This window comes from Burkholderia sp. USMB20 (genome assembly GCF_000949135.2).
Classification (GTDB): Bacteria; Pseudomonadota; Gammaproteobacteria; order Burkholderiales; family Burkholderiaceae; genus Burkholderia.
Genome location: NZ_JTAN02000012.1, coordinates 678807 through 793200 on the forward strand (window position 1 = coordinate 678807; position 114394 = coordinate 793200).

At 67.2% G+C, this 114394-nt stretch carries 103 protein-coding genes, 2 tRNA genes and 2 pseudogenes (2 of these 107 only partly in view); 50 read left to right on the plus strand and 57 right to left on the minus strand.

Annotated elements, in window-relative coordinates:
• From PL79_RS16410 to PL79_RS16445, 8 genes are all read left to right on the plus strand, one after another.
• Positions 1–658, plus strand: partial view of a hypothetical protein gene (locus PL79_RS16410; protein WP_044846407.1) — the 3' portion only. It extends 149 nt beyond the left edge of the window; only the last 658 of its 807 coding nucleotides appear in the window; its start codon lies beyond the left edge, outside the window; its stop codon occupies positions 656–658.
• Between the two features lie 5 nt (positions 659–663).
• A complete protein-coding gene (locus PL79_RS16415) occupies positions 664–1173 on the plus strand; it encodes a hypothetical protein (RefSeq protein ID WP_044846408.1) in 510 nt (169 codons plus the stop codon).
• On the plus strand, positions 1173–2138 hold the full coding sequence (locus tag PL79_RS16420; RefSeq protein ID WP_044846409.1) for an AAA family ATPase: 966 nt from the start codon (positions 1173–1175) through the stop codon (positions 2136–2138). Before PL79_RS16415 ends, PL79_RS16420 begins: the two co-directional genes overlap by 1 nt.
• 42 nt (positions 2139–2180) lie before the next feature.
• On the plus strand, positions 2181–2597 hold the full coding sequence (locus tag PL79_RS16425; protein WP_044846410.1) for a DUF5681 domain-containing protein: 417 nt from the start codon (positions 2181–2183) through the stop codon (positions 2595–2597).
• Positions 2575–2865: a hypothetical protein gene (locus PL79_RS16430; RefSeq protein ID WP_135801073.1), complete on the plus strand. Its 291-nt coding sequence runs from the start codon at positions 2575–2577 to the stop codon at positions 2863–2865. Before PL79_RS16425 ends, PL79_RS16430 begins: the two co-directional genes overlap by 23 nt.
• A gap of 227 nt (positions 2866–3092) precedes the next feature.
• Positions 3093–3452 carry a hypothetical protein gene (locus PL79_RS16435; protein WP_044846412.1) on the plus strand — a complete coding sequence of 120 codons (360 nt, stop codon included), beginning with the start codon at positions 3093–3095 and terminating at the stop codon, positions 3450–3452.
• A 12-nt stretch (positions 3453–3464) separates the two neighbouring features.
• Positions 3465–5426, plus strand: a complete 1962-nt coding sequence (locus tag PL79_RS16440; RefSeq protein ID WP_052664723.1) for a hypothetical protein — start codon at positions 3465–3467, stop codon at positions 5424–5426.
• 10 nt (positions 5427–5436) lie between these two features.
• On the plus strand, positions 5437–7584 hold the full coding sequence (locus tag PL79_RS16445) for a hypothetical protein (protein ID WP_135801074.1): 2148 nt from the start codon (positions 5437–5439) through the stop codon (positions 7582–7584).
• A 17-nt stretch (positions 7585–7601) separates the two neighbouring features.
• Here the strand turns inward: PL79_RS16445 and PL79_RS16450 are convergent, their stop codons facing one another.
• Complete coding sequence (locus PL79_RS16450; RefSeq protein WP_044846414.1) at positions 7602–7910, minus strand: hypothetical protein; 309 nt, start codon at positions 7908–7910, stop codon at positions 7602–7604.
• A 101-nt stretch (positions 7911–8011) separates the two neighbouring features.
• The gene (locus tag PL79_RS16455; RefSeq protein WP_044846415.1) at positions 8012–8275 is read right to left on the minus strand and encodes a hypothetical protein; all 264 of its coding nucleotides are present in this window, start codon (positions 8273–8275) and stop codon (positions 8012–8014) included.
• Positions 8276–9236: 961 nt separating this feature from the next.
• Between PL79_RS16455 and PL79_RS16460 the strand changes: the two genes are divergently transcribed.
• Complete coding sequence (locus PL79_RS16460) at positions 9237–10151, plus strand: integrase domain-containing protein (protein WP_044846416.1); 915 nt, start codon at positions 9237–9239, stop codon at positions 10149–10151.
• A gap of 1497 nt (positions 10152–11648) precedes the next feature.
• Here the strand turns inward: PL79_RS16460 and PL79_RS16470 are convergent.
• The 6 genes and pseudogenes from PL79_RS16470 to PL79_RS16495 all read right to left on the minus strand — a co-directional run bounded on the left by PL79_RS16470 (position 11649) and on the right by PL79_RS16495 (position 15081).
• Positions 11649–12191, minus strand: coding sequence for a hypothetical protein (locus PL79_RS16470; protein ID WP_044846417.1), 543 nt, complete (start codon positions 12189–12191; stop codon positions 11649–11651).
• A gap of 17 nt (positions 12192–12208) precedes the next feature.
• Positions 12209–12383 (minus strand): annotated as a pseudogene (locus PL79_RS36635) (integrase); the annotation flags it as partial.
• 20 nt (positions 12384–12403) lie between these two features.
• A complete protein-coding gene (locus PL79_RS16480; protein WP_082088599.1) occupies positions 12404–13201 on the minus strand; it encodes a restriction endonuclease in 798 nt (265 codons plus the stop codon).
• A 75-nt stretch (positions 13202–13276) separates the two neighbouring features.
• The gene (locus tag PL79_RS16485) at positions 13277–14509 is read right to left on the minus strand and encodes a tyrosine-type recombinase/integrase (protein ID WP_044846419.1); all 1233 of its coding nucleotides are present in this window, start codon (positions 14507–14509) and stop codon (positions 13277–13279) included.
• 167 nt (positions 14510–14676) lie between these two features.
• Positions 14677–14751: transfer RNA gene (locus PL79_RS16490), tRNA-Arg, on the minus strand.
• A 147-nt stretch (positions 14752–14898) separates the two neighbouring features.
• Positions 14899–15081, minus strand: coding sequence for a rubredoxin (locus PL79_RS16495; protein ID WP_006478164.1), 183 nt, complete (start codon positions 15079–15081; stop codon positions 14899–14901).
• A gap of 198 nt (positions 15082–15279) precedes the next feature.
• Here PL79_RS16495 and PL79_RS16500 point away from each other — a divergent pair, with 198 nt between their 5' ends.
• The 5 genes from PL79_RS16500 to PL79_RS16525 all read left to right on the plus strand — a co-directional run bounded on the left by PL79_RS16500 (position 15280) and on the right by PL79_RS16525 (position 23238).
• Entirely contained in the window at positions 15280–15687 is a 408-nt protein-coding gene (locus PL79_RS16500) for a DUF4399 domain-containing protein (protein WP_044846420.1), read from the plus strand.
• A gap of 264 nt (positions 15688–15951) precedes the next feature.
• Positions 15952–17901, plus strand: coding sequence for an ATP-binding cassette domain-containing protein (locus PL79_RS16510; RefSeq protein WP_044846421.1), 1950 nt, complete (start codon positions 15952–15954; stop codon positions 17899–17901).
• Between the two features lie 266 nt (positions 17902–18167).
• Positions 18168–20150 carry a DNA topoisomerase IV subunit B gene (locus PL79_RS16515; protein ID WP_044846422.1) on the plus strand — a complete coding sequence of 661 codons (1983 nt, stop codon included), beginning with the start codon at positions 18168–18170 and terminating at the stop codon, positions 20148–20150.
• Between the two features lie 62 nt (positions 20151–20212).
• Positions 20213–22534, plus strand: coding sequence for a DNA topoisomerase IV subunit A (parC, locus tag PL79_RS16520; RefSeq protein ID WP_044846423.1), 2322 nt, complete (start codon positions 20213–20215; stop codon positions 22532–22534).
• 245 nt (positions 22535–22779) lie between these two features.
• On the plus strand, positions 22780–23238 hold the full coding sequence (locus PL79_RS16525) for a CopD family protein (RefSeq protein WP_044846424.1): 459 nt from the start codon (positions 22780–22782) through the stop codon (positions 23236–23238).
• A gap of 67 nt (positions 23239–23305) precedes the next feature.
• Here PL79_RS16525 and PL79_RS16530 read toward each other — a convergent pair whose 3' ends face one another.
• Complete coding sequence (locus tag PL79_RS16530; protein WP_044846425.1) at positions 23306–24190, minus strand: LysR family transcriptional regulator; 885 nt, start codon at positions 24188–24190, stop codon at positions 23306–23308.
• A gap of 113 nt (positions 24191–24303) precedes the next feature.
• On the opposite strand from PL79_RS16530, the gene PL79_RS16535 reads away from it, so the two are divergent.
• Positions 24304–24750, plus strand: coding sequence for a multidrug/biocide efflux PACE transporter (locus PL79_RS16535; protein ID WP_044846451.1), 447 nt, complete (start codon positions 24304–24306; stop codon positions 24748–24750).
• Positions 24751–24792: 42 nt separating this feature from the next.
• Here PL79_RS16535 and PL79_RS16540 read toward each other — a convergent pair whose 3' ends face one another.
• The 7 genes from PL79_RS16540 to PL79_RS16570 all read right to left on the minus strand — a co-directional run bounded on the left by PL79_RS16540 (position 24793) and on the right by PL79_RS16570 (position 33156).
• Positions 24793–26001 carry a chromate transporter gene (locus PL79_RS16540; protein ID WP_044846452.1) on the minus strand — a complete coding sequence of 403 codons (1209 nt, stop codon included), beginning with the start codon at positions 25999–26001 and terminating at the stop codon, positions 24793–24795.
• Between the two features lie 201 nt (positions 26002–26202).
• Positions 26203–28542, minus strand: a complete 2340-nt coding sequence (locus PL79_RS16545) for a bifunctional diguanylate cyclase/phosphodiesterase (protein WP_044846426.1) — start codon at positions 28540–28542, stop codon at positions 26203–26205.
• Positions 28543–28762: 220 nt separating this feature from the next.
• Entirely contained in the window at positions 28763–29644 is an 882-nt protein-coding gene (locus PL79_RS16550) for a PhzF family phenazine biosynthesis protein (RefSeq protein ID WP_044846427.1), read from the minus strand.
• A 13-nt stretch (positions 29645–29657) separates the two neighbouring features.
• Positions 29658–30116 (minus strand): RidA family protein, encoded by a 459-nt coding sequence (locus PL79_RS16555; protein WP_039319604.1) that lies wholly within the window; start codon positions 30114–30116, stop codon positions 29658–29660.
• A gap of 50 nt (positions 30117–30166) precedes the next feature.
• Positions 30167–31348, minus strand: a complete 1182-nt coding sequence (locus tag PL79_RS16560) for an aminotransferase-like domain-containing protein (RefSeq protein ID WP_044846428.1) — start codon at positions 31346–31348, stop codon at positions 30167–30169.
• Between the two features lie 152 nt (positions 31349–31500).
• Positions 31501–32409, minus strand: a complete 909-nt coding sequence (locus PL79_RS16565; RefSeq protein WP_006752871.1) for a DMT family transporter — start codon at positions 32407–32409, stop codon at positions 31501–31503.
• A gap of 54 nt (positions 32410–32463) precedes the next feature.
• Entirely contained in the window at positions 32464–33156 is a 693-nt protein-coding gene (locus PL79_RS16570; protein ID WP_044846429.1) for a VOC family protein, read from the minus strand.
• A gap of 230 nt (positions 33157–33386) precedes the next feature.
• Here PL79_RS16570 and PL79_RS16575 point away from each other — a divergent pair, with 230 nt between their 5' ends.
• The 4 genes from PL79_RS16575 to PL79_RS16590 all read left to right on the plus strand — a co-directional run bounded on the left by PL79_RS16575 (position 33387) and on the right by PL79_RS16590 (position 37989).
• Positions 33387–34847, plus strand: coding sequence for an aminotransferase-like domain-containing protein (locus PL79_RS16575; protein ID WP_044846430.1), 1461 nt, complete (start codon positions 33387–33389; stop codon positions 34845–34847).
• 159 nt (positions 34848–35006) lie between these two features.
• Positions 35007–36905 carry a molecular chaperone HtpG gene (htpG, locus tag PL79_RS16580; RefSeq protein WP_044846431.1) on the plus strand — a complete coding sequence of 633 codons (1899 nt, stop codon included), beginning with the start codon at positions 35007–35009 and terminating at the stop codon, positions 36903–36905.
• Between the two features lie 8 nt (positions 36906–36913).
• Complete coding sequence (locus PL79_RS16585; protein ID WP_044846453.1) at positions 36914–37513, plus strand: chorismate--pyruvate lyase family protein; 600 nt, start codon at positions 36914–36916, stop codon at positions 37511–37513.
• Entirely contained in the window at positions 37513–37989 is a 477-nt protein-coding gene (locus PL79_RS16590; protein WP_044846432.1) for a DNA-deoxyinosine glycosylase, read from the plus strand. Before PL79_RS16585 ends, PL79_RS16590 begins: the two co-directional genes overlap by 1 nt.
• 35 nt (positions 37990–38024) lie before the next feature.
• On the opposite strand, the gene PL79_RS16595 is transcribed toward PL79_RS16590, so the two are convergent.
• From PL79_RS16595 to PL79_RS16620, 6 genes are all read right to left on the minus strand, one after another.
• Positions 38025–38828 (minus strand): hypothetical protein, encoded by an 804-nt coding sequence (locus PL79_RS16595; protein WP_044846433.1) that lies wholly within the window; start codon positions 38826–38828, stop codon positions 38025–38027.
• Positions 38829–38903: 75 nt separating this feature from the next.
• On the minus strand, positions 38904–39599 hold the full coding sequence (locus PL79_RS16600) for a mobilization protein (RefSeq protein ID WP_039319584.1): 696 nt from the start codon (positions 39597–39599) through the stop codon (positions 38904–38906).
• Between the two features lie 189 nt (positions 39600–39788).
• The gene (locus PL79_RS16605; RefSeq protein ID WP_044846434.1) at positions 39789–41591 is read right to left on the minus strand and encodes an alkaline phosphatase D family protein; all 1803 of its coding nucleotides are present in this window, start codon (positions 41589–41591) and stop codon (positions 39789–39791) included.
• A gap of 110 nt (positions 41592–41701) precedes the next feature.
• Positions 41702–42025, minus strand: coding sequence for a helix-turn-helix domain-containing protein (locus PL79_RS16610; RefSeq protein ID WP_039319579.1), 324 nt, complete (start codon positions 42023–42025; stop codon positions 41702–41704).
• Positions 42022–42384 carry a type II toxin-antitoxin system RelE/ParE family toxin gene (locus PL79_RS16615; RefSeq protein ID WP_044846435.1) on the minus strand — a complete coding sequence of 121 codons (363 nt, stop codon included), beginning with the start codon at positions 42382–42384 and terminating at the stop codon, positions 42022–42024. Before PL79_RS16615 ends, PL79_RS16610 begins: the two co-directional genes overlap by 4 nt.
• 326 nt (positions 42385–42710) lie before the next feature.
• Complete coding sequence (locus tag PL79_RS16620; RefSeq protein WP_044846436.1) at positions 42711–42965, minus strand: hypothetical protein; 255 nt, start codon at positions 42963–42965, stop codon at positions 42711–42713.
• A gap of 142 nt (positions 42966–43107) precedes the next feature.
• Between PL79_RS16620 and PL79_RS16625 the strand changes: the two genes are divergently transcribed.
• The 3 genes from PL79_RS16625 (at position 43108) to mctP (ending at position 46013) form a co-directional block, all read left to right on the plus strand.
• A complete protein-coding gene (locus tag PL79_RS16625; RefSeq protein WP_044846437.1) occupies positions 43108–44025 on the plus strand; it encodes a spermidine synthase in 918 nt (305 codons plus the stop codon).
• 198 nt (positions 44026–44223) lie between these two features.
• On the plus strand, positions 44224–44466 hold the full coding sequence (locus tag PL79_RS16630) for a DUF3311 domain-containing protein (protein WP_011657556.1): 243 nt from the start codon (positions 44224–44226) through the stop codon (positions 44464–44466).
• Positions 44463–46013, plus strand: a complete 1551-nt coding sequence (gene mctP, locus PL79_RS16635; RefSeq protein ID WP_044846438.1) for a monocarboxylate uptake permease MctP — start codon at positions 44463–44465, stop codon at positions 46011–46013. Before PL79_RS16630 ends, mctP begins: the two co-directional genes overlap by 4 nt.
• Positions 46014–46103: 90 nt before the next feature.
• Here the strand turns inward: mctP and PL79_RS16640 are convergent, their stop codons facing one another.
• The 5 genes from PL79_RS16640 to PL79_RS16660 all read right to left on the minus strand — a co-directional run bounded on the left by PL79_RS16640 (position 46104) and on the right by PL79_RS16660 (position 51236).
• Positions 46104–46556, minus strand: a complete 453-nt coding sequence (locus PL79_RS16640; RefSeq protein WP_044846439.1) for a VOC family protein — start codon at positions 46554–46556, stop codon at positions 46104–46106.
• Between the two features lie 251 nt (positions 46557–46807).
• Positions 46808–47761: a transaldolase gene (gene tal / locus PL79_RS16645; RefSeq protein WP_044846440.1), complete on the minus strand. Its 954-nt coding sequence runs from the start codon at positions 47759–47761 to the stop codon at positions 46808–46810.
• 168 nt (positions 47762–47929) lie between these two features.
• On the minus strand, positions 47930–49141 hold the full coding sequence (locus PL79_RS16650) for a benzoate/H(+) symporter BenE family transporter (protein WP_044846441.1): 1212 nt from the start codon (positions 49139–49141) through the stop codon (positions 47930–47932).
• A 56-nt stretch (positions 49142–49197) separates the two neighbouring features.
• Positions 49198–50373 (minus strand): vWA domain-containing protein, encoded by a 1176-nt coding sequence (locus tag PL79_RS16655; protein WP_044846442.1) that lies wholly within the window; start codon positions 50371–50373, stop codon positions 49198–49200.
• A 20-nt stretch (positions 50374–50393) separates the two neighbouring features.
• A complete protein-coding gene (locus PL79_RS16660) occupies positions 50394–51236 on the minus strand; it encodes an AAA family ATPase (protein WP_044846443.1) in 843 nt (280 codons plus the stop codon).
• 244 nt (positions 51237–51480) lie between these two features.
• Between PL79_RS16660 and PL79_RS16665 the strand changes: the two genes are divergently transcribed.
• Both PL79_RS16665 and PL79_RS16670 read left to right on the plus strand, forming a co-directional pair.
• Entirely contained in the window at positions 51481–51840 is a 360-nt protein-coding gene (locus tag PL79_RS16665) for a c-type cytochrome (protein WP_011352793.1), read from the plus strand.
• Positions 51841–51880: 40 nt separating this feature from the next.
• The gene (locus PL79_RS16670) at positions 51881–52240 is read left to right on the plus strand and encodes a c-type cytochrome (protein WP_044846444.1); all 360 of its coding nucleotides are present in this window, start codon (positions 51881–51883) and stop codon (positions 52238–52240) included.
• A 72-nt stretch (positions 52241–52312) separates the two neighbouring features.
• Here PL79_RS16670 and PL79_RS16675 read toward each other — a convergent pair whose 3' ends face one another.
• Positions 52313–52780, minus strand: coding sequence for a DUF1841 family protein (locus PL79_RS16675; protein WP_374692714.1), 468 nt, complete (start codon positions 52778–52780; stop codon positions 52313–52315).
• A 134-nt stretch (positions 52781–52914) separates the two neighbouring features.
• Between PL79_RS16675 and PL79_RS16680 the strand changes: the two genes are divergently transcribed.
• The gene (locus PL79_RS16680) at positions 52915–53844 is read left to right on the plus strand and encodes a DMT family transporter (RefSeq protein WP_044846446.1); all 930 of its coding nucleotides are present in this window, start codon (positions 52915–52917) and stop codon (positions 53842–53844) included.
• A gap of 123 nt (positions 53845–53967) precedes the next feature.
• Here PL79_RS16680 and nth read toward each other — a convergent pair whose 3' ends face one another.
• Entirely contained in the window at positions 53968–54612 is a 645-nt protein-coding gene (gene nth, locus PL79_RS16685; protein ID WP_044846447.1) for an endonuclease III, read from the minus strand.
• Positions 54609–55940 (minus strand): electron transport complex subunit RsxB, encoded by a 1332-nt coding sequence (gene rsxB, locus PL79_RS16690; protein ID WP_442861559.1) that lies wholly within the window; start codon positions 55938–55940, stop codon positions 54609–54611. Before rsxB ends, nth begins: the two co-directional genes overlap by 4 nt.
• Here rsxB and PL79_RS16695 point away from each other — a divergent pair.
• Positions 55821–56399 (plus strand): TetR family transcriptional regulator, encoded by a 579-nt coding sequence (locus tag PL79_RS16695; protein WP_442861558.1) that lies wholly within the window; start codon positions 55821–55823, stop codon positions 56397–56399. The two genes, rsxB and PL79_RS16695, sit on opposite strands and share 120 nt — an antisense overlap.
• A gap of 139 nt (positions 56400–56538) precedes the next feature.
• Here PL79_RS16695 and PL79_RS16700 read toward each other — a convergent pair whose 3' ends face one another.
• Both PL79_RS16700 and PL79_RS16710 read right to left on the minus strand, forming a co-directional pair.
• Positions 56539–58026: a polyhydroxyalkanoate depolymerase gene (locus PL79_RS16700; protein ID WP_044849193.1), complete on the minus strand. Its 1488-nt coding sequence runs from the start codon at positions 58024–58026 to the stop codon at positions 56539–56541.
• A 208-nt stretch (positions 58027–58234) separates the two neighbouring features.
• The gene (locus PL79_RS16710) at positions 58235–60064 is read right to left on the minus strand and encodes a glycoside hydrolase family 15 protein (protein WP_044849192.1); all 1830 of its coding nucleotides are present in this window, start codon (positions 60062–60064) and stop codon (positions 58235–58237) included.
• Positions 60065–60230: 166 nt separating this feature from the next.
• Between PL79_RS16710 and PL79_RS16720 the strand changes: the two genes are divergently transcribed.
• Positions 60231–61478: a lactonase family protein gene (locus tag PL79_RS16720; protein WP_135801075.1), complete on the plus strand. Its 1248-nt coding sequence runs from the start codon at positions 60231–60233 to the stop codon at positions 61476–61478.
• Positions 61479–61588: 110 nt separating this feature from the next.
• On the opposite strand, the gene PL79_RS37175 is transcribed toward PL79_RS16720, so the two are convergent.
• The 3 genes and pseudogenes from PL79_RS37175 to PL79_RS16730 form a co-directional block, all read right to left on the minus strand.
• Complete coding sequence (locus PL79_RS37175; protein ID WP_409364700.1) at positions 61589–61852, minus strand: DNA translocase FtsK; 264 nt, start codon at positions 61850–61852, stop codon at positions 61589–61591.
• Positions 61849–66303: pseudogene (locus PL79_RS37180) on the minus strand (DNA translocase FtsK); the annotation flags it as partial. The pseudogene PL79_RS37180 and the gene PL79_RS37175, both read right to left, overlap by 4 nt.
• Positions 66304–66483: 180 nt before the next feature.
• A complete protein-coding gene (locus tag PL79_RS16730) occupies positions 66484–67029 on the minus strand; it encodes an META domain-containing protein (protein ID WP_044844729.1) in 546 nt (181 codons plus the stop codon).
• Between the two features lie 237 nt (positions 67030–67266).
• Between PL79_RS16730 and purT the strand changes: the two genes are divergently transcribed.
• The 4 genes from purT (at position 67267) to PL79_RS16755 (ending at position 71123) form a co-directional block, all read left to right on the plus strand.
• Entirely contained in the window at positions 67267–68481 is a 1215-nt protein-coding gene (purT, locus tag PL79_RS16735; protein ID WP_044844728.1) for a formate-dependent phosphoribosylglycinamide formyltransferase, read from the plus strand.
• A gap of 18 nt (positions 68482–68499) precedes the next feature.
• The gene (locus PL79_RS16740; RefSeq protein ID WP_044844727.1) at positions 68500–68694 is read left to right on the plus strand and encodes a DUF6726 family protein; all 195 of its coding nucleotides are present in this window, start codon (positions 68500–68502) and stop codon (positions 68692–68694) included.
• A gap of 92 nt (positions 68695–68786) precedes the next feature.
• Positions 68787–69170 carry an MliC family protein gene (locus PL79_RS16745; protein WP_044844726.1) on the plus strand — a complete coding sequence of 128 codons (384 nt, stop codon included), beginning with the start codon at positions 68787–68789 and terminating at the stop codon, positions 69168–69170.
• Positions 69171–69572: 402 nt separating this feature from the next.
• The gene (locus PL79_RS16755) at positions 69573–71123 is read left to right on the plus strand and encodes a DEAD/DEAH box helicase (protein WP_082088491.1); all 1551 of its coding nucleotides are present in this window, start codon (positions 69573–69575) and stop codon (positions 71121–71123) included.
• A 281-nt stretch (positions 71124–71404) separates the two neighbouring features.
• Here PL79_RS16755 and gluQRS read toward each other — a convergent pair whose 3' ends face one another.
• The gene (gene gluQRS, locus PL79_RS16760) at positions 71405–72298 is read right to left on the minus strand and encodes a tRNA glutamyl-Q(34) synthetase GluQRS (RefSeq protein ID WP_044844724.1); all 894 of its coding nucleotides are present in this window, start codon (positions 72296–72298) and stop codon (positions 71405–71407) included.
• A 22-nt stretch (positions 72299–72320) separates the two neighbouring features.
• On the minus strand, positions 72321–73175 hold the full coding sequence (locus PL79_RS16765; protein WP_044844723.1) for a sulfurtransferase: 855 nt from the start codon (positions 73173–73175) through the stop codon (positions 72321–72323).
• Positions 73176–73398: 223 nt separating this feature from the next.
• Here PL79_RS16765 and dnaE point away from each other — a divergent pair, with 223 nt between their 5' ends.
• The 3 genes from dnaE (at position 73399) to PL79_RS16780 (ending at position 79801) form a co-directional block, all read left to right on the plus strand.
• Positions 73399–76929, plus strand: coding sequence for a DNA polymerase III subunit alpha (dnaE, locus tag PL79_RS16770; protein WP_044844722.1), 3531 nt, complete (start codon positions 73399–73401; stop codon positions 76927–76929).
• 321 nt (positions 76930–77250) lie between these two features.
• The gene (locus PL79_RS16775) at positions 77251–78354 is read left to right on the plus strand and encodes a glycosyltransferase family 9 protein (protein ID WP_044844720.1); all 1104 of its coding nucleotides are present in this window, start codon (positions 77251–77253) and stop codon (positions 78352–78354) included.
• 268 nt (positions 78355–78622) lie between these two features.
• Entirely contained in the window at positions 78623–79801 is a 1179-nt protein-coding gene (locus tag PL79_RS16780) for a glycosyltransferase family 9 protein (protein WP_044844719.1), read from the plus strand.
• Positions 79802–79980: 179 nt separating this feature from the next.
• Here PL79_RS16780 and PL79_RS16785 read toward each other — a convergent pair whose 3' ends face one another.
• The 3 genes from PL79_RS16785 to PL79_RS16795 form a co-directional block, all read right to left on the minus strand.
• A complete protein-coding gene (locus tag PL79_RS16785; protein ID WP_044844718.1) occupies positions 79981–81261 on the minus strand; it encodes an O-antigen ligase family protein in 1281 nt (426 codons plus the stop codon).
• A gap of 134 nt (positions 81262–81395) precedes the next feature.
• Entirely contained in the window at positions 81396–82238 is an 843-nt protein-coding gene (locus PL79_RS16790; protein WP_044844717.1) for a glycosyltransferase family 2 protein, read from the minus strand.
• Between the two features lie 144 nt (positions 82239–82382).
• Positions 82383–83135, minus strand: a complete 753-nt coding sequence (locus tag PL79_RS16795) for a glycosyltransferase family 2 protein (protein WP_044844716.1) — start codon at positions 83133–83135, stop codon at positions 82383–82385.
• A 223-nt stretch (positions 83136–83358) separates the two neighbouring features.
• On the opposite strand from PL79_RS16795, the gene msbA reads away from it, so the two are divergent.
• Positions 83359–85110 carry a lipid A export permease/ATP-binding protein MsbA gene (gene msbA, locus PL79_RS16800; RefSeq protein ID WP_044844715.1) on the plus strand — a complete coding sequence of 584 codons (1752 nt, stop codon included), beginning with the start codon at positions 83359–83361 and terminating at the stop codon, positions 85108–85110.
• A gap of 88 nt (positions 85111–85198) precedes the next feature.
• Complete coding sequence (locus PL79_RS16805; protein ID WP_044844714.1) at positions 85199–85591, plus strand: RcnB family protein; 393 nt, start codon at positions 85199–85201, stop codon at positions 85589–85591.
• 76 nt (positions 85592–85667) lie between these two features.
• On the opposite strand, the gene PL79_RS16810 is transcribed toward PL79_RS16805, so the two are convergent.
• The 5 genes from PL79_RS16810 to PL79_RS16830 form a co-directional block, all read right to left on the minus strand.
• A complete protein-coding gene (locus PL79_RS16810; protein WP_044844713.1) occupies positions 85668–86246 on the minus strand; it encodes an FUSC family protein in 579 nt (192 codons plus the stop codon).
• Between the two features lie 35 nt (positions 86247–86281).
• On the minus strand, positions 86282–87541 hold the full coding sequence (locus PL79_RS16815; RefSeq protein ID WP_044844712.1) for an MFS transporter: 1260 nt from the start codon (positions 87539–87541) through the stop codon (positions 86282–86284).
• A complete protein-coding gene (locus tag PL79_RS16820) occupies positions 87538–88503 on the minus strand; it encodes a PRC-barrel domain-containing protein (RefSeq protein ID WP_044844711.1) in 966 nt (321 codons plus the stop codon). The genes PL79_RS16815 and PL79_RS16820 overlap by 4 nt, the downstream gene beginning before the upstream one ends.
• 347 nt (positions 88504–88850) lie before the next feature.
• Positions 88851–89993: a collagen-like triple helix repeat-containing protein gene (locus PL79_RS16825; RefSeq protein ID WP_044844710.1), complete on the minus strand. Its 1143-nt coding sequence runs from the start codon at positions 89991–89993 to the stop codon at positions 88851–88853.
• A gap of 451 nt (positions 89994–90444) precedes the next feature.
• Complete coding sequence (locus PL79_RS16830; RefSeq protein ID WP_044844709.1) at positions 90445–90780, minus strand: YggL family protein; 336 nt, start codon at positions 90778–90780, stop codon at positions 90445–90447.
• 294 nt (positions 90781–91074) lie between these two features.
• On the opposite strand from PL79_RS16830, the gene PL79_RS16835 reads away from it, so the two are divergent.
• A complete protein-coding gene (locus tag PL79_RS16835; protein ID WP_044844735.1) occupies positions 91075–91506 on the plus strand; it encodes an STM2901 family protein in 432 nt (143 codons plus the stop codon).
• Between the two features lie 2 nt (positions 91507–91508).
• Positions 91509–91892, plus strand: a complete 384-nt coding sequence (locus PL79_RS16840) for a DUF1493 family protein (RefSeq protein ID WP_044844708.1) — start codon at positions 91509–91511, stop codon at positions 91890–91892.
• Between the two features lie 60 nt (positions 91893–91952).
• On the opposite strand, the gene PL79_RS16845 is transcribed toward PL79_RS16840, so the two are convergent.
• The 10 genes from PL79_RS16845 to upp form a co-directional block, all read right to left on the minus strand.
• A tRNA-Met gene (locus tag PL79_RS16845) sits at positions 91953–92029 on the minus strand.
• Positions 92030–92229: 200 nt separating this feature from the next.
• A complete protein-coding gene (gene rng, locus PL79_RS16850) occupies positions 92230–93699 on the minus strand; it encodes a ribonuclease G (RefSeq protein ID WP_044844707.1) in 1470 nt (489 codons plus the stop codon).
• Between the two features lie 8 nt (positions 93700–93707).
• The gene (locus PL79_RS16855) at positions 93708–94340 is read right to left on the minus strand and encodes a Maf family protein (RefSeq protein ID WP_044844706.1); all 633 of its coding nucleotides are present in this window, start codon (positions 94338–94340) and stop codon (positions 93708–93710) included.
• Positions 94341–94391: 51 nt separating this feature from the next.
• Complete coding sequence (rlmH, locus tag PL79_RS16860) at positions 94392–94862, minus strand: 23S rRNA (pseudouridine(1915)-N(3))-methyltransferase RlmH (protein ID WP_044844705.1); 471 nt, start codon at positions 94860–94862, stop codon at positions 94392–94394.
• Positions 94863–94881: 19 nt separating this feature from the next.
• On the minus strand, positions 94882–95328 hold the full coding sequence (gene rsfS / locus PL79_RS16865; RefSeq protein ID WP_044844704.1) for a ribosome silencing factor: 447 nt from the start codon (positions 95326–95328) through the stop codon (positions 94882–94884).
• Between the two features lie 4 nt (positions 95329–95332).
• The gene (locus PL79_RS16870; protein WP_082088490.1) at positions 95333–96040 is read right to left on the minus strand and encodes a nicotinate-nucleotide adenylyltransferase; all 708 of its coding nucleotides are present in this window, start codon (positions 96038–96040) and stop codon (positions 95333–95335) included.
• A gap of 41 nt (positions 96041–96081) precedes the next feature.
• Positions 96082–97002, minus strand: a complete 921-nt coding sequence (gene hemF / locus PL79_RS16875) for an oxygen-dependent coproporphyrinogen oxidase (RefSeq protein ID WP_044844702.1) — start codon at positions 97000–97002, stop codon at positions 96082–96084.
• A gap of 118 nt (positions 97003–97120) precedes the next feature.
• Positions 97121–98398 (minus strand): phosphoribosylamine--glycine ligase, encoded by a 1278-nt coding sequence (gene purD / locus PL79_RS16880; protein WP_044844701.1) that lies wholly within the window; start codon positions 98396–98398, stop codon positions 97121–97123.
• A gap of 105 nt (positions 98399–98503) precedes the next feature.
• Complete coding sequence (locus PL79_RS16885) at positions 98504–99232, minus strand: YebC/PmpR family DNA-binding transcriptional regulator (protein WP_044844700.1); 729 nt, start codon at positions 99230–99232, stop codon at positions 98504–98506.
• Between the two features lie 218 nt (positions 99233–99450).
• A complete protein-coding gene (gene upp, locus PL79_RS16890) occupies positions 99451–100101 on the minus strand; it encodes a uracil phosphoribosyltransferase (RefSeq protein WP_006478229.1) in 651 nt (216 codons plus the stop codon).
• 245 nt (positions 100102–100346) lie between these two features.
• Here upp and PL79_RS16895 point away from each other — a divergent pair, with 245 nt between their 5' ends.
• Together PL79_RS16895 and PL79_RS16900 are read left to right on the plus strand one after the other, a co-directional pair.
• Positions 100347–101126 carry an SDR family oxidoreductase gene (locus PL79_RS16895; protein ID WP_044844699.1) on the plus strand — a complete coding sequence of 260 codons (780 nt, stop codon included), beginning with the start codon at positions 100347–100349 and terminating at the stop codon, positions 101124–101126.
• A gap of 50 nt (positions 101127–101176) precedes the next feature.
• Positions 101177–101569, plus strand: a complete 393-nt coding sequence (locus PL79_RS16900; protein WP_044844698.1) for a methylglyoxal synthase — start codon at positions 101177–101179, stop codon at positions 101567–101569.
• A gap of 129 nt (positions 101570–101698) precedes the next feature.
• Here the strand turns inward: PL79_RS16900 and PL79_RS16905 are convergent, their stop codons facing one another.
• Positions 101699–102166, minus strand: coding sequence for a T6SS effector amidase Tae4 family protein (locus PL79_RS16905; protein ID WP_044844697.1), 468 nt, complete (start codon positions 102164–102166; stop codon positions 101699–101701).
• 15 nt (positions 102167–102181) lie between these two features.
• Complete coding sequence (locus PL79_RS16910; protein WP_044844696.1) at positions 102182–102535, minus strand: Rap1a/Tai family immunity protein; 354 nt, start codon at positions 102533–102535, stop codon at positions 102182–102184.
• 441 nt (positions 102536–102976) lie between these two features.
• Between PL79_RS16910 and PL79_RS16915 the strand changes: the two genes are divergently transcribed.
• The 10 genes from PL79_RS16915 to PL79_RS16960 form a co-directional block, all read left to right on the plus strand.
• On the plus strand, positions 102977–103951 hold the full coding sequence (locus PL79_RS16915; protein ID WP_044844695.1) for a quinone oxidoreductase family protein: 975 nt from the start codon (positions 102977–102979) through the stop codon (positions 103949–103951).
• Between the two features lie 379 nt (positions 103952–104330).
• A complete protein-coding gene (gene kdpF, locus PL79_RS16920; protein ID WP_006752209.1) occupies positions 104331–104423 on the plus strand; it encodes a K(+)-transporting ATPase subunit F in 93 nt (30 codons plus the stop codon).
• Positions 104420–106225, plus strand: coding sequence for a potassium-transporting ATPase subunit KdpA (gene kdpA, locus PL79_RS16925; RefSeq protein ID WP_044844694.1), 1806 nt, complete (start codon positions 104420–104422; stop codon positions 106223–106225). The genes kdpF and kdpA overlap by 4 nt, the downstream gene beginning before the upstream one ends.
• 54 nt (positions 106226–106279) lie before the next feature.
• Positions 106280–108364 (plus strand): potassium-transporting ATPase subunit KdpB, encoded by a 2085-nt coding sequence (gene kdpB / locus PL79_RS16930; protein WP_044844693.1) that lies wholly within the window; start codon positions 106280–106282, stop codon positions 108362–108364.
• A gap of 24 nt (positions 108365–108388) precedes the next feature.
• A complete protein-coding gene (gene kdpC / locus PL79_RS16935; RefSeq protein WP_044844692.1) occupies positions 108389–108970 on the plus strand; it encodes a potassium-transporting ATPase subunit KdpC in 582 nt (193 codons plus the stop codon).
• 162 nt (positions 108971–109132) lie between these two features.
• A complete protein-coding gene (locus tag PL79_RS16940) occupies positions 109133–111976 on the plus strand; it encodes a sensor histidine kinase (protein ID WP_044844691.1) in 2844 nt (947 codons plus the stop codon).
• Positions 111969–112667, plus strand: coding sequence for a two-component system response regulator KdpE (gene kdpE / locus PL79_RS16945; protein WP_040127870.1), 699 nt, complete (start codon positions 111969–111971; stop codon positions 112665–112667). The genes PL79_RS16940 and kdpE overlap by 8 nt, the downstream gene beginning before the upstream one ends.
• A 157-nt stretch (positions 112668–112824) precedes the next feature.
• Positions 112825–113109 (plus strand): putative hemolysin, encoded by a 285-nt coding sequence (locus PL79_RS16950; RefSeq protein ID WP_044844690.1) that lies wholly within the window; start codon positions 112825–112827, stop codon positions 113107–113109.
• Positions 113110–113288: 179 nt separating this feature from the next.
• Positions 113289–113609, plus strand: coding sequence for a quaternary ammonium compound efflux SMR transporter SugE (gene sugE, locus PL79_RS16955; protein WP_044844689.1), 321 nt, complete (start codon positions 113289–113291; stop codon positions 113607–113609).
• A 215-nt stretch (positions 113610–113824) separates the two neighbouring features.
• On the plus strand, positions 113825–114394 hold the 5' portion of the coding sequence (locus PL79_RS16960) for a DUF4126 domain-containing protein (protein ID WP_044844688.1). Its footprint extends 48 nt past the window's final position; 570 of the gene's 618 nt are visible here — the first part of the coding sequence; it begins with the start codon at positions 113825–113827; the stop codon falls past the right edge of the window.

Consider the following 114394-nt stretch of genomic DNA (forward strand, 5'->3'; position numbering starts at 1 on the left):
CAAGGAGATCGCGCAAGCAATCGGCGCGTCGCTCCAGACGCTCAGGGCCATCGTCAGCAAAGGCGTGTTGAAGGGGGCTGACAACGGGCAGACGTGCGCCGCGTGCATCTACGTCCCGCGATCCGGCCGTCGTGACGGTGATCCGGTGACGCTGGTTGCCGAGCAAGAGGGCCCGATCTGGTACTCGTCGCGGATGGTCAAGGACGAGTACGTGCGGTCGGTTCGTGGTGAGTCGTCGCGATTTCAGACCGGCGACGACAGCGCATCGAAGGGCGCACCAAAGCCCCCCTTGGGTGATAGCACCAAAGCTTCACCAAAGCCCCCCTTGGGTGACGGCTCTTCATCTTCATCTTCTTCTTCGTCTTCAAACAAACAAAAACAACGCGCTCCGCGCTTCGATGCGCAGGCGCATCTCGAGTCTTTCGGCGTTCCGCCTGAGATCGCGAAGGATTGGCTTGCAGTTCGCAAAACCAAACGTATGGCGCCGACTGTGACGGCTTTCGACGACGCCAAGGCCGAGGCAGACAAAGCGGGGGTCTCAATGGCGGACGCAGTGCGCACCTGCGTGATTCGCGGATGGGGAGGCTTCAACGCATCGTGGTTGGGCGAGCCGTCCGGACGCGTTAATGGCCATCAGGCCGAAGGGATCTTCGGGTGACGGCCATGAACCTACGTTTTCCGCGGAACTCAGCCGAGCTGATCGCTATGCGCAAGAGCGGCAACGTGCCGGAACTACCGGTGTTGGTCACGCTTGTCGGTCCGTTGTCATGGGCGAATGTGACGCTCAGCGCGACGCCAAGCGAGCGTTACGACTGGCGACCGGTTACAGCACTGGACGTCGAGGTGTTCGCGTCCATACACGTGCCTTGGAGTGACCTGCTGAGCACGCTGTCGGATATCGCCGCCGCCGTCCCTGACACGCTGGTGCTGACCTTCCGCGAAGGTCCGCGTGTGCATTGCGGCGAGGCGCATGTTGTCCCGGGACAGGATTTCGCGTTGTTTGACTGGTTCCCGATGGCGATCGCACCGATCTGTTGGCCCGCGTCGCACGTACTTGCTCGACGCCTGTTCGACGTATTGGGCGACACGATTCCGAATCCGTACGACGACGCCTGCCACCTCGCAATGCAGGTGGTCGCCGAAGCTCATGAGAATGCCAAGGAGGTGGCCTGATGGCCCGAACGCTGCCCGATTCGATCGACTGGAACGCCTATGTCAACGATACAGACGACGGCCGCGCGGACGTGCGCCGCGCGAGCGAGTTTATCGAGGACCTGGTCGAGCACCTGCATAGCCCGAAGGAAGTCGCGCCTGGTACTGAGTCGCCATGGGCCAGCGTTGGCGATTCGCTTCGCTTCCGCGAGGGTGAGGTAACGCTCTGGGGTGGCGTGAACGGTCACGGCAAGTCCGCCGTCCTCGGCGAGGTGATGCTGCACGCCATGTCGGCCGGCGACCGCGTGTGCATCGCCTCGATGGAAATGCGCCCGATCGCGACGATGGAGCGCCTCGCGCGCCAGGCAGCGGCCACCGATAAGCCGGCGCCGGAATTCATCCGCGGCTTCGGTCGCTGGACTGACGAGCGTCTGTGGCTATACGCCCATGTCGGTACGGTCGAGCGCACGCGCATGCTCGCGGTCGCGCGGTACTGCCGCAAGGAGCTCGGCGTGCACCACGTCGTGATCGACAGCCTGCTCAAGTGCGGCATCGCTCCGGACGACTATGCCGCCCAGAAAGCGTTTGTCGATTCGCTGTGTTCGCTGGCACGCGACACGGGCGTGCACATTCATCTCGTGCACCACGCACGCAAGGGCGAGAAGGAAGCCGTCGTGCCGGATAAGTTCGATATGAAGGGCGCCGGCGAGATCACGGATCTGGTCGACAACGTGCTGATCGTGCATCGGAACAAGACCAAAGAGGCGACGCTGCGCAAGGAGACGCTTTCCGACGAGAAGCGCCAGGAGGCTGAGCAGCAAGCCGACACAGCACTGATCTGCGCGAAGCAGCGGCACCACACGTGGGAAGGTACCGTGCGCCTCTGGTTCGACGCTGCCAGCTTGCAGTTTCGCGATGTGCGTGCCGGTGGCGCGCGGTATCTGGATCTGCATTCCGGTACGTGGATGCAGGGCTGGCAGCGGTGATTGGGGCGCTGAGACTGAATTTAGCAGGAGGAAATCAGGGCAATGACCCAGTTCAGGAAAGGGCAGAGCGGAAATCCTGCCGGGAAACCGAAGGGCACGCGCGACAAGCGCACGGCGCTGCGCGAGTTGCTCCAGCCGCACGCCGCTGACCTGGTGGCGAAAGCGGTCGAGCTTGCCAAGGCGGGCGATACGACTGCGTTGCGCATCTGCATCGACCGGTGCATCCCAGCGATCAAGGCGAAGGATCAGCCAATCAGCCTCAAGAGCTTGGGTGGCTCGCCAGCACAGATGGGCGAAACAGTTTTACGGGCGATGGCGGCGGGAGAGATCACGCCCGATGAGGCAGCCGCAGTGATGCAGGTCGTTACCGCGCAGATGAGGATTGTCGAAGTCGATGATCTTGTGAAACGCATCGAGGCTTTGGAGGGCAACGGCGATGGCAGGCAACAACAATCTTAAGGCGCGCGTTGCGTGCTTGGAGCAACGACGAGGCAAGAGTGACCCGCTGATCATCATTCGCCGGATCATCGCTTCGGATAACGAAAGCGATTTTGACGGCGTTACGGTTAATGGAGCCTATATGCCGTGCGCGGCCGGTCAATCTGCATCCGAATTGGAGCAAGAGGCGATCGCGGAAATCAAGCGTCAACGCGTAGCGGGCAGGTTTCTCGTTCGCAAGGTGAGGGCAGGCGCCGTAACAAACGCGGGGCAACAAGCCGAATCGTGATCATTGGAGAGCAATGCAATGGCAAACATCAACCTCAGAACGCGTGTTGAGCGCCTCGAGCAACGGCAGCCTGAGTCGTACGCCGTAGACACGATTGTGATTACTGACCTCGAGGATAAGGAGTGCCTCCCGCACCTCATTTGGACGCTTGGACGTAGCGGCTTTGAGGAAGTCCCCGAAGGGACGACGTGGGCGGACGTTCAATGTGGGGCGATTGGAGGTGGCAAATGAAAGATGCAGACGAACAAATCCAGGTTGCGAATATGGAGCTTGTGTTGAATGTCGCGCTGGCTCAACTGAGGGTCATCCATGCGCACATACAACCGGTGGCAGACCAATTTGATGAATCGAGCGAGGAGCGCCGGTATCTGATGGCTGGTGTCGTTGAAATGGTGAACCTCCACGGCTACCTGACGAATCGCCTTAACGAATTGACGACGGGAATTGCAGATCCAGTCGAGGCGGCAAAAGTCATTGTCGATGGAGCAACGCGATGCGCACAGCAGATGCAAACCGATGCTGATGCCGACAAGGCATTGCTTCAGCGGGACGCTGACGGCGAGCGTTCGGAAGTCTTGATTCATTAACAGGGGAATCTCATGGGACTGTTGGATGCTATTTCTACGAGCAGCGAATCGGATCAGGTGCCTTCGTTCGGAGGAGGCCTGATGGGAATGATGGCGAATCCGAACACCGCTGGCCTGATGGGCATGGCTGGCGCGCTGTTGCAAGCGTCGGGTGCATCCCGATTGCCCGTTACGAACGGCGCGGCGCTGGGCATGGGCTTACAGGGGGGCATGCAGGGAGCGCAGGATGCCTTCGCTATGCAACGGCAACTGATGGGGTTGCGGATGGTGCAAGGGCTGATGGCAGGCAACTCAAGCGCGGCCGCTGCGCCGACCGCCACACAAGAATCCGTCGCTCCCGCGCCGCCGCTCGTCGGCTCGGCAAACGTGCCCGGCTTGTCCGGTATCTCGGCTGGAATGGGGGCATACGCGCCATCTCCGCAGACGGCAGCGGACTCCGCGGCTTCCCTCTATCCGACGCAAGCGCAGGCGACGGATTCGAACGTCAGGCGCATTCTGAACCAGGGATTGGGACTCAGCATGCTCGGTGTGCCCGGCGGGATAGATTTCGCAAAGGCTCAGCTTCAGTACGATCCTTCGGTCCAGATGGCATTGCCGACGGACGTCCAGAAGAATGCCGCGGCCGCATATGGTTACGGCTCGCCCGAATATCAGAATGCATTGCGCGGCATCCTGACGAAGGACGGAATCGTCTCACTGCGCCCCGGCGCGCCATTCGTTATGAATGGCAAGATCGTGACGACGCCTGGTGCGGCACCGGCCGGCTATATGAACAGCTACGACAATGCGAGCGGCCAATGGTCGGTCACACCCGTTGCGGGCGGCACGGAGGCGGTTCGGGGGAGTTCGGCTGCGCAGGCTGGCGGCAAAGCGCAGTACAACCTTCAGCAGGTTTGGGACCCGTCGGCGAATGGCGGTCATGGCGGCTTCGTTTTCCAGTCCACTGCAAATATCGCAGACGCGTCGAATGGCGGTGTGCCTGGCGTACCGACTGGCGGTTTAGCTGGAATTTTCGCCCAGCAAGAGTCGAGCGGCGGTCGAACTGCTCCGGATAACCCGCTCCAGATTCAACAAGGAACGTTCAACCGCTATGCGCAGCCCGGGGAGTCGTGGGATAACGTTGCAGACCGCAATACCGTTGCTCAGCGAGTTCTAAACACATACAGCCAGCAATACGGTGGCGATCTCGGGCGCATTGCAACGGCCTACTTCTCTGGCGAAGGTAATGTCGCCCCTCCGGGAAGTCCTACGCCGTTCCTTCGCAACGTCGCTGATAGCAATGGCAAGACCGTCGCATCCTATGTTGGCGACATTCTCGGTCGATCCGGTGGAATGACGCCTACATCCCATGGGGCCCTCATGGCTGCTCAGCCCCCCCTTGGCGCCCAGGCTGACGCCACGGCACAGGCGCAGGGCCAGGTCGACACCATGAACACCTCGTACAAGGAGGCGCGGCAGGCCCGGTCCACCGGTCAGTACGCGCTGACGATGCTAGACGACATGTCGAACTTCGCCCAGACGAAGAGCCCGGCACTGGCGAACAAGCTGTACAACGTACAGGGAATCTTCTCGTCGGACGCTCAATTGTTTGATAAAGCGCGAGACAACCTTATCACGCAGGTGTCGACCTCGTCCGGCATGAGCACCGATGCCGCTCGGGCAATCGTCGATGGCGCCATCCCATCGTACGGCATGAATCCGCAGGCAATCCAGACCGGCCTGGGCCAGATCAAGGCACAGGTACAGATGCGGATGGTCAAGGGCGACTATCTTTCCGACGCATACGCCAATGGCGACGCCCGGGCGTACAACCAGCGGGAAAACCAGTTTGATCAGATGATGACGCCAAGTGCAGCGGCAATCATCAAGATGCCGTCCGGCGCCGCCCGCAATCAAGCGATCGCCGCGGCCAAGAACAATCCGCAGGATGCGCAGGCCCTTCGTTGGGGCTTGAACGTCGGCCTGCTGCGCTAAGGAGGTCGCCATGCCCTACCAATACGGCTTCATCACTCCCGGCGCTGGTGCAGGAGCGCAACCGCCGCAAATGCCCGCGAGCGGCGCTGATCCGCTCGATGCATTCATCTCGTCCCAGGGCGGTCTGACGCAATCGGGTGGCAGGTCCTCCAGGAATACCGCGGCAACGCCGCCAGCCAACGCTGCGGACCCACTGGACACCTTCATCGCGTCGCAGGGTGGTTTGCCAAAGGCCACTGCGCCTGCGGCGCGCGCAGCGTCGCCGGTGCTCGCGCAGGACCTCGCGGCAGGCGGTGCGTCGCCTGACACGTGGAGCAATCTGCAGCAGATCGGCTCCGGCGCGTGGCACGGCATTTCGAGTCTCGCGAGCAACGCCGCCAACCTCGTCGAAAAGGGCATTGCCGCTGGCGCCAACGCGATTCCTAGCGTGCGCGGTTCGACGGTGGGCAACTGGTTGACCAACACTGCAAACAGCGACGTCGGAGCGCAGGTCGCGGCTGACAGCCAGTTCAGGCAAACGGCGTCCCCCGGCGCACAGGCGTCGAGCATGGTGGCACCGATGCTGTTGCCGATGGGCGGCGCGCTGCGAGTTGGCAATGTGATTCGGGATGGTATTTCCGCGCTTCCTGCGATTGGCGGCACGGCCGGTCGAATGGTTGGGGCTGGCATTGGGAATGCTGCGACTGGCGCCATGCTTTCGGCGGGCACCGCGATCGATCCCAATCAGCCGTACTGGCCTCAGGTTGGGCGTAATGCCCTAGTGGGCGCAGGTATGGGGGTCGCCGCGCCGGCTGTCATCGGCAGTTTGCTTGGGGCAGGCCGTGCTGCTTATAACGCAGCGATGCCGCTGCTGAATCCACGCGGCTACGTCGGGCAGCAATTCGCCAATGCAATCGGAAATGATGCTGCACAGGTGGCGAGCAATATCCGCAATGCACCGGTGTACGTGCCTGGTTCGATGCCGACGACCGCTCAGGTCGGGGCAATGCCCTTCCTGGCTCAGACTGAGAAGGCTATGGCGAACAGCAATCCGGCGTTCAAGACGGCGCTCGAGCAGCGCAACATCGATAACAATGATGCACGGTGGGGCGCTCTTATGGGGGTAGCCGGGACCCCAGCCGACATGCAAGCAGCTCAAGCAGCGCGTGAGGCTGCGGCGACACCGCTCTATCAATCGGCGCATCAAGCAACCGCGAACGTAGGACCGGCATTCATGCGCTATGCACAAATTCCGGAGATGCAGGAGGCCATGCGGCGGGCGAATCAGATCGCATCTCTCGATGCGGCTGTAGGGCGCGGGGTGGCGCCAGTATGGCCGCTAGAGGGGGGAAGTCGCCAGATAAACGGGGCTGCACTGGACTACACGAGCCGAGCGCTTGGCGACATGATCAATGAGGCGCAGCGGCAAGGCGCGTCGACGCGCGTTGGGTCGCTTACGACTCTTAAGGGGGATGTCGACAACTGGATGACACGTTATGTTCCGGGCGTGCAGCAGGCTCGCGCTGCCTATGCATCTGGCAGCGTACCGATCAATACGATGCAGGTGGGGCAAGAGATTGCGAATGGATTGGGAACCAGATCTATGAACGCCGGCCAGGTGCCACAGATCCAGTTGATGCCCTATCGATCCGCGTTGATGCGAGCAATGAGTGGAGCGGATTTCGGTATTGACGCGAACGCGTTGAATACGCTGCAAGGAATTGGACAGGATTTGCAGCGTGCTACGGTTTCCAACTCGATTCGTTCGCCCGGGAGCGATACGGCTTACAACCTCGCTACTAATGGCTGGCTGGCCCGTCAGTTGTATGGGCGAAACTTCCAAGGTGGCGCAGTCGGGAGCGTTCTCGGCAATGCAGCTCAGGCCGCAGGTGCTGCCGGCGGCGCGGCGTTGTTCGGCCCGGCTGGGGCTGGAGTAGGCTCGGCACTTGGGAGTGGTATTGGTGGCTTGCTGAATGGCTCTCGGGTCGGCGCACGGTTGAACGGGCAACTGGCCGGGCTGCTGCTCAATCCCCACGAGTTCCTGCCGTACCTCGATGCTCGCGCTGTCGGTGCGCCCGCCACCGTTGCCGGAGGATTGATGCAAGGATTGTCGGGGCGCATGCAATACATTCCGGCGCTCGCTGTCCCGCAGCTCGCGGGTCCTCAAGGAAATCCGTAACCAGAAGAGTGACCGGCCTATCGTCCCCATCGGGAGCCACGGCCGGTCAACTTTGGTATTTCCTGCACTTCCGTCACCTCGCCGTCGATTGTCATTGGTTGCTCGGTGACGAGGGGCGCCGAATTCTTGGATTCATCGTCCATCACATCCCAGTCCGGCGGCGTGGGCCTTAGCTCGGGCTCGGGCTTCCCGGCCAACAGCGGGATCAAACCGATCAACCCGAAGAGAATTGCTGCGCCGATGTAGACGAACACGCGGTCGGTAACCGTGAAGCCGGCCGCACTCGTCGCGGCGGCGGTTCCGGCAATGGCAGGGGCGAGGCTCATGAGGTATATCCCAGACGATCCCACTCAGGATAGGCGACGGAGAAACGAGCCGCAACGCGGATCGAGATCAGCCGAGCGCCCATGACCGGTGGCCCCGTTGTCTACCGTCCCACCTGCGGTAACGACAATACGAACTGACCGGCAACCTCCTCTGCAATGGCAAAGGCCAGATCGTGCCGCCGGTAGCCTTCCTCTGGCTCGCATGCTTTCCGCTGCGCCTCGAATGAGTTTTCCGGCAACCCCGTCGGAACAGCCGTGATTCGAAAGCCGAAGATCTCCGGTCGGCCGTTCGTGCCGGCGAACCCGTGGTTCTTCACTTCGACATAGAGATAGACGTCGTAGCCGTTGGCGTTCCGATAGAACATGGTTGTCCTCTAGGAAGGTGGCACCCAAAGCGTACACGCTTCCGAGAAGGGTGAGGCGCACTGGTTGTCCGCCAGAGAGTGGAGTCCCTTGAGTGGACGGCAGGAAGTGGCGCCGGCACGTCGCACTGTGTCGAAACCACAACGTGCAATTTCGTCGTCGCTCATGGCGTCACTTTGCGAATCGGCGGGCAAAGCGATGCGCATCCGAAACTGTCGCATGCGTCACTCTGTAGACGCGACCGCTACTCTGGAGCGCTAGACTCGGGCCGCTGAAAAACTGTTGCCAAGCCGTACGAGCCTCGCTAATCTTGCTTCACACCCCGCCTGGGTAAGGCATCGACTGAAGTGCGCCGAAACTGATCGGCAAATGTTTTGAAAGCCCGCTCTGCGGGCGCGGTGACTCGATCACCGAATGAACTGAGTAGGGCCCACGCCCAAAATCCGTCCATCGTTTCCTGGTGGACTCGTGACTGCTTCGCCGATAGGTGAAGCCCTCCATCGCCTTTGCTTCCTGCGAAAGGCGCGATGTGCAATCCCCGTGTGCCGCTCCTGCGGCAATCAATCCGTGACGTGCGCTCCCCAGCGCTAACGCCGTGCCTTGTCGCGTCCGTCTCAATCGTCCTCGTGACGATCGACGGCGTGCTCGGCCTCGGCGTCTGAAATCTCGTACCGACTCGCTCGGTACGCATCAACTCGCGCGGTCGGGGCATTGGCGCCCCCCGATCGGTCGCACAGCCAAAACACGGATCAAACGGGGGAAGCGTCTTCCCGCCACGCGTCGAACTTCATCGGGTTCATGCGTGCTGGGCTGCGTCAGCTGGCTGGCGTAGAACGCTCCCAATCTCACCAGGCCGAGGCTCGTGCCCCCGTTTGTTGTCTCCCGGCTGCATTTTCGCGGCCCCGTCCAGCGGACAGGGAGACAACTGGGGGTCGAGCCTCACGTCATGGATTCGGGGTACGCATGTCGCACAAATCTCTCACGGCCGACCTGTGCCGTGCTGCGCGCGGGGCGCGTGGCAAACAGGCAAACTCGACCTCCAACGGTCGGGAGAAGTCGCTCGCGCGTTTCGCGCGGTTCCTGTGGGACTTGGGCTTTCAGGTTCACACGACCGGTCAACTCAAAGAGAAGCATCTGATGGCCTGGTCGAACGACATGACGGGCCGAGGATGCTCGAAGCGGACGGCCGTCAACAACATGACGCACATCCGAACGGCGCTCGAAGGGATCGGTCGTCGGCCGTTTGCTGACAAGATGAGCAATGCGGCGCTCGGGCTGTCGGGAGCAAGCCGTGTCGGCACGAAACGGCCGATGATGCGGGACGAGCTGGAACCATATCGCGCCGCCGTTGCTGCGATCGATCCAGGCATTGCGGTTGTGCTCGAGCTGCAGCTCGAACTCGGGCTGCGAGCGAGGGAGGCGGTTCAAAGCATCAAATCGCTGGCTGATTGGCGGCGCGCGCTTGCGAGCCCGATCGGGGATGGCTTCGTGACCATCATCCACGGGACGAAGGGTGGCAAGACGCGACGGAGCCCGCCATTGGATCGGCAGCGCGCCGCCGAGCTGGTGGAGCGTGCGATTGGACTGTCGAGCGAGTACGGCGGGAAGCTGGTCCGAAAACCGGATCTGAAGCGAGCGATGGAGCGTTACCACTATGTCGTGCGCAAGGTCGGCATGACCGATGAGCGCGCGCCGCACAGCCTCCGGTACGCGTATGCGACCGAGCACCTGGAGCGGCAGAAGGCAGCCGGCGTATCGCGCCGAGAAGCGGCCGCCGGCGTGTCAACGTGGCTAGGCCACGGTGACGGACGCGGAACGTGGGTGGAGCGGGTCTACGGGCGCGAGGTGCTTGCCGAGGCGGAGGTGCGCCATGCATAAGCATGTGGCTACGCTGCCGCTCGTCGGCATCTCCCGATGGAATCAGATTGCCCCGTTCGTTGGGGTATCACGGGAGACATGGAGGAAGCGCTACCTCGAGGGGCGCGCGCCACAGCCGATTCAGCTGACCCAACGCTGCACCGTCTGGCGGAACGAGGAGGTGCATCGCTGGCTGGCTGATCCCGTTGGGTATCGAGCAGAGCTAGCTTGATCGAGAGGGGTGTGACAGTCTGTCGCCAGTCCGATGGCGCAGCGACGACAGCCACTACGCGCGCGCGAGGCGCAGCTCGCAGACGCTGCACCCGTCAGGCCGCCGCTGCTCCGATCGGGATGATCCGTGTGCCGCGCCATTCCATTTTCCACTCGGCATTTCTCCGCGGCTTGTCCAGGTTTGAACACCTAGACATGCCGCCGCCTGCCCGCCGGGTCGGGGCCAGTAAGGGAAGAAAGCATGAATTGGTTGTGGAAATGGGCCATATGGCTCGCAATCCTAGCCCTGCTCATCTGGTCGACGTTGACCTAGTGACAGAATTTGTAACCGAACTCCCGCCTGCGGACGGGGGAGATGCATTGACGGTGCCTTCCGCTGCGGTCGGGAATCGTGGACGCTCGGGACCGTTGTATGGTGATCCTGACGTTCAGTTCTAGACTAGGGCCTGACCATCTGGAATAGCCCTCCACTTGGTCGACACGGCGCAGTCAACGTACTGGGCTTGGCGGTCGGATATGGTGTACGTGATAGGACTCGAGAAGGGAGCACACTACAGAGTAAGCAGCTTCGTACGCTGCGACCTGTGAGGTTTCGTACACTTCCACGTCAGGGAACTCCTTGACGCGTCCGACGAATTGCCACGTATCGTCGATGCGCTCGCGGTCGACGGTTATGTGGTAGCGGTCCGCCGTGACAACGTGACCGTTATCAGGGGGCGATTGCGCGGAGGTCGGTTTCATAGGTCGTCAGAACCTTCAGAATCTTTCGGAAGTACGCTTGAAGCGGGACGGGATTTTTCCCGTGACCGCAGTCGTAGTTACTGCCTAGAAATCCCCTGATTCTCGGATGCATATACGAGTGGTGGTTTCCGCTAGCACATCGGCGGACGTCGAATCCTAGATCGGTAAGCAAATGCTTAATTTCGGCGCAGGTTGCGCGTTGCTGCTTTAGGACCGCCACGACTTCATCATACGTCGGCTTGCGCATGAGGACTACCCGTGCTGTTGTGTATTTGGCGGGGATCTGCTCCAACACCGATCGAAGTGTTCGGGGCGCGCTCAAACTCTGCCGAATCAAAAATCTTGCATCAATAGCAGCGCCCTAGGAGCCGGTTACGGCGAGTTCGTTACTGTTGCTTTCTTGCAAGCGTGACATTAGTGAGGCGGTCTGACCTATCGGGATTCTCCCGCAGCGTGTGAAGTGGGGCTATTCATTCCGCGCCGGCACGCTGCCAGCAAGTCGATCGAACCGCATCGACCCGGGCGCCCGAGTTGACAGCCAATTGGCTAGGTACGTAGGCGCTGCTTTCCAGCATCAAGAAACGACCGGCATTTGTTGCCTAGCTCCCTGGCCATCGCGTTGAGCGTTTTTGCCTCTTCAGCATGCCTGCGCCGGGTATCATCGTCGGAATAGACCCTCTCAGCTCTGGGCCTCGTCGTCAGCTCGTCACCCTCCCGAACTGTCAACTCGGCAATGGCATTCATGAAATCTCCGGTTGCCGCGAGGACGCTCTGAAAATGCGTGTTCAGCGTCTTGTCGTGAAATACAAAGGTGCGGTTGTCTTGGTACTCGTAGCGGAGCTCATACAAGGGTACGTAGAACTCACTGCGGCGTACGCCGGCAAGAAAATCTTGCTCCAAGAGGGCGCTGGCGACAGCCTGGGACAGGTGAGCAGTGACTTTCTTGAATTCCTCTAGATCTGCTGCACGTAGTTGCTCGCGTCGGTCGTATTTTTCCTTGACCCGTAGCGCAAGGAAGGCACCGATGCCTGACGTGACGATGGTGATAAGTCCGGTCAAGCCTTTGTCGACGATGATAGATAGCGCCATGATGGTCTTGTTGAGGTTCAGCCTTTTGTTGCTGTTATTGGGATGATCTGCGCGCCCGCTTTGAGCTGGTCAAGGTAGTCGGCCCACCGCTGCATCATTTCGCGACGTTGGGGGAGGTGGGCAACGCGGTTGTACACGCGCCCCACGCGGGTCTTTCACGGAGTGCGCGAACTGGGCTCCGATGATCGACGCGGCACGCCTCAAGCCCTGAGTCACTCGAAACGGGAGAAGCCAAGGGCGTAATATCGGTCGAAGTCTTGTTCGGCGAATCTTGATCGCTGTGCGATTTTGAGTTCGTCAAAGAACCTAGGCGCGTCCAGTAATTCGATTGCCATTCCCCGGGCGCTTGCGAGTGCACTTACTTCGGCGCCGCCCGGTTGAAATCTAGACGTCGTGACAAACACTCCCTTGGTGAAGCCACCAATGAAAAGAGCACCGGCCAGTGACCGTATCTGCTCCGCAGAAATGGCGTTCTTGTATCGCTTCACTTGCACGCCGATCGTCTCTCCAGGGCGCTCGAGAATGACATCGATGCCGCCGTCGCCCGAATAGCTAGTAACCCGGGCGTGGAACCCTCGATCGCGAAAGACGCTCGCAACGGTCTCCTCGAAGAGCCGAGGATGCAGTTCGAATCGTTTTTTGTACTGGAGTGTGAGGAAGTCGCGGACGTCCTGCAGCGGTTGCTCGATGTTTGTCAGATCCAGCTCTCTGAGGCTTCCAGCTACCCCGGTAATCTCGGAATAGCGGTGCACGCCGTCATCTAAGATGTCTTCGGGGTGGGCCTCCCAATATATCGTCGGCTCGAGATCCTGTTCCTCGACACTGACCATCCACCATCCACAACTGAGACAGACTGCAGGAGCGACCGCGACTTCAAAGTTTTCCTCGTCGAAGTTTTTGTATTGCGATGGCAACCGTTGCAGGCTGGATCGGCAAAAGAGGCAAGTCGAGCATTGCGATACGGTGCGGCCGAGGTCCCATGAAAAGTCGTGGTAGTCCCAAATTGACATTTGCGTGACCAATGGCAGGAGTGCGGTTAATGGATTGGTCCTCAATGCCCGCGCGGGGCAGGTTAGATGCCGACGTTAGCTCCTCGAGAAGCCCATCGGGATCACGACTGCGCCGGCCTCAAGGGCATCCAGATGGTCCGCCCAATGTTGCATCATCTTGCGACGCTCGGGCAGGAACTCGGCGTGCACGTATGCTGCAGTGACCTGGTTGCGTTCAGCGTGAGCGAGCTGGCGGTCAACAACGTCCCGGCTGTAACCGAGCTCGCGCAACACGGTAGCGGCCAGCCCGCGGAACCCGTGGCCTGTCATCCTCGACTTGTAGCCCATCCGGTACAGCGCATAGAGCATTGTGTTATTCGAGATGTGGCTTCGGCCCTGGACGCTATAGAAGACGTGCCGATGGCCACCGTTGAGCTCACGCAACGCGGCCAGTGCGTCGAGCGCTTGGCGCGACAGCGGGACGATGTGCGGATCACGCATTTTCATCCGCGCCGGCGGAATCCGCCATTCGGCGGCGCGCTCGTCAAACTCGTCCCACTCGGCATTGATCATTTCGGTTGTCCGGGTGAACGTCAGAGCCATGAAACGGAGCGCCAGCCGCGTGACGAGATCGCCTTGGTACGTGGCGATGTCTCTCATGAGCTGCGGGATTTCGACCGGCTTGACTCGTGCCATGTGTTGGACGCCGGCCCCTTTCTTGAGAACTGTCTCGGCGTCGATATCCGCGGCGGGATTGCGAGGGCATCGCCCGGTCATGATCCCGTACTGGAACACTGCACGCGACCGCTGGAGGATGCGCTTTGCTGTCTCTCTCACGCCACGGGATTCGACGGCCCTCAGGATCTCGAGCATGTCGGGCGCCTCGATGTCTCGGATCGGACGGTGGCCGACTCGGGGGAAAACATCGACCTCGAGCGAACTGATCACCTTGGCCCCATACACTTCGGTCCAGCCATCCTTCTGGGTCGCAAACCACTCACGCGCGACCGCTTCAAACGTCGATGCGGCCTCGATCGCCCGAGTCCGTTTGACCTCGCGTTTCTGCTCGGTCGGATCGGTGCCGGCGGCGAGTTGCTTCCGTGCATTGAGGCAGGCCTGCCGAGCTTCAGCGAGTGTCACCTCCGGATAGACGCCGAAGGCGGCGCGCTTCTCTTTACCGTCGAAGCGATACTTCATGCGCCAGTACCGCGATCCGTTCGGCATCACCTCCAAATACAACCCTTTGCCATCCGCCAAGCGATACGGCTTCTCGGCCGGCTTGGCCTTGCGGATCTGCATCTCGGTCAGCGGGGTGGCGCGCTTCGGCATGGCGTGGGGGCATCAAGTTTGGGGGCATGGAGGCATGTCCCAAAAGATGCCCCCAAGTTCGGTTGCTTGTACTGGGCAACCTTGGGCAATGATGGCAGCAAAAGTCCAGGCGACACAAGGCTGTGCGCGACTTTTTGGGCAAACTTGGGAAGTGTTGGGAACTTAGGTGGTCCCCCCGACAGGAATCGAACCTGTATCTAGCGCTTAGGAGGCGCTTGTTCTATCCATTGAACTACGGGGAGAGCCATGTCCGCGATATCGCGTGCGGAAGACGCGACCGGGACGGCGATGTGGACAGCGCGCAGAGTATAGCAAACGCGACGCGCATCGGCGGCCGGAATGCGTGCCGATACGCGCCGCGCGCCCCGGTCGTGTCCGAAAAAACCGAATCAGAAATCGACGACGACGAAATCTTCCTTGCCCACGTCGCACAGCGGGCAGCGCCAGTCGGCGGGAATGTCGGCGAAACGGGTGCCGGCGGGGATGCCCTCGTCGGGCAGGCCTTCCGCTTCGTTGTAGACCCACCCGCAAATCAGGCAGACCCAGCTCTGGTATTCGGTTACTTCGCTCATGTGGCGCTCGGGATGATGAAAGTCGGTGACGCCGTCCGCGGCGTGGCCGGCGGACGAAAGGCGCAATGGTACCGGAATTTCGCCGAACGCCTCCGCAACGTCGTTTTAAACGTACGCATCGCGAACAACGGCCGTCATCGCGCGGGCCGGGCACGCAGTGTATGCTTCGTGAGCCTTTCAATCTGAAGGAGAAAAACGATGCTCAACAAGAAGAAATGGATCGCGGGTGTGGTTTGTGTCGCGGCGCTGGCCGCGTCGACGCTCGCACGTGCCGAGGCGCGCGTGTACTTCGCCGAGCCGAAGGATGGTGCGACGGTGTCGAGCCCCGTGCACGTGAAGTTCGGCCTTGAAGGGATGGAACTCAAGCCGGCCGGCGACATGACGCCGGACACGGGCCACCATCACCTCCTGGTCGACGGCAAGCCGGTGCCGAAGGGCGACGTGATTCCCGCCACCGACCATTCGCTGCACTTCGGCAAGGGCCAGACCGAAACCGACCTGAAGCTGCCGCCCGGCCAGCACACGCTGACGCTGCAGCTCGGCGAAGGCGCGCATCGCTCGTACGGTCCCGAGCTGAGCTCGACAATCACGATCAACGTGAAGTAATCGCGCGTTTCGCCTGCGGGCGCCCGGCCGGGAAGCTGCGGCCGGATGCCCGCCGCCGGCCCCCCGTGACGTCGACGCGCGCGATGCCGGCCCCGCCCGCCGAGCGCGCGCCATCATGCCACCGCAGCAAAAACGCAGCGCTGACGCAACGCTTAAGCAGCACAAAATGATTCGCCCTCCGGCCTAGTCCATCCGGCCATCCCGGCGCAGGCGTCCGCCACCGGTACAATGGGCGCTTCCGATTTCTCTCTTCGCCGTCTCCCCATGTCGCTTTATTCCATTACCGGCGCGCAACTCGCGTTCGGTCACGTCGCGTTGCTCGATCACGCGGACTTCTCGCTGGAGGCCGGCGAGCGCGTCGGCCTGATCGGTCGCAACGGCGCGGGCAAGTCGTCGCTGCTGAAGATCGTCGCCGGGCTCGCGAAGCCCGATGACGGGCTGATTACGCGCCAGCAGGAGCTCGTGACCGTCTATGTGCCGCAGGAGCCCGAATTCGAACCCGGCGCGACCGTGTTCGACGCCGTGGCATCGGGGCTCACGCACACGCGCGAAGTGCTCGAAGAATACGATTCGATCGCGCATCGCCTCGCGGAAACACCGGAAGGCGCCGAACACGACGCGCTGCTCGCGCGGATGAACGCGCTGCAGTCGTCGCTCGATGCGCACGACGCATGGAACTGGCGCACGCGCGTATCGATGACGCTCGCGCAGATCGGCCTGACCGACGGCGACGCGCAGGTCGACGCATTGTCGGGCGGGATGCAGAAACGCGTCGCGCTGGCGCGCGCACTGGTGCTGCAGCCCGACGTGCTCCTGCTCGACGAACCGACCAACCACCTCGACTTCGACGGCATCCGCTGGCTGGAAGAACTGCTGGTCGCGCAGCGTGCGGGCCTGTTGTTCATCACGCACGATCGCGCGTTCCTCGACCGCGTCGCGACCCGTATCGTCGAGCTCGATCGCGGCCGGCTGCTGTCGTATCCGGGCAATTTCTCCGCGTACCAGACGCGCAAGGCGCAGCAGCTCGAAGTCGAGCGCGTGGAAAACGAGAAGTTCGACAAGCTGCTCGCGCAGGAAGAAGTGTGGATCCGCAAGGGCGTCGAGGCGCGCCGCACGCGCAGCGTCGGCCGCATCGCGCGGCTGGTGCAGATGCGCAACGAGCGCGCGGAGCGCCGCAATTCGCAGGGCAACGTGAAGCTCGACGTCGCGCAGGGCGAGAAGTCGGGCAAGATCGTCGCGGAACTGACGGACGTGACGAAGCGCTACGGCGAGCGCACGGTCGTCGACACCTTCTCGACGACCGTGATGCGCGGCGACAAGATCGGCTTCGTCGGCCCGAACGGCGCCGGCAAGACCACGCTGCTCAAGCTGATCCTCGGCGAACTGAAGCCCGACGCGGGCACGGTGCGCACCGGCACGAACCTGCAGGTCGCGTATTTCGACCAGATGCGCGCGCAGCTCGACCAGGAAAAGAGCCTGGCCGACACCATCAGCCCCGGTAGCGAATGGGTCGAGATCGGCGGCGTGCGCAAGCACGTGATGAGCTATCTCGGCGACTTCCTGTTCGCGCCGGAGCGTGCGCGCTCGCCGGTGAAGTCGCTGTCGGGCGGCGAGCGCAACCGGTTGCTGCTCGCGCGCCTGTTCGCGCGTCCGGCCAACGTGCTGGTGCTCGACGAACCGACCAACGACCTCGACATCCCGACGCTCGAACTGCTCGAAGAGCTGCTGGCCGACTACGACGGCACGGTGCTGCTCGTCAGCCACGATCGCGCGTTCCTCGACAACGTCGTGACATCGGTGATCGCGGCCGAAGGCGACGGCAAGTGGCGCGAATACGTCGGCGGGTTCACCGACTGGCAGATCCAGAGCGAGCGTTCGCAGCAGCTCGCGCAGCAGGAAGCGGCGAAGCGCGCGGTGAAGGAAGCGGCGCCGGTCAAGGAAGACGCGGCGAAAGGCGCGGCCGGCCGCAACGCGCAGCGCACGGTGAAGCTGTCGTTCAACGAGCAGCGCGAACTCGATGCGCTGCCCGAGAAGATCGCGGCGCTCGAGGAAGAACAGAAGACGATCAACGCGCAACTCGAAGATGGCTCGATCTTCGCGAAGGATCCGCAGGAAGGCACGCGCCTGACCGAGCGGTTCGCGGCGATCGACGACGAGCTCCTCGCCGCGCTCGAGCGGTGGGAGACGCTCGAGGCAAAGCGCAAGCCGGTCTGACGCACCGCGCGTGGCGGCCCGGCGCGTCGGAGCGCCGGCCGGGCGGCCGGCAGCGCCGTGCGACGATCTTGCGACGGCGCGCCACGCGGAACCAGTAAAATACCGCGCGTCCCGGGTCGCTCGGCGCACGCCGCGCGCCCGCTTTCGGAGCAGTCCAAGCACACCGTTGTTTCGATTCGCTTTTTTACGGAACTCAACGTTTTGTCCACGACGTTATCCACACGAGGTGTGGACAACGTCCCGATGAATGACGAAATTCAGCGCCTATGTCAACGAAGAAGCCCAGCGCGGCCTATAGCGAAGCATCGATCAAGGTGCTCAAGGGCCTCGAGCCGGTCAAGCAGCGGCCCGGCATGTACACCCGTACCGAAAATCCGCTGCACATCATCCAGGAAGTCATCGACAACGCGTCCGACGAGGCGCTCGGCGGCTACGGCAAGCAGATCACGGTCACGCTGCACGCCGACCAGTCGGTGTCGGTCGAGGACGACGGCCGCGGCATCCCGTTCGGGATGCATCCCGAAGAGGGCGTGCCGGTCGTCGAGATCGTGTTCACGCGCCTGCACGCAGGCGGCAAGTTCGACAAGGCCGCCGGCGGCGCGTACACGTTCTCGGGCGGCCTGCACGGTGTCGGCGTGTCGGTGACGAACGCGCTCGCGACGCGTCTCGACGTGACGGTCTGGCGCGACGGCAAGATCGCCGAACTCGGCTTCGCCGACGGCGACGTCGTGAAACCGCTCGCGACGCAAGGCGCGGGCCGCGGCGAGAAGAAATCCGGCACGCGCGTGCAGGTGTGGCCGAATCCGAAGTATTTCGATTCGCCGAACCTGCCGCTCGGCGAGCTGCAGCGTCTGCTGCGCTCGAAGGCCGTGCTGCTGCCGGGCGTCGAGGTCGTGCTCGTCAACGAGAAGACCGGCGAGCGCCAGGCATGGAAATACGAGGACGGCCTGCGCGGCTACCTGCTCGACGAGATGAACGGCAGCGAGCTGCTGATCCCGCTGTTCGAAGGCGAGCGTTTCGCCGATGCGCGTTCGACCGACGAAACCTTCGCCGAGGGCGAGGGCGCGTCGTGGGTCGTCGCATGGAGCGAGGAAGGTTCGCTCGTGCGCGAGTCGTACGTGAACCTGATCCCGACGCCGGCCGGCGGCACGCACGAGTCGGGCCTGCGCGACGGCCTCTACCAGGCGGTGAAGAGCTTCGTCGAACTGCACAACCTGCAGCCGAAGGGCGTGAAGCTGCTCGCGGAAGACGTGTTCGCGCGCGTGTCGTTCGTGCTGTCCGCGAAGGTGCTCGATCCGCAGTTCCAGGGGCAGATCAAGGAGCGCCTGAACAGCCGCGACGCGGTGAAGCTCGTGTCGTCGTTCTCGCGTCCGGCGCTCGAACTGTGGCTGAACCAGCACGTCGAGCACGGCAAGAAGCTTGCCGAACTGGTGATCAAGCAGGCCCAGGCGCGCACGCGCGCGGGCCAGAAGGTCGAGAAGCGCAAGAGCTCGGGCGTCGCGGTGCTGCCGGGCAAGCTGACCGATTGCGAGACCGAAGACATCGCGCGCAATGAACTGTTCCTCGTCGAGGGCGACTCGGCGGGCGGTTCGGCGAAGATGGGCCGCGACAAGGAGTACCAGGCGATCCTGCCGCTGCGCGGCAAGGTGCTGAATACGTGGGAAACCGAGCGCGATCGCCTGTTCGCGAACAACGAGGTGCACGACATCTCGGTCGCGATCGGCGTCGATCCGCACAGCCCGGACGACACCGTCGACCTGTCGAACCTGCGCTACGGCAAGATCTGCATCCTGTCGGACGCGGACGTCGACGGCTCGCACATCCAGGTGCTGCTGCTCACGCTGTTCTTCAAGCATTTCCCGCAGCTGATCGAGCGCGGTCACGTGCATGTCGCGCGGCCGCCGCTGTTCCGCGTCGATGCGCCTGCGCGCGGCAAGAAGCCCGCGCAGAAGCTCTATGCGCTCGACGACGGCGAACTCGAGGCAACGCTCGACAAGCTGCGCAAGGACGGCGTGCGCGAAACGCAGTGGAGCATCAGCCGCTTCAAGGGTCTCGGCGAAATGAGCGCGGAGCAGCTGTGGGACACGACGATGAATCCCGACACGCGCCGCCTGATGCCGGTGAAGCTCGGCGAACTCGACTACGAGGCGACGGTTGCGCGCATGACGATGCTGATGGGCAAGGGCGAGGCAGCCGCGCGACGCGGCTGGCTCGAGGAAAAGGGCAACGACGTCGAAGCGGACATCTAAACCCGCGCGGCCGGGCATGACGCCCGGCCCGGCCTCACGCCACTTACGAATACGGAATACAGATGGACGACAATACTTCCGATCTCTTCGCCGGGTCCGACGCACCGGAAGCCGATGCGCTGACGCTCGGCAACTACGCGGAGCAGGCGTATCTCAGCTACGCGGTCAGCGTCGTGAAGAGCCGCGCGCTGCCCGACGTGTGCGACGGCCAGAAGCCGGTGCAGCGCCGGATCCTGTTCGCGATGAACGAAATGGGCCTCGGCCCCGACGCGAAGCCGGTGAAGTCGGCGCGCGTGGTCGGCGACGTGCTCGGTAAATATCACCCGCACGGCGACCAGTCGGCGTACGACGCGCTCGTGCGTCTCGCGCAGGATTTCTCGCTGCGCTATCCGCTGATCGACGGACAGGGCAACTTCGGCTCGCGCGACGGCGACGGCGCGGCGGCGATGCGCTACACCGAAGCGCGGCTCACACCGATCTCGAAGCTGCTGCTCGACGAGATCGACCAGGGCACGGTCGACTTCATGCCGAACTACGACGGCTCGTTCGAGGAGCCGAAGACGCTGCCGAGCCGCATGCCGTTCGTGCTGCTGAACGGCGCGTCGGGCATCGCGGTCGGCCTGGCCACCGAAATCCCGTCGCACAACCTGCGCGAGGTCGCGGCGGCGGCGGTCGCGTTGATCCGCAATCCGAAGCTTTCGCACGCGGAGCTGATGAACCTCATTCCCGGCCCGGATTTCCCGGGCGGCGGCCAGATCATCTCGAGCGACACCGAGATCGCGGCGGCCTATGAAACCGGCCGCGGCAGCCTGAAGGTGCGCGCGCGCTGGAAGATCGAGGATCTCGCGCGCGGCCAGTGGCAACTCGTCGTCACCGAGCTGCCGCCGAACACGTCGGGCCAGAAGGTGCTCGAGGAAATCGAGGAGCTGACCAACCCGAAGCTCAAGCTCGGCAAGAAGACGCTCACGCCCGAGCAGCTCAACACCAAGAAGGCGATGCTCGACCTGCTCGACGCGGTGCGCGACGAGTCGGGCAAGGAAGCGGCGGTGCGGCTCGTGTTCGAGCCGAAGTCGCGCACGATCGACCAGACGGAATTCGTGAACACGCTGCTCGCGTACACGAGCCTCGAATCGAACGCGACGCTGAACCTCGTGATGATCGGCGCCGACGGCCGGCCGGGCCAGAAGGGCCTGCTGACGATCCTCGACGAATGGGTGAAGTTCCGCCAGCTGACGATGACGCGCCGCTGCCGCCATCGTCTCGCGAAGGTCGACGACCGCATCCACATCCTCGAAGGGCGGATGATCGTCTTCCTGAACATCGACGAGGTGATCCGCATCATCCGCGAGTCGGACGAGCCGAAGGCCGCGCTGATGAGCGCGTTCGGCCTCTCCGACCGCCAGGCGGAAGACATCCTCGAAATCCGCCTGCGTCAGCTCGCGCGGCTGGAGAAGATCAAGATCGAGAAGGAGCTCGAGGCGCTGCGCGACGAGAAGGCGAAGCTCGAGGAACTGCTCGCGAACGAAAGCGCGATGAAGCGGCTGATGATCAAGGAGATCGAGGCCGACGCGAAGCAGTACGGCGACGATCGCCGCACGCTGATCCAGCAGGAAAAGCGCGCGACGTTCGAGGCGAAGGTCGTCGACGAGCCGGTGACGGTCGTCGTGTCGCAGAAGGGCTGGGTGCGCGCGCTGAAGGGCCATGGGCTCGACCCGGCCGGCTTCACGTTCAAGGCCGGCGATCACCTGTACGCGGCGTTCCAGTGCCGCACGCCCGATCGCCTGATCGCATGGGGCAGCAGCGGCCGCGTGTACTCGGTCGACGTGTCGGTGCTGCCGGGCGGGCGCGGCGACGGCGTGCCGGTCACGTCGCTGATCGAGCTCGAATCGGGCTCGCATCTGATGCACTACTACGCGGCGCCGGCCGATCAGCAACTGCTGCTCGCGTCGAGCAACGGCTTCGGCTTCCTCGCGAAGGTCGGCGACATGGTGAGCCGCGTGAAGGCCGGCAAGTCGTTCATGACGATCGATGCAGGCGCGGTGCCGCTCGCGCCGATGCCGGTACTGCCGAACGCGACGCAGGTCGCGTGTCTGTCGAGCGGCGGCCGTCTGCTGGTGTTCGGGATGGACGAGATGAAGACGCTGTCGGGCGGCGGCCGCGGCGTGATCCTGATGGCGCTCGACGACAAGGAAACGCTCGTGCAGGCGCTCGCGATCGACCCGGCCGGTGTCGTGCTGATCGGCACCGGGCGCGGCGGCAAGGCGCAGGACGAAACGCTGTCGTACGCGGGGCTCGCGCCGCACGTCGGCAAGCGCGCACGCAAGGGCCGCGCGCCGGAAACGAAGCTCAAGGTCGTCAACGAGCTGCGTCCGCTGCTCGGCTGACGCCGCATCCGGGTGCCGGTTCGACCGGCAACGAAGGCCGCACCTCCGCTTCGGCGGGCGTGCGGCCTGTTTGTTTTGGGCGACGCATGCAGGAAAGCGAGCGTGGCGCCGTCACGCGGAACTTGCAAATATTGTGAAATACCGCCAAGGGTCTGAACCGACCGGCGGTCCGCCGGTCGAACGTCGCTCGAGACCGCGCGTGACGCGGCTGTTCGTTGCACTCAACTCATAACAGGATTGCCGCCATGTCCCACGCCGTTGCCGTCGCGCTGTTTCTTCATCTGCTGGCCGTCGCCGTGTGGGTGGGCGGGATGGTCTTCGCGCACTTCTGCCTGCGCCCGGCGCTGTCCGACCTGACGCCACAGCTGCGGCTGCCGCTGATCGAGGGCGTGTTCGGCCGCTTCTTCAACTGGGTGTCGGGCTCGGTGATCGTGATCCTGCTGTCCGGCGGTTTCCTGCTCACGGCCTTCGGCGGCGCGCACGCGACGTGGACGCTGCATGCGATGGCGGGGCTCGGCGTCGTGATGATGCTGATCTTCGGCCATATCCGCTTCGCGCTGTTCCCGCGCATCCGCCGCGCGGTGCAGGCGCAGAACTGGCCGGACGGTGCGCGCGCGGTGAACACGGTGCGCCTCCTGGTCGTCGTCAACCTCGTGCTCGGCGTCGTGACGATCGGCGCGGCCGTGCTGTCGCGCGGCTTCTGATCGCCTCGCCGGCCTCTGATTGCGCGGCGCCGTTCGGCGCTCGCCGCCGGCGCGGTGCCGCGCGCCGCTACGCGGCCAGCATCGCGTCGAGCAGCCACGCGCCGGCCGGGCCGAGCGGCCGGTTGCGCGACCACACGGCATCGACCCGCACGCGGCGCGGCCAGCCGCGCGCGCGCAGCTCGCACAGCCGATCGCGCGCGAAGTGCTCGACCATCCAGCGCGGCAGCTCGGCCCAGCCGAACCCCAGCACCGCCATCTCCAGCAGCATCAGGTAGCTCGGCGCGAGCCAGCGCTGCGTGCCGACGACGATCCGGTCGGCGGCGCCGCGATCCTCCGGTTTCACATACGTATTGAGGCGCAGCTCGCGCGCGTCGCGCAGCGCCGCATGCGGCACGTCGGCGTCGCCATAGGCCGACAGCGCGTGCGTGCGCCCGACGAACAGGCCGATCTCCGACTCTTCCGCCACCGTCGCCGCGCCGATATCGGGCGGATAGACCGCGCGCGCGGCCATCAGCCCGAGCTGTGCGCGACCCTGCTGGATCAGGTCGAGCACGTCCTCGTGCTCGGCAATCTGGCATTCGAGCTCGAGCGCCGGAAAGCGCCGCTCGAGCGCCATCAAGGTTTCCTCGTAACGCTTCGACTGGTACGTGTCGGACACGACGAGCGTCAGCCGCGCTTCCTCGCCCTGCGCGAGCCGCGCGGCGGTGCGGTCGATCGCCGCGCCGGCCTCCAGCGCACGCTGCACCTGCGGGAGCAGCGCGCGGCCGGCATCGGTCAGCGTCGGTGTGCGCGTCGAGCGGTCGAACAGCTGCACGCCGAGATCGATCTCGAGGTTCGCGATCGCTTCGGACACCGTCGACTGGCGCTTGCCGAGCTTGCGGGCAGCGGCCGTGAACGAGCCGAGCAGCGCGGCTTCGGCGAAGGCGAGCAGGGCTTCGGGGGCATGGCGCATGCGGCGGGTCTCAGGGCTTTATATCGGTAAAACCGATGATATCAAACTGGATTCACGCGGTTTCGCCGATCAAAATGGCCGGCATCGATTGTACGAACGCATCGGAGGGAACCATGAAACAGATCAACAAAACGGTGACGGAACGTCTCGTTCATGCGCTGACGTTCGAGCTGGTGGCGATCGCGCTGTGCGCGCCGATCGGCGCGTGGCTGCTCGACATGCCGGTGTCGCACGTCGGCGTGCTGACGGTGATGGTGTCGCTGATCGCGATGGCCTGGAACATGACGTTCAACACGCTGTTCGACCGCTTCGAGCGGCGGGCGGGCCTCACGCGCACGCTCGGCATGCGGATCGCGCATGCGGTCGCGTTCGAGCTCGGTCTCGTCGCGATGGTGGTGCCGGTCGCCGCGTGGTGGCTGAACGTGAGCCTCGTCGAGGCGCTGCTGCTCGACCTCGGCATCGTGCTGTTCTTCCTGCCTTACACGTTCTGCTTCAACCTCGCGTACGACGCGCTGCGCGCACGCTGGGTCGCACGCCGCGTCGCGGTACCGGCGGGCTGAGCGGCAAGCGTCCGGCGGTGGTGGCGGCGACCGGGGCCGCCGTCAGTGCGCGACGGCCCACAGCCACACGCCGCATGCGATCGCGACCGCAGCGTAGACGGCATACACGGGCACCTTGAGGCGCGTGAAGCACAGCGTCGCGAAGGCGCCCGTGAGCCAATAGACGGGATCGGCCGGTTCGCGATGCAGGATCTTCACGACGGCGACGACGAGAAAGCCCGTCGTCGCCGCGCGCAGCAGGCGCATGCCGTGCTCGAAGCGCGAATGGCGCTTGAGCCGGAACAGATGGTTCTGCGCGAACACGACGAGACACCCCGACGGAATGAACAGCGCGGCGGTCGCGAGCAGCGCACCGCTCCAGCCGTCGGTCAGGTAGCCGAGAAACGGCACGACGTTCAGCAACGGGCCGGGCGCCACCGGCGACAGCGCGAACGCGAGCGTGAAGTCGCGATCGGAGATGCCGGTGGCCGGCGACACGAACAGCGTCTTGAGCACGGGCAGCGCGGAGAAGCCGCCGCCGAACAGCGTCATGCCGGCGCCGGCGAGGCGCGGCCACAGCAGCGTCTCCTGGTAGTCGCCGGGCAGCGGCAGTGCGAATACCGCGACGAGTACTGCCAGCAGCACGAGCAGGTTGCGGTCGCGCTTCGACAGCGTGACGTCGACCGTGGCGTGTTGCGGCGGCCCGGTGAGCCAGCCTGCTGCAAACGCCGCGAAAAGAATCCCGACGAAAGCGGCCGGACTATGCGCGAAAGCGAGCAGAATCGTCGACAGCGCGGCGATCACCTGTTCGAGCCGCGTGCGCGCGAGCGCGCGCCACTGCTTGACCCACGTGACGCCGATCAGCGCGGCGAGCACCATCCCGAAGTGATTGATCAGTACCGGCGCGGCCAGCGAGCGCACGATCGGCGTGCGGTAGAAGATCGCAAACAGCGTCATCAGCACGGAGAACGGAAGGACGCTCGCGATGCCGGCAACCCACGCGCCTGCGCGGCCGTGCAGCGTCTGGCCGACCTGCACGGCGACATTGCAGCCGACGGGGCCTGGCACGAGCCATGCAAGGGCGACGAGATCGGCGAATACGTGCGGCTCGATGCGCTGCCAGCGCTCGACGTAGTGGCGTTCGAGCTGCGCCATCATCGAGAGCCCGCCCCACGACACGGCGGAAATGCCGACGACGACCTTGAACAAGGCCCACAGGGATGCCTGTGCCTGTTCGACACGTTCGGCCGCTTCGACTTCGACGGTGGTCATGATGGTGTTGCGGTTGGTGCCGGGCCTGGTCTCGCGCATAGGGACGTGCCGGCGGCCCGCCGACACGATGGTCCTCCCGATTGTCCGCCGCGGGTCATGACACTGCCATGCGCGAAAACGCTAGTAAATGAACTAAACAACCGCATCGGAAGCCGAAATAATCGATGTGCCGCGCAACATGGGCCGTGCGGGTTGCGGGGTTCAGGCGCCGGTGCTGCCGGTCGCGCGGTGCGCGAGGACGTTCGGCCGGTTGCCGCGCACGCCGAAGCGCGCGATCAGCGCGGGGATCGCGTCGGCCGGCACGGGGCGCGAGAACAGGAAGCCCTGCGCCTCGATCTCGCCGAGCGCGGACAGCCATGCGATCTGCTCCTCGGTTTCGGTGCCTTCGACGACGACCGTCAGGCCGAGCGAGCGCGCGAGATGCACGATCGACGACACCATCACGCACACGCTGCGATCGTTCGGGATCGCCTGCACGAACGAGCGGTCGACCTTCAACGTATCGACGGAGAAGCGGTGCAGGTACGACAGCGACGAGTAGCCGGTGCCGAAGTCGTCGAGCGCGATCCGGATGCAGAGCTTCTTCAACGCGACGATCTTCTCGGACACGAGCTCCGGATATTCCATCATCGCGGTCTCGGTGATCTCGAGCTCGAGCCGGTTCGCGTCGATGCCGGTGTCCTGCAGCGCCTGCGAAATCGTCTCGATCAGGTCGCCGCGCCAGAACTGTACCGGCGAGATGTTGACCGCGAGCGTCAGCGTGTCGTGGCCGTCGTCGCGCCAGCGCGCGATCTGCTCGCACGCGGTGCGGATCACGAAGTCGCCGATCGGCACGATCAGGCCCGTCGATTCGGCGATCGAAATGAATTCGTTCGCGGAGATGACCCCGTGCTCGGGGTGATCCCAGCGCGCGAGCGCCTCGAAGCCGGTGATCGTGCGGTGCGTCAGGTCGATCTTCGGCTGGTACGCGAGGAACAGCTGCCCCTCGGCGAGCGCGACGCGCAGTTGCTGTTCCCAGCGCATCAGGTGATCCGCGCGATGCGACAGGTGCGGCGCGTAGAACTGGTAGCAGTTCTTGCCCGCATCCTTCGCGCTGTACATCGCGAGGTCGGCCTTCTTCAGCAGGTCGATTTCGCTTTCGTTCGCGACGGTGTGCAGCGCGATGCCGATGCTCGCATGCAGCACGAACGAACTGCCGCGCACGTCGAACGGCTCGCCGAACATCCGGATGATCGCTTCCGCGAGCCGCACCGCGCGCCGTTCGACGTCGTCGCCCTTCATCACGACGACGAACTCGTCGCCGCCGATCCGTGCGAGCGAGCCTTCGTCGCCGACGGCATCCGACAGGCGCGACGCGGTCATCTGCAGCACGATGTCGCCGGCGTTGTGGCCGAGCGTGTCGTTGACGGTCTTGAAGTTGTCGAGGTCGATGAACAGCAGGCCGAGCCGCGACAGGCTGGCCGGCATCGACACGTCGTTGCGCAGCCCGCGCAGGGTCGCGTAGCGGTTCGCGAGGCCGGTGAGCAGGTCGTATTCCGCGAGCTGGGTCATCTCGCGCTCGCGGCCGAGCAGCTTGCCGATCAGCCCTGTCGCGACGCCGAAGAACGCGAGCATCGCGAGCGTGATGAAGCTCGTCATCAGCAGGTAGACGTTGCGCGTATGGTAGTAGTCCGCGTATTCCTCGGTCTGCGACAGCCCGACCATCACCGCGAGCGGGTAGCCGTCGAGGTGGCGGTACGACACGATGCGCGTGACGCCGTCGATCGGGTCGATGATCGTGCCCGTGACGCGCTCGGCGATCGGATAGACGCCCGATGCGGAGAATGCCCCCGGTGCGTTGTTGAGCGAGCCGGTGCGCCGCGCGAGCACGGCACCCGTATCCGACACGACGGAGATCACGCCTTCCTTGCCGATCGCCGCGTTGTTGTAGAAGTCGTTCGTGAAGTAGCTCGGGTCTTCCGACACCACGACGATGCCGGCGAAGCTGCCGTCCGGGTTGTTCAGGCGCCGCGTCATCTGCAGCGTCCAGTGGCTCGACACGCGGCCGAGCACGGGCTTGCTGATGTACAGGCGATCGTCGTTGTGCGCGAGGTGGACCTTGAAGTGCTCGCGGTCGGACAGGTTGATCGGCTTCGGGTGGAGTTCGGCCGTGTTCGCGAACAGGATGCCTTTCGCGTTGACGAGCGAAACCTGGATCAGCGTGTCGCTCGGCACGACGCCTTTTTCGACCGTGCTCGCGAGGTTGAAGCGCGCGGGCGATTTCTCGAATTCGAACTTGACGAAGCGGGTGATCTGGTCGACCTGGTGGATCGCCTTGACCGTGTGCTGTTCGAGCGCGGACGACAGGATCGCCGCGGAAGCCGCCGCTTCCTTGTACGCGCTGTCCTTTTCGACCGACAGCCGCGCGACGATCACGGCCCACAGCAGCGCAAGCGCGAGCATCCCGAGCAACGGGATCGCGAACAGCGCGCGCCGGCGCGACTTGCGTGGCGCGCGTAGCGGCCGGTTCGGCGGCGTGTGGTTTGACCGGGCGGAGCTCATTGAAGAGGGCGGCGTCCTGCTCGCTTGCGCCATCCCGCGTCGGGATGGCCTGCTATGGTAGGGGTCGCACCGGCGTCTGTTCGTTCGCGGGATGCGCAACCATGGACAGACCCGCCGCAGCGACGGATTAGGCCCGATATTACTGGCTGGAGCGTTTTTGCGATAGCCGGGGGAATCGTAGGGCGCCGGCCGGGCCGGCGCCGTCGCACATCGCGAAATGTTACACGGGGGACCGGAAGGTGCCGTCGACGACCGTGACGACGTGGCCGCCGATCCACGTGGTGCCGTCTTCGGCATAGCTGACGAAGATGCGGCCGTCGCGGCCGATCGCCGTGCCCTGGCGGGCCGTATACGACTGGCCGGGGCGGCGTTCCTGCCGCGTCAGCAGCCCGGCCAGCGCGGCGTTTGCGCTGCCGGTGACCGGGTCCTCGCCGAAGCCGAAGTCGCCGCCCGTCATCAGGCAGCGGATTTCGAAGGTCGCGGGACCGCCTTCGGCATGCGGCGCGTAGACCGCGAGGCCGTCCGTGCCGTAGCGGCGCGTGAGCGCCTCCAGCGCGGCCGGATCGGGCGCCAGGCCGATGCATGCGTCGGCCGACTTCAGCCGCACGACCAGCCACGGCGCGCCGTTGTCGATCGCGCACGGCTCGGCTTCCAGGTCGATCGCGTCGCTGCGCAACGCGGCCGCCAGTGCCGGGTAGTCCGAACGGTCGAGCGGCGTGAACCGTGCCGGCGGCGCGGCAAATGCCCAGCCATCGGCCTGTTCGCGCAGTTCGACCAGGCCGACCCCGCATTGCTGGACCAGCCGGCCCGGCGTGCGCGGCCGCGCGCCGCTTTCCAGGAACGCATGCGCGGTGCCGAGCGTCGGGTGGCCGGCGAACGGCAGCTCGCCGGCCGTCGTGAAGATCCGCACGCGGTAGTCGGCGTCCGGATTGGTCGGCGTGCAGACGAACGTGGTTTCCGACAGGTTCGTCCAGCGGGCGATCGCGCGCATCGCGTCGTCGCCGAGCGAGTCGGCGTCGAACACCACGGCGAGCGGGTTGCCCTTGAACGGCACCGACGTGAACACGTCGACCTGCTTGAAGCGGACGAGACGACCGGTCATCTCGATGGGGCCGTTACGCGACTTCGGCGATCAGTTCGATCTCGACGCACGCGCCGAGCGGAATCTGCGCGACGCCGAACGCCGAACGCGCGTGCTTGCCGGCGTCGCCGAACACCTCGGCGATCAGTTCCGACGCACCGTTCGTCACGATGTGCTGTTCGGTGAAGTCGAGCGTCGAGTTGACGAGGCTCATCAGCTTCACGATGCGCGTGACCTTGTTCAGGTCGCCCGTGTGCGCGTGCAGCGTCGCGAGCAGGTCGATCGCGATCGCGCGCGCAGCCGCCTTGCCGTCTTCCGTCTGCAGGTCGGCGCCGAGCTTGCCGGCCCAGACCTTGCCGTCCTTCTTCGCGATGTGGCCCGACAGGTAGACCGTGTTGCCGCTTTGCGCGCTCATCACGTAGGCGGCGGCCGGTGCGCCGGCGGTCGGGAGCTCGATGCCGAGCGACTTCAGCTTGTCGTAGACGTTAGCCATGGATTCGATTCCTCGTGGATCGTAGAGAGTCGTGACAGGGAAAAAGCGGATCAGAGACGCTCGCGCAGCAGCTTGCCGAGGCGCGCGACGCCTTCCTCGATCTTCTCCGGCGGCACCGTCACGAACGACAGGCGCAGCGTGTTCTGCTGCGGGTCGTTCGCGAAGAACGGCGCGCCCGGCACGAAGGCGACGTGGTTGTCGACCGCCGCGGCGAGCAGCTTCATGCTGTCGATCTGCGGGGGCAGATCCACCCAGATGAACATCCCGCCTTCCGGGCGGTTCCACGTGACGCCTTCCGGCATGTGGCGCGCGAGCGACGCGAGCATCGCTTCGCACTGCGCGCCGTACAGCTGGCGGATCGTCGGGATGTGTTCGTCGAGGAAGCCGTCCTTGATCACTTCGTGTGCGATGCGCTGCGTGAGCGTCGGCGTGTGCAGGTCGGTGGCCTGCTTGGCCTGCACGAGCTTGAAGTGGAGTTCCTCGGGGGCAATGATGTAGCCGATCCGCAGGCCCGGCGCGAGCACCTTCGAGAACGTGCCGAGGTGCACGACGTGATCCGGCGCCATCGACAGCATCGTCGGCAGCGGCTCGCCCTGGTAGTTCAACGCGCCGTACGGGTCGTCTTCCAGCACCGGGAACGGGCTCGACTGCGCGAACGCGGCGAGCGCGCGGCGGCGCTCGACGGGCAGGCGGCGGCCGGTCGGGTTCTGGAAGTTCGGCTGCGCGTACAGGAGGCGTGCGCCTTGCGTGAGCGCGGGCGTGAGGCCTTCGGGCAGCAGGCCCTGCTCGTCGGTCGGCACCTGCACGTAGCGCGGCTCGTACAGCGAGAACGACTGCAGCGCGCCGAGGTAGGTCGGGGTTTCGACGAGGATCGGGCTGTCCGGATCGATCAGCGCCTTGCCGAGCAGGTCGAGCGCCTGCTGCGAGCCGGTCGTGATCAGCACCTGCGACACGCGCACGCTGTAGCGCTCGGCGATCCATTCGCGCAGCGGCAGGTAGCCTTCGGTCGCGCTGTACTGGAGTGCGGCGGCAGGCGCATCGCGCAGCACGCGGTCGGCCGCGGCGCGCATGCGCTCGGCCGGGAACGTCGCGGGAGCGGGCAGGCCGCCTGCGAACGAGATGACCTCGGGGCGTTCCGTGACCTTCAGGATCTCGCGGATCGCAGAGCTCGTCAGCTTGCGGGCGCGTTCGGAAAGCTGCCAGTGCGGCGGATGCAGGTCGCTCGGATTCATAGTCTCCTCGTTCGGATATCGTGGTCAGTCAAGAAAGGTCGGTCAGGCAGATTGCGTCGACGCAGCCGGGTGGGCGTGCGGGAGCGCGATCGGGCCGTCGCGGCCGGGTGGGCAAAACCGTTCAGGCAAAACGGACATTATGGCGCACCTCATCAACCGGCGCGAGCGGGACGCGGGGCCGTGGCCACCGCCGAGCGCCGGCCGAGCATCACGGTCGCGATCACGGCGGCCGCGAACAGCCAGGTCGACGGCGTCACCGTTTCGCCGAACAGCAGCGCGGAAAAGGCGATCGTGAAGAAGATCTGCAGCAGTTGCACCTGGCCGACGCGCGCGATGCCGCCCATGGCGAGCCCCGCGTACCACGCGAAAAAGCCGATGAATTGCGAAAAGAGGGTCACGTAGCCGAACGCGAGCCACGTGCGCAGCGCGAGCGGGGCAGGGTGCGCGACGTGCTGCGTCCATGCGAGCCAGCCGACCGGCAGCACGAGGAACGGCGCGGACACGACGAGCGCCCAGCAGATCACCTGCCAGCCGCCGATCTGGCGCGCGAGGCGCGCGCCTTCCGCATAGCCGAGCGCGCCGATGCCGACCGCGACGAGCATCAGCGCGTCGCCGGCCTGCACCGTCCCGCCGCCGTCGCGCAGCGCGAACGCGATCACCAGCGCGCTGCCGGCCAGCGCACTGGCCCAGAACGCCTTCGACGGCCGTTCATGCGACAGCCACGCCGCGTACAGCGCGACGAACAGCGGCTGCAGGCCGTTGACGACCGCGCCGTGCGACGCCGGCACGGTCTTCATCGCCCACGCGGAGAACACCGGATACGCGATGATCACGCCGGCCGACACGACCGCGAGGCTTTTCAGCTGCGCGCGGGTCGGCAGCCGTTCGCGGCGCCACCACAGCAGCAGGCCGGCCGGCACCGACGCGGCGAGCGCGCGGCCGAGCCCGTTCAGCAGCGGGTTGAGTTCGGAGACGACGATACGCGTCATCGGCAGCGTGAGGCTGAAGATCATCACGCCGATGAGGCCGAGCAGCATGCCCCGGGTTTCGCGCGAATTCATGGACTGGGTGCTCCGTATTGCAGGGTTCGGGTAATCGAAAGAGTGGCCGGGCGGTCAGCGCAGCGTGCGTGTGCCTTGCGGCGTGTCGAATTCGGCGACGAGCGCCGGCGGGCCGTCGCCGCTGTCGAGGTCGAGCAGATGGCCGGCGCCGAGCCAGTCGAGCTGCTCGCGGACGGCGTCCGCACGCGGGTGGACGCCCTTGAGCGCCTTCAGCGCGACGCCGTTGTCCGGCAGCGATTCGGCCGGATGGCGCGGGCTGTCCCACTGGATCAGCGACGGCATGAGGCCGTCGCCGGCGCCTTGCCACGCGGGGAACGCGCCGTCGTCGGGCACCGTGAGGCCCCAGCTCAGGTCGCCGCGCCGCATCGCGACGACCGGTGCGATGCGCGTCGGGTACTGGCTTTGCCACAGCGCGAGCCGGCGCGGGCGGTCGACGCGCGCGACCCAGTGCGCGAGGAACGGGCCCTGCGCGAGCCGTGCGTGCATCGCCGGATCGTCGAGCGCGAAGAGCCGCGCGCGCGGCGGCGTGGCGTCGTCGCCTGTCACGGGCGCGTCGCGATCGATCGCGATCACTTCGAGGTACAGCCCGCCCCACGCGCCGAACAGCGCGTTGTGGGTGCGCATCAGCGGATGGCGGCCGCCGCCGGCCGGTTCGATGCCGAGCGCGTCGGCGACGTGGCGCACGCCTTCGTCGAGCGTACGCGCGGCGATCACGAGATGGTCGAGGGTCAGGGAGCGGGCTGGCATGAACGTCGGTCGGGAAGCGAAAGTGTCATGGTAGGCGGGCGATGCGCGGGACGGTCGGGCGGCCGGCTGGTGCCCGGCCGCGAAGGCAGGCCGGACGGGGCTGCGCCGCGTACGGCGGGGCCGGAACGGCGGCCGCACGATCGCCATTCCGGTCAACTGTAATCGTCGGCACCGGCACAGTAACGGTACAATCGGCGCGGTAGCCTTCGGTACAGTTGGAGCCGCCGCCCATGTCCACCGTCCCACTCGCCCAGATTCCCGCGCCGCACGATACGGCCACGCTCACGCTCGTCGACCAGCTCGTCCAGTGGGCGCGGCGCCGCATCGACGAACGCGTATTCCGGCCCGGCATGCGGATGCCGTCGATCCGCAAGCTCGCGCTCGACAAGAGCGTGTCGCGCTTCACCGTGGTGGAAGCGTACGAACGGCTCGTCGCGCAGGGCTACCTCGACTCGCGGCGCGGCTCGGGTTTTTACGTGCGCGAGCGCACGGCCACCGGCCCGCTGCCGGCCGACAACGTGGTGCGCGTGGCCGAGGCCGCGCCGGTGCACAACACGATCGACGTGGTCTGGCTGCTGCGCAACATGCTGCATACCGCCAGCCCGGAAAAAGGGCCGGGTCTCGGCTACCTGCCGGGCCGCTGGCTCGACGGCGAGCTGATCACCGGTGCGCTGCGCGCGCTCGGGCGCCAGTCCGGCGCGCAGATGCTCGGTTTCGGCACCGCGCAGGGTTTCCTGCCGCTGCGCCAGCAGCTGCAGACGCGGCTCGCGGAAGTCGAGATCGGCGCGAAGCCCGAGCAGCTCGTGATGGTGTCGGGCATCACGCAGGCGATCGACTTGATCTCGCGGATCTACGTGCGGCCCGGCGATGCGGTGATCGTCGGCGATCCCGCGTGGTTCCAGATGTTCGGCCGCTTCGCGTCGCAGGGCGCGCAACTGGTCGGGATGCCCTATACGCCCGACGGCCCCGATCTCGACGCGCTGGAAACGCTCGTGCAGATGTGGCGGCCGAAGATGCTCGTGATCAATTCGGTGCTGCAGAACCCGACCGGCACGTCGCTGTCGGCCGCGCAGGCGTTCCGGATCCTGAAGCTCGCGGAGGCGTACGACTTCCTCGTCGTCGAGGACGACGTGTACGGCGACCTGTGCCCGCCGAGCTATTCGGCCACGCGGCTCGCGAGCCTCGACCAGTTGAAGCGCGTGATCTACCTGGGCAGCTATTCGAAGACGCTCGCGGCGAATTTGCGGGTCGGCTATGTCGCCTGCGCGCCGGAGATCGCGAAGGCGGTCACCGACCAGAAGATGCTGGTCGGGATGACGACGCCGGAGCTCAACGAGCGCGTGTTGTACAAGATCCTGACCGAAGGGCACTACCGGCGCCACGTCGAGCGGCTGCGCGCGCGGCTCGACGGCGTGCGCGACAAGACCGCGCGGATGCTCGAGCGTACCGGGCTGCGGCTCTTCACGATGCCGGCGGCCGGGATGTTCCTGTGGGCCGACACGGGCGTTGATTCGGATGCGCTCGCGGCCGCCGCGCACGAGGAAGGCTTCCTGCTGACGCCGGGAAGCCTGTTCTCGCCGCAGCAGTCGTCGTCGACATGGACGCGCTTCAATGTCGCGAACTGCGGCGATCCGGCGCTGCCGGGGTTTCTCGCGCGCTATATCGAATCGGCGGCGCGGCGCGCGTCGTGACGGCGGGCGGCACGCCGCCCCTTGAAATCCGCTCGCCCGTCCCCAGATACCCGCGCAAACCGCCTGCGCCAGGCGGTCGTCCTTGACGGGCCCGCCGGCATCGCGCGCCGGCGCACCCGCGCTACACCATTCAAGTTCAAGTAAGAGGAAACAGCATCCATGGCACACGAAACGATGAGCTTTCAGGCAGAGGTCAAGCAACTCCTCCACCTGATGATTCATTCGCTCTACAGCAACAAGGAAATCTTCCTGCGCGAACTGGTGTCGAACGCGTCCGACGCGGCCGACAAGCTGCGTTTCGAAGGGCTCGCGGACAACGCGCTGTACGAGAACGATCCGAACCTGCGCATCCGCATCGGCTTCGACAAGGCGGCACGCACGATCACGATCGAGGACAACGGCATCGGCATGAGCCGCGACGAGGCGATCGCGAACCTCGGCACGATCGCGCGTTCGGGCACCAAGGAATTCTTCACGAAGCTGTCCGGCGACCAGCAGAAGGACGCGGCGCTGATCGGCCAGTTCGGCGTCGGCTTCTACTCGGGCTTCATCGTCGCGGACAAGATCACCGTCGAGACGCGCCGTGCGGGCCTGCCGGCGAACGAAGCCGTGCGCTGGGAAAGCGCGGGCGAGGGCGATTTCACGATCGACGCGATCGAGCGCGCGCAGCGCGGCACGAAGATCACGCTGCACCTGCGCGAAGGCGAGGACGAGCTGCTGTCGTCGCACCGCCTGAAGTCGATCATCCAGAAGTACTCCGATCACATCGCGCTGCCGATCCTGATGCAGAAGGAAGAGTGGGATCAGGAAAAGGGCGAGATGGTCCTGAAGGACGAGGACGAGACGGTCAACCAGGCGAGCGCGCTGTGGACGCGTTCGAAGAGCGACGTCACCGACGAGCAGTACACGCAGTTCTACCAGCACATCGCGCACGACCACCAGGATCCGCTCACGTGGACCCACAACCGCGTCGAGGGCCGCAGCGAATACACGCAGCTGCTGTTCGTGCCGGCGCACGCGCCGTTCGACCTGTGGAACCGCGACTACCGCGGCGGCCTGAAGCTGTACGTGAAGCGCGTGTTCATCATGGACGACGCCGAGCAGCTGCTGCCGCAATACCTGCGCTTCGTGAAGGGCGTCGTCGATTCGGCCGACCTGCCGCTCAACGTATCGCGTGAAATCCTGCAGGAAAGCCGCGACGTGAAGGCGATCCGCGAAGGCGTAACCAAGCGCGCGCTGTCGATGCTCGAAGAGCTCGCGAACGCGGAAGAGGATGCCGGCAAGGAGAAGTACAAGACGTTCTGGAGCGCGTTCGGCCAGGTGCTGAAGGAAGGCCTCGGCGAGGATCACGCGAACCGCGAGCGCATCGCGAAGCTGCTGCGCTTCGCATCGACGCACGGCGACACCGACGCGCAGGACGTGTCGCTCGCCGACTACGTGTCGCGCATGAAGCCCGAGCAGAGCAAGATCTACTACGTGACCGCCGATACGTGGCAGGCCGCGAAGAACAGCCCGCACCTGGAAGTGTTCCGCAAGAAGGGGGTCGAGGTGCTGCTGCTGACCGATCGCGTCGACGAATGGATGCTGTCGTTCCTGCACGAGTTCGACGGCAAGCCGCTCGCGAGCGTGGCGCGCGGCGATCTCGACCTCGGCGAGCTGAACGACGAGGAAAAGAAGGCGCAGGAGCAGGCGGGCGAGGCGATCAAGCCGGTCGTCGAGAAGATGAAGGAAGCGCTCGGCGACAAGGTGAAGGAAGTGCGCGTCACGTTCCGCCTGACCGATTCGCCGTCGTGCCTCGTCGCCGACGACAACGACATGAGCGGCTATCTGCAGCGGATGCTGAAGGCGGCCGGCCAGAACGCGCCGGCGATGCAGCCGATCCTCGAGATCAATCCGGAGCACGCGCTCGTGAAGCAGTTGAACGCCGACAGCGCCAACTTCGGCGACTGGTGCCATCTGCTGTTCGACCAGGCATTGCTGGCCGAGGGCGGGATGCTCGACGATCCGGCGAGCTTCGTGAAGCGGACCAACGCGCTGCTGCTGTCGCGCAGCGCGTGAACGCGCGGATGCGATTCGACGGCGCACGGGCGGGCTGGCGCGACACGCCCCGGCCCGGCTGCACGCTCGACCAGCGCGACTGGCTGACGCGCGGCGGTTCGCTGACCGCGCATCTCGCGCGGCTCGGTAGCGTGAGCGTGCGCGTGACGCGCGAGGCCGTCGACTGTCCGTGGTTCGACGAGCCGGACGCGCTCGACAGTGCGCCGCGCGCGCCGATGTGGGTGCGCGAGGTGATCCTGTCGGTCGACGGCACGCCGTACGTCGCCGCGCACAGCATCGCGCCGCTCGCGGCCAGCAAGGGCGTGTGGCAGGCGATGCGGCGGCTGCGCACGCGGCCGCTCGCGGAGCTGCTGTACAGCGATCCGCAGGTCGAGCGCTCCGCGCTCGTCAGCCGGCGCGTGATCGCCGGTCATCCGCTGTATGCGCTCGCGAGCCATGCGCTCGGCGCGGGCGTGCGCGCGCCGCATGCGTTCGCCGCGCGGCGCTCGGTGTTCCAGCGGCGCGGCAAGCCGCTGATGGTCACCGAATGCATGTTGCCCGCGCTGTGGCGCCATCTCGATGCGCACGGCGACGGGCCGCGCTCCGTCGGACCGCGCGGAGCAGCGTGATGCTGCAAGGCTTTCCGCCGGTCGTCGGTCCGCATACGCATACGATGATTCTCGGCAGCTTTCCGGGCGAGGCGTCGCTCGATGCCGCGCAGTACTACGCGCATCCGCGCAACCAGTTCTGGCGGTTGCTCGGTGCGGTGCTCGGCGAACCCGGGCTGCACGAACTCGTGTATGACGCGCGGCTCGAACGCGTGCTTGCGCACGGCATCGGCATCTGGGACGTGCTCGATGCATGCCATCGCAAAGGCAGTCTCGATTCGGCGATCCGGAATGCGAAGCCGAACGACTTTGCTTCGTTGCGCGAGCATGCGCCGTTGCTGAAGAAAGTCTGCTTCAACGGCAAGACGGCAGGGCGGTTTGCCGATGTGATCGGCGCGGCGGGTTATGAAACGCTCGTGTTGCCTTCGTCGAGTCCGGCGAATGCGACGTTGTCGTTCGAACAGAAACTGGTGCTCTGGCGCGCCCTTCGCACCTGAGGCGCGCCGGATTCCGAGGATTCGGTGAAGCGGTATCAGGTGGGCGGCGGCAGGTGCCTGGCGCCCCTGGCCGCGGCAATGCGACCTTGTGCTGCGACGAGTTGGTCGTCGGTGGTCGCCACCAGCCACAGACGTGCGTGCTCCTCGATCCGGCGGTTGTGGTCCTTCAACGGACCCATCGCGGCAGCGGCCTTCCAGACCACCGGGCCGATTCGGCTACTCCTGCCCGACGGCGCGCCTACCAGCAGGCAGTAAGGTCCCAGCGGAAGCGATACGAACGGAAGTGCCGGACTGGCGCTCACGCGCCAGTCGATGAACGGTGTGTCGCTGATCAGCAGCGGCATAGGCAAGCCGTAGAGCACACTGAAATCGTACAGCGCCAGCTGCTCTCGCATGGCGACGTAAATTCGACGGATGTCGTCGACAATCGCCGCGCGGATCTCGTCGTCGAACATGGCTTCCTGCGCGTAGCGGGCAAATGCCTGTCGAGCCTCCCGTTGATACGCGCTGAACAGGCCGATCTCCACGCAGTCCTGCACCGCGCGCTGAACCTCCGCTACAGAACCGGCTTCCCCTGGCGTGCCCAGTTGCGCAGCCCGCAAAAAGCGGGCAAGTCCTTCCTCGTGGATCGCAGGACCCTCCGCGGATGCGTCGTCGTCAGGGTTCTTGCCCAGCGGCACGTAGATATATTTCTCGGCAGCGAAATGCGATTTCTTGCCTGCATCGAACTTGATTTCGCCATCGACGCAGTCGAGATAGCGCGTCCCGATTCGGCCGTGCTCCCAAACCCAATTCTTCAGGAACGGACGGAGTGGATGCAGTCTGTCGTGATCGGCCATCGCAACCTCCAGGTTTCCGTGTATGAGCCATTCCGGCAACGCGCCGCACCCTCCGCGCCGTCGCAGGGGCCCGCACTACAACGCGAGCGTGCCCAGCTCCTCATAAGTACGATGCAGCCAGACCTTGACGCGCTGCCGCTCCAGCAAGCCGAGCCCCGTGGCGGCGCGGTCGGGATGATTGACCGCCGCCCAGAAGCTCGCGCTTTGACGATCGATCTTCTGCATCGTCGTGTCGGGCAGGCGGCGCAGCGTAATCACGCTGGCGCCGAGGGCCTCGGCCCGCTCGCGTTCGCCGGACGCCTCCAGAATCTCGAAGCGATCGCCGCGGACTTCATTCAGTACCAGCACCAGCCTGATGCGTCCACCGAATTCGTCGAGCCAATGCCGCAGCAGATCGACCGAATCGCGTCCGGTGTCCATCACGTGCCACCACGTCAACGTGAGGCCGTGTTCTTCGGCAAAATCCAGCACGTCCGAATCGTCGAGCCATCTTGCGAGCGACTGCCGCGTCTGGGCCGCGAGGTCGACCAGTATGCGCCGCTGCGGATCTTCGAGCGCCGATTCCATGACCGGATCGAGGCTGTCATGCTGGTCGAGCACGGCAGGCGCGGCAAAATCGGCATAGAACCGCAGTAGCGCGCCGTGCGATCGGTCGGTATCGAAGCCCATGAAGGGCACGCTCCGATCGATGAAATACTGGGCCAGCACACGGGCGGCGAGCGATTTGCCGACGCCGCCTTTTTCCCCGCCGATGAAGTGGATGTGACTCATGATTACGAAATCCCGTGTGATGGAGCCGGTATGGCCGGAACGGATGTTGGCAGGCTTCGATGACGTTACGGCGTAACAGGTCACGTCGAAAGAAAATGCAGGTGCGACAGCAGCATGCTGTCTGTTCGACGCCGATGTCAAACTGAACAAAATGGCAGCGCCAGCATGCGCCTTCGCTGAAGCGTGAACCTAGAAGCGCTCGACGCGCACCTCGACCGAATCCTTGGGCACGGTCAGCAGCGTGCGGTCGAGCAGGGCATCCGCGGGCGCGGTGGCGTCCGGGCTCAACGGCCTCACTTTGTTGAACACCACGGAAAAACGCTCCGGCGTGACGGTGGCTGACGCATAGCCCTGTGCGTCGTGGTCGGCGTGGCGCAGATCGGGGTTGTTCGTCGTCAGGAAGGTGTCGAGTTTGGCCGGGGTGGAGGCCAGCGATGCAAACGGCGTGCCGCTCCATGCGGCTTTCAGGTAGGAATAGAAGGACGCGCTGCTGATGCCTGCGCAGACGAAGTCGACGGCCACGGGCGTGCCTTTTGCAGGGTCGGGGTCGTCCCGCACGACGCCGCACTGAAACGCATGCAGGTCCCCGCTGATCGCGACGACGTTGCGGATTCCCTGCTCGTTCAGGTATGAGAGCAGCTCGCGTTTGTGCGCCGGATAGCCGTCCCATGCGTCGCAATCGATCACGAGGCGTGCCGCCGGTGTCTGCGGCGCGCCTGGCATCACGGCCCACAGGCGATTCAACATCACCTCGTTGCCCCACACCTTCCAGGTCGCGGGCGAACCCTTCATCGTGGCCTTCCACCATTGCGTCTGCTCCGGGCCGAGCATCGACGGCGCGCGACCAAGCTGCGCGGTAGCCTGCGCCTCCAGGCGCTGCAGCACACCCTGGTTGACGAAGTAGCGCGAGCCGGCTGCGTCGTCGCCGTTGACCGGGTCGTGCCCGCGTGCACGCGCGACAGACGCCTCGCTGACGACATGGTCGTCGCGATACAGCCGCTCGTCCGTCATCACGAGATGCATCAGCGTGCCGAAGCGAAATTCGCGATAGATACGAATGTTGGTGTACGACGGATTGTCCGGTTCGAAGCGCACGTCGCTCCAGTCCACCGGCATGTACTCCGCCCACGCGCGACTGGCGTTGCGGCGGCGCTGCGTCTCCTGCCTTTCCTCGTTGGTGTAGACCTGGTGATCCTGCCAGCAGTCGTCGGAAAACTCGTGGTCGTCCCATATCGCGATCATCGGCAGGCGCTGGTGCAGCGTCTGCAAGCGCGCGTCGGTACGATAGGTTCGATAGAGCGTCCGATAGTCTTCGAGCGTATCGGCATACACGCGGCCATCGGCGAGCGGCTTTCCGTCAGGCAGGCGCAGCGGCGGGTGCGCCGCCTCGACGGCGCCGGGTTTCGAGGTCCCAACCGTCTCATAGATGTAATCGCCCACATGCACGACGAAATCGAGATCGCTTTCGGCTGCCAGCAGGCTCATGGCTTGCCAGTGATTGATGCTCCAGTCCTGGCAGGTGAGCCATGCGAAGCGAACGCGGTGGTTGGCCTCGTCGGCATCGGGAGCCGTGCGCGCGACGCCGGTGGCACTCACGTCGCCGCCGGCGACGAACCGGTAGTGGTACGTGAGATTCGGTGCGAGCTGCGTTACCTTCGCGCGCACGGTGAAGTCATAGGTGGCGTGTGCTCCCAACGGTACGCTGGCGACGAGCGTCGAGAAATCCGGCCGCGTCGATACTTCGAGTCGTAACGGGATCGTGTGCGCGACGCCTTTCGCGCGGTGCCGCGCGTTCTCGGCGACGGGCACGCAGCGCGTCCAGAACACGACGGAGCGATCGCGCGGATCACCGCTGGCGACGCCTTGCGGGAACCGATACCGGCCCTTGCGCGCGGTGCCGGCAGATCGGGCCGACAGCGGAACGACGAGCGTACCGGTGGCTGCCGCAACCGTGAAAAAGGTCGACGACTTGAGGAAATGGCGGCGATCCATCGATCCTCCCGATCGACATACCAAGGATGCCAGGAGAGGAGCGTCGCGACGCAGCAGTACGCGATCGCGTCGCTCGTCCTGCAATCCGGAACATCGGCACGACGTTGCCGTCAGGCGGCGAATACGACTTCGATATGCCCTTCGACTTCGGACTGACGGTCAGGCCCGACGACGATCTGTACGTCGCGTCCGAGCTTCGCCAGACATTCCAGCATCTTCGTTTCGCTCACGCCGCGAAACTGCCCGCGCAGCATGTTCGACAGCTTCGGCTGCGTCATGCCGAGCAGCCGGGCCGCCTGCTGCTGCGTCCATTTGCGCGCCTTGATGATCTCCGCGATCTTGGCGGCGAGTTGAGCCTTCACGCGCATTTCGTCGGCATCGCGCATGCCCAGATCAGCGTAGACGTTCCCGCTGCCCGGTTCGATTTCGATCATCGTCTTGCTCCTTGTGCGTGTGCTTCGGCTGCTTTCAGGCGTGCGCGGACGAGATCGCCGTCCGGCTTCGGCGTCGCGATGCCGCACGATGATTTCTTCTGGAAGCAGTGCAGCACGTAGACGCTGCTCCCGAGCTTCACCGTGTAGACGGCGCGGTATGTGCCGTTGTCTTCCGATTCCACGATCTCGAGCACGCCGGCCGATCCGAACCCTCGCAACGGTTTCGCCTGCTCGTGCTTGCGTCCGGTCTGCGCCAGATACAGCGCATAACCGAACGTGTCCTGCACGGCTTCGGGCATCGCTTTGAGGTCCTTGCGCGCCGAGCCGAGCCAATACAGCGGTTTGATGTACGGATCCATCGATGAATTTATCCCTATTTGGGTATATTTTCAAGGTGCGCGCAGGAACCCGGTGCGACCGTTCGCATGCGGTGTGAGGGCGGGCAGGCTGGAGGTGAACGCCGACGGGCGATGCCGGCTCGGCACCGCGGTGCGTGTTGACGAAGGCGAGCGCGCGCGTGATCTTCCGGCCGATGGCCGTTCCTTCACATCTTTGCGTCGCGGGGAGACCGGGGCAATTCAGCCGTTCGACAGAGGGCGATCGCTTTGGGTCGATGACGGCGGGAAGCGGGTTGTTCGTTGCCGAAGAACGGCGATCGTACGTGCGTGCGTGTCGCGCCGGACGATCAATCGTCCTTGCCCCATCGCCACCCGGGCTTCTCGCCCTTGAGCCAGCAAACGGCGGTCAGCAGCGCGACCAGTACCACGATGCAGGCACCGTATGCGATCGGCGATTGGTGCGGCGGCACCAGCCACGCGCTCGCGATGATCCCGGTCGCGAACAGCAGCAGCACGACCCAACCTTGCCACGCGACAGGCAAACCCCATCCCCAGCCGTAGCGCTTCGCGGGAAACCAGATCTTCTTGCCGTTCGAGGTCATGCGTCCTCCTTCGATCAATGAACGCGGCGTAGCGCCAACGGCGCGGTGAAGTCGTGCATCACCAGGCGTTCGGTACGGTTCCCGCTGCCACCAATGCTATCCTCTCGTCCGCTCATCCAGCGTCACCCAGCGAGATTCAATCATGACCCGACTGATCAAGCGCGCGTCCGCCGAGGCGCGCGCGTTCAAAAAACGCAAGCCGTCCGCCTACAACGGCTCCGAACAGCTCCAGCCGCCGCGCGTGAAGCGCCGCCCGGAGATCGACGAACACGACGACGTGCCCGTCCTCGACGCACCGCGCAAGCCGCGCTTCGCGCCCGTCACGTTCTCGGAAGAGCGCGGCGTGCGCTTCCTGCACTTCGGTACCGAATGGGTGCAGGGCGCGATGCGGATTTCGAAGCCGCTCGCCATCGAGCTCGAATACGCGCAGCAGATGATGGCGTGGCTGCTGTTCCTCGAAACGCCCGAGCGGATCGTCCAGCTCGGGCTCGGCACCGGCGCGCTGACGAAGTTCTCGCACCGCTTCCTGCCGCACGCGAAGGTCGAGGCCGTCGAACTGAACCCGGCGGTGATCGTCGCCGCACGCACGATGTTCGCGCTGCCGCCCGACGACGCACGCCTCGTCGTGCACGAAGCCGACGCGTGGGACTTCGTCAACGATCCGGCCAACCGCGGCACGACGGGCGCACTGCAGATCGACCTGTACGACGCGACCGCACGCGGCCCGGTGCTCGACAGCGTCGCGTTCTACCGCGCGGTGCGCGGCTGCCTCGCCGACGCGGGCATCGCGACGATCAACCTGTTCGGCGACCATCCGAGCTTCGTGCGCAACATGAAGCACCTGAACGCGGCGTTCGACCATCGCGTGATCGCGCTGCCGGAAGTGCACGACGGCAACCGGATCGCGATCGCGTTCTCGGGCCCCGCGCTCGACGTGTCGTTCGCGCAACTGGAAGCGCGCGCGAAACTGATCGAGGACACGCTGAAGCTGCCCGCGCGCAAGTGGATGAAAGCTTTGAAAGAAACGATCGGCGCACGCGAATCCTCGTTCGCGATCTGACGCTCATGCGCCGGCCGCATGCCGGTGCAACCGCATGACTGGGGGCGGATCACCTCGGGTTCGCCCCCGCTTGACCGCGCGTTCGCGGCTCCTATACTGGCGCGAAGCCAGGGGAGCCGCAGCTTACCCGTTTTGCCGCTCCTCTCGCCGCCGCACCCGCTTGACAAGATCGATAACCGGGAAAGATGAGGAGACGTCATGGCTCACGATGCCGACGCCAATCGGGCCGCCAAGCGCTGGCTCTGGCTGCTGGTACTGCCGCTGATCGCGATGGTGTGGGTACCGTCGTACAGCAAGATCGAACCGCAATGGTTCGGATTTCCGTTCTTCTACTGGTACCAGCTCCTTTGGGTCTTCATTAGCGCGGTGATTACCGCGTTCGTCTATTTCAAGACCAAGAACGCGTGGAAGGCGAGCGGCCCGCAGGGAGGTGCGCGATGAATCTCGGCGCGACCTTCGTTTTCGTGCTCCTGTTCATCGGTGTCACGATCATCGGTTTCCTGGCCGCCAACTGGCGGCGCGGCGATCTCGCCCATCTCGACGAATGGGGCCTCGGCGGCCGCCGCTTCGGCACGATCGTCACGTGGTTCCTGCTCGGCGGCGACCTCTACACGGCCTATACGTTCGTCGCGGTGCCCGCGCTCGTGTTCGGCGCCGGCGCGATGGGCTTCTTCGCGCTGCCGTACACGATCCTGATCTACCCGTTCGCGTTCGTCGTGTTCCCGAAGCTGTGGAGCATCGCGAAGCGTCACGGCTACGTGACGGCCGCCGACTTCGTGAACGCACGCTACGGCAGCCGGATGCTCGCGCTCGCGATCGCGGTGACGGGCATCCTTGCGACGATGCCCTACATCGCGCTGCAGCTCGTCGGCATCGAAGTCGTGATCGGCGCGCTCGGCTTCGACACGACGGGCTTCGTCGGCGACCTGCCGCTGATCATCGCGTTCGCGATCCTCGCCGCATACACGTACACGTCGGGGCTGCGCGCGCCCGCGATGATCGCGATCGTGAAGGACATCCTGATCTACATCACGATCGCCGCGGCGGTCATCGTGATCCCGGCGAAGCTTGGCGGCTTCGGCCACATCTTCGCGAGCGTGCCGCCCGCGAAGCTGCTGCTGAAGGCACCGGACGCGGCGAGCCTGAACGGCTACAGCGCGTACGTGACGCTCGCGATCGGCTCGGCGCTCGCGCTGTTCCTGTATCCGCACTCGGTCACGGCGATCCTGTCGTCGTCGTCCGGCAACTCGATCCGCCGCAACATGGCGATGCTGCCCGCGTACTCGTTCGTGCTCGGCTTGCTCGCGCTGCTCGGCTACATGGCGCTTGCGGCGGGCGTGAAGGACATGCCGCAGTACGCGCCGTACTTCAAGGCGTTCGGCCCGAACTTCGCGGTGCCCGCGCTGTTCCTCGAGTATTTCCCGTCGTGGTTCGTCGGCGTCGCGTTCGCGGCGATCGGCATCGGCGCGCTGGTGCCGGCGGCGATCATGTCGATCGCGGCCGCGAACCTCTATACGCGCAACATCCACCGCGAGTTCATCAACCGCGACATGACGCACGACCAGGAGACGCACGTCGCGAAGCTCACGTCGCTGATCGTGAAGGTCGGCGCGGTCGCGTTCATCCTCGGGCTGCCGCTCACCTATGCGATCCAGCTGCAGCTGCTCGGCGGGATCTGGATCATCCAGACGCTGCCCGCGATCGTGCTCGGCCTGTACACGCGGCTGCTCGACCATCGCGGCCTGCTGGCCGGCTGGGCGGCAGGCATCGTGTGCGGCACGTGGATGGCGGTGTCGCTGAAGCTCGCGAGCTCGATCTTCACGATCCACCTGTTCGGCCTCGCGATTCCCGGCTACGCGGCCGTGTGGTCGCTGGTCGTGAACCTGGTGGTGGCGGTGGCGGTGAGCGTGCTGGTGCGCGCGATGGGCATGGCGCATGCGGAGGATCGCACGCGGCCGGAGGATTATCTCGACGTCGTCGAGGGTTGATGCGGGCGGCGCGGTCGCGCGTCGCGGGCCGCGCATCGCGCAGCGGCAACGACGCCCGTCACTGCGAAGTGGCGGGCGTTTTCGCGGGTGTCAGCCCTGCGCGCGTTTCACGAGATCCTCGCGTTGCGACAGGTCTTCGACGTTGACCATCCAGTGCACGCCGAAACGGTCCTTCGCCATCCCGAAGCCGAGCGCCCAGAACGTCTTGCCGAACGGCATCGTCACTTCGCCGCCGTCGGCGAGCGCATTGAACAGCTTCTGGCCTTCCTCGACCGTCGCCGGGTTCAGCGACAGCGAATAGCCGGCGTGCGTGCCGCCCGGCTGGCTGCAGTCGCCGTCCGAGCACATGATCATCGAGTCGCCGATCATGAAGCTCGCATGCATCACCTTGTCGGCCATCTCGGGCGTGATCGCGTGTTCGGGATTCGGCGGCGCATCCTTGAAGCGCATCTTGAACATCGTCTTCGCGCCGAGCGCCTTTTCGTAGAACTGAAGGGCCTCTTCCGCGCGGCCGTAGAACGTCAGATACGGTTGGACTTGCATCGTTGTCTCCTGTTGACCGGGCCGGCGTGTCGGTGCCGGCGCGGGTACTTCTAAGATTGACCGGGAAGAGCACGCCGGGATGCGGCCGGCGCACTCGTGACGTGGATTGTAGTGCGCGCGTCTGACGATGGAATGAAAAATAAAAACGGCCGCGAACACGCGGTTCGCGGCCGTTCGTCACGCTGCTGACGGCTGTTGTCAGGGTTGCTGACAGTTCAACTGACGGGCCGTCACGTCAGGTGCGGCGTGGTTCAGCGCAGCCCGTCGATCAGCTTTTCGAGCTTCACCGCATCGGCGGCGAACACGCGGATGCCTTCGGACAGCTTTTCGGTCGCCATCGCTTCGTCGTTCAGCTGGAAGCGGAACGACGCCTCGTCGATCGCGACGCGCTCGGTCGGCTTGTCCTGCAGTGCGTCCGGCGACAGCTTGCGCGCCACCGTTTCGGTGCTGTCGTGCAGCTTCTGCAGCAAATCGGGGCTGATCGTCAGCAGGTCGCAGCCCGCGAGCTCGGTGATCTGGCTCGTCGTGCGGAAGCTCGCGCCCATCACTTCGGTGTTGTAGCCGAACGTCTTGTAGTAGGTGTAGATGCGGCGCACCGACTGCACGCCCGGATCGTTCGCACCGCCGTTCTTCGCTTCATCCCAGTCGGCGCCGGCCTGCTTCTTGTACCAGTCGTAGATGCGGCCGACGAACGGCGAGATCAGTTGCGCGCCGGCTTCCGCGCACGCGGCGGCCTGCACGAGCGAGAAAAGCAGGGTCATGTTGCACTTGATCCCTTCCTTCTGCAGCACCTCGGCCGCGCGAATGCCTTCCCACGTCGATGCGAGCTTGATCAGGATGCGCTCGCGGCCGACGCCGGCGGCTTCGTACAGTGCGATGAGTTCGCGACCCTTGTCGATCGAGCGCTGCGTGTCGAACGACAGGCGCGCATCGACCTCGGTCGACACGCGGCCCGGAATCAGCTTCAGGATCTCGGTGCCGAATGCGATCAGCAGGCGGTCGATGATGAAATCGGTGCTTTCGTTGCGATGATCGCGGACGGTTTTCTCGAGGATCGGCTTGTACGCGTCCTTCTGGACGGCCTTCAGGATCAGCGACGGGTTCGTGGTCGCATCCTGCGGCTTGTATTGCGCAAGCTGCTGGAAATCGCCCGTGTCGGCGACGACGGTCGTGTACTGCTTCAGCTGGTCGAGTGCGGTAGTCATGGCGATTCGGAAGAAGGGCGCGGCGCGCCGGGTTCTCACGGGCCGCGCGAGCGCGGCGGCGAAGCGAGGCGGCGCCGGGCGCCGCCTTCGATCCATCATTTTAGGCCCGATTCGTGTCGGGCACGTTTTGGCGGGTCCGGCGCCTGCCGTGGCGGGCGTCGCGCCGCATCACGCGGGGCGCCGCGCGTTCAGGATCACCTGCGTGACGATCCCCGCGACGAGGCCCCAGAACGCCGAGCCGATCGACAACAGCGTCAGACCCGACGCGGTGACCATGAACGTGACGAGCGCGGCTTCGCGCTGCTTCACGTCCTGCATCGCGTTCGCGAGCCCGCTCATGATCGAGCCGAACAGCGCGAGCGCGGCGACCGACACGACGAGCGCCTTCGGCAGTGCCGCGAACAGCGCGGCGATCGTCGCGCCGAAGATCCCGGCGATCAGGTAGAACGTGCCGCACCACACGGCGGCCGTGTAGCGCTTCGCGTGATCCTCGTGCGCTTCGGGGCCCGTGCAGATCGCCGCGGTGATCGCCGCGAGGTTCACGCCGTGCGAGCCGAACGGCGCGAGCAGCAGCGACGCGAGGCCGGTGGACGCGATCAGCGGCGACGACGGGGTCGAATAGCCGTCCGCGCGCAGCACCGCGATGCCCGGCACGTTCTGCGACGCCATCGCGACGACGAACAGCGGAATGCCGATGCTGACGATCGACGCGATCGAGAACGCGGGCATCGTGAACACGGGTTGCGCGAGCGCGATGTGGAAGCGGCTGAAGTCGAGCAGGCCGAGGCCGCCGGCCGCCACGGTGCCGACGAGCAGCGTCGTGACGATCGCGTAGCGCGGCGCGAGCCGCTTGACGATCAGGTAGGTGAAGAACATCGCGAGCACGAGCGCGGTCTGGAACTGCGCGGCGCGGAAGATCTCGATGCCGATCTCGAACAGGATGCCCGCGAGCAGGGCGGCGGCGATGCCGGCCGGAATGCGCCGCATCAGCGTGTCGAACAGCCCGCTCAGGCCGACCGCGGTCAGCAGCAGTGCGCACACGACGAACGCGCCGATCGCCTCGGGATACGGTACGCCGGGCAGCGACGCGATCAGCAGCGCGGCGCCGGGCGTCGACCACGCGACCACGACGGGCGCGCGAAAGCGCAGCGACAGGCCGATCGTCGTCAGCGCCATGCCGATCGACAGCGCCCAGATCCACGACGAGATCTGCGCGTCGGTCAGGTGCGCGGCGCGGCCGGCCTGGAACATCAGCACGAGCGAGCTCGTGTAGCCCGTCATCATCGCGACGAAGCCGGCGACGAGCGCCGAGACGGACGTATCGGTGAAAAAGCGGCGGCCGCCGGCGCGGCCAGCGCTCGCGGTGGGCGAAGGGTTCATGCTATCTCCGGGGGAGGCCGCCTGGACGCGGCCTTCGTGTCTGCAGGGTGGGTTCGTTACTTGCTGAGTGCGCGCATCGCGGTTTCGAGGCCCGCGAGCGTGAGCGGGTACATGCGCTGACCGAGCACGTCGCGAATGATCGAGACCGATTGCCGGTATTCCCATAGCCGCTCGGGCTCCGGGTTCAGCCATGCATGGTGGGGGAACTGGTCGGCGAGGCGGCGCAGCCAGACGGCGCCGGCTTCCGGATTGTTGTATTCGACCGAGCCGCCGGGCTGCAGCACCTCGTACGGGCTCATCGTCGCGTCGCCGACGAAGATCAGCTTGTAGTCGGGCGTGAACTTGTGCAGCACGTCCCACGTCGCGGTGCGCTCCGCGTGACGGCGGCGGTTGTTCTTCCACAGGTGGTCGTACACGCAGTTGTGGAAGTAGTAGAACTCCAGGTGCTTGAACTCGGCCTTCGCGGCCGAGAACAGCTCCTCGGTGCGCTTGATGTGGTCGTCCATCGAGCCGCCGACGTCGAGCAGCATCAGCACCTTCACGTTGTTGTGGCGCTCGGGCACCATCCGCAGGTCGAGCCAGCCGGCGTTCGCGGCCGTGCTGCGGATCGTGCCGGGCAGGTCGAGCTCCTCGGCCGCGCCTTCGCGCGCGAAGCGGCGCAGGCGCCGCAGCGCGACCTTGATGTTGCGCGTGCCGATCTCGACGGAATCGTCGTAGTCGCGATAGGCGCGCGCTTCCCACACCTTGACCGCGGTGCGGTTGCCGTTCGACGGGCCGCCGATGCGCATGCCTTCGGGGTTGTAGCCGCCGTGCCCGAACGGCGACGTGCCGCCGGTGCCGATCCACTTGTTGCCGCCTTCGTGGCGTTCCTTCTGCTCGTCGAGCAGTTCCTTCAGGCGCTCCATCAGCTTGTCGAGGCCGCCCATCGCTTCGATCTGCGCCTTTTCCTCCGGCGACAGCTCGCGCTGGAGGCGTTTCTCGAGCCAGTCGAGCGGAACGTCGAACGCGTCGGAAGGCAGGGCGGACACGCCGTGGAAATACGCGCCGAACGCCTGGTCGAACTTGTCGAAGTACTGCTCGTCCTTGACGAGCGTCATCCGCGCGAGGAAGTAGAACGCGTCGATCGACGGCGAGATCAGCCCGGCCTTCAGCGATTCGAGCAGCGTCAGGTATTCCTTCACCGAGACGGGCAGCTTGGCTGCGCGCAGCGCGTAGAAGAAATTGAGCAGCATGGCCGGGCCTTCGCGGTGGGTTACCGGTTGTGCCGGTTCATGTAGACGAGCCGCTCGAGCAGGCTCAGGTCCTGCTCGTTCTTCAGCAGCGCGCCCGCGAGCGGCGGCACGATCTGCTTCGCGTCGACGCCGCGCAGCGCGTCGGCCGGGATGTTCTCGGCGAGCAGCAGCTTCAGCCAGTCGAGCAGCTCGGACGTCGACGGCTTCTTCTTCAGCCCCGACACGGCGCGCAGCTCGAAGAAGCTCTCGAGCGCCGCGCGCAGCAGTTCCTCGCGGATGTCCGGGAAGTGGACCGCGACGATCTGCTGCATCGTCGACGGATCGGGAAACTGGATGTAGTGGAAGAAGCAGCGGCGCAGGAATGCGTCGGGCAGCTCCTTCTCGTTGTTCGACGTGATGATCACGAGCGGGCGGTGCTTCGCGCGCACGGTCTCGCGCGTCTCGTACACGTGGAATTCCATCCGGTCGAGCTCGCGCAGCAGGTCGTTCGGGAATTCGATGTCGGCCTTGTCGATCTCGTCGATCAGCAGCACGCTCGGGCGCTCGGCGTCGAACGCCTGCCACAGCACGCCCTTCACGATGTAGTTCGCGATGTCCTTCACGCGCGCGTCGCCGAGCTGCGAGTCGCGCAGCCGCGACACCGCGTCGTATTCGTACAGGCCCTGCTGCGCCTTCGTCGTCGACTTGATGTGCCACTGCAACAGCGGCATGTCGAGCGCGGCCGCCACTTCCTCGGCGAGCATGGTCTTGCCGGTGCCGGGCTCGCCCTTGATCAGCAGCGGGCGCTGCAGCGTCAGCGCGGCATTGACCGCGAGCTTCAGGTCGTCGGTGGCGACGTAGTGCGAGGATCCTTCGAAACGCATGGCGGCGCTCTTTCCTGGTCGCAAAAAAACCCAGTATAAGTCAGAAGGGCTGTCCGGTTGGGCCGGGGCCGCGTATCGTTGCGGGGCTGCGGCGGGGCGGACCGGGGCGCCGTATGGACGCATTCCCCGCCGACGCGGTACAATCTGGCCGTTTTTTTTGGCCTGCGTGGCGACCGACAAGCAAAACGGCGCGGGCCGTTGCCGCTTCGGCGCCAGTTTCCCCTCAAGCTAGGTTACAAGAGCTATGAACAAATTCGTCGGCAAACACGTCGTTGTCGCAGCGCTCGTGGCGCTCGCGGGCAGCGCGCAGGCGGCCGGTGTGGTCGGCAACCCGAAGGACGGGGCAAGCAAGGCCGCCATGTGTATCGGTTGCCACGGCATCCAGGATTACCGCGCGGCGTATCCGGAGGTCTACCGGGTGCCCGTCCTCGGCGGCCAGAACCAGCAATACCTCGAGAACGCGCTGAAGGCCTACCGCAAGAAAGATCGTCACTTCCCGTCGATGAACGCGATCGCCGGTTCGCTGACGGACCAGGACATCGCGGATCTGGCGGCTTACTACGCCGTCCAGAAGGCCGACACGAAGGACAATCCCTACAAGTAAAGCGCGCGCCGCCGATCTGACCGGCGGGACAGGAGCATTCATGAACAACGCATTCAAGACGGCGGCGGTTGCACTGGCGGCCGGCCTCGCGATCGGTACCGCGCATGCGGCGGACATCACGAAGGGCAAGGAGCTGGTCGAGTCGCACAACTGCGCGGCCTGCCACGGCGCGCAGCTGAACAAGCCGATCAACGCAGAATATCCGCGCCTCGCGGGCCAGCACGCCGACTACCTCGTGTGGGCGATGCGCCAGTACCAGATGGGGCTGACGAACCCGCTGCTCGGTCGCAACAACGCGATCATGCAGGCGCAGGTGCAGAACCTGTCGGTCAGCGACATGAAGGACATCGCGGCCTACATCGAGTCGCTGAAAGAGACGGATCTCGTCTTCAAGAAGTAAGCGCGTCGGACCTTGCCGGTCCGTGCAGCCGGAATACCCCGCCGCGGCGGGGTATTTTTTTGTCCGCGGCGCTCAGTCGCGCGACGCGCGGCGCAGGATGCGCTGCAGGTACGCGTCCGTATCGGGCGGCGTGCCGGTGCGCTGCGCTTCCCAGATCGTCTCGCCGAGGCACTCCATGATCATGTGCTGCGCCTCGTGGGTCGAGTCGAGCTTCGCGGCCAGCTTGTCGTGCGCGGCGCGGATGCCGGGCGGCTGGTCGATCGACAACTGCTCGCTGATCGCGAGGTGCATCGACAGATGCAGGAACGGGTTCGTGCGGCCTTCCTCGGGCGTGTAGTTGCGCGCGGCGGCGCCGTCGGCGTCCGCGAGGTCGTCGTGGTATTCCGGATGCTCGACGATCCAGTCGGCTGCCATCGCTTCCAGCGGCGTCAGGATCTCGCCGGCGCGCTGCTTGCGCCAGGTCTCGGTGAAAAAGCGACGGACTTCGTCGCGACTCGGATTGAACATGGTGGGGAAACGTCGTGATTCGGGCGGCGTCATGCCGCGTCGCGCATTGTACGCCGGGTCGGCGTGCGGCGCTGGCCGCCGCGCAACGGGTAAGCGCGGGCTAGGCTGCCGGCCGCCGCGCCGCTACACTCCGACGATTCCCGTCGTCGCGCTCGCACCACTCCATCATGTCCGCCACCGTCCGCTCATCGTCCGCCGCGCTACAGGGCGCGCTCTATGTCGCGTTGTCCGCCGCCGCGTTCGGCGCGATGGCGATCTTCGGCCGCTATGCGTATGCGGCCGGCGTCGACGTGCTCGGGCTGCTGATCGTGCGCTTCGCGATCGGCGGTGCGATCCTTGCCGCGATCGCGCGGCACCGCCGCGTCGCATGGCCGCGCGGCCGCACGCTCGCGCCGCTCGTGGCGATGGGGGCGCTCGGCTACGTCGGGCAGTCGTTCTGCTATTTCAGTGCGCTCCAGCATGCGCAGGCGAGCCTCGTCGCATTGCTGCTGTACCTGTATCCGGCCTTTGTCACGCTGCTGGCCGCATGGTGGCTCGGCGAGCGCCTCACGCGCGCGAAGGCGGTCGCGCTCGTGCTTTGCGTCGCGGGCTCCGCGCTGATGGTCGGCGGCGGCCACGGCGAGCCGCTCGGCATCGCGCTCGCGCTGGCCGCCGCGGTGATCTATTCGCTGTACATCGTCGGCGGCACGAAGGCGACGCGCGGCGTCGATCCGCTCGCGACGACCGCCATCATCTGCCTGTCGGCGACCGCGACGCTCGTCGCGATCGCGATCGTGCGGACCGCGGCGTTCGGCGCGCCGCCGCGCTGGCCGGCGACGGCCGGCGGCTGGGCGTCGATGCTCGCGATCGCCTTGGTGTCGACGGTCGCCGCGATGCTCGCGTTCTTCGCCGGGCTCGAGCGGCTGGGGGCCGCGCGCACGTCGATGCTGTCGACGCTCGAGCCGGTCGTGACGGTCGCGCTCGCGGCGCTGCTGTTCGGCGAGGCGCTGTCGCCGTTGCAGTGGATCGGCGGCGTCGCGATCCTCGCGGCCGTGCTCGCGCTCGTGCGCGCGGGCGGCGCGGCGGCCGACGACGCGACGGCGACGTCCAACGCATAGCAGGGCAGGGACAAGCCGCGGGCGCCGCAATGGCGTCCGCTGGTCGTGCCGCGCGCTGCCCTCGGCACGAGCGGCACGAGCGGCACGAGCGGCCGCGTGCAGTGCGTCAGCCGCGGCTGACGCTCACTCGTTCGGCGGCGGCGTCTTCGGCCGGAATTCGCACAGCGGCTCGATCGCGCAGTGCCAGCATTCGGGCTTGCGCGCCTTGCACACATAGCGTCCGTGCAGGATCAGCCAGTGATGCGCGTCCTGCAGGAATTCCTTCGGCGTGAACTTCTCGAGCGCGGCCTCCACGGCCCGCACGTCCTTGCCCGGCGCGAGCCCCGTGCGGTTCGCGACGCGGAAGATGTGCGTGTCGACCGCGATCGTCGGCTGGCCGAACGCGGTGTTCAGCACGACGTTCGCGGTCTTGCGGCCGACGCCCGGCAGGCTCTCGAGCGCTTCGCCATCGGCCGGCACCTCGCCGTCGTAGCGCTCGAGCAGGATGTTGCACGTCGCGATCACGTTCTTCGCCTTGGTGCGGTACAGGCCGATCGTCTTGATGTAGTCGGCGACACCTTCTTCACCGAGCGCGACGATTTGTCGCGGGGTGTTCGCGACCGGGAACATCTTGCGCATCGCCTTGTTGACCGACACGTCGGTCGCCTGCGCGGACAGCATCACCGCGATCAGCAACTCGAACGGCGTCGTGTATTCGAGCTCGGTGGTCGGATGCGGATTGAGGCTTTGCAGCGTTTCGTAGATCGCGCGTCGTTTCGTGGCGTTCATGGACGGTTCTTGTCGGGCGGCGCGGACGGGCCGTTCCGGTCGTCGTGGTTCGGATCGTCGCGGGTGTCGCCGGCGGCCTCGGCGTCGCGCTGCGCCTGCTGTTCGGCGAGCCGCTTGCGGCGGGCTTCGGCCGCGTCGATCTGCGCCTGCACGGCCGCGCTCACGCCTTCGGTGTTCTTCGGCCCGGCGCCTTGCCCGGACAGTTCTTCCTTCTTCTTGCGTGCGCGTTCGAGCGCCGGCGGCGATGATCGCGCCGCTTTCTCGCGTCGGCGTCGTCGGCTGGTGCCGCGCCCGTGCGCCGGCTGTTCCGCGGCCGCGCGCAGCCTTGGCCGCGCCGGCGCCGGCGCTGCCGCCGCGCGGGCGGCGGCGCGCCTCGGCGGCTCGCGCTTCGCGACGCTGGCGCGCGAGCCGGCGGTCGTGGCGCTCGCCGCGCGGCGTCGCCTGTTCCTCGCGACCACGCGTCCAGCCGGTGCGCTTCCGTCGGTCACGGGGACCATCGCGATGCAGTCGACCGGGCAGGGCGGTACGCACAGGTCGCAGCCCGTGCACAGCGATTCGACGATCGTGTGCATCTGTTTCGGTGCGCCGATGATCGCGTCGACCGGGCACGCCTGCATGCACAGCGTGCAGCCGATGCACAGGCTTTCGTCGATGAACGCGACGGCGCGCGGATGCTCGGCGCCGTTGACGGGATTCAGCGGGATCACGGGCTTGCCGAGCAGGCGCGCGAGGCGTGCGATGCCTTCGGCGCCGCCGGGCGGGCACTGGTTGTAGTTCGCGTCGCCGGCGGCGATCGCTTCGGCGTACGGACGGCAGCCGTTATAGCCGCACTTCGTGCATTGCGTCTGGGGAAGCAGATCTTCGATGCGATCCGCGAGGGTCTTGGAATCGGTCACGGTGACAACGGGCGCAGCAGCGCCGAATGGCTCTCGGCCGCGTCTGGCGCGGCCGGAAAGGTTTGCCAAACCTTGATTATCGCCGATTTCCCGCATTGCGCTGGACGCTGTCTGTGCGCATAATCGAACCGCTTTTTTGCAGGGGCTCAGCAGGAGGGCGGCCGCATGCGGCGCGCTCGTTCCAGGGCAGCCGGCGCCGAGGCGGTGGGGGTGCCGGTCCGGATCAGGATCACGCGGCTCACATAGCAAAACGCCACCATGAATCAGCCAAAAATCAAAAGAGATCCTGAAGGTACACGCCGCCGCATCCTGATGGCGGCAGCCGAAGAGTTCGCGGGTGGAGGGCTGTTCGGCGCACGCGTCGACCAGATCGCGCGCCGGGCCGAGACCAACGAGCGCATGCTCTATTACTACTTCGGCAGCAAGGAGCAGCTGTTTACGGCCGTGCTCGAACACGCGTTCTCCGCGCTGACCGAGGCCGAGCGCGTGCTCGATCTGGATGGCGTCGCGCCCGTCGAGGCCGTCACGCGGCTCGCGCATTTCGTGTGGGACTACTACCGCGATCATCCCGAGCTGCTGCGGCTCATCAACAACGAGAACCTGCACGAAGCGCGCTACCTGCACAAGTCGACGCGGATCCGCGAGATGATGTCGCCGATCGTCGCGAAGCTCGGCAACGTGCTGATGCGCGGCCAGAAGGCCGGGCTGTTCCGCAGCGACGTCGATCCGCTGCGCTTCTACGTGACGCTGTCGGGGCTCGGCTATTACATCGTGTCGAACCGCTTCACGCTCGCCGCGACGCTCGGCCGCGACTTCAGCGAAGCCGACGAGCGCGCGGAGATGGTCAGGATGAACACCGAGTTGCTGCTCGCGTATCTGCTGCGGCGCTGAGTCGACGAACCGTCGAACCGACGCGCCGATGAACCGACGCGTCGATGAATCGATGAGTCGCCGCGACCGCGACCGCCGGATAAAAAAAACGCCGCCGTGCGCAAGCAACGGCGGCGTTTTTGCGTCGGGACGCGGTGCGTCAGGCGGCCTTGCGCGCCCGCGCGGGCTTGGCGCGCGTGCTGCCTGCGCGTTTCGCGGCAGGTGCGGCCTTCGCGACGGCCGTCCTGGCGGGTGCGACCGTCACGGCCGGCGCTTTCGGGCGCGTGCGTTTCGCGGCGGTGGCGCGCGCCGTCGTTTCAGGCTGCGGCGTGGCGGCCGGCACGCCGCCGATTGTGGTCGCGTCCTGTGCATCGGGAGGCAACTTCGTCGTGCCGTTCTTCGGTTCCGGCGCATGCTCGCGGATGAAGTCGCGCAACTGCGGATAGATGATCGTGCGCCAGCGGCGGCCCGAGAAGATCCCGTAGTGACCGCACTTCTCGGCGGTCAGGCTGCGGCGGTCGTCCTGCGGGATGCCCGTGCACAGCTCGTGCGCGACGTGCGTCTGGCCGCTGCCCGAGATGTCGTCGAGTTCACCCTCGATCGTCATCAGCGCGGTGTGCTTGATGTCCTGCGGACGCACGCGCTCGCCTTCGACATCCCACGTGCCTTCCGCGAGCCGGAATTCCTGGAACACGACGCGGATCGTCTCGAGGTAATACTCGGCCGCCATGTCGAGCACCGCGTTGTACTCGTCGTAGAAGCGGCGGTGCGCCTCGGCGTCGTCCTCGTCGCCGCGCAGCAGGCTCTGGTAGAAGTCCCAGTGCGATTGCGCGTGACGTTCCGGGTTCATCGCGACGAAGCCCGTGTGCTGCAGGAAGCCCGGATACACGTGGCGGCCTTCGCCCGGATAGTTCGCGGGCACCGTGTGGATCACGTTGTTCTCGAACCACGCGGTCGAGTGCTGCGTCGCGAGCGAGTTCACCGACGTCGGGCTGCGGCGCGCGTCGATCGGGCCGCCCATCATCGTCATCGTGAGCGGCGTGTCCTCGCCGCGGCTCGCCATCAGCGAGATCGCCGCGAGCACCGGCACGGTCGGCTGGCACACGGAGATCACGTGCAGGTTGCGCGCGCCGATGTGGCGGATGAATTCCTGGATGTACGCGATGTAGTCGTGCAGGTGGAACGGGCCGACCTCGACCGGCACCATCCGCGCATCGATCCAGTCGGTGATGTACACCTTGTGATCCTGCAGCAGCGTGCGCACGGTGTCGCGCAGCAGCGTCGAGTGGTGGCCCGACAGCGGCGCGCAGACCAGCACGACCGGCTCGTCCTTCAGCTGCGTGACGGCATCGGCGTCGTCCGAATAGCGCTTGAAACGCAGCAGCCGGCAGAACGGCTTCTCGATGATCGTCTGCTCGACGATCGGGATGTTGTGGCCGTCCTTGACGATCTGGTGAATGTTGAATTCGGGCTTCTCGTAATCCTTGCCGAGCCGGTACATCAGTTCGTACGCGGCGGCCATCCGCGGCGCGCCGGGCATCAGCGAGAACGGGCTGGACGGATTGGCGAACGACTTGGAGGCGGCCTGGGCCCAGGCCGTGAGCGGGCTCAGCATCGCCCGCTGGAATTCGTGCAGTTGGTAAAGCATGCAGACTACTCCCGCTTGGGGGACGGTGCGCAGGGGCGTGTGGCGTCGCGGCGTGCCGTGTGGGTCAGCGACCGGCCATGTTGCAGTGCGGCCGGACAATCGAGTCGATCATATCGGACAACGATCAATGTTGCAATGCAACATTTTTCCGATTTTTCATCAAACGTTTGCGAATTGACGATCTCTGAAGAAGCCGCTCCACCCCCGGTCAGCGCCCCGTCGCCACGGCCGGCGCCGGCTGGCCGGCCGCGCGCGCCATCGCCTCTTCGTGGTGCATCAGGTTCATCGCGGTATGCACGAGCGCCACGTGCGAGAACGCCTGCGGGAAATTGCCGACGAGCCGGCCATCGACCGGATCGTATTCCTCGGCGAGCAGCCCGAGGTCGTTCGACAGCGCGAGCAGCCGGCTGAACAGCCGATGCGCGTCGTCGATCCGGCCGAGCAGCGCGTAGTTGTCGACCAGCCAGAAGCTGCACGCGAGGAACGTGCCTTCGCCCGGCGGCAGGCCGTCGTCGTACTCGGTCGTGCGGTAGCGCATCACGAGGCCGTCGTGCAGCAATTCCCGCTCGATCGCGTCGACCGTGCCGACGATGCGCGGGTCTTCCGGCGGCAGGAAGCCGAGCAGCGGCAGCAGCAGCACGCTCGCGTCGAGCTCGTCGCTGCCGTAGCTCTGGGCAAACGCCTGTTTGCCTTCATGCCATGCGTTGTCGCACACGTCCGCGTGGATCCGGTCGCGCAGCGCGCGCCAGCGGTCGAGCGACGCGGGCAGCCGGAACATCTCCGCCGACTTGATCGCGCGGTCGAACGCGACCCACGCCATCACCTTCGAGAACGTGAAGTGGCGGCGGCCGCCGCGCGTTTCCCAGATGCCCTCGTCGGGTTCCCGCCAGATCTTCTCGAGATGGTCGAGCAGCGAGCACTGGACGGACCACACCGTGTCGTCGGCCTGCAGGCCGCCCACGCGCGCGAGGTGCAGCGCGGCCATCACTTCGCCGAACACGTCGAGCTGGAGCTGGTTCGCGGCGCCGTTGCCGACGCGCACCGGTTTCGAATCCTGGTAGCCGGGCAGCCAGTCGAGCTCCATTTCCGGCAGCCGGCGCTCGCCCGCGATCCCGTACATGATCTGGATCTGCTCGGGCGAGCCGGCCATCACGCGGCCGAGCCACGTGCGCCACGCGCGCGCCTCGTCGTAATAGCCGCCGCGCATCAGCGCGAGCAGCGTGATCGTCGCGTCGCGCAGCCAGCAGTAGCGGTAGTCCCAGTTGCGGTTGCCGCCGATCTTCTCGGGCAGCGACGTGGTCGGCGCCGCGACGATGCCGCCGGTCGGCTCGTAAGCGAGCGCCTTCAGGGTAATCAGCGAACGGCGCACGGCGGCCGCGTAGCGGCCCTGCACCTGGCAGCGGCCCGACCATTCGAGCCAGTAGTTCTCGGTGCGCGCGAGCATCGACAGCGGATCGCGCGCGGGCGGCAGCCGCAGGTGCGACGCCGCATAGCTGAGCGAAAACGGCACACGTTCGTCGGCGCTCACCGTGAATTCCGCGAGCGTATGGAGGTTCTTGCCGGTGAGCGGCACCGGCGTGCGCAGCACGACGGTATCGGGGCCGGCGATCGCCTTCATGCCGTCCTCGCGCGTCAGCTGCGTGACCCACGGGATCGAGAAACCGTAGTCGAAGCGCAACACCAGTTCCATGCGCATCTTCATCGTGCCGTGGCGGCCGACGACGATCCGCACCAGTTCGGACCAGCCGTTGCCGGGCGGCATGAAGTCGATCACGGTGACCGCGCCGTCGGCGCTTTCGTAGTCGGTTTCGAGGATCAGCGTGTCGCCGCGATAGCGGCGCGTCGTGTGCGTGATCGCGGCGTCGGCGGCCGGCGCGAGCAGCCAGCGGCCGTGCTCGGGCGTGCCGACCAGCGCCGCGAAACAGGCGCCCGAATCGAAGCGGGGCCAGCACAGCCAGTCGACGGAGCCGTCTTTCGAGATCAGCGCGGCGGTATGGCCGTCGCCGACGAGGGCGTAGTCTTCGATCAGGGCGGGCATGGGCAAGCGGTCCTTGGATATTCGAGTTCACGATGCAGGGCTGCGGCGCCCGGGCTTCACGCGCCGGCGTCGCGCCCCGTATACTCGCCCGGGCGGCGGAGCGCATGAACGGCCGGCGTTTCGTCCTATCTCAACACTTGAAGCGACTCGATGCAAGGAGGATTCAATGCCCAACCGTTTACGCGAGCGTGACGCGCGCGCTTCGACACGAGGGTTCCCGCTTAGGTTCGCTCACTGGATGAAAGGTTTCGCGCTCGTGCTTTCCTTGTCCGCGACCCACGCCTTCGCGCAACAATCGCCGGCACCGGCCGACGGCGTCTACAACCTGCTCGTCGGCACCTATACGGGGCACGGCAGCGACGGGATCTACGTGTACCGCTTCGATACGAAAACGGGCAGCATCGCGCCCGTATCGTCGGCGAAGACCGTGAATCCGTCCTACCTGTTGCCGAGCCGCGACGGTCGCACCGTCTACGCGGTCAACGAACTGCCCGGCGACAACGGGCCGGCCGCGCAGCGCGGCGGCATCAGCGCGTTCGGCTTCGATCCGAAGACGGGGGCGCTCACGTTCATCGACCGCGTGTCGTCGGAAGGGAACGATCCTTGCTATCTCGCGCTGTCACCGGACGGCAAGTACCTCGTCACGGCCAACTACTCGGTCGCGGCCGATCCGGGCGGCAGCTTCGCCGTGTTCCCGATCCGCGACGGCGGCGCGGCCGGCCCGGCCGTGCTGACGGTGCATCACGAGGGCAAGGGGCCCGTGAAGGGACGCCAGGACGGCGCGCACGTGCACTCGACGGTGTTCTCGCCCGACGGCCGCTACCTGTTCGTGCAGGACCTCGGCGCGGACAAGCTCTACGGCTACCGCTACACGGTGGACGGCAGCCGCGGGCTGATCAGCCCGACCGACACGCGCTACACGCCGGTGAAGGCCGGCTCCGGCCCGCGTCACATGGTATTCAGCGCGGACGGCCGGTTCGCGTACGTGACGAGCGAACTCAACGCGTCGGTCGAGGTGTTCGGCTACCGCGACGGCAAGCTGACGCCGGTCGAGACGCTGCCGATGACGGTGCCGGGCTTCAAGGGCAAGGTCGGCGGCGGCGCGCTCCACCTGTCGCCGGACGGCCGCTTCCTGTACGCGAGCAATCGCGGCGACGTGAACGAAATCGTGATCTACGCGGTGAACCAGGCCGACGGCCGGCTGAAGACCGTCGGGCGCCAGTCGAGCCTCGGCAGGACGCCGCGTGAATTCCTGATCGATCCGACCGGCAAGTGGCTGATCGTCGGCAACCAGGACAGCGACGCGTTCTACGTGTTCAGCCGCGACGTCCAGACGGGGCAGCTCGGCGCGAATCCGCAGAAGGTCGTGGTCGGCAGCCCGGTCGACTTCAAGCTGGTGCCGGCGGCGCTGTAAAGCGCCGTTCATGAAAAAAGGGCGCTGCCGAGGCAGCGCCCTTGTTCGTCCGGGCGGCCGCTTGCGCGGGGCGCCCGGATCGATCGTCGGCGGCCGTGCGGCCGCCATGCTCAGTCGGCCGCGGCCGGCACGAGCACCTCGCGGCTGCCGTTGATGCCCATCGGCGACACCAGTCCGGCCGCCTCCATCTGCTCGACGAGGCGCGCGGCGCGGTTGTAGCCGATGCGCAACTGGCGCTGCACCGACGAGATCGACGCGCGCCGCGTGCGCACGACGAACGCGACCGCTTCGTCGTACAGCGGATCGGCCTCCGCATCCGGCGCTTCGCCGAACAGGTCCTGCGTCGCGCCGTCGGCGGCCGGGCCGTCCAGAATCCCTTCCTCGTACTGCGGCTCGCCGAACTGCTTCAGGTATTCGACGATCCGGTGCACTTCCTCGTCCGCGACGAACGCGCCGTGCACGCGCTGCGGGTAGCCCGTGCCCGGCGGCAGGAACAGCATGTCGCCCTGGCCGAGCAGCGATTCGGCGCCCATCTGGTCGAGGATCGTGCGCGAGTCGATCTTCGACGACACCTGGAACGCGACGCGCGTCGGGATGTTCGCCTTGATGAGGCCGGTGATCACGTCGACGGACGGGCGCTGGGTCGCGAGGATCAGGTGGATGCCGGCCGCGCGCGCCTTTTGCGCGAGACGGGCGATCAGCTCCTCGATCTTCTTGCCGGCGACCATCATCAGGTCGGCCAGCTCGTCGATCACGACGACGATCAGCGGCAGCTTCGACAGCGGCTCGGGATCGTCGGGCGTCAGCGAGAACGGGTTGCCGATCTTCTTTTCCTTCGCCTCCGCGTCGCGGATCTTCTGGTTGAAGCCCGCGAGATTGCGCACGCCGACGGCCGACATCAGCCGGTAGCGTTTCTCCATTTCGCCGACGCACCAGTTCAGTGCGTTCGCCGCGAGCTTCATGTCGGTGACGACCGGCGCGAGCAGGTGCGGGATGCCTTCGTAGACCGACAGCTCGAGCATCTTCGGGTCGATCATGATCAGCCGCACGTCCTCGGGCGTCGCCTTGTACAGCAGCGACAGGATCATCGCGTTGATCGCGACCGACTTGCCCGAACCCGTCGTGCCGGCGACCAGCATGTGCGGCGCCTTCGCGAGATCGGTGACGACCGGGTGGCCGGTGATGTCCTTGCCCATCGCGATCGTCAGCTGCGACGCCGAATGCTGGTATTGGCGCGACTCGAGGATTTCCGACAGGCGGATCATCTGGCGTTTCGCGTTCGGCAGCTCGAGGCCCATGCAGGTCTTGCCGGGAATCGTCTCGACGACGCGGATCGACGTGAGGCCGAGGCCGCGCGACAGGTCCTTCATCAGGCCGACGATCTGGCTGCCGCGCACGCCGAGCGCGGGTTCGATCTCGAAGCGCGTGATCACCGGGCCGGCCGATGCGCCAACCACCGTCACCGGTACCTTGAACTCCTGCAGGCGCTGCTCGATGACCTGGGCCGTCTGCGCGAGGTGTTCCTCGGTGATCGTTTCGACGTCGTCGGATGCGGGCTCGAGCAGGTCGAGCGTCGGCAGCTCCACGTTGAACGACGCGGGTGCGTGGAATTCGAACGCGTTCGGGCGCGGCTGGCGCGCGGGCGCGGCCGATGCGTCGGCGGCCGGGGCGCCCGATTCCGCCGGTGCCGGCGGCACGGTGGCCGCGGGAGGCGTTGCGGTCGGAAGCGGCACGGTCGTGGCGGCCGGGATCGTGATGCCGGTTGTCGCGGGCGTCGTGCCGATGTCGGACATGGACCAATTCGCCGGCGCAGCGGCGGGAGCCGGCGGGGTGGTGAACGACGGGGCCTGCGGCAGCGGTGCGGACGCGATGGATTGCGCCGGTGTCGCCGTGTCGACGGAGCCGCCCGGCGCGGAGTAGGTCGGCAATGCCGAGACCGACGAGGGCGCGGAAGTCGGCGACGCGGCCGGTGCCGTCGCGGCCGGGGCAGCGGCGAAGGAGGCCGGCGCGCCATTTGTCGCGGCAGGCGTGGCGCCGAACGCGGCGGGCGCGGCAACGGCGACCGTGTTCGTCGGGGCGAGTGTGCCGGAAGACGATGTCGGGGCGATGGCAGTGGCAGCGACAGGCGCGGCGCCGGTTGTCGTCTGCGTCGCTCCAGTCGTCGCGGCCGGCACACCGAATGCCGAACCGCCAGGCATGCGGGTGGTCGATGCTGCCGAAGGCGTCGCCGATGCGGTCGACGTTGCGGCCAATGCGCTGCCCGACGAGGCGAAAGACGCGGCGGCAGGCGACACCGGCGTGCGTTGCGCAGGTTGCGATCCGGTTGCGCTGAAGGACGTGCCGGTCGATGCGGGCGCCGTGGCGGCTGCCACGGTCGGCGCGGATGCGAAAGGCTGCGCGGTGGCCGGGCCGGATGCGCTCGCCGCAGACGTCAGGCCGGAAGCCGCAGCCGCTGCGTTTTGCGCGGCCGCAAAAGGTTGTGCCGTTGTCATGCCGGCAAACGCAGGCGCTGCGGCGACAGGTGTGCTGTTCGGCGTGTTCGCGGGCACCGGCGCGGCAGAACCGGATGCGCTGCCGACGGGCGACGACGCGTCAGCTGCCGAGGTCGTCTGCGCACCAGCGAAGGGCTCAGCGGACAAAGGCTTCGACCATGATGCGGAGGAGGGCGCGGCGTCGACGGACGCAGGTTCCATGACCGCGGTGGCCGGTGCCGCCGGTGCCGGTGGCGTGGCGCGTTGCATGCCTGCAGGCAACGGAGCGGTTTCGCTACCGTGCTTTGCTGTCGCGTGCCAGACCGTTCCCGTCACGGCGCCGGCCGGTGCCGTGTTCGACGCGGCCGAGGCTACCGTCGTCACGGCTGCGACGGGCATCGCATCGGCACGCGGCTGCGTCGGCGTTGCCGCGATCGACGAAGCGGAGAGGGGAGGCGGCGTGACCGGCCGGACCGGCTTCACGACATCCTGCGTCGCGTGCGCGTGTTCTTTCGCAACGATCGATACGTCGGTATCGGCAAGCGCCGTAGCTTGCGATTGGACCTGGCCGGCAATTCCGGCGGCCGTTGCCGCATCCTTCGCATCGACGGTGCGGCCCGTGGCGCTTACGGTCGTCGTGACAGCGGCCGAGGGCGTCTCGACCGCTGTGCTCGCGGCCACCGACTCATCCGCGTCCGACAGTGGCACGGCAAGCGGGCTTTGATGCGACGCGCCGAGCCCGGAAACCGGCGGGCTGACGATGTCTTCCCAAGGCGCAAAGTCGATCGGGGCATCGAATGCCGGCGCGGCAGGGGCATCGGAGTCGTGTCGATGCTCGCCGTCCGCGTGACGCGTCGGCCCATCGGTTTCGACGCCGGGATCCGGCATGGCATGCCGCACGGCCTCGCCGAACGCCGGGGTACCCGTATCGATAGCAGGCACGCGTCCGCCCGGCTCGGCCGGCATGAATGCATCCAGCACGATCGGTGCGTCGTCGGATGGCGTCACGGCCTCGTCGAATGCCACGCCATCCGTATCGACAGCAGGCACGCGCATGCTCGGCTCCGCCGGCATGAATGCATCCAGCACGATCGGTGCGTCGTCATAGGCCGGCGCGGCTTCGTGCGCGTCCGGACGGACTGCGTCGCGGGGCGTGGCCTGATGCGCGTCCGCAACGATCCCGGCCGGTACGGCCGTCGACGCGGCGACGCTGCCCGCCGCTGCAACCGCGCCGGCCACGGTCGCCGCAGCGGCCGGCGCCGACGACGCATCGGCCTGCCGCACACCGTCCAGCGTCGCCCACTGCGCGGTACTGGCTTCGATCGAGCGCAGCGTGTCGTGAACGCTCGGTGCCGGCGTGATCGGCTCCGCGGGCTGTTGCACCCACGCATAGAGCGGCGCGGTGCGGGGGCCGGCGGCGCGGGGCGGCGTCGTGCGGCGTCCGGCGACTGGCCGGCGGCGCCGACGCCCGTCACCGGGCGGCGGCGTGCGCGGCGGCGTCGCGGCGGCCGGGCGCGGCGTGACGCGGTGCGCGGCGCGCCGGTTGCTTCAGCGCGGGCTGCGGCCGGTCGCGCGGCGGTCGGTTGCGGCCGAACGGGCTCGAACCCGGCGCAGCGGGGCCGGACTGGGGCGCGGCACCTGGCTGTTCGCGGCGGCGCGCGCGAGGCTGGGCGGTGCGCCGGTCGTCGGGGCGGCATGGCGCTCGTCGCGCCCGCTGCGGCGGCGGGGGCGTGCGATTGGCCGACGTCGGCTTCAGCCAGCCGTCGGCGCGACCGGCTCGGCGAGCGGACGCGGCGCGGGCTTGCTGCGCGGCTTCGGCCGCGCCTGCGGATCGGGCTTCCACAACGTCGGGGCGCGAATACCGGGCCGTTCTGCCGCGGCGCCATCGAGTTGACGGTATGGGCGGTGGTCGGCTGCACGATGTCGTCGTCGCGATGCAGCGCGCTGCGCGGCAGGTCGGCAACGCCGCGCACGTCGTCGTCGACGTCGCGCGCGAGCTTGACGCCGAACGACGTGTCGACCCACGCGGCGAACTGCCGCCAGCCGATGCCGGTCAGCCACGGCAGGCCCGCGAAGAACAGCACGACCATCGCGACCGGCGTGCCGATCGGGCCGAGCACATGCGCGAAGCCGTTCGAGAACGCGTGGCCGAGCGCATTCGAGTCGGGGCCCGACAGCGGGCTCGTCAGCGCGCAGCTCGCGACGAACACGGCCGCGAAGCCGAGCCACAGGCGAATCGAGCCGCGGCCGGCGAGTCCGCCGCCGCCGGGCAGCATCGTCTGAACGAGACGCCAGATGAGAAGGAGGAACCAGACGGCGGAGATGCCGAACCAGCCGAAGACAACCGTGTGCATGCTTTGATGAAACAGGAAGAGGGCGGGGAGCGCGGTGCGCGACCCGCCGAGTTTAACCGGCCGACGAACAGGACTCTAAGGCAGTTTGAAGGCGTCGAAGCGCTTCCGGGCCGCGGGACGCATGCGTCCGGGATCCGCGCGCGGCGAAGGCGGCCGATCGGCCTTCGCCCGCGCGCTGCATCAGGGGCTCCGGCGCGTGAAGGTCAGCGTCGCGCCGGCTTCGGTCACGATCTGCAACTGCTGCGGCTCGCGCATCTGCACGCCGGTCTTCCCGATGTGCGCGAGCGCATCGAGGTACGCGTGCTCGAGCTGGCCGCCGAGCGTGTTCGGGCATGCCATGCGCGTGCCGGCGAGCGGCCCGAAGCTCAGCAGGCCGTTCTTGAGCGCGTAGGTTCCCATATAGCGGTTGCAGCCCGAAAAGCCGCTGGCGCGCCGGACGCCCGCTTCGGTGGACAGCGCGAGCTTGATCGGCTCGCCGTTGTCGCCGTGCGGAATCGTGCGCGGCGTGCCGTCGGCGTTCACCCAGCTCGTGAGCTCCCAGCTCGTGTCGTCGAGCAGCTGGACGGCGGCGGGGTTGTACGGATCGGGTGCGGGGGCGGCGGAATCGGGGTGGGTCGGCATCGCGCAGGCGGCGAGAAGCGTGGCAAGCGTCAACGCGCAGAGCGGCGCGCGCAGCGGGCGAAGCAGGCCGGTGCGTGCGCGTGCGGCGGCGGACAGGTGGGACATGAGCCTCGTTCCTCATCGGATTCTGATCAAGGCGTAAGAGTAACGCACCCGCCCCGCGCGAGGCGAGCCGACACTTCGCGCGTGAAAACGTTCGCAATCCGCCCGCGAGCCTCGCGCGGCGGGGGGCGATGCGACGAAACCGGCCGGACCGGCGCGGGTGCGCGTGAGGTGTGCGTCGGGTGTGCGTGTTAACATCGAAGCCGTTTTCGTCCTCCAACAGAACCAGCGGGAAATCACATGCAGATCGGTCAGCGGCTCGGTACGCCGCTCTCACCCTCGGCCACGCGCGTCATGCTGCTCGGCGCGGGCGAACTCGGCAAGGAAGTCATCATCGCGTTGCAGCGGCTCGGCGTCGAAGTCGTCGCGGTCGACCGCTATCCGGACGCACCGGGCCACCAGGTCGCGCATCGCGCGCACGTGATCGACATGACCGACGCCGCCGCGCTGCGCGCGGTCGTCGAGGCCGAGCGTCCGCACCTGATCGTGCCGGAGATCGAGGCGATCGCAACCGATGCGCTCGCGGCGATCGAGGCGGCCGGCCTGGCCGAGGTGATCCCGACCGCACGCGCGACGCAGCTCACGATGAACCGCGAAGGCATCCGCCGTCTCGCGGCCGAGGAACTCGGGCTGGCAACTTCGCCGTACGCGTTCGCCGATTCGTTCGACGCGTTCAGCGCGGCCGTCGCGAAGATCGGCATGCCGTGCGTCGTGAAGCCGGTGATGTCGTCGTCGGGCAAGGGACAGTCGGTCGTGCGGACCGAGGCCGACGTGAAGCCCGCCTGGGACTACGCGATGGCGGGCGGCCGCGTGAACCACGGCCGCGTGATCGTCGAGGGCTTCGTCGATTTCGACTACGAGATCACGCAGCTGACCGTGCGCGCGATCGACCCCGCGACGCTCGAGACGCGCACCTACTTCTGCGAGCCGGTCGGGCACGTGCAGGTGGCGGGCGACTACGTCGAATCGTGGCAGCCGCAGCCGATGAGCGCCGTCGCGCTGGAAAAGTCTCGCGAGATCGCGCACAAGGTGACCGAGGCGCTCGGCGGGCGCGGGCTGTTCGGCGTCGAGCTGTTCGTGCGCGGCGACGAAGTCTGGTTCTCCGAGGTGAGCCCGCGGCCGCACGACACCGGCCTCGTCACGCTCGCGTCGCAGCGCCAGTCGGAGTTCGAACTGCACGCGCGCGCGATTCTCGGGCTGCCGGTCGATCCGGCGCTCGGTTCGCCGGCCGCATCCGCGGTGATCTACGGCGGGCTCGACGAGCGCGGTATCGCGTTCGAGGGCGTGCGCGATGCGCTGGCCGTGCCGGGCGCCGACCTGCGCCTGTTCGGCAAACCGGAAAGCTTCGCGAAGCGGCGCATGGGCGTCGCGCTCGCGACCGGCGCGACCGTCGACGAAGCCCGCGAACGCGCGAAGCGCGCCGCGGCGGCCGTGCGGCCCGTGTCGGCACGCTGACCGGACCAGGAGAGCGCGATGGCGTCGACATGGCAGCGGATCGGACGGCTCGGCAAGCTGGGCGCCGCGCTGGCGCTGGTCGCGAGTCTCGCGGGGTGCGGCCTCGCGGCCGCGCCGTGCCGGGTCGCATCGGCCGGGCTGAAGATCGTGCCGCTCGTCGGCCACGTCGCGGCCGCGCCGACCGATGCGTGCGCCGACGTCATCGATCCCTGAGCGGCGAACCCTCGATCCGTAGCCAACCATAACCAACGACAATCGCGCGTCCCGCGAGGGCGCGTTTCCACCCGTCTCGTGAGAGGAACTGCATGATTCGCCACACCCTCGCCGCGCTCGCGCTGGCCGGCACCGCCGTTTCCGTCGCGCACGCCGCGCAACTGACCGTCGAGGAGATCGACGCCGATGCGCGCGTGCAGACCCTCTATCAGTGCGCGAACCAGAAGCAGCCGGTACGCGTGTCGTACTGGCGCGCGGGCAACGGCCAGAGCTTCGCACTGGTGCCGGTCAACGGGCAGCAGTTGCTGTTCGTCGATACCGTTTCGGCGTCGGGCGCGCGTTACCAGGCCGGACGCTATACCTGGTGGACGAAGGGCAAGGAAGGGACGCTGCGCGACGAGATCGCCGACCAGAACGCGGCACCGCTGCTGGGCGACTGCGTGCAGGTCGAGAAGAAGAAAAAGAAGAAGGGTTGAGCGCGGCGCGCGCGATCGGATACGCCGTGCGGGCGTGCCGGTTGCCCGCGATCGATTCGGGCGGCCGGGTTCGACCTCGGACCGGGCAGCGGAGCCGGCGGTGCTCGGGCTCGCCGGCCGGCGGTCGATTCCCCGCCGCAGATGCCCGAGATTCGACCCCGTATTTCGACCGCATCCGCCCCGCGCCCGGCCTGCCGGCGCACGCCGCGAGCCGCCGCCGGGGCCGTTCGCGGCGTTGTCACGGACAGATTGCTGCGCAGTGCTACAATACGGCCCTTTCCGCCGGCATTCGCGCCGAACGGAGTCCGCACGGCCTGTGGCGCCCGCTGTTCGAATTGAACCGGTCCCAAGCGCCAGAGCGGCGCCGCGCGGCGCGCCGCGGCTCCGTCTACTTCCAATGTGATGAGCGCAGGCCCGGCCGGCCTGACGCACGATGTCCCCGCCGCGCCTTTTGAGCGAAACGCCACCATGTCCGATTCTGTCGCCAAGCCAGTCGACGCAACCTTCGATCAATTCGGCCTTGCCGCCGATATCCTGAAAGCCATTGCGGAGCAGGGCTATACGACGCCGACGCCGATCCAGGCGCAGGCCATTCCGGTCGTGCTCGCCGGCCGCGACGTCATGGGCGCCGCGCAAACGGGCACCGGCAAGACCGCGAGCTTCTCGCTGCCGATCCTCCAGCGCCTGCTGCCGCAGGCCAACACGAGCGCATCGCCCGCGCGCCACCCGGTGCGCGCGCTGATCCTCACGCCGACCCGCGAGCTCGCCGACCAGGTCGCCGCGAACGTGCATGCGTACGGGAAGCACACGCCGTTGCGCAGCGCGGTCGTGTTCGGCGGTGTCGACATGAACCCGCAGATGGCCGAGTTGCGCCGCGGCGTCGAGATCCTGATCGCGACGCCGGGCCGCCTGCTCGACCACGTGCAGCAGAAGACCGCGAATCTCGGGCAGGTGCAGATGCTCGTGCTCGACGAGGCCGACCGGATGCTCGACATGGGCTTCCTGCCGGACCTGCAGCGCATCCTGAACCTGCTGCCGAAGGAACGCCAGACGCTGCTGTTCTCGGCCACCTTCTCGCCGGAAATCAAGAAGCTCGCGTCGACCTACCTGCGCAACCCGCAGACGATCGAGGTCGCGCGCAGCAACTCGACGAACGCAAACGTCACGCAGATCGTCTACGACGTCGCCGAAGGCGACAAGCAGGCCGCCGTCGTGCAGTTGCTGCGCGATCGCGGGCTCAAGCAGGTGATCGTGTTCTGCAACAGCAAGATCGGCGCGAGCCGGCTCGCGCGCAACCTCGAGCGCGACGGCGTGGTCGCGTCGGCGATCCACGGCGACAAGACGCAGATCGAGCGGATGCAGGCTCTCGATGCGTTCAAGCGCGGCGAGATCGAGGCGCTGGTCGCGACCGACGTGGCCGCGCGCGGCCTCGACATCGCCGAACTGCCGGCCGTGATCAACTTCGACCTGCCGTTCAACGCGGAAGACTACGTGCACCGGATCGGCCGCACGGGCCGCGCGGGTGCGACGGGCGATGCGCTGTCGCTGTGCAGCCCGAACGAGCGCAAGCAGCTCGCCGATATCGAAAAACTGATCAAGCGTCCGCTCGAGGTGCAGACGCTCGCGCTCGACAAGCCGGCGCGCCATCGTCACGACGACCGTGGCGGCGAGCGCGGGGGCGATCGTAGTGAGCGCGGTGATCGCGGCGGCCGTCGCGATCGCGACGAGCATCGCGGCGCGTCGGGGCGTCGTCCGGGCGGGTCCGAGCGCGGCCACCACCGTCGTCACGAGGCGCCGGTCGACGACTTCTTCCTGAAGCCGTACGAACCGTCGGCGCCGGCGAAACAGCCGGAAGAGACCAAGTCCGCGCAGCAGCCCGAGAAGAAGGGGCCGAAGCGTCAGGTCGCCGCGCTGCTGGGCGGCTTCGGGATGCCGCGCAAGCCGTCGGCGTAAGCGGGCGGTTCAGGCGGTCGGTGCGGCGCGCGAGCGCTGCCGCGGAAACGGGTGCATGCGATGAGCATGTGCCCGTTTTTCATTGGGCGAGACGATTCGTGAAGGAGTGGGCGAGATGGGCGACGACTTGCCGCGTGGGGCGGGGCAGCCTGCGGGACTACTCCGATGCCGTGTCGCCGGCGGGCGTTCCGTTCAGGCTGCCATCACGCTTGCATGCGACCGGACTCACCGCCGACGGACGCAGGAACGCGGTCGACACGAACGGGTGTCCCGCGAGCGCCTCAACCGGCGCGTGGCCCGAAGCGACGCGCCCACGCATCGGTCGCGGCCGCGTAGAACGCATCGAGCGTATCGATCGACGGATCGCCATCGGCCCACAGGCCGAGATGCGCGGCGGCGGCGCGCAGCGCCGGCAGCGGATCGTCGCGCTCGAGCGCGGTCGCGCCCGTCTGCTTGCTGAGCTTTTCGCCGTTCGCGTCGACGACGACGGGCACGTGCAGGTACGCCGGCGTCGGCACGCCGAGACAGCGCTGCAGGTAGATCTGGCGCGCGGTCGAGTCGAGCAGGTCGGCGCCGCGCACGACGTGCGTGATGCCCGCATCGGCATCGTCGACCACGACCGCGAGCTGATACGCCCATTGGCCGTCGGCGCGCTTCAGCACGAAATCGCCGACCTCGGTCGCGAGGTTCTGCGCTTGCGTGTGCTGCCAGCGGTCGTCGAACGTGACGAGCGCCGCGTCGCCGTCCGGCACGCGCAGCCGCCACGCGCGGGCGGGCTTGCCGTGCAGGCCGGTGCGGCAGGTGCCCGGGTAGGCGAGCGTCGTGTGGCGCTCGTGCGCGGCGCGCAGCGAATCGGCGATTTCCTTGCGCGTGCAGCCGCACGGATAGACGAGCCCCGCGGCGACGAGCCGTTCGAGCGCGGCCGCATAGTCGGCCTCGCGCGTGCTTTGCCACACGGGCGGCTCGTCGGGTGTCATGCCGAAATGCGCGAGCGTCGCGAGGATGTCGTCGGCGGCGCCGGGCACCGTGCGCGGGCCGTCGATGTCCTCGATGCGCACGAGCCATGCGCCACCGTGCGCGCGCGAGTCGAGCCAGCTCGCGAGCGCGCCGACCAGCGAGCCGAAATGCAGCGGGCCGGTGGGCGACGGCGCGAAGCGGCCGCGGTAGCCGTTCATCGGGACGCGGTGCGACGCGCGCTTACGCGGCGCTGGCTGCCTGCGCGCAGGCCGGGCACGACTTGCCGGGCACGTAGCTCGGCGCTTGCTGGGCTTCCGGCGTGACGACCGCGCGGCACGCGAAGCACGTGACGTTCTCGGTCGGCTGCAGTTGCGGGTTCAGCGCGGTGCGGTAGTCGAACACGAAGCAGTCGCCGTGATAGTGCGCGCCGCCGACTTCCTCGAAGTACTTCAGGATCCCGCCCTCGAGCTGGTACACGTTCTCGATGCCGATTTCCTTCATGTGGATCGCCGCCTTCTCGCAGCGGATGCCGCCGGTGCAGAACGACACGACCGTCTTGCCCTCGAGATCGGCGCGGTTCGCGTCGATCACTTCCGGGAACTCGCTGAACTTGTCGATCCGGTAGTCGAGCGCGTCGTCGAACGTGCCGACGTCCACTTCGAACGCGTTGCGCGTGTCGAGCATCACGACCGGGCGGCCGGCGTCGTCGTGGCCGCGGTCGAGCCACGCCTTCAGCGTGTGCGCGTCGACCGACGGCGCGCGACCGAGCTCCGGCTTGATCGCGGGCTTCTTCATCGTGATGATCTCGCGCTTCAGGCGCACGAGCATCCGGCGGAACGGCTGCGAGTCGGACAGGCTTTCCTTGAACTGCAGCGTCGCGAACTTGCCTTCGAACAGCGGATCGTGGCGGAGGTAGTCGATGAAAGCGTCGGTCGCGTCGCGCGGGCCGGCGATGAACAGGTTGATGCCTTCCGGCGCGAGCAGGATCGTGCCGCGCAGGCCGAGTTCGTTGCAGCGGGCGGTGACGAGCGGGCGCCATTGCTCGGTCGCGTCGAGCGACACGAAGTGGTAGGCGGCGAGGTTGACGATGGTCATGATGGTCCGACGGGAAAACGGCCGCGACCGTGCGGCGGGCGCACGGTGGCCCCGCAAAAAAAGGGTGCGAAGCCGGGGCGGTGATTCGAAAACCCGTATTATCCCGCAAACTGCACGTCTGCCGGCACCCGGCCGTTCGGCCGGCGTCGCGCGCATCGGCCGAACGGCCGGGCGCGGGGATTTTTTGGGCAGCCTGCGCGGCGACGCGGCTACAATAACGCCCATGTCAGATCCCCGCTTCGTCCATCTTCGCGTTCACTCCGAATTCTCGATTGCCGACGGCATCGTGCGTCTCGACGACATCGTCAAGGCGGCGGCCGCAGACGGCCAGGGCGCGCTCGCCCTCACCGATCTCGGCAACGCGTTCGGCCTCGTCCGTTTCTACCAGGAAGCCCGCGGCAAGGGCATCAAGCCGATCGCCGGCTGCGACGTCTGGATCACCAATCCGGACGATCGCGACAAACCGTCGCGCCTGCTGCTGCTGGTGAAGGACAAGACCGGCTACCTGAACCTGTGCGAGCTGCTGTCGAAGGCATGGCTCACGAACCAGTACCGCGGCCGCGCGGAGCTCGACGCGAGCTGGCTCGACGGCGAGCTGTCGCAAGGGCTGCTCGCGCTGTCGGGCGCGCAGCAGGGCGACATCGGGCTCGCGTTCGCGGCCGGTAACGAGGAGGCCGCGCGCCGGCACGCCGAGCGCTGGGCGAAAGTGTTCCCGGGCGGCTTCTACATCGAGCTGCAGCGTTACGGCCAGCCGGGCGCCGAGGCGTACATCCAGCAGGCCGCGACGCTCGCCGCGTCGCTGAAGCTGCCGGTCGTCGCGACGCATCCGACGCAGTTCATGACCGACGACGATTTCACCGCGCACGAAGCGCGCGTGTGCATCTCGGAAGGCGACATGCTCGCGAATCCGCGGCGCCAGAAGCGCTTCACGACCGATCAGTACTTCCGCACGCAGGACGAGATGGTCGCGCTGTTCGCCGACCTGCCGTCGGCGGTCGCGAACACGGTCGAGATCGCGAAGCGCTGCAACCTGAAGCTCGAACTCGGCAAGCCGAAGCTGCCGCTGTTCCCGACGCCGGACGGCATGTCGCTCGACGACTACCTCGTCCAGCTGTCGAAGGAGGGGCTCGAGAAGCGCCTCGAACAGCTGTATCCGGATGCGGCGGAGCGCGACGCGCAGCGCGACACGTACTACAAGCGGCTCGAATTCGAGTGCGGGACCATCACGAAGATGGGCTTCCCGGGCTACTTCCTGATCGTGGCCGACTTCATCAACTGGGCGAAGAACAACGGCGTGCCGGTCGGTCCGGGCCGCGGCTCGGGTGCCGGTTCGCTGGTCGCGTACGCGCTCGGCATTACCGATCTGGACCCGCTGCGCTACAACCTGCTGTTCGAGCGATTCCTGAATCCGGAACGCGTGTCGATGCCCGACTTCGACATCGACTTCTGCCAGCACGGCCGCGATCGCGTGATCCAGTACGTGAAGGAAAAATACGGCGCGGATGCCGTGTCGCAGATCGCCACCTTCGGCACGATGGCCGCGAAGGCGGCCGTGCGCGACATCGGCCGCGTGCTCGATCTCGGCTACATGTTCACCGACGGCGTCGCGAAGCTGATCCCGTTCAAGCCGGGCAAGCACGTGACCATCGCCGACGCGATGAAGGAAGAGCCGCAGCTGCAGGAGCGCTACGACCACGAGGACGAAGTGCACCAGCTGCTCGACCTCGCGCAGCGCGTCGAGGGCCTGACGCGTAACGTCGGGATGCACGCGGGCGGCGTGCTGATCGCGCCCGGCAAGCTGACCGACTTCTGCCCGCTGTACACGCAGGGCGACGACGGCGGCGTCGTCAGCCAGTACGACAAGGACGACGTCGAAGCCGTCGGCCTCGTGAAGTTCGACTTTCTGGGTCTCACGACGCTGACGATCCTCGACTGGGCCGAGCGCTACATTCGCCGCCTCGATGCGTCGAAGGCCGACTGGTCGCTCGCGCAGGTGCCGCTCGACGATCCGGCGTCGTTCCAGATCCTGAAGAAGGCCAACACGGTCGCCGTGTTCCAGCTGGAAAGCCGCGGGATGCAGGGCATGCTGAAGGATGCGCAGCCCGACCGCTTCGAGGACATCATCGCGCTCGTGTCGTTGTACCGTCCGGGCCCGATGGACCTGATCCCGAGCTTCTGCGCACGGAAGCACGGCCGCGAGAAGGTCGACTATCCGGATCCGCGCGTCGAACCCGTCCTGAAAGAGACCTACGGCATCATGGTCTACCAGGAGCAGGTGATGCAGATGGCGCAGATCATCGGCGGCTACTCGCTCGGCGGCGCCGACCTGCTGCGTCGCGCGATGGGCAAGAAGAAGCCCGAGGAGATGGCCAAGCACCGCGAGATCTTCGCCGAGGGTGCGGCGAAGAACGGCCTGACGCGCGAGAAGTCCGACGAGATCTTCGACTTGATGGAGAAGTTCGCGGGCTACGGCTTCAACAAGTCGCACGCGGCCGCCTATGCGCTGCTCGCGTATTACACCGCGTGGCTGAAGGCGCACCATCCGGCCGAATTCATGGCGGCCAACATGACGCTCGCGATGGACGACACCGACAAGGTGAAGATCCTGTACGACGATTGCGTCGTGAACAACCTCGCCGTGCTGCCGCCGGACATCAACGCATCGCATTACCGGTTCGAGCCGGTCGCCGAAGCCGACGGCAAGCGCTCGCGCACGATCCGCTACGGTCTCGGCGCGGTGAAGGGCAGCGGCCAGAACGCGATCGAGGAGATCCTGCGCGCCCGCGACGAAAAGCCGTTCACCGACCTGTTCGACTTCTGCGAGCGGATCGACCGGCGCGTCGTCAACCGCCGCACGGTCGAGGCGCTGATCCGCGCCGGCGCGTTCGATTCGCTGAACGCGAACCGCGCGCAGCTGATTGCGTCGGTGCCGCTCGCGATGGAAGCGGCCGACCAGGCCGAAGCGAACGCGATGCAGGCCGGGCTGTTCGACATGGGCGCCGAGTCGCCGCACGCGCATGCGCTCGTCGACGAACCCGCGTGGGACGACAAGCGCCGCCTGCAGGAGGAGAAGGGCGCACTCGGCTTCTACCTGTCCGGCCACCTGTTCGACGCGTATCGCGACGAAGTGCGCCGGTTCGTGCGGCAGAAGGTCGGCGACCTGAAGGAAGGGCGCGACAAGCTCGTCGCGGGCATCATCGCATCGCTGCGCACGCAGATGACCCAGCGCGGCAAGATGCTGATCGCGCTGCTCGACGACGGCTCGGGCCAGTGCGAGATCACGATCTTCAACGAGCAGTTCGAGGCGAACAAGGCGCTGTTCAAGGAAGACGAACTGCTGATCGTGCAGGGGCAGGCGCGCAACGATGCGTTCACCGGCGGCATCCGCTTCACGGCCGACACGGTGATGGATCTCGAACGCGCGCGCAGCCGCTACGCGCAGGCGGTGCGGCTCACGATGAACGGCAACGCGGATGCGGCGGCGCTGCGCCGCGTGCTCGAGCCGCACGTGTCGAAGGACGATTCGGCCGCGCCCGCGGTCGAGGTACCCGCGCCGCGCGGCGGCGGGCGCGACGGCGGCCGTCGCCCGCAGGCGCCGCTGCCGAACGGGCTCGCGGTCCAGGTTCACTACAGCAACGCGCGCGCGCAAGGGGAAATGCGTCTCGGTGACGCGTGGCGCGTGAAGCCGAGCGACACACTGCTCGCGGAATTGCGCGCGACGTTCGACGGCAGCATCGTCGAAATCACGTACTGACGGTCCCCGCCGGACGGTCGGTGCTTGCGCGGCCCGTCGCATCGCCATCGTGCGGTGCGGCGGGCCGTTTTCATGTCGGCGGATGCTTGGGGCCGTCATCCGGACGCTATACAATCCGTCGCGCGACGCCGATACGGCGCCGGTTGCGGTCTGTCCGCCGGCCGGCGGCGACATCGCGCGCGAATCAGACGGGGACGGTTCCGCGCGGCACGCGATGCGTCGCGGTGCCGCGAGCGACCACGCGACGAAGCCGGCACGGTAAAGAACGCCAGGATGCCGGCTGGTGCGCGACGATAAAAAATCGACAGCATCACAACAACGATGGCCAACGGGAAACCGACGGGGCGGATCCTCGTGATCCGGATTGATTTTCTGGGCGACATGCTGTGCACGACCGCTTTTCTCGGCGCGCTGAAACAGCGCTGGCCGGGCAAGGAGCTGCACGTGGTCGCGAACCGCTACAACGCGGCCGCGCTGGCCGGCAACCCGGACGTGCACACGGTCCATACCTACGTGTACAGCCGTCAGTGCGAGCGCAACGACCGCCCTGGACGGATGCGCGCGTTCTTCGACCGGCTGCGGCTCGTGCGCCGGCTGCGCCGCCTGCGGTTCGACCTCGTGGTCGTGCCGAACGGCGGCATGCATCGCAGCAGCATCCGGTTCGCGCGGCAGCTCGGCGTGAAGGATTGCCGCTGGCACGATGCCGATTCCGAATTCGACGACCGCAAGCCCGACCATGTCGCGTCGCGGCCGATTTGCCATGAAGCGCTGTCGGGATTCCGGCTCGTGCCCGAACTCGGCCGCACCGATCTCGACGGTCTCGCGTTGTCCGTGCACCCGGACCGCGCGCTGCAGGACACGTGGTATCGGCTGCTCGGGCCGCGCACGAAACCGCGCGTCGGGCTGTTCGTGTCGAACAAGGCGGCCGAGCGGCGCTGGCCGGCCGATCGATGGCGCGACCTCGGCCGGCGGCTCGCACCGTTCGCCGACGTGATCGTGTTCCGCGATTCCGCCGTGTCGGCCGAGGCCGGCGCCGACCGCGATGCGTGGCGGGACGTCAACGCCCGGCATGTCGCGCCGTCGTCGGTCGTCGAACTGGTGGCCGCCGCGAGCCTGCTCGACGCGATCGTGTCGGCCGACAGCGCCCCCGTGCATCTCGCGTCGGCGCTCGGCGTGCCGGTCGCCGCGCTGTTCGAGGACCGCCCCGAGAAATACCGGCGCTGGCATCCGCTCGGCGTGCCGCACATGATCCTGCGGGCCGGCGCGACGGTCGACGCGATCGGCGTCGACGCGCTCGAGCGCGCGGTGCTTCATCTGTTGACGCAGGCCGGACAGCTCGACGACGCGATGGGGGGGGCGATGCCGCTCCCGGCCGCGACGCTCGCGGCACCCGCGGCACCCGCGGTCGGCGCGATCGTTTCGTAGCCCCCGGAAGGCCGGCGGCGCCTGCATTGCCGGCACCGCCATCGGACGCGCAAACGGGGCCACGCGGCGCGGCGGCGGCAGGCCCCGCCGTGCGTCGTTGCCTGCCGTGTTGCCAACCGCCGGCCACCGGCGACCGGCCGCCGCCCACCGCCAACCGCCAACCGCCAACCGCGGCACTTCGCCGACGCCCGCACCCGACGCCACGCCACCGGCCGCAAAATCCTGTACATTGCGAGCCTTGTCCAGCCAGCTAGACGGAACGATCGCCGTGGCCCTGTTTTCTTCCGCCCGCCCGCCCCGAACCATCCTCGTCGCAGCCCCGCGCCGTATCGGCGACGTGCTGCTGACGACGCCGCTCGTGCGTTCGCTGAAGGCGCGCTGGCCCGATGCGCAGATCGACATGCTGGTGTTTCGCGGCACCGAGGGTGTGCTGGAGCACAACCCCGACGTGCGGCGCGTGATCGTCGTCGCGCAGCGCGCGGGGTTCCGCGAGCGGCTGCGCGATGCGCTGTCGATGTGGCGCCGCTACGATCTCGCATGCGCGGCACTGAGCTCCGACCGGCCGCGCTTCTACAGCTGGTTCGCCGGCCGCAAGCGCGTCGGTCTCGTCGATCCGAACCGCGTCACGTGGCTGACTCGAATGATGCTGAACGGCATCGCAATCAATCATCACGAGTCCGCGCATACGGTCGTCAGCACGCTCGCACTCGCGCCGGTGATCGGCATCGAGCCGGTATCCGAGGTGGTCGCGCCGGGCATCGGCGACGATCCCGCGCGGCGCGCGCGTTTCGACGCGTGGCTCGCCGAATCGCCGGCGATCCGCGACGGCAAGCCGCTCGTCGTGCTGCATCCGTATCCGATGTTCCGCTACAAGCAATGGCGGCTCGAGGGCTGGGTCGAGATGATCGAATGGCTGCGCGCGCAGGGGTTTGCGATCGCGCTGTCGGGTGGCCCGGCCGATCGCGAGCGCGAGTACGCGGAGCAGGTCGCGGCCGAGGCGGGCGGCGACGTGCTGAACCTGGTCGGCCGCCTCACGTTCGGCGAAAGCGCGGAGCTGGTGCGGCGCGCGCGGCTGTTCATCGGGCCCGATACGGGCGCGACGCACGTTGCGGCCGCGACGGGCACCGACACGATCGCGCTGTTCGGTCCGTCCGATCCGGTGCGCTGGGGGCCGTGGCCGCAGCACTGGCCGGCGACCGAGAACCCGTGGGCGCTGCGCGGCTCCGCGCGGCACGGCAACGTATGGCTGCTGCAGGGCGAGGGCGATTGCGTGCCGTGCCGGCACGAAGGCTGCGAGCGCCATGTCGACAGCCACAGCGACTGTCTCGTCAATCTCGGCACGCAGCGCGTGAAGGCGGCGGCCGCCGAGATGCTCGGACTGAATCCGCCAGGCGCCGCCGGCGCGGTCGTCGACACGTCGCGACTGCATCGCGCGCGCCCGGACTGACGCGCGAAAGCGGTACGTTTCCTGAGTCGAAAAGCGGGGAGTGGCGACGCGTCGGCGCCGAGCGGCCGTGCTTCCGACAAGCGGCACGCATGCGCCGCCATTGAAGTCGTGGAAGCCGTAGAAGCCGAACCGGCGGCAGGCAGCAACGCACGCTGCCCGCCAGCCCGGCACATGATGCGTTACGCGCTGCGCCGGATCGCCGACGTTTCGCGCGGCAGTGCTTCCGTGCGCGCGCCGCAGCCGAGCAGGATCCCGGCGAGCAGCACCAGCAGGTGACCTTCGGCGAAATCGAGCAGCAGCGAATTCGCGAGGCTGCCGATCGCGAAGATCGCGAGCCACGCGAGCAGCACATGCCGCGAGCGCGGGTCGAGCGCGCGGCTGCCGCGCGCGATCTGCACGATCAGGTTCAGGAACAGCAATACGCCGAGCGTGCCGAGCTGCACGGCCATCAGCAGGTATTCGTTATGCGGATTCGACGTGAGCTGGCCTTCGGCAGCCGTCTTGCCGGCCGTGAGCTTCTCGAACTCGAACTCGAGGCCGCCGGCGCCGTAGCCGATCAGCGGGCGCTGGCGATACAGTTCGAGCCCCTTCTTGTACCACTCGAGCCGCAGCCCGGTCGACGTGACCGCATCGCTCTGCCGATACTGCTGCACTTCCGACACGACCTTCACGAGCCGGCCGTTGTGCACCGTGCACGCGGCGACGACGAGCGCGACGCCGGCCAGCACCAGCGCCCCGGCGGCGAGCCCCGCGCGCAGCGCCGACTGGCGGCGCAGCAGCAGCACGAAGCGCACCGCGACGACAAGGATCAGCAGCAGCGCGATGACCTGCCCGGTGCGTCCCTGCAGCATCACGAACACGTTGACCAGCGACCATGCGGCCACGGCGGCATACGCGGCACGCGACAGCGCGGTGCGGGCCGACAGCGCGAGGTCGGCCGCCTGGTAGAACAGCAGTGCGCCGAACATGCCGGCCGCGATGTGGTTCTTGAACACCCAGGCGCGCGACAGCGGCAGTTCGCTCGAATGCGCGGGCCCGATCGCGGTCAGCCCGAGATAGTTGGTGGTCGACAGCAGCAGGATCACGCACAGCGTGCCGAACCAGGCGCGCCGCACGATCGGCGCCCAGTTCGAATGGCGGAAGGCCAGCACGGCAAACGGCAGCAGCAACAGCTTGTCGTACTTGGCGACCCAGTTCCACGCCTTCGGGTGCGGCGCGACCGTATAGGTGACGCTCGCGGCCAGTGCCGCGAGGATCAGGAGCGCCGCGAGCGATGCCGGTTCGGTGACGAACGTGCGCAGGTCGCGCCAGAATTCGGGGGAGATGACGAGCGCGGCCGCGAACAGCCCGCAGAACACGTTGGTCAGCGCGGTCGAGACCGGCACCATGCAGAGCGCGACGACGGCGAAGGCGCGGGCGGCGGTCAGGCGCCGCGAGGCGGGAGCGGAAAACGAAAGCATCGGAACCTGTCGAATGGACGAATGCGGCATGCGGGCACCGTGCTGCGCGCCGCGCGTCCCGGCGGCACCGCGCGGGACGAAGCGCGCAGTATACGCGAAGCCGCGGGCGTTTCCGTGCCGTTTCCGGGGTCGGGTCAGCTGAACGCGCGCTTGATCCGCGAGCGCAGCAGCGCACGCTTCAGGCGCCCTTCGACGGCCGGCGTGTCGAGCGCGACGCGCGCGCCGGCCGGCTCGCCGCGATGCAGGTAATAGCGGTCGAACGTGGCCTGCGTCATGCCCCATTTGTTGAGGAACTGGCGGCGGCCGTCGTTCTTGACGATCTTGCCGGTGCTCTTCTGCTGGAAGTGATAGACGAGGCTGTCGCCGACGCCGAGGAAGATCCGGCAGCCGGCGTCCCAGAATTTCATCGAGAAGTCGTTGTCGCTGCTCATCCCCGGCGACAGTTCGCTGCTGTAGCCGCCGATGCGGTTCCACCAGTCGCGGTGCACGAGCGTCGGCGGCCAGGTCGAGCCGAGCCAGTCCGCGCGCGCGAGCCGCGGCGTGGCCGCGACGAGGCCGGCCGCGTCGAACTGTTCGGCGTCACGGCCGAAGTTGCTGACGACGACGCACGGGTTGCGCGTGTCGACCGGCTCGACCATCGTGCCGGACAGCATGAACAGGTCGGTCGGCATCTGCTCGATGCGCCGCACGAGCGCCGCGTCCCAGCCCGGGCAGCAGTACATGTCGTCGTTCATGTAGACGACGTAGTCGCGCGTCGCGCGGGCGGCGGCCAGGTTCACTGCATGGCAGATGCCGATGTTGGCCGGCGACGCGGTGTGCTCGATGCCTTCGCTGCGCACCCAGTCGAGCGTGCCGTCCGCGCCGTCGTTCACGTGCACGATGATCTGGTGGTCGTACGCCGAATGACGGCGCAGGCTGTCGACGACGAGCTTGAGGTACGGCAGGTTGTTCCAGGTCGGGATGATGATGGAGAACATGGCGGTCGGATTCGGTGGTCGTCGTATCGGCGGCGCGCAGCGCTGCGCCGTGCTCGGACGCGCATGGCGCGCGGGCAGCCCGGCATTGTAACGCCGGGCCGGCCGCATGCCGGCGGCCTCAGGGTGGCGGCAGGGCGGGCGCGCTCAGCGGGCCGCTTCGTGGCCGAGCTTCAGGAACCGGTAGTAGACGGTTTCCGCGTTGAACACGGCGATCATGAAGCCCGCGCGGCCGTCGAGAAACCCGCGCCGCAGCACGTAGGTCCGCACGAACGCCCATGCGGCGCGCGCGAGCGCCTTGCCGAAGCCGCCGCGCTGGCCGGCCGCGCGGCGCTGGCGCGCGCCGGCCGTCGAATACGCATCGAGCTTGCGCACGACGGTTTCGAAATCCTCGTATGAATAGTGCATCAGCTTGCCCGGCAGCCGCTGCGCGGGCGTGTCGAAGACGAGCCGTTCGTGCACCAGGTCGTCGGAGAAGCGGGCGGTGCCGCGCCGGAACAGGCGCGGCACCCAGTCCGGATACCAGCCGCTATGGCGGATCCACTGGCCGCAGAAGCTCGACAGCCGGTCGAGCGCGTAGACCTGCGCGGCCGGCGTGCGGATGGCCGCGCGGATCGACTGTGCGAGTTCCGGGCTGACGACCTCGTCGGTGTCGAGCGACAGGATCCAGTCGGTGTCGAGCGCGTCGAGCGCGCGGTTCTTCTGCGGGCCGAAGCCCGGCCAGTCGCGCTCGACGATCACGCGGGCGCCGTGCGCGCGGGCGATCTCGACCGTATCGTCGGTGCTGCCGCCGTCGATCACGACGACGTCGTCGGCGAAGGTCAGCGCGTCGAGGCACTGCGCGAGCCGCGCGGCCGCGTTGAGGGCGATGAGGGCGACGCCGAGGGTGGGTTCTGCCATGAAATCGTCGAAAAGGCGGAGAAAACGGTGAGCGGCAGTATACCCGCGCTCAGGCAGCCGGCCGCTTCGGCGACGGCCATGCCGGCGGGGGCGGTCCAGCTATAATGTTGGGCCTTTTTCGGCACCCGCCGGACGGGGCGAATTCCGGGCAGTCACGCCCCGGGCGCCGCGTCGCGGCTCAAGAAGGATTGCCTTGGAAACCCAGAACACTCTTCGCAAACCGATGGACGGCACCGGTACCTCGCCGCTCACGGTCCTCAAGCGCCTGTGGCCGTACATCCGGCCGCTCATCGGCATCGTGCTGCTCGCCGTGATGACGATGGGCGTCGTCGCGGCCACGGAAGCCGGGATCCCGGCGCTGCTCAAGCCGCTGCTCGACCACGGCTTCGGCTCGCACGGCAGCGACAGCGCGAAATGGTACGTGCCGATCGCGGTGATCGGCCTCGCGCTCGTGCGCGGCGTGTCGCAGTACACGTCGAATTACCTGCTCAACTACGTATCGAACCGCATCCTGCTGCAACTGCGGCTCGAGATGTTCCAGCGGATGCTCCACACCGGCGCGTCGTTCTTCCAGCGCGAGACCGCGAGCACGGTGATCAACGCGATCGTGTTCGAGGTCAACCAGATCCTGTCGGTGCTGACCGGCGTGATGGTCACGCTCGTGCGCGACTCGCTGACCGTGGTGTTCCTGCTCGGCTACCTGTTCTACCTGAACTGGCGGCTCACGCTGATCGTCGCGGTGATCCTGCCGGGCATCGGCTGGCTCGTCAGCAAGATCAACCGCCGCCTGCGCCGCTTGAACCGCGAGCACCAGACGCTGACCAACGAGTTGTCGTACATCGTCGAGGAGACGGTCGGCGGCTACAAGGTCGTCAAGGTGCACAACGGCGAAGCGTACGAGATGGACCGCTTCACGACGATGAGCAAGCGCCTGCGCGGCTACGCGATGCGCATGACGATCTCGGGCGGGCTCGCGCAGCCGCTCACGCAGTTCCTCGCGTCGATCGCGCTCGCGGTCGTGATCACGATCGCGGTCGTGCAGTCGACCAACGACCAGACGACGGTCGGCGGTTTCGTCGCGTTCGTCACGTCGATGCTGCTGGTGATTTCGCCGCTCAAGCATCTGATCGACGTCAACCAGCCGCTGCAGCGCGGGATGACGGCCGCCGAGCTGATCTTCGGGCTGATCGACGAGCCCGCCGAGCCGCAGGGCGGCGGCCGTGCGCTCGCGCACGCGCGCGGCGAGATCGAATTCCGCGACGTGTCGTTCGACTACGGCGCCTCCGAGCGGCCGACGCTCGACCGCATTTCGTTCAAGGTCGCGCCGGGCGAGATGATCGCGCTCGCGGGGCCGTCCGGCAGCGGCAAGACGACCCTCGTGAACCTGCTGCCGCGCTTCTTCGATCCGACGGGCGGCGCGATCCTGGTCGACGGCGTGCCGGTGGCCGACTACGACATCCACGCGCTGCGCGGCCAGATGGCGATGGTCAGCCAGGACGTCGTGCTGTTCAACGACACGATCGCCGCGAACGTCGCGTACGGGCAGACGCCCGACCGCGCACGCGTGCAGGCGGCGCTCGAGGCCGCGAACCTCGCCGACGCGGTCGCCGCGATGCCCGACGGGCTCGACACGCTGGTCGGCGGCAACGGGATGCGACTGTCGGGCGGTCAACGGCAGCGGCTCGCGATCGCGCGCGCGATCTACAAGGACGCGCCGATCCTGATCCTCGACGAGGCGACTTCCGCGCTCGATTCGGAATCCGAGCGTCACGTGCAGGCCGCGCTCGAGCGGCTGATGGAAGGGCGCACGACGCTCGTGATCGCGCACCGGCTGTCGACGATCGAGCGCGCGGACCGGATCCTCGTGCTCGAAGCCGGCAAGATCGTCGAAGAGGGCAGCCACGACGAGCTCCTGCGCCACGGCGGGCTGTACGCGCACCTGCACCGGATCCAGTACCAGCAGCAGGCGGCGTGACACAAAGTCGGGTCGCACCCGTGTGCTAGTCTTGATTGGGCAAGTCCAGTTGTTTCCGGTTCGACGTGACAACACGGAGGGAAGGACGATGAGGAAGATGCACGGGATGATGCTGGCCGCGCTGGTTGCGGCGGGTCTCGCCGCGCCGGTCGCGATGGCGCAGGGGCACGGCAACGACGATAACCACGGTGACCACGGCAATCACGGCATGCACCGCGGCCACGGTCCGAAGCACATGCCGCCCGGCCAGGCGATGCATCGCGACGACGACGTACCGCCGCGCTGGGCCGACCAGCCGCGCCGCGACTGGCACAAGGGCGACCGGCTCCCGGACGAATTCCGCGATCGCCAGTACGTGGTCGACGACTGGCGCGGCTATCGGCTGAGCCCGCCGCCGCGCGGCTATCACTGGGTCGGCGTCGGCGGCGACTATCTGCTCGTGCAGATCGGCTCGGGCATCGTGCTGCGGGTCGGTCCATAACACCTGCCATACCGGCCACACCTGCCGCCGCTCATCGCTTCATCCGGATGCCGGGGCGTGCGTCCCGGCATCCGCGTCACTTGTCCTGGTCCGACTTCGCCGCCCGGCGGAACCAGCGTCGCTCGATCCGCGACATTGCCCAGCACACCGCCAGCGCGCAGACGGTGCCGAGCGCGACTTCCCCGAGCCGCATCAGCGGAATGTCCCACAGCGGGCCGTTGCCCGGAAACAGCAGCACGATCGTCGCGGTGACGCCGCCGAGCCGCGCCGCGCTGCCGACGTTCAGGCACCAGCAGCCGACGATCGTGATCGCGACCGCGATCGCATAGGCGACGAGGCGATCGCCGCCGAGCGCGGCCCCCGCGAAGCCGACCACGCCGCCGATCATCGCGCCGATGAACTGGTCGCGCGACAGCGACATCGTGTCCGAATAGTTGTGCTGCGTGACGGCGATCGCGGTGATCGCTGCCCACACGGCCTGCTCGGTGTGCAACGCGCGGCCGATCGCGTACGCGAGGCACGCGCCGCACACGGCCTGCAGCGCCATCAGCGCGCCTTGCGTGAGGCGTTCGCCGAAAGTCAGCCCCTTGAACAGATCGAAGATCGACTGCTGGATCTGCTGGCGGGCTTCGTTGAGGGTCCTGATCGTATCCATCGTGTCGGCCAAGAAGCGGGGCGGCGGTGCGTGTGTCAGTGCGCCTGTTCGGACGAGGCGGCGGCCGGCGTGCCCTCGGGTGCGTCGCCGTTCTCGACGCGCGTTTCGGGCATCGCGAGCCAGACGAGCAGGACCGCGAGCGCACCGGCGGCGGCTAGCCCGAAGAAGCTGATCGCATTGCCGAAGTGATCGGCGACATAGCCGGCCACGGCCGTGCTGAGCGTCGCGCCGATCCCGGCCGCGAGCCCGAACAGCCCGATGCACAGGTTGTAGCGGCCCTTGCCGCCCGCGACGTCGGCCGCGATCAGCGGCAGCATCACGCCGAACACGGCCGCGCTGATGCCGTCGAGCATCTGCACCGGCACGAGCAGGTACGGGCTGCTCACGCCAGCGAACATCAGCGCGCGCACCGGCAGCGCGGAGAAGCCGAGCAGCAGGATCGGCCGGCGTCCCCAGCGTTGCGAGGAACGGCCGACCCACGGCGACAGCATCGCGACGATCGCCTGCGGCACGATGATGCACGCGGCGATCACGAGCTGCACGTTCTCGCCCATCCCGGCCGTCACTTCGCCGGCCGCGAGGTTGAGCATCGCCGCATTCGACAGGTGGAACAGCACGACGCACGCCGCGAAGATCAGCATCCGGCGATCGCGCAGCAGTTCGAGCAGCGTCTCGCGGTGCTCGCCTTCGTCGTGATCGTCGGGTTTCGACGATTGCGGGATCACTTCGTGCGTCGGCTGGATCATCGCGAGTGCGAACAGCGCGGGCAACGCCAGCACGGCGGTCAGCCAGAACACCGCGCGCGCGGAGAAATACTCGCCGGTGAGCCCCATCAGGCCCGCCGCGACCGCGCTGCCGATCGACGCCCAGCGTGCGTTGCGGCCGAGCCGGTCGCCGAGATCGGCGCGGCCGACCAGCGAGAACGAGATCGCGGCCATCGCCGGCACGAGCATGCAGCTCGCGAAGCCGTGGAACACTTCGGCCGCGATCACCGGCACGATCGTCGGGCTCGACGCGAGCAGCACCGCGGACAGGATGATGGCCGCGATCGCCCACGCGGCCGCGCCTTTCTTGTTCTTCAGCGCATCGACGGCCGCGCCGCCCGGCACCTGGCTGACCATCGCGCTGATCGTGCCGATCGACAGCACCATGCCGATCTCGCCCTGCGTCCACTTGTGCGACGCGAGGTAGGACGCGATGAACGGACCGAACCCGGTTTGAACGTTTGCAACGAAAAAGTTGAGCCAGTCGAGGGACCGCAGACTGCGCACGCTGACGGAATGCTTGATCGTCATCGGGTGGCACTCGCAGACGAAGCCGGCACCGGTGCCGGAGCAACGGGCGGGAAGACCGCGACGATCGGCTTGTCGGCCGCGTAGGGCGGCGACGCCTTGATCTGCGCATCGTTCAGGTCGAGCTGCGGATGCAGCGCCTTGTCGCGCGTGACGAAGCGCAGCGCGCCCCAGCTCGCGGCGATCGAGCGGCGGTCGGTGTTGACGAGCCCGCCGAGGTCGAGCACGACCGCCTGCGGCTGCGCGGCGCGGTCGATCAGCACGTCGACGATGCGGCCGATCTTCGTGCCGTTCGGGCGCTCGACATCGCTGTCGAGCATCGGCAGTCGCGTCGCGGGCGACGCCGCGGCCGAACCCGACAGCGGCACGGCCTTGGGCCGCGCGGCCGGGGGCAGTTCGCCCGACGGCACGTCGAGCACGATCGGCTCCTGTTTGCCGCCCGGCGTGAAGCGGAACACGTTCCACGGGAAGATGACCTTGCGGTCGCCGACGCCCATGAAGCCCTGCAGGTTGACGATCATCTCGCGCGGCTTGCCGCTCGCGTCGGCCACCATGTCGACCGCGCGGCCGATCACCTTGCCGTTGCGGCGCGCGACCTCGCTGTCGAGCAGCGCATGGATCTGCGTGCGGTCGAGCGGGCGCGTCGCGACGATCGGGGCGGGCGGTGGTGGCGGAGGCGTCGGTGTTTCGGGGCGCTGCACGGGTTTCGGCCGCGTCACTTCGCGGTGCGGTTTCTTCGGTGCTTCCGGCGCTTCCGGTTGCGTCGGCGCCGGCACGGGCGGCATCGTCAGCGGTTCGCCGGCGGTTTCCTCGACGGGTTCGACGAGCGCTTCGCTGATCGGCGCGGGCGGATTCTGCGTCGGCAGCAGCCCGCAGCCGGACAGCAGCGCGGCGGCGAGAACGAGGAAGACCGTCGAGGACGGGAACGACATGCGGGATGCGGGAAACGGAAATCCGCCGCTCATTGACACTCACTCCATGGGTCGGGGGCCGGGCCCGGAGGCGCGCGGCTGGCGATGGATGGCGGGTGCGGGCGGCGCACCACGCGAGGTGAGAGTTTAACGTGTCTTCCTTTCAGGACCGATTTCTGCGGAGGATTGGACGCGGGATGGCGGGGAAAGGACCGGAACAGGGCAGGGAATAGCAGGAAAACGGCGAAGTAGGAAAACGACAGGTAAAGGGCAGGGAAAGGGGCAGGTAAACGGGCGGGGATCGATCGCCGAGAGCGGGCGCCCGCCATCGGATCCCTCAGCGCGCACGGCACCCGACCGTCGACGACAGGTCGGGCGCCGCACGGGCCGCCGGCGTGGCGTTACTTGACCAGCCCGCCGAGCGTCGTCGTCACCGGGGCGAGCAGGCCGCCGCCGGTCTTCGACAGCGCGCCGGTGCCGCTGCCGCCCGCCAGGCCGCCGACCGGCGCGCTGCCGGCCGCCGCCGTCACGGTGCCGACCGCCGAGGTGAGCGCGCCTGCCGGATTGCCGCCGCCCGTCGCGCCGCCGAGGGCGCCGGTCGACAGGAGCCCCGTCACCGGGGCGAGCGGATTCGTCGCGGCGCTGCCGCCGCCGAGCAGCGCCGTGCCCGCGGTGGCGACCGTGTTGCCGGTCGCGGTCACGACGTTGCCGACGCCGGTCGTGACCGGATTGTTGCCGGTGTTCGCGAGCGTCGTGCCGGCGTTCGCGACACCGTTGCCGACGGTCGTCACGAGATTCGTCAGCGGTGCGCCGAGCGGCGTGCTCGCCGCGGCCGTCTGCGTGAGCGAGCCGACCGTCGTCGTGATCGGCGTGATCGCCGAGCTGGCCGCGCCCGTCACCTGCGCGACCGGGCCGGTCGACAGTTGCGTGCCGAGCGTCCCGCCGCCGCCCGCGATCGTGTTGCCGAGCGTCGTCACGGCACCGCCGACGGGCGATGTGACGGGCGCGAGCGGCGCCAGCGCCGAACCGCTCGCGCCGAGACTCGACACGACGCCACCCGTCGCGGCGACGGCCTGGCCGAGATTCGTGACCACGCCACCCGTGCTGGCGACCGTCGTGCCGACCGGATCCGACGATGCGCCGAGCTGGCCGAGGCCCGAACCGAGACCGGTGCCGAGCGTCGTAACGGCGGCGCCGACGTCCTGCACCACCGTGCCGAGCCCTTGCGTCGTCGCGGGGTTCGTGCCGGGCAGCGTTTGCGACGCGATTGCCGTGCCGACACCCGATACCGCGCCGCCGCCGGCCGTCACGATGTTGCTCGACGCCGCGGTCGTCTGGCCGACGCCGTTGGCCGACGTGCCGCTCGAGCCGTTCCCCGTGCCGCCGGTCGATGCCGTCGGATCGCCGGACCCCGACCCGGAACCGCCGGTGCCCTGGCTCAGCGAGCCGGAGCCGCCGCACGCGGACAGCGACATCAGCGCCGCGGTACCGGCCGCGATCATGATCATTCGGAGTCCTGCTTGATGAATGGTGGGCGTGTTCATGTCGTCCTCGTCTCGATTATGGAAATGGATCAGGCGGCCTTCGTGTGCGCCGGTGTGTCGTCGCTGCGGAAGGGACGCGGCGGGCGCATCGTCGTTGTCTCCCTGATTGGCCTGTCGCCGTGCCGCGTATTCGCCTGAGTCGGAACCCGGAGCGCTTGCAGGACGCATTGCGTTGCATTCTTTCGTCTTGCTTGCCGATCGTGCCGGAAATCACCGGATTCGTACGATCAGAGTAGGTCCACGGCGGCGAGACGTCTTTTAATGATCGTTAAATTGAAGTAAGCGTCCGATTCACTGCCGGAATCGGGGTAATCACGATCGACACGAGGTGAGCCGTGTGATGGAGGCGGGAGGGACGGTGCGAGGGGAAGGCGGGACGGCGGCGCCTGCCTGGCCCGCCGTCGCGGCGGGCAGGCGCGGGCGCTGCCCGAGGGGCGGCGTAACGGCGGCGTCAGGCGTCCGGATACCACGCGTCGGTGAATTCGCTGACCCGGACGTCGGTCAGCTCCGGACGTGCGGCCAGCCACGCCCGCACGTTCTCGCGGTCGGCGTCGGTGGTCGTGCCGCGCGGCGCGCCGGAGATCACGTAGGCGCCGATCCCTTCGTCAGCGGAGGCGACGGTCAGCAGCCCGTTCGCTTCGACGAAATCGATGAACGCATCGATCAGCTGGCCACGCTCGAGGTCGGACAACTCGTTGCGGTATTGCGCGGCCGCGTTGAACGCGAGTTCCTGGAACTCGGCGATGTGGAGTTTCTTGCGCTGGCGGCGGTTGTGGCGTTGGCTCATGGTGTGTGGTGAGTGAATGTGAGGGGGAAAGGATAGCGCGGCGGCCGCTGCGGGCACGATGTCGACGTGCCGCGCAGCCCGCGCACGCAGCGAGTGGCCCGAGCGTTGCGTCGTCGCGATATCGGTTTGTCGCGCGGTTGATCATGAAACCATTGTTAAACAATCGATCGACCGGGATTTCTCGGCGTGGCTTGGCCCGGCGGCTCATCGCGCGTATGACCGAATGATACAGGGATGGCGAGCCGCTTCGGCTTTGCTAAGGTCGGCGGCTATTCGAACAACAACGAGGGCCGTATGTCGGACAATCGCTATTCATACAATGGTCATGTCGATCTCAAGCCGGCGGATTTGTTTTTCTGGATCGCGATCGATGAGATCCAGCGGCGCGTCGGGTTCGATGACCTTGCGGCCGCTTCGGCCATGTTGCTGGGTCAAGCCGATGTGCCGGCACCAGGAAAATTCGCTGCGGCGACCAAGGGCACATCGGTCGCCTCAATTGCTGCGCGCAAGCTGTTGCCGATTCAGATGAGAATGCGATTGCCAATGATCATGTCGGTGGGCGCTCAGGGTGTACGTATCGCGTCCACGCGGAATCTCGGTGCATGGGTCGGCCGAACCATCCCCGTGGTCGGGGAGTTGTTCTTGGCCGCCGACGCGGCCGTCATCATGTTCAACACGGTGCGTCGCTACAACGCCGTCGTCAAACTTGAAAACAGGGTGTTCTGATCGTGTCTGCCGCTAGGTGGGAAAAGCTTGCCGCATTTGCGCGCGAAGAGCTCGGTCGCCCGTTGTTCGGCGGCCAATTGCGAATCGAGCCGTCGTCACGTCTCGAGGAGGATCTGCGCGTGACGGGAATCGATGCAATCGAATTCATCGACAAATGGGCCGAAACGTTCGGTGTGAATGCTGCCGAATTCCCTTACGACCGCTACTTCGGCCCTGAAGGGCAGGAGATGGTGACGACGTTTCTCGCGCTGTTTTCCGAGCGTTACCGGAAGCGACCGCGTGTGCCCCTTACCCTCGGCATGCTGGAAGAAGCAATGCGCATCGGCCGATGGGATACGGACGCGATCGAGAGCGTTGCACGAGACCAGGTCGCTCGTGGGAAATGAGCCCACGAATCGGCGAAATGCAAAAAGCCCGCTTGCTGTCGCAAAGCGGGCTTCGATGTTTGGTTGCGGGGATAGGATTTGAACCTATGACCTTCGGGTTATGAGCCCGACGAGCTGCCAGACTGCTCCACCCCGCGGCGCGAATTATAGTGACACTGCTGCGGTGCGTCAAATGCTTAGTGACCAAAGTTGAAATCAAGCGGCCGTGCTTCGCTCGCCAGCGGGCGCTTACGTTGCCCGAGCCCTCGCAGCTCGGCGTGCCAACTGATATTTTTGCTCGATGCCCGCGGCAAGGGTGGGGGGCGATCTCCCGATTCGGAGATCGCCGCGCATGACCTTACATCAGCACGATATCGTACTGTTCCTGGCTCAGGTTCGACTCGACCTGCAGCGACACCGGCTTGCCGATGAAGTCGATCAGCATCGCGAGATGCTGCGACTCCTCGTCGAGGAACAGGTCGATCACCTGTTGCGCGGCGATCACGCGGAATTCGCGCGGATTGAACTGGCGCGACTCGCGCAGGATCTCGCGCAGGATGTCGTAGCACACGGTGCGCGACGTCTTCACCTGGCCCTTGCCCTGGCAGGTCGGGCACGGCTCGCACAGCACGTGCGCGAGCGATTCGCGCGTGCGCTTGCGCGTCATCTCGACGAGCCCGAGCTGCGAGAAGCCGTTGACCGTCACGCGCGTGCGGTCGCGCGACAGCGCCTTCTTCAACTCGGACAGCACCGCGTCGCGATGCTCGGCGTTCTCCATGTCGATGAAGTCGATGATGATGATCCCGCCGAGGTTGCGCAGCCGCAGCTGCCGCGCGATCGTATGCGCGGCCTCGAGGTTGGTCTTGAAGATCGTGTCGTCGAAGTTGCGCGCGCCGACGTAGCCGCCGGTGTTCACGTCGATCGTCGTCATCGCCTCGGTCTGGTCGATCATCAGGTAGCCGCCCGACTTCAGGTCGACGCGGCGCGACAGCGCGCGCTGGATCTCCGTCTCGATGTTGTACAGGTCGAACAGCGGCCGCTCGCCGGTGTAGTGATGCAGCTTCGGGCTCACCGCCGGCGTGAATTCGTTCGCGAATTCCGCGAGGCGCTGGTACGTCTCGCGCGAATCGACCTGGATGCGCGTCGTGTCGTCGTTCGCGAAATCGCGCAGCACGCGCTGCGCGAGATCGAGATCCTGGTACAGCAGGCTCGTCGCCGGCAGCCGCTGCGCCTGGGCCACGATGGTCGTCCAGGTCTTGCGCAGGTAGGCGACGTCGCCGGCCAGTTCGTCGGAGGTCGCGTCCTCGGCGATCGTGCGCACGATGTAGCCGCCTTTCTCGTCCGGCGGGATCACGGCGGTCAGCCGCGCACGCACGGCCTCGCGCTCGGCCTCGCTCTCGATCTTCTGCGAGATGCCGATGTGCGGCTCCTGCGGCAGGTAGACGAGCGTGCGGCCCGCGATGCTGACCTGCGTCGACAGTCGGGCGCCCTTCGTGCCGATCGGATCCTTGATCACCTGGACCATCAGCGTCTGGCCTTCGAACACGGTCTTCTCGATCGGCTGGTGCGGCGCGCCCGACTGCGGCTCGCCCGCGAGGCGCGGATGCCAGATGTCGGCGACGTGCAGGAACGCCGCGCGCTCGAGACCGATGTCGATGAACGCCGACTGCATGCCGGGCAGCACGCGCACGACCTTGCCGAGGTAGATGTTGCCGACCCGCCCGCGCGACAGCGTGCGCTCGACGTGAAGCTCCTGCACCGCGCCTTGCTGGACGAGTGCGACCCGCGTTTCCTGCGGCGTGAGGTTGATCAGGATTTCTTCGTTCATGGTGCGATTCAGAAGGCGACGCGCGCGGTGCGCAGCAACGCGGCAGTCTCAAAAAGGGGCAGACCCATGATACCCGAATGGGAACCGTCGATTCGCTCGATGAATTCGGCCGCGCGTCCCTGGATCGCGTAGGCGCCCGCCTTGCCGAACGGTTCGCGGGTCTCGACGTAGCGCTCGAACGCGTCGCGCGGCGCGGCCGAAAAGCGCACCGACGAGCGCGACAGCGCGGGCGGCAGCAGTTCGCCGTCGGCGCCGACCACCGCGACGGCGGTCAGCACCTCGTGTTCGCGGCCTGCGAGGCGGGTCAGCATCGCGAGCGCGTCGTCGGCATCGGCCGGCTTGCCGAGGATCGCGCCGTCGATGGTCACCGTGGTGTCCGCAACCAGCACCGGCGCGGCCGGCTTGCCGCTCGCGACGAGACGCGCCCGCGCGGCCTCCGCCTTCGCGACGGTCACGCGCTGCACGTACGCATCGGCGGCTTCGCCGGGCAGCTCGGCTTCGAGCGCCTCCGCGTCCTCGTCGGGGCGCGGCAGCAGCAATTCGAAGCGCACGCCGATCTGCTGCAGCAGCTCCTGGCGGCGCGGGCTTTGCGAAGCGAGGTAAAGGGTCGGGAAAAGGGCAGGGGGCGTGCTGGACGGCATGGTGTCGTTATCTCGTTGAGCGCGCGCGGCGCGCGTCCCGAGGACGGCACGTCATGCGCGATGGTAGGGGTGATTCTGCGTGATGCTCCACGCGCGGTAAAGCTGTTCGGCGAGCAGCACGCGCACCATCCCGTGCGGCAGCGTCATGCTCGAGATGCGCAGCAGCAGGTCGGCGCGCGCCTTGAGTTCCGGATCGAGCCCGTCGGCACCGCCGATCACGAACGCGACGTCACGGCCGTCCTGCTGCCAGCCGGGCAGCGCCTGTGCGAGCTGCATGGTGGTCCAGTCGCGGCCGCGCTCGTCGAGCGCGACGATGCGCGCGCCCTTCGGCAGCGCGGCCTCGATCTTCTGCCGCTCGGCCGCCATCACGCTTTCCGCGCTGCGGCCGCCCGAACGCAGTTCGGGCTTGATCTCGCGCAGCTCGATGCGCAGCTCGGGCGGCATCCGCTTCGTGTATTCGTCGAAGCCGGACGCGATCCAGCCGGGCATCTTGTGGCCGACCGCGAGGATGAAAAGCTTCATCGGGACGACTCGCTGCGGCTCAGCGGCGGCGGGCAGCCGTCTTGCGCGCCGGGCGTGCCGGCGCTTCTTCCTCGTCGTCCTCTTCTTCGCTGGCGGTAGCGAGACCGTTCGGACCCTTGCCGCCGCCGAGCTTCATCCGCACGGGCTTGTCGCCCCAGATTTCCTCGAGGTTGTAGTACTGGCGCAGCGCCGGCTGCAGGATGTGCACGATCGCGTCGCCGCAGTCGACCAGCACCCATTCGCCGGTGTCTTCGCCCTCGGAGCTGACGATGTCGCCGCCGGCTTCCTTGACCTTGTCACGCACGCTCGATGCGAGCGCCTTGGTCTGGCGGTTCGACGTGCCCGACGCGACGATCACGCGGTCGAACAGTTCGGTCAGGTGGCTGGTGTTGAACACCTTGATGTCTTGCGCCTTGATGTCTTCGAGAGCGTCGACGATCACGCGCTGCAGTTTGCGGATATCCATGGAATCAGGAATGGTAGAGACGATGTTGAAGAATATAGGCCCAGACGGCGGCCGGCACATGCTCGGCCGACGCATCGGGCATTTGCGCGTGACGCGCGATGCATTCGCGCAGGTGCGCGCGGATGTCGGTTGCGGCGATATCGAACGCCAGCGTCGTGTCGATCAGCAGGTGGCCGGCCGGCGTCGCTTTCAGCACGTCGGCACCGGCCTGCCGCCGCGCGATTTCCTGCGCGACGTCCGGCGGCGCCGCGCCGAGGTCGAAGCCCGGGCGCGTCGACGCGCACACGTGCGCGTAGTCGAACAGCTTGCGCCAGTCGCGCCACGTGTCGAGCCGCACCAGCTGGTCGGCGCCGATCAGCAGCGCCAGCGATGCATCGGGGCCGATCCGCTCGCGCCAGCGTGCGAGCGTCTCGACCGTATAGGTCGGCCCCGCGTGCTCGATCTCGTCGGTCGCGACGGTGACCGTCACGCCGGGCAGCGACAGCGAGCCGGCAGCGGCGCGCGTCATCGCGAGCCGGTGCTCGGCGGCCGACACGTCGCGCTTCTGGTAAGGCTGCCCGGCGGGCAGCAGCGCGAGCTCGGTCAGGCCGAGCACGTCGGCGAACCGGCGCGCGAGCGCGAGGTGGCCGTCGTGGATCGGATCGAACGTGCCGCCCAGCAGGCCGATACGACGTGACAGCGGCTGCGGGGCGGGGCGGGTGGTGGTGTCCAGAAAAACGTGTCCTGTTCTTGAGGCGGCGGGGCGCGGCGGGCTCAGACCCAGTCGCGCGGCACGAGGAACTCGCTCAGGCGCGCTTCCGGCGAGCCCGGCTCGGGCTGCCAGTCGTAACGCCAGTGCGCGACCGGCGGCATCGACATCAGGATCGACTCGGTCCGGCCGCCGCTTTGCAGCCCGAACAGCGTGCCGCGGTCGAACACGAGGTTGAATTCGACATAGCGGCCGCGCCGGTAAGCCTGGAAGTCGCGTTCGCGCTCGCCGTACGGCAGCGCGACACGGCGTTCGACGATCGGCAGGTACGCGTTCAGGAACGCGTCGCCGACGCTTTGCATCATCTCAAACGAGCGTTCGAATCCGGGCTCGGAGAAATCGTCGAAGAAGATCCCGCCGATGCCGCGCGTTTCGTTGCGGTGCTTCAGGAAGAAATACTCGTCGCACCACGTCTTGAAGCGCGGGTAGAGCTCGGCGCCGAACGGATCGAGCGCGTCCTTGCAGGTCTGGTGGAAATGCCGCGCGTCGTCCTCGAACGGATAAACCGGTGTCAGATCCATGCCGCCGCCGAACCAGAAGATCGGCGCCTCGCCGGGCTTCGTCGCGATCAGCATCCGCACGTTCATGTGCACGGTCGGGCAGTACGGGTTGTGCGGATGCAGCACGAGCGACACGCCGAGCGCCTCGAAGCCGCGGCCGGCCAGCTGCGGGCGCGCGGCGCTCGCCGACGGCGGCAGCGCATCGCCCGCGACGTCGGAAAAACCGATCCCCGCACGCTCGAACACGCGGCCGCCTTCGAGAATCCGCGTGCAGCCGCCGCCGCGCAGGCGCTCTTCCGGCCCGCGCTGCCACGCGTCGGTCGCGAGCGGCGTGCCGTCGAGCGCGCCGAGCGCATCGGCGATGCGTGTCTGCAGGCCCTGGAGATACGTGCGCACGCGCGCCACGTCGTAGGTCGAATCGGTCATGTCTGGACTGGCTGCCCCCGCGCGAAGCGGGGGCCGTAAAAAAGGCATCTGCCGGGCATTCTATCGAACCCCGGCAGAGGAGGCCGCCGTTTGCGACGGCAAAGCGGCGGTCAGGGTGTTACGTGCTCTTGCGATTCAGCGCGCGGAAGCCGATGTCGCGGCGATACTGCATGCCTTCGAAATTGATCTGGTTGATCGTGTCGTACGCATGCTGCTGCGCTTCGCGCACCGAATCGGCGAGGCCGACCACGCACAGCACACGGCCGCCGGACGTCGTCAGCTTGTCGCCGTCGAGCGTCGTGCCCGCATGGAACGTCACGGCCTGTTCGGTCTCGGCCGGGATCCCGTTGATGCGGTCACCCTTGCGCGGCGCGTCCGGATAGCCGTGCGCGGCCAGCACGACGCCGAGCGCGGTGCGGCGGTCCCAGTCGAGCTCGACGGTGTCGAGCGTGCCCGCGATCGCCTGTTCGACGACCTTCGAGAAATCGCTCTTCAGGCGGGCCATGATCGGCTGCGTCTCGGGGTCGCCCATCCGGCAGTTGAATTCCAGCGTGCGCGGATTGCCTTCCTTGTCGATCATCAGGCCTGCGTACAGGAAGCCCGTGAAGCGGATGCCGTCCTTCTCCATCCCGCGCACCGTCGGCATGATGATCTCGCGCATCACGCGTGCGTGCATCTGCGGCGTGACGATCGGCGCGGGCGAGTAGGCGCCCATGCCGCCCGTGTTCGGGCCGCGGTCCTCGTCGAGCAGGCGCTTGTGGTCCTGGCTCGACGCCAGTGCCAGCGCGTGCTTGCCGTCGACCATCACGATGAAGCTTGCTTCCTCGCCATCGAGGAATTCCTCGATCACGACGCGCGCGCCGGCGTCGCCCAGCTTGTTGCCCGACAGCATCATGTCGACCGCGGCGTGCGCTTCTTCCAGCGTCATCGCGACGACGACGCCCTTGCCGGCCGCGAGGCCGTCGGCCTTCACGACGATCGGTGCGCCTTTCGCGTCGATGTATGCGTGCGCGGCAGCCGCGTCGGAGAAGGTTTCGTAGTCGGCGGTCGGGATGCCGTGGCGCTTCATGAACGCCTTCGCGAAATCCTTCGAGCTTTCGAGTTGCGCGGCTTCGCGGGTCGGGCCGAACACCTTCAGGCCGCGCGCGCGGAACAGGTTGACGATGCCGGCCGCGAGCGGCGCTTCCGGCCCGACGAGCGTGAACGCGACGCCTTCGCTTTCCGCGAAATCGGCCAGCGCGTCGAGCGACGTGATGTCGACGTTCTTCAGACGCTCGTCCTGCGCCGTGCCGCCATTGCCGGGCGCGACGTAGACCATCTGGACGCGCGGCGACTGCGCGAGCTTCCACGCCAGTGCATGTTCGCGACCGCCGGAACCGACGACGAGTAGTTTCATGGGATTCCCCGCAGACTAGAAAACAGGGCGGCCGGCACGCTCAGGCGCGCCGGCCGCGAAATCGGTCGGGCCGCCGTCGCAACGCTGCGCACGGCGGCCGGCATCTCATTCCTCGACGATGACGGCGTTCGTATACACCTCCTGCACGTCGTCGAGGTTCTCGAGCGCGTCCAGGAGCTTCTGCATCTTCGCCGCATCGTCGCCGGTAAATTCGACTTCGTTCTGCGGCTTCATCGTCACTTCGGCGAGTTCGGCCTTGAAGCCCGCGGCTTCGAGCGCGTCCTTCACTGCCGAGAACGCCTGCCAGTCGCACAGCACTTCGATCGAGCCGTCGTCGTTCGTGCTGACGTCGTCCGCGCCGGCTTCGAGCGCCGCTTCCATCAGCGCGTCTTCCGACGTGCCGGGCGCGAACAGGAACTGGCCGACGTGATCGAACATGAACGCGACCGAACCGTCGGTGCCCATGTTGCCGCCGAACTTCGAGAATGCGTGACGGACTTCCGCGACCGTGCGGGTGCGGTTGTCGGTCAGCGTGTCGACGATGATCGCCGCGCCGCTGATGCCGTAGCCTTCGTAACGGATTTCTTCGTAGTTCGCGCCGTCCGCGCCGCCGACGCCGCGGTCGATCGCGCGCTTGACGTTGTCCTTCGGCATGTTCGCGTCGGCCGCCTTGTCGACCGCGAGACGCAGGCGCGGGTTCGAACTCGCGTCGCCGCCGCCGAGGCGGGCCGCGACCTGGATTTCCTTGATCAGTCGGGTCCAGATCTTGCCGCGCTTCGCGTCGGCTGCTGCCTTCTTATGCTTGATGTTGGCCCATTTCGAATGACCAGCCATACCTTTCTCCGTGCCCGGGCGCGCTGCGCGGGCGATTGTGCCAATGTGTCGTTGAATCGGCGGCCGTCTGGGCGGGCATGAAGCCGCGGGGCCGCGCGTGTCGAGTGGAACGTGATTTTATCACGTGGCGACCGTCGCTTCGGGGCCGCCGCGCATGGCCGAACGGCCGGGCGGGCCGTTGCGGCGTGCCGGGCCGCGCGGCCCGGCGGCATCGTCTGTCAGTTCTTGGTGCCGAACAGGCGGTCGCCCGCGTCGCCCAGGCCCGGCACGATGTACGCATGCTCGTTCAGGTGCGAGTCGAGCGACGCGACGAACAGCTTCACGTCCGGGTGCGCGTCCTGGAACACCTGTACGCCCTCGGGCGCGGCGACCAGCGCGACGAACATGATGTTCGCGGCCGGCACGTTGCGGCGCTTGAGCACGTCGACCGCGTGCACGGCCGAATAGCCGGTCGCGACCATCGGGTCGCACAGGATGAAGATGCGATCCTCGAGATCGGGCAGGCGCACCAGGTATTCGACCGGGCGGTGATCTTCGGCGCGGTACACGCCGATGTGGCCGACGCGCGCGGACGGCACCAGGTCGAGCAGGCCATCCGACATCCCGATGCCGGCGCGCAGCACGGGCACGATCGCGAGCTTCTTGCCCGCGATCACCGGCGCGTCGACCGCCACCAGCGGGGTTTCGACCCGCTTGGTCGTGATCGGCAGGTTGCGGGTGATCTCGTAGCCCATCAGCAGCGTGATCTCGCGCAGCAGTTCGCGGAACGTGCGCGTCGACGTGTCCTTGTCGCGCATGTGGGTCAGCTTGTGCTGGATCAGCGGGTGATCGGTGATGAAGAGATTCGGGAAACGGCTGTCCTGTTTCATGACGGGGTGCCTTGGCGGCAAAAGGGGATCGGGGGCGGCGCCGGCGCCAGGCCGGCCGCCGCTTATGGCCGCAATTTTACCAAGGCGCGCCACGTGATCCGGATATTATCGACGTCTCACGACAATCCGCGCGCCGTGTTCGCCCGCTCGCCTGCGTTCGCGACCGTTCGCCCGCCCGGCGAACCGGCCTGCGACCCGTCGGCGACCCGGCCCGGCCGGCGCGCGTCGCCATAAAGGAATCGACGATGGATCTCGGCATCGCAGGAAAGACCGCGCTCGTGTGCGCGGCGAGCAAGGGGCTCGGGCGCGGCTGCGCGGAAGCGCTGGCCGCCGAGGGCGTGAACCTCGTAATCGTCGCGCGCACGCGCGACACGCTGGAGGAAACCGCGGAGGAGATCCGTGCGGGGTCGAACGTGTCGATCACCGCCGTCGCCTGCGACATCACGACGCCCGACGGCCGCGCGGCCGCGCTCGCCGCGTGCCCGCAGCCGGACATTCTCGTGACGAATGCCGGCGGGCCGCCGCCCGGCGACTTCCGCGATTTCTCGCACGACGACTGGATCCGCGCGCTCGAGTCGAACATGCTGACGCCGATCGAGCTGATCCGCGCGACCGTCGACGGGATGATCGGCCGCGGCTTCGGCCGGATCGTCAACATCACGAGCTCGGCCGTGAAGGCGCCGATCGACGTGCTCGCGCTGTCGAACGGCGCGCGCTCGGGGCTGACCGGCTTCGTCGCGGGGCTGTCGCGCAAGGTCGCGGGGCAGGGCGTGACGATCAACAACCTGCTGCCCGGGCTGTTCGACACCGACCGGATCGCGACGACGCTCGCCGCGTCGGCGAAGGCGCAGGGCGTGAGCGTCGACGAGATGCGCGCGCGGCGCGCGAAGGAAATCCCGGCCGGGCGCCTCGGCACGCGCGCCGAATTCGGCGCGGCGTGCGCGTTCCTCTGCAGCGTGCATGCCGGCTATATCACCGGGCAGAACTGGCTGCTCGACGGCGGCGCGTATCCGGGCACGTTCTGACGCGCCCCACCATTCACGACGACAAATACGAGACGACAAAGGACACGGAGATGAGCAAACCCCGCATCGCACTGATTGCGCACGACGCGAAGAAGGACGAGATCGTCGCGCTCGCGGGCCAGTACCGCGCGACGCTCGCGCAATGCCGGCTGGTCGCGACGGGCACGACGGGCGGCCGCATCGCCGCCGCGCACGGGCTCGAGGTCGAGCGCAAGCTGTCGGGGCCGCAAGGCGGCGACCTGCAGATCGGTGCGGAGCTGGCCGAAGGCCGCGTCGACATCGTCGTGTTCCTGCGCGACCCGATGACCGCGCAGCCGCACGACCCGGACATCACCGCGCTGGTGCGCGCATGCGACGTGCACGACGTGCCGGTCGCGACGAATGTCGCGACCGCGCGGATGTTGCTCGACGATCTGGCGCGCAACATGCAGGACGTTTGCTAGGCGTTCTGCACGCGTGAGTGTGCGTGCTTGCCGCCATCTGTCGTGTGGATGACATGTGACGGATGGCGGTGAGCGTTGATAGCGCCGAAACAGGCGCGGATTGCGATGCCCGAGATCGCGGCCGGTCGCTCATCGTAACGACCAGAACCACACGGTTGATGCAGCCCAGTAGCAATCCGAACTGCAGAGGGCGCGGGCGCCATCGATCAGGTCGATGTGTCCGCCGCGGCCGTTCATGTATCCGGGGATGTTCCAGAAGGCCACGACGCCCTTTCTGGCGGCAATGCCGGTCGTCGCATCGTCTCGCCGGAACACTTCAGCCTTGCCGAAATAGGCCGGCTCCGCCAGCATGTTGGCCAGCCTCGCCTGGCCGGCTTCAATTCGCCGTCCACGGTGCGGCCCCTTCTGAATGACGAGGCCGCCGCGCAATGTCATTCCGCTCTTGACGAGTGCCAGGCTGATCCGAATGGCGCACGTATTTGCATACGCCGGATTGGCGACCAGGTCTTGCCAGCCTAGTTCCTCGTATAGCGCTTCCCTGGATACCGTCCTGTTGTCCGGATAGTGGCTGTTCAGTAATGAGAAGTGTGGTTTCAAGCAGATCGTCCCCGATCAACGGCACGGATATTTCTGCTGCAGGATGCGGGCGATCAGGCCTGCTGCGTTTGTGCGCAGCGCATCGTTCGGCAGTTTTCGAAGACCGCCGATCACTTCCGAATCGATCTCTCCGGATTTGATGCGCCCGTTGTCGCACCAGTCCTTGCCTTCGGTCATGTCGGCCACGCCGGCCAGATAACCGGTCATGACGTGGCGCTCGGCGTCGGCGTACGGATTGTTGTCCGTACGGCTGATGCCGTTGAGCAGCCGCGCACCGTCGACGCGTGGGAGCGCGGCTCCGTTCGCGATGCCGATACCTGCCGACAACGATGCGAAAACAAATGCATTGCGGATGAAAAGGGCGTTCATGGCATGGGGTTCGTGAATTCGGCGCAAAGCAAAATAGCACGGTCACCATCCCGGAAATCTCCATGGACCGCATGATTTCGCGGGGGACCGCACGGTGCAATGGGTGGCGACGCTTTGCCATCGCTGAATGGACAGCCATTCGTCCGACCCGAAGATGATTCCTTGAACGTGGCGAAATGTTGCACGTGGGGCACGTGCCGCACGCGAGACGAGCGCAAGGTCGCGACGGACCGGATGCCGCGCCATCCGCCGGAATGCACGTCACGTGCCGATCGTTTTTCGCGAAGACCCTACGGTCGTGAAGGGATTGCCGCGGCGTGCAGCACGAGCGCGCGCGACGCGCGAAAATCACGCGCAGTGTCCCGCGTCTGCCCGCCTCGCCGTTCGGGGGCAGCGACGTATTTGCCGAACCGAATTTCCAGACAAGCGAGGAGCGATACGATGCCGAAAGCAATCCGATACGACCAGGCAGGCGGCCCGGACGTGATGAAGTGGGTCGACGTCGAGGTCAGCGAGCCGCAGGCGGGCCAGGTCCGCGTCAAGCAGCATGCGGTCGGGCTCAACTATATCGACGTGTATTTCCGCACCGGCCTCTATCCGCAGCCGTTGCCCGCCGGGCTCGGGATGGAGGCGGCCGGCGAGGTGACGGCGGTCGGCGATGACGTGACCGCGTTCAAGCCCGGCGACCGCGTCGCCTATGTGTGGTCGTCGCCCGGCGCGTACGCGCAGGAGCGCGTGCTGCCCGCCGACCGCCTCGTCAAGCTGCCGGACGGCATCAGCTACGACGCAGCGGCGTCGGTGATGCTGCAGGGCCTGACCGCGCACTACCTGCTGCGCCGCACGTATCCGGTCAAGGCCGGCGACACGATCCTGATCCATGCCGCGGCGGGCGGCGTCGGCCTGCTGGTCTGCCAGTGGGCGAAGGCGCTCGGCGCAACGGTGATCGGCACGGTCGGCTCCGACGAGAAGGCCGAACTCGCGAAAGCGCACGGCTGCGACCACCCGATCGTCTACACGCGCGAGAATTTCACGCAGCGCGTGAGGGCGATCACGAACGATGCGCTCGTGCCGGTCGTCTACGATTCGATCGGCAAGGACACCTACATCGGTTCGCTCGACTGCCTCGCGCCGCTCGGGCTGTTCGTCAGCTTCGGCAATGCGTCGGGCCCGCTGCCGCCGATCGACTCGAAGGAGCTCTCGTCGCGCGGTTCGCTGTTCTTCACGCGACCGACGCTGTTCTCGTACATCGCGAAGCGCGCCGATCTCGAAGCCGCGGCCGCCGAGCTGTTCGACGTGATCCTGTCGGGCAAGGTGAAGACGAGCATCAACCAGCGCTATCCGCTCGCGGAAGTCGGCCGCGCGCATGCCGACCTCGAGTCGCGCAAGACGACCGGCTCGACGATCCTCGTTCCCTGACGCATCCCTTCGCGCCGGCACTGCGCCGGCGCGCACCCTGGCGGCCGGCGACGGTCGCCGTCCGTCCAGTCTTCGTCTCGACCGACGTTCGGTCCGCTGTTCCGCCCGACGTCCCGCCCGCTGTCCCGCCGCCGTCCCGTCCGCCGTTCCACCCGCCGTCCCCCGCCGCACGCGTTTACGCGTTTTTTATACCGGCCCGATGACCTTTGACCCGTCCTTTACGCGCGTTCCCATAAGGTTCTAGTCGTCCGATTTCGACGACGGAGAACACAAAAATGGATGGGGTTTTCATCGGCGCACTGGTGCTGTTCACAGCGCTGATCCTCGGTTTGCTTGCCGGTTGCGAGAAGCTCGTGCAATACGGCCGCGGGGGGCGCGCATGACCTGGATGCTTTGGCTGGCGGGTGCCTCGACGGCCCTGCTGTTTGCGTATCTCGTCTTTGCGCTGCTGCGCGCGGAGGACATCGAATGAACGCGAACAACCTGTTGCAGACGCTGCTGTTCATCGTCGTGCTGCTTGCGGCGGCCGTGCCGGTCGCGCGCTACCTGACGGCCGTGATGGACGGCAGCTCGCGCGTCGTGCGCGTGTTCGGACCGCTCGAGCGCGCGCTGTACCGCATCGCCGGCGTCGACGCCGGCACCGAGATGAACTGGAAGCGCTACGCAGTCGCCACGATCGCATTCAACGCGCTCGGCGCGCTGTTTCTCTACGGCCTGCTGCGCCTGCAGGGTTTCCTTCCCGGCAATCCGCAGCAGTTCGGCGCGATGACGACTGACGGCGCATTCAACACGGCCGTCAGCTTCGTCACCAACACGAACTGGCAGGACTACACGCCCGAGCAGACCGTCAGCTACCTGACGCAGATGCTCGGCCTGACCGTGCAGAACTTCCTGTCGGCCGCGACCGGCATCGTCGTCGTGATCGCGCTGATCCGCGGCTTTGCGCGTCACACCGCGCAGACGATCGGCAACTTCTGGGTCGACCTCACGCGCGTGACGATGTACGTGCTCGTGCCGATGTCGGTGGTGATCGCCGCGCTGCTGATGAGCCAGGGCGTGATCCAGAACATGAAGGCCTACCAGGACGTGCCGGTGCTGCAGACGAGCACCTATGCGGCGCCGAAGCTCGACGCGCAGGGCAACCCGGTGAAGGACGACAAGGGTAACGCGGTCACGGTGCCGACGCAGCTGACGAAGCAGACACTCGCGATGGGCCCGGTCGCGTCGCAGGAAGCGATCAAGATGCTCGGCACCAACGGTGGCGGCTTCTTCAACGCGAACTCCGCGCATCCGTACGAGAACCCGACGCCGTTCGCGAACTTCATCCAGATCTTCGCGATCCTGATCATTCCGGCCGCGCTGTGCCTCGTGTTCGGCCGGATGATCGGCGACCGCCGGCAGGGCATCGCGGTGCTCGCGGCGATGACGGTCGCGTTCGCGGTCGCGATCGGCGTCGAGGTGAGCGCCGAGCAGGCCGGCAACCCGGCGCTCGCCGCGCTGCACGTCGACCAGTCGACGAGCGCGCTGCAGCCGGGCGGCAACATGGAAGGCAAGGAAACGCGCTTCGGCATTGCGCAGACCGGCATCTTCACGGTCGCGACGACGGCCGCGTCGTGCGGCGCGGTCGACACGATGCACGATTCGCTGACGCCGCTCGGCGGTCTCGTGCCGATGCTGCTGATGCAGCTCGGCGAGGTGATCTACGGCGGCGTCGGCTCCGGTCTCTACGGGATGCTGGTGTTCGCGCTGCTCGCGGTGTTCGTCGCGGGCCTGATGATCGGCCGCACGCCGGAATACGTCGGCAAGAAGATCGAGTCGTACGAGATGAAGATGGTGTCGATCGTCGTGCTGCTCACGCCGCTGCTCGTCTTGGTCGGCACGTCGATCGCGGTGCTGGCCGACGCGGGCCGTGCCGGCATCGCGAACCCGGGCCCGCACGGCTTCTCGGAAATCCTGTACGCGTTCAGCTCGGCCGCGAACAACAACGGCAGCGCGTTCGCGGGCCTGACGGTCGGCACGCCGTTCTACAACTGGATGACCGCGATCGCGATGTGGTTCGGCCGCTTCGGCACGATCGTGCCGGTGCTGGCGATCGCCGGCTCGCTCGCCGCGAAGAAGCGCATCGCGGTGACGAGCGGCACGCTGCCGACCCACGGCCCGCTGTTCGTCGTGCTGCTGCTCGGCACCGTGATGCTGGTGGGCGCGCTGACCTACGTGCCGGCGCTCGCGCTCGGCCCGGGCGTCGAGCATCTGATGATGTGGCTGGGCGCATGACGCACGAGCGCATGGCGACACCTTGCAAAGACTGAAGAGATTGAAGAGATCGCAATGACTCAACATTCCGCAACACGGTCCATGTTCGATCCGGCGCTGCTGCGCCCGGCGATCGTGGATTCGTTCAAGAAACTCACGCCGCGCACGCAGTTCCGCAACCCGGTGATGTTCTGCGTGTACGTCGGCAGCATCCTGACCACGATCCTGTGGATCGCGGCGCTCGCCGGCCAGGCCGAGGCGCCCGCGGGTTTCATCCTCGCGATCGCGCTGTGGCTGTGGTTCACCGTGCTGTTCGCGAACTTCGCCGAAGCGCTCGCCGAAGGGCGTTCGAAGGCGCAGGCCGCGTCGCTGCGCAGCGCGAAGAAGGACGTGATGGCGAAGAAGCTCAACGAGCCGCATCCGAAGTCGCCGATCCGCATCACGACCGCGTCGGACCTGCGTAAAGGCGACGTCGTGCTGGTCGAGGCCGGCGACGTGATCCCGGCCGACGGCGAAGTCGTCGACGGCGTCGCGTCGGTCGACGAATCGGCGATCACCGGCGAATCCGCGCCGGTGATCCGCGAGTCGGGCGGCGACTTCTCGTCGGTGACGGGCGGCACGCGCGTGCTGTCCGACTGGATCGTCGTGACGGTCACCGCGAACCCCGGCGAGGCGTTCCTCGACCGGATGATCGCGATGGTCGAGGGCGCGAAGCGCAAGAAGACGCCGAACGAGGTCGCGCTGACGATCCTGCTCGTCGCGCTGACGATCGTGATGCTGCTCGCGACCGCGACGCTGCTGCCGTTCTCGATGTTCTCGGTCGAAGCGATGAAGGCCGGCCACGTAGTGACGATCACCGCGCTCGTCGCGCTGCTGGTGTGCCTGATCCCGACGACGATCGGCGGGCTGCTGTCGGCGATCGGCGTGGCCGGGATGAGCCGGATGATGCAGGCGAACGTGATCGCGACGTCGGGCCGCGCGGTGGAAGCGGCCGGCGACGTCGACGTGCTGCTGCTCGACAAGACCGGCACGATCACGCTCGGCAACCGCCAGGCGTCGATATTCGTGCCCGCGCCGGGCGTGAGCGAGGAGGCGCTGGCCGACGCCGCGCAGCTGTCGTCGCTCGCCGACGAGACGCCGGAAGGTCGCAGCATCGTCGTGCTCGCGAAGGAACGCTTCAACATCCGCCAGCGCGACATGGCGCAGCTGCATGCGACCTTCCTCGGCTTCTCCGCGCAGACGCGGATGAGCGGCGTCGATCTCCCGGGTCGCGAGATCCGCAAGGGTGCGGCCGATGCGATCCGCCGCTACGTCGAGACGCACGGCAGCCGCTTCCCGGATGAAGTGCGCCGCGCGGTCGACGACGTCGCGCGTCGCGGCAGCACGCCGCTCGTCGTGGCCGACCTGCACGACGGCGTCGCGCGCGTGCTCGGCGTGATCGAGCTGAAGGACATCGTGAAGGGCGGCATCAAGGAGCGCTTCGCGGAACTGCGCAAGATGGGCATCAAGACCGTGATGGTGACGGGCGACAACCGGCTGACGGCCGCGGCGATCGCGGCGGAAGCGGGCGTCGACGACTTCCTCGCGGAAGCGACGCCGGAAACCAAGCTCGCGACGATCCGCGAGCACCAGGCGGCGGGGCGTCTCGTCGCGATGACGGGCGACGGCACCAACGACGCGCCGGCGCTCGCGCAGGCCGACGTGGCGGTGGCGATGAACACCGGCACGCAGGCGGCGAAGGAGGCCGGCAACATGGTCGACCTCGACTCGAACCCGACGAAGCTGATCGAGATCGTCGAGATCGGCAAGCAGATGCTGATGACGCGCGGTTCGCTGACGACCTTCTCGATCGCGAACGACATCGCGAAGTACTTCGCGATCATCCCGGCCGCGTTCGTGACGACCTACCCGCAACTGCGCGTGCTCGACATCATGCATTTGACGTCGCCGGCCTCCGCGATCCTGTCCGCGGTGATCTTCAACGCGCTGATCATCGTCGCGCTGATCCCGCTCGCGCTGAAGGGCGTCACCTACCGGCCGCTCGGCGCCGCGTCGCTGCTGCGCCGCAACCTGCTGGTGTACGGTCTCGGCGGCGTGCTGCTGCCGTTCCCGTTCATCAAGCTGATCGACATGACGCTCGCCGCGCTCGGCTGGGCCTGATGCGCCGCATTTGAAGGAACCCTCATGAAAACGTTGATTCGCCCGCTCGTCGTGATCTTTGTCGTCCTGACCGCCGTGACGGGGCTCGCCTATCCGGCCGTGATGACCGTGTTCGGCCAGGCCGTGTTTCCGTCGCAGGCGAACGGCAGCCTGATCGAGCAGGGCGGCCGCGCGGTCGGCTCCGCGCTGATCGGCCAGCCGTTCGATGCGCCGAAGTATTTCTGGGGCCGCCTGTCGGCCACCGCGCCGATGCCGTACAACGCGACCGGCTCCGGCGGCTCGAACCTCGGCCCGCTGAACCCGTCGCTCGCCGACCAGGTGAAGGCGCGCATCGCCGCGCTGCGCGACGCCGGCACCGACATGTCGAAGCCCGTGCCGGTCGACCTCGTGACGGCGTCGGCGAGCGGCCTCGATCCGGAGATCACGCCGGCCGCCGCCGCGTACCAGGTCGAGCGCGTCGCGAAGGCGCGTAACCTGGCGCCGGACGCGGTCGCGCAGCTCGTCGCCGCGAACACGGCGGGCCGCCAGTTCGGCGTGCTCGGCGAGCCGCGCGTGAACGTGCTGAAGCTGAACCTCGCGCTCGACGCGGCGCAGGCCGCGCACTGAACGCGCGGCCGGGCTCCCGGCGCGGCAACCGGCGTGCGGCGCGGCCCGATCCGCGCCGCACGCGCTTGTCCGACGGCGCATGCGCCGTCTTTGCCTTTTGCGGCGATTTGGAACCACAATGACAGTACTCGTTCGCCATCCCGCGTTTCGCCTTCCTGACGCATGAACCGCCCCGATCCCGACCAACTCCTCGACAAGCTGCAGCGCGACGAAGAAAAGCAGCGGCGCGGCCAGCTGAAGATCTTCTTCGGCGCGTCCGCCGGCGTCGGCAAGACCTATGCGATGCTGCAGGCCGCGCGCCAGCGGCTGCAGGACGGCGTCGACGTCGTCGTCGGCATCGTCGAGACCCACGGCCGCGGCGAAACCGCCGCTCTGCTCGACGGCCTCGACGTGCTGCCGCTCGCGCGCATCGAGTATCGCGGCCGCACGCTCGCCGAATTCGATCTCGACGGCGCGCTCGCGCGTGCGCCGCAACTGATCCTCGTCGACGAGCTCGCGCATTCGAACGTGCAGGGCGCGCGCCACCTGAAGCGCTGGCAGGACGTCTACGAACTGCTCGACGCGGGCATCGACGTCTATACGACGGTCAACGTGCAGCACCTCGAAAGCCTGAACGACGTGGTCGGCGCGATTACCGGCATCCGCGTGTGGGAGACCGTGCCCGACCGCGTGTTCGACGCGGCCGACGAAGTCACGCTGGTCGACCTGCCGGCCGAGGAGCTGCTCGAGCGGATGCGCGACGGCAAGGTCTATCTCGCGCAGCAGGCCGAGCGCGCGGTGCGCAACTTCTTCCGCAAGGGCAACCTGATCGCGCTGCGCGAGCTGGCGCTGCGGCGCACGGCCGATCGCGTCGACGCGCAGATGCGCGAGTACCGCGCCGACCGTTCGATCCAGCGCATCTGGCAGGCGCGCGAGCGGCTGCTCGTGTGCGTCGGGCCGGGCCCCGAGGCGCCGACGCTCGTGCGCGCGGCCGCGCGGCTCGCGGCGAGCCTGAAGGCCGACTGGATCGCCGTGTACGTCGAGACGCCGCGGCTGCAGCGGCTGCCCGACGCGCGGCGGCAGCGCACGCTCGACGCGTTGAAACTCGCGGCCGAGCTCGGCGCGGAGACGGCCACGCTCGCGGGCGACGACGCGGTTGCCGCGCTGATCGGCTATGCGAAGGTGCGCAACGTGTCGAAGCTCGTCGCGGGCGGCTCGCCGAAGGTCGGGCTCGCGCGCCGCTTCGCGCGGCCGTTCGGCGAACAGCTCGCCGAACGCGCGGGCGACGTCGACCTGATGCTGATCCGCGCGTCGGCGAGCGACGAAGTGCGCGCGGCGCCGCTCGACGCGCGCGCACGCGACTGGCGCGACGCGTTCGCGCAATTCGGGTTGCGGCGTTCGCCGCCGCGCCACTACCTGTACGCCGCCGCGATCTGCGCGGCGATCACCGGTGTCGCGAGCGTCGTGTCCGAGCGGCTCGACCTCACGAACCTCGTGATGCTGTACCTGCTCGGCGTCGTGTTCTCGGCCGTGCGGCTCGGGCGCGGCCCGGGCGTGCTGCAGTCGTTCCTGTCGGTCGCCGCGTTCGATTTCTTCTTCGTGCCGCCGCGCATGTCGTTCTCGGTCAGCGACACGCAGTACCTGCTGACCTTCTTCGGGATGCTGCTGACGTCGCTCGTGATCAGCCACCTGACGTCGACGCTGACGCGCCAGGCGAGCATCGCGCAGCGCCGCGAGCGCCGCACCGGCGCGATCTACGCGATGGCGCGCGAGCTCGGCGCGGCGCTGACGACCGAGCAGATCGTCGAGATCGGCAGCCGCCACGTGGGCGAGGTGTTCCGCGCGCGCGTCGCGTTCCTGCTGCCCGACAGCGCGGACCAGGTGCGGCAGAAGATCGAGGAACCCGACGCGGCCGTCACGCTGACGGGCGCGGATCTCGACAGCGACGTCGGCCAGTGGGTGTACGACCAGCAGAAGCCGGCCGGCCGCGGCACCGACACGCTGCCCGCCGCCGCCGCGCTGTACCTGCCGCTGAAGGCGCCGATGCGTACGCGCGGCGTGCTCGCGGTCGCGTCGCGCGAGCCGCGCGAGCTCGAGGTGCCCGAGCAGCAGCGGATGCTCGACGCGTTCGCCGCGCAGATCGCGCTCGCGCTCGAGCGCGTGCACTACGTCGAGATCGCGCGCGACGCGCTCGTCAACATGGAATCCGAGCGGCTGCGCAACTCGCTGCTGTCGGCGATCTCGCACGACCTGCGCACGCCGCTCACGACGATCGTCGGCTTTTCGTCGATGCTCGCGAACGGTCGCGCGGCCGCGCAGGACGGCGACGCCGCGGCGGCCGAACGCTTCGCGCAGCGCGAGGGCGAGCTGGTCGACGCGATCCACGACGAGGCGCTGCGGATGACGGGCATCGTCACCAACCTGCTCGACATGGCGCGGCTGCAGGCCGGCAGCCTGCAGCTCAAGCGCCAGTGGTCGCTGCTCGAGGAAACCGTCGGCGCCGCGCTCGCCGCGTGCAAGCGCGTGCTCGCGCGGCATCCGGCGCGCGTGTCGCTGCCGGCCGACCTGCCGCTCCTGCAGATGGACGCGGTGCTGATGGAGCGGCTGTTCACCAACCTGTTCGAGAACGCGGCGAAGTACACACCGGCCGACGCGCCGATCGACATCGGCGCCGAACGCGTGACCGACGACGGCCAGCCCTTCGTGCGCGTGCACGTCGACGATCACGGCCCGGGCCTGCCGGCCGGGATGGAAACGCGGATCTTCGACAAGTTCACGCGCGGCGAAAAGGAATCGGCGACGCCGGGCATCGGGCTCGGTCTCGCGATCTGCCGCGCGATCGTCGAGGCGCATGGCGGTAGAATCGGCGCGCTCAACCGTACCGCGCCCGACGGCCGCGTGACGGGCGCGCGCTTCTGGTTCACGCTGCCGGTCGACACGCCGCCGGCCGTGCCTGCCGTACCCGACGACGAAATCGACGTGCCCGGCGCGTCGTCTCCCTCCGAGCCATTGCCAGATCATGAGTGAACCGAGCCTGACCGTCGTCCTGATCGAGGACGAAAAACAGATCCGCCGCTTCGTGCGCGCCGCGCTCGAAGAGGAGGACATCGCCGTGTTCGAGGCGGAGACGGGCAAGCAGGGATTGATCGACGCGGCGACCCGCAAGCCCGATCTCGTGATCGTCGACCTCGGCCTGCCCGACACCGACGGCCTCGACGTGATCCGCGAGTTGCGCGGCTGGTCCGAGGTGCCGGTGATCGTGCTGTCCGCGCGCACCCAGGAAGAGGAGAAGGTCGCCGCGCTCGATGCCGGCGCCGACGACTACCTGACCAAGCCGTTCGGCGTGTCCGAGCTGCGCGCGCGGATCCGCGCGCAACTGCGCCGGCGCAACCAGGGTGGCGCGAACGAGTCGCCGAAGGTGAGCTTCGGCACGGTGAGCGTCGATCTCGCGCTGCGCCAGGTGTGGCGCGACGGCGAGATCGTGCACCTGACGCCGCTCGAGTACCGGCTGCTCGCGACGCTCGTGCGGCACGCGGGGCGCGTGCTCACGCATCGCCAGCTGCTGCGCGACGTGTGGGGGCCGTCGCACGTCGAGAGCCATCACTATCTGCGCATCTACATGGCGCACCTGCGCCAGAAGCTCGAGCGCGATCCCGCGCAACCCGAGCATATCGTCACCGAAACGGGCGTCGGCTACCGGCTCGTCGGCGCTGCGTGACGTCTGCGGCATGCCGCGCGATGCGGCCGGAATGCAAGGCCGCCCGCCGATGAAGTTGCATCGGCGCGACATTGCCGCCGCATGAGCGGGCCGCGCACACCGGCCACGGATTCCCCGCTATGCTGACCGTTCCGCGAACGAAATCGAGGAGCGTGCAATGTCCGTCCGTCTGGTCGTCATCTGTGCGCTGGCGCTCGCTGCGCCCGGCGCGTTTGCCCAGCCGCTGCCGCCCGGGCAGCAGCCTTCGGCGCCGCAACAGGCGCTCGCCAATCCCGCGTCGGTCAACTGCGAGAAGCTCGGCGGCCGCCATGTGATCCGCAACCTGTCGAGCGGGCAGGTCGGCATGTGCGTGTTCAAGGACGGCCGGGTGTGCGACGAATGGGCGCTGTACCGCGACGACCGCTGCGTCGGCGGCGGCGGCGCCAAACGCGTGTCGAACTGAGGCCGGGCGCGGCCGGGCGGCGGCCCGCGGGCCATGCGTCGCAGCGATCCCTCCGTTCGCCCCCGGCCGGTGCATCCGGCATGCCCGTAAGCGTCTTGTTATACTCGGCGCCGCCCGGGGACGACCCCGGGCCATTCGCTTCAACGGGGACGGCCCCATCCGATCCGGAGTACGTCGAGATGGCGTGGGTATGGTTGTTGATCGCCGGTTTGCTGGAAGTGGCCTGGGCGGCCGGCATGAAATCGTCCGAGGGTTTCACGAAGCTCGGACCGTCGGTGGTGACGATCGTGGCGGCGCTCGCCAGCTTCGGGCTGCTCGCGGTCGCGATGCGCCAGTTGCCGCTCGGCACCGCGTATGCGGTATGGACGGGCATCGGCGCGGTCGGCGCGTTCGTGTTCGGGATCGTGATGATGGGCGAGGCGCTCACCGCCGCCCGCGTCGCGAGCGCGTCGCTGATCGTGCTCGGGCTGATCGGCCTGAAGCTGTCGTCGGCTGCGTGACGCCGCCGCGCCGGCCGGCGCCCGCGCCCGGCCGTGACGCACTGCGGAATTGCGGCGGCCCGCCTGCCAGCCTGTCTATAATGGAACGCATTCGGGCCTGAATGCCGCTGCGCCGTTCCCGGCAGGCGGCACCGGTTGCCACGCGCCGCGCGGCCGGTCATACCGACTCGATCCGATCAATCGGCAAAGCGCACGGAAAGTGCAAGGAGAGGGCCATGATCGAAGCCATTTCGCTCGGCGCGGGGCTCGCGTGGGCGAGCGGGCTGCGCCTTTACCTGACGGTGCTGATCGCCGGCGTGCTCGCGCGGGTCGGCTGGCTCCATTTGCCCGACACGCTGGCGGTGCTGACGTCGCCGTGGGTCATCGGCGCCGCCGCCGTGCTCGCCGTCACCGAATTCCTTGCCGACAAGATTCCCGCGTTCGATTCGCTGTGGGACGCCGTCCACACCTTCATCCGCATTCCGGCCGGCGCGGTGCTGGCCGCCGGTGCGCTCGGCCATGCCGACCCGACCGTGCTCGCGGTCGCCGGGCTGGCCGGCGGCACGCTCGCCGGTGCCGCGCACGTCGCGAAGGCCGGCACGCGCGCGCTGATCAACCTGTCTCCCGAGCCGATCTCGAACTGGGTCGCATCGTCCACCGAAGACGGCCTCGTGTTCGGCGGCCTCGCACTCGCGTTCTTCGTTCCGCTCGCATTCCTCGTGCTGCTCGCGGCGTTCATCGCGGCGTCGGCCTGGGCGCTGCCGCGTCTGTGGCGCGGCGTGTCGGGCGGCTTCCGCGGGATGGCG

Coding starts and splice junctions, on each gene's coding strand:
- PL79_RS16415 (WP_044846408.1), top strand. CDS start 664: ATGAACCTACGTTTTCCGCGGAACTCAGCCGAGCTGATCGCTATGCGC.
- PL79_RS16420 (WP_044846409.1), top strand. CDS start 1,173: ATGGCCCGAACGCTGCCCGATTCGATCGACTGGAACGCCTATGTCAAC.
- PL79_RS16425 (WP_044846410.1), top strand. CDS start 2,181: ATGACCCAGTTCAGGAAAGGGCAGAGCGGAAATCCTGCCGGGAAACCG.
- PL79_RS16430 (WP_135801073.1), top strand. CDS start 2,575: ATGGCAGGCAACAACAATCTTAAGGCGCGCGTTGCGTGCTTGGAGCAA.
- PL79_RS16435 (WP_044846412.1), top strand. CDS start 3,093: ATGAAAGATGCAGACGAACAAATCCAGGTTGCGAATATGGAGCTTGTG.
- PL79_RS16440 (WP_052664723.1), top strand. CDS start 3,465: ATGGGACTGTTGGATGCTATTTCTACGAGCAGCGAATCGGATCAGGTG.
- PL79_RS16445 (WP_135801074.1), top strand. CDS start 5,437: ATGCCCTACCAATACGGCTTCATCACTCCCGGCGCTGGTGCAGGAGCG.
- PL79_RS16450 (WP_044846414.1), bottom strand. CDS start 7,910: ATGAGCCTCGCCCCTGCCATTGCCGGAACCGCCGCCGCGACGAGTGCG.
- PL79_RS16455 (WP_044846415.1), bottom strand. CDS start 8,275: ATGTTCTATCGGAACGCCAACGGCTACGACGTCTATCTCTATGTCGAA.
- PL79_RS16460 (WP_044846416.1), top strand. CDS start 9,237: ATGTCGCACAAATCTCTCACGGCCGACCTGTGCCGTGCTGCGCGCGGG.
- PL79_RS16470 (WP_044846417.1), bottom strand. CDS start 12,191: ATGGCGCTATCTATCATCGTCGACAAAGGCTTGACCGGACTTATCACC.
- PL79_RS16480 (WP_082088599.1), bottom strand. CDS start 13,201: ATGTCAATTTGGGACTACCACGACTTTTCATGGGACCTCGGCCGCACC.
- PL79_RS16485 (WP_044846419.1), bottom strand. CDS start 14,509: ATGCCGAAGCGCGCCACCCCGCTGACCGAGATGCAGATCCGCAAGGCC.
- PL79_RS16495 (WP_006478164.1), bottom strand. CDS start 15,081: ATGAGCGAAGTAACCGAATACCAGAGCTGGGTCTGCCTGATTTGCGGG.
- PL79_RS16500 (WP_044846420.1), top strand. CDS start 15,280: ATGCTCAACAAGAAGAAATGGATCGCGGGTGTGGTTTGTGTCGCGGCG.
- PL79_RS16510 (WP_044846421.1), top strand. CDS start 15,952: ATGTCGCTTTATTCCATTACCGGCGCGCAACTCGCGTTCGGTCACGTC.
- PL79_RS16515 (WP_044846422.1), top strand. CDS start 18,168: ATGTCAACGAAGAAGCCCAGCGCGGCCTATAGCGAAGCATCGATCAAG.
- parC (WP_044846423.1), top strand. CDS start 20,213: ATGGACGACAATACTTCCGATCTCTTCGCCGGGTCCGACGCACCGGAA.
- PL79_RS16525 (WP_044846424.1), top strand. CDS start 22,780: ATGTCCCACGCCGTTGCCGTCGCGCTGTTTCTTCATCTGCTGGCCGTC.
- PL79_RS16530 (WP_044846425.1), bottom strand. CDS start 24,190: ATGCGCCATGCCCCCGAAGCCCTGCTCGCCTTCGCCGAAGCCGCGCTG.
- PL79_RS16535 (WP_044846451.1), top strand. CDS start 24,304: ATGAAACAGATCAACAAAACGGTGACGGAACGTCTCGTTCATGCGCTG.
- PL79_RS16540 (WP_044846452.1), bottom strand. CDS start 26,001: ATGACCACCGTCGAAGTCGAAGCGGCCGAACGTGTCGAACAGGCACAG.
- PL79_RS16545 (WP_044846426.1), bottom strand. CDS start 28,542: ATGAGCTCCGCCCGGTCAAACCACACGCCGCCGAACCGGCCGCTACGC.
- PL79_RS16550 (WP_044846427.1), bottom strand. CDS start 29,644: ATGACCGGTCGTCTCGTCCGCTTCAAGCAGGTCGACGTGTTCACGTCG.
- PL79_RS16555 (WP_039319604.1), bottom strand. CDS start 30,116: ATGGCTAACGTCTACGACAAGCTGAAGTCGCTCGGCATCGAGCTCCCG.
- PL79_RS16560 (WP_044846428.1), bottom strand. CDS start 31,348: ATGAATCCGAGCGACCTGCATCCGCCGCACTGGCAGCTTTCCGAACGC.
- PL79_RS16565 (WP_006752871.1), bottom strand. CDS start 32,409: ATGAATTCGCGCGAAACCCGGGGCATGCTGCTCGGCCTCATCGGCGTG.
- PL79_RS16570 (WP_044846429.1), bottom strand. CDS start 33,156: ATGCCAGCCCGCTCCCTGACCCTCGACCATCTCGTGATCGCCGCGCGT.
- PL79_RS16575 (WP_044846430.1), top strand. CDS start 33,387: ATGTCCACCGTCCCACTCGCCCAGATTCCCGCGCCGCACGATACGGCC.
- htpG (WP_044846431.1), top strand. CDS start 35,007: ATGGCACACGAAACGATGAGCTTTCAGGCAGAGGTCAAGCAACTCCTC.
- PL79_RS16585 (WP_044846453.1), top strand. CDS start 36,914: ATGCGATTCGACGGCGCACGGGCGGGCTGGCGCGACACGCCCCGGCCC.
- PL79_RS16590 (WP_044846432.1), top strand. CDS start 37,513: ATGCTGCAAGGCTTTCCGCCGGTCGTCGGTCCGCATACGCATACGATG.
- PL79_RS16595 (WP_044846433.1), bottom strand. CDS start 38,828: ATGGCCGATCACGACAGACTGCATCCACTCCGTCCGTTCCTGAAGAAT.
- PL79_RS16600 (WP_039319584.1), bottom strand. CDS start 39,599: ATGAGTCACATCCACTTCATCGGCGGGGAAAAAGGCGGCGTCGGCAAA.
- PL79_RS16605 (WP_044846434.1), bottom strand. CDS start 41,591: ATGGATCGCCGCCATTTCCTCAAGTCGTCGACCTTTTTCACGGTTGCG.
- PL79_RS16610 (WP_039319579.1), bottom strand. CDS start 42,025: ATGATCGAAATCGAACCGGGCAGCGGGAACGTCTACGCTGATCTGGGC.
- PL79_RS16615 (WP_044846435.1), bottom strand. CDS start 42,384: ATGGATCCGTACATCAAACCGCTGTATTGGCTCGGCTCGGCGCGCAAG.
- PL79_RS16620 (WP_044846436.1), bottom strand. CDS start 42,965: ATGACCTCGAACGGCAAGAAGATCTGGTTTCCCGCGAAGCGCTACGGC.
- PL79_RS16625 (WP_044846437.1), top strand. CDS start 43,108: ATGACCCGACTGATCAAGCGCGCGTCCGCCGAGGCGCGCGCGTTCAAA.
- PL79_RS16630 (WP_011657556.1), top strand. CDS start 44,224: ATGGCTCACGATGCCGACGCCAATCGGGCCGCCAAGCGCTGGCTCTGG.
- mctP (WP_044846438.1), top strand. CDS start 44,463: ATGAATCTCGGCGCGACCTTCGTTTTCGTGCTCCTGTTCATCGGTGTC.
- PL79_RS16640 (WP_044846439.1), bottom strand. CDS start 46,556: ATGCAAGTCCAACCGTATCTGACGTTCTACGGCCGCGCGGAAGAGGCC.
- tal (WP_044846440.1), bottom strand. CDS start 47,761: ATGACTACCGCACTCGACCAGCTGAAGCAGTACACGACCGTCGTCGCC.
- PL79_RS16650 (WP_044846441.1), bottom strand. CDS start 49,141: ATGAACCCTTCGCCCACCGCGAGCGCTGGCCGCGCCGGCGGCCGCCGC.
- PL79_RS16655 (WP_044846442.1), bottom strand. CDS start 50,373: ATGCTGCTCAATTTCTTCTACGCGCTGCGCGCAGCCAAGCTGCCCGTC.
- PL79_RS16660 (WP_044846443.1), bottom strand. CDS start 51,236: ATGCGTTTCGAAGGATCCTCGCACTACGTCGCCACCGACGACCTGAAG.
- PL79_RS16665 (WP_011352793.1), top strand. CDS start 51,481: ATGAACAAATTCGTCGGCAAACACGTCGTTGTCGCAGCGCTCGTGGCG.
- PL79_RS16670 (WP_044846444.1), top strand. CDS start 51,881: ATGAACAACGCATTCAAGACGGCGGCGGTTGCACTGGCGGCCGGCCTC.
- PL79_RS16675 (WP_374692714.1), bottom strand. CDS start 52,780: ATGACGCCGCCCGAATCACGACGTTTCCCCACCATGTTCAATCCGAGT.
- PL79_RS16680 (WP_044846446.1), top strand. CDS start 52,915: ATGTCCGCCACCGTCCGCTCATCGTCCGCCGCGCTACAGGGCGCGCTC.
- nth (WP_044846447.1), bottom strand. CDS start 54,612: ATGAACGCCACGAAACGACGCGCGATCTACGAAACGCTGCAAAGCCTC.
- PL79_RS16695 (WP_442861558.1), top strand. CDS start 55,821: ATGGCGGCAGCCGAAGAGTTCGCGGGTGGAGGGCTGTTCGGCGCACGC.
- PL79_RS16700 (WP_044849193.1), bottom strand. CDS start 58,026: ATGCTTTACCAACTGCACGAATTCCAGCGGGCGATGCTGAGCCCGCTC.
- PL79_RS16710 (WP_044849192.1), bottom strand. CDS start 60,064: ATGCCCGCCCTGATCGAAGACTACGCCCTCGTCGGCGACGGCCATACC.
- PL79_RS16720 (WP_135801075.1), top strand. CDS start 60,231: ATGCCCAACCGTTTACGCGAGCGTGACGCGCGCGCTTCGACACGAGGG.
- PL79_RS16730 (WP_044844729.1), bottom strand. CDS start 67,029: ATGTCCCACCTGTCCGCCGCCGCACGCGCACGCACCGGCCTGCTTCGC.
- purT (WP_044844728.1), top strand. CDS start 67,267: ATGCAGATCGGTCAGCGGCTCGGTACGCCGCTCTCACCCTCGGCCACG.
- PL79_RS16740 (WP_044844727.1), top strand. CDS start 68,500: ATGGCGTCGACATGGCAGCGGATCGGACGGCTCGGCAAGCTGGGCGCC.
- PL79_RS16745 (WP_044844726.1), top strand. CDS start 68,787: ATGATTCGCCACACCCTCGCCGCGCTCGCGCTGGCCGGCACCGCCGTT.
- PL79_RS16755 (WP_082088491.1), top strand. CDS start 69,573: ATGAGCGCAGGCCCGGCCGGCCTGACGCACGATGTCCCCGCCGCGCCT.
- gluQRS (WP_044844724.1), bottom strand. CDS start 72,298: ATGAACGGCTACCGCGGCCGCTTCGCGCCGTCGCCCACCGGCCCGCTG.
- PL79_RS16765 (WP_044844723.1), bottom strand. CDS start 73,175: ATGACCATCGTCAACCTCGCCGCCTACCACTTCGTGTCGCTCGACGCG.
- dnaE (WP_044844722.1), top strand. CDS start 73,399: ATGTCAGATCCCCGCTTCGTCCATCTTCGCGTTCACTCCGAATTCTCG.
- PL79_RS16775 (WP_044844720.1), top strand. CDS start 77,251: ATGGCCAACGGGAAACCGACGGGGCGGATCCTCGTGATCCGGATTGAT.
- PL79_RS16785 (WP_044844718.1), bottom strand. CDS start 81,261: ATGCTTTCGTTTTCCGCTCCCGCCTCGCGGCGCCTGACCGCCGCCCGC.
- PL79_RS16790 (WP_044844717.1), bottom strand. CDS start 82,238: ATGTTCTCCATCATCATCCCGACCTGGAACAACCTGCCGTACCTCAAG.
- PL79_RS16795 (WP_044844716.1), bottom strand. CDS start 83,135: ATGGCAGAACCCACCCTCGGCGTCGCCCTCATCGCCCTCAACGCGGCC.
- msbA (WP_044844715.1), top strand. CDS start 83,359: ATGGACGGCACCGGTACCTCGCCGCTCACGGTCCTCAAGCGCCTGTGG.
- PL79_RS16805 (WP_044844714.1), top strand. CDS start 85,199: ATGAGGAAGATGCACGGGATGATGCTGGCCGCGCTGGTTGCGGCGGGT.
- PL79_RS16810 (WP_044844713.1), bottom strand. CDS start 86,246: ATGGATACGATCAGGACCCTCAACGAAGCCCGCCAGCAGATCCAGCAG.
- PL79_RS16815 (WP_044844712.1), bottom strand. CDS start 87,541: ATGACGATCAAGCATTCCGTCAGCGTGCGCAGTCTGCGGTCCCTCGAC.
- PL79_RS16820 (WP_044844711.1), bottom strand. CDS start 88,503: ATGAGCGGCGGATTTCCGTTTCCCGCATCCCGCATGTCGTTCCCGTCC.
- PL79_RS16825 (WP_044844710.1), bottom strand. CDS start 89,993: ATGAACACGCCCACCATTCATCAAGCAGGACTCCGAATGATCATGATC.
- PL79_RS16830 (WP_044844709.1), bottom strand. CDS start 90,780: ATGAGCCAACGCCACAACCGCCGCCAGCGCAAGAAACTCCACATCGCC.
- PL79_RS16835 (WP_044844735.1), top strand. CDS start 91,075: ATGTCGGACAATCGCTATTCATACAATGGTCATGTCGATCTCAAGCCG.
- rng (WP_044844707.1), bottom strand. CDS start 93,699: ATGAACGAAGAAATCCTGATCAACCTCACGCCGCAGGAAACGCGGGTC.
- PL79_RS16855 (WP_044844706.1), bottom strand. CDS start 94,340: ATGCCGTCCAGCACGCCCCCTGCCCTTTTCCCGACCCTTTACCTCGCT.
- rlmH (WP_044844705.1), bottom strand. CDS start 94,862: ATGAAGCTTTTCATCCTCGCGGTCGGCCACAAGATGCCCGGCTGGATC.
- rsfS (WP_044844704.1), bottom strand. CDS start 95,328: ATGGATATCCGCAAACTGCAGCGCGTGATCGTCGACGCTCTCGAAGAC.
- hemF (WP_044844702.1), bottom strand. CDS start 97,002: ATGACCGATTCGACCTACGACGTGGCGCGCGTGCGCACGTATCTCCAG.
- purD (WP_044844701.1), bottom strand. CDS start 98,398: ATGAAACTACTCGTCGTCGGTTCCGGCGGTCGCGAACATGCACTGGCG.
- PL79_RS16885 (WP_044844700.1), bottom strand. CDS start 99,232: ATGGCTGGTCATTCGAAATGGGCCAACATCAAGCATAAGAAGGCAGCA.
- upp (WP_006478229.1), bottom strand. CDS start 100,101: ATGAAACAGGACAGCCGTTTCCCGAATCTCTTCATCACCGATCACCCG.
- PL79_RS16895 (WP_044844699.1), top strand. CDS start 100,347: ATGGATCTCGGCATCGCAGGAAAGACCGCGCTCGTGTGCGCGGCGAGC.
- PL79_RS16900 (WP_044844698.1), top strand. CDS start 101,177: ATGAGCAAACCCCGCATCGCACTGATTGCGCACGACGCGAAGAAGGAC.
- PL79_RS16910 (WP_044844696.1), bottom strand. CDS start 102,535: ATGAACGCCCTTTTCATCCGCAATGCATTTGTTTTCGCATCGTTGTCG.
- PL79_RS16915 (WP_044844695.1), top strand. CDS start 102,977: ATGCCGAAAGCAATCCGATACGACCAGGCAGGCGGCCCGGACGTGATG.
- kdpF (WP_006752209.1), top strand. CDS start 104,331: ATGACCTGGATGCTTTGGCTGGCGGGTGCCTCGACGGCCCTGCTGTTT.
- kdpA (WP_044844694.1), top strand. CDS start 104,420: ATGAACGCGAACAACCTGTTGCAGACGCTGCTGTTCATCGTCGTGCTG.
- kdpB (WP_044844693.1), top strand. CDS start 106,280: ATGACTCAACATTCCGCAACACGGTCCATGTTCGATCCGGCGCTGCTG.
- kdpC (WP_044844692.1), top strand. CDS start 108,389: ATGAAAACGTTGATTCGCCCGCTCGTCGTGATCTTTGTCGTCCTGACC.
- PL79_RS16940 (WP_044844691.1), top strand. CDS start 109,133: ATGAACCGCCCCGATCCCGACCAACTCCTCGACAAGCTGCAGCGCGAC.
- kdpE (WP_040127870.1), top strand. CDS start 111,969: ATGAGTGAACCGAGCCTGACCGTCGTCCTGATCGAGGACGAAAAACAG.
- PL79_RS16950 (WP_044844690.1), top strand. CDS start 112,825: ATGTCCGTCCGTCTGGTCGTCATCTGTGCGCTGGCGCTCGCTGCGCCC.
- sugE (WP_044844689.1), top strand. CDS start 113,289: ATGGCGTGGGTATGGTTGTTGATCGCCGGTTTGCTGGAAGTGGCCTGG.